Origin of the sequence: Archangium sp. (assembly GCF_045802675.1) — a bacterium.
In the GTDB taxonomy this organism is placed as follows: Bacteria; Myxococcota; Myxococcia; order Myxococcales; family Myxococcaceae; genus Archangium.
In genome coordinates this window covers 1-82,110 of record NZ_JBJMQO010000027.1, presented here as the reverse complement: position 1 = coordinate 82,110, position 82,110 = coordinate 1, and the positions used below count along the sequence as shown (strand labels likewise).

At 68.5% G+C, this 82,110-nt stretch carries 66 protein-coding genes and 2 pseudogenes; 44 read left to right on the top strand and 24 right to left on the bottom strand.

Going from position 1 to position 82,110, the window contains the following annotated elements:
- The 9 genes from ACJ8AN_RS08500 to ACJ8AN_RS08460 all read left to right on the top strand — a co-directional run.
- A partial coding sequence (locus tag ACJ8AN_RS08500) for a type VI secretion system domain-containing protein (protein ID WP_407754756.1) occupies window positions 1-991 on the top strand: 991 nt, incomplete at its 5' end.
- Window positions 992-1,077: 86 nt separating this feature from the next.
- Window positions 1,078-1,587, top strand: a complete 510-nt coding sequence (gene tssB / locus ACJ8AN_RS08495) for a type VI secretion system contractile sheath small subunit (RefSeq protein WP_407754755.1) — start codon at window positions 1,078-1,080, stop codon at window positions 1,585-1,587.
- Between the two features lie 22 nt (window positions 1,588-1,609).
- On the top strand, window positions 1,610-3,091 hold the full coding sequence (tssC, locus tag ACJ8AN_RS08490; protein WP_407754754.1) for a type VI secretion system contractile sheath large subunit: 1,482 nt from the start codon (window positions 1,610-1,612) through the stop codon (window positions 3,089-3,091).
- Between the two features lie 114 nt (window positions 3,092-3,205).
- Complete coding sequence (tssD, locus tag ACJ8AN_RS08485; RefSeq protein ID WP_407754753.1) at window positions 3,206-3,697, top strand: type VI secretion system tube protein TssD; 492 nt, start codon at window positions 3,206-3,208, stop codon at window positions 3,695-3,697.
- Between the two features lie 62 nt (window positions 3,698-3,759).
- Window positions 3,760-4,158 (top strand): type VI secretion system baseplate subunit TssE, encoded by a 399-nt coding sequence (gene tssE, locus ACJ8AN_RS08480; protein ID WP_407754752.1) that lies wholly within the window; start codon window positions 3,760-3,762, stop codon window positions 4,156-4,158.
- A gap of 10 nt (window positions 4,159-4,168) precedes the next feature.
- Entirely contained in the window at window positions 4,169-5,920 is a 1,752-nt protein-coding gene (gene tssF, locus ACJ8AN_RS08475; RefSeq protein ID WP_407754751.1) for a type VI secretion system baseplate subunit TssF, read from the top strand.
- Entirely contained in the window at window positions 5,884-6,924 is a 1,041-nt protein-coding gene (gene tssG, locus ACJ8AN_RS08470) for a type VI secretion system baseplate subunit TssG (protein WP_407754750.1), read from the top strand. Before tssF ends, tssG begins: the two co-directional genes overlap by 37 nt.
- A gap of 48 nt (window positions 6,925-6,972) precedes the next feature.
- A complete protein-coding gene (gene tssH / locus ACJ8AN_RS08465; RefSeq protein WP_407754749.1) occupies window positions 6,973-9,606 on the top strand; it encodes a type VI secretion system ATPase TssH in 2,634 nt (877 codons plus the stop codon).
- A 34-nt stretch (window positions 9,607-9,640) separates the two neighbouring features.
- Entirely contained in the window at window positions 9,641-10,651 is a 1,011-nt protein-coding gene (locus ACJ8AN_RS08460) for a hypothetical protein (protein WP_407754748.1), read from the top strand.
- An 18-nt stretch (window positions 10,652-10,669) separates the two neighbouring features.
- Here the strand turns inward: ACJ8AN_RS08460 and ACJ8AN_RS08455 are convergent, their stop codons facing one another.
- Together ACJ8AN_RS08455 and ACJ8AN_RS08450 are read right to left on the bottom strand one after the other, a co-directional pair.
- Window positions 10,670-11,353 carry a hypothetical protein gene (locus ACJ8AN_RS08455; RefSeq protein ID WP_407754747.1) on the bottom strand — a complete coding sequence of 228 codons (684 nt, stop codon included), beginning with the start codon at window positions 11,351-11,353 and terminating at the stop codon, window positions 10,670-10,672.
- A 19-nt stretch (window positions 11,354-11,372) separates the two neighbouring features.
- Entirely contained in the window at window positions 11,373-12,200 is an 828-nt protein-coding gene (locus ACJ8AN_RS08450) for a hypothetical protein (RefSeq protein WP_407754746.1), read from the bottom strand.
- 140 nt (window positions 12,201-12,340) lie between these two features.
- Between ACJ8AN_RS08450 and ACJ8AN_RS08445 the strand changes: the two genes are divergently transcribed.
- From ACJ8AN_RS08445 to ACJ8AN_RS08435, 3 genes are all read left to right on the top strand, one after another.
- Entirely contained in the window at window positions 12,341-13,945 is a 1,605-nt protein-coding gene (locus tag ACJ8AN_RS08445) for an N-6 DNA methylase (protein WP_407754745.1), read from the top strand.
- Window positions 13,946-14,032: 87 nt separating this feature from the next.
- Window positions 14,033-14,635 carry a superoxide dismutase family protein gene (locus ACJ8AN_RS08440; RefSeq protein ID WP_407754744.1) on the top strand — a complete coding sequence of 201 codons (603 nt, stop codon included), beginning with the start codon at window positions 14,033-14,035 and terminating at the stop codon, window positions 14,633-14,635.
- Window positions 14,636-14,748: 113 nt separating this feature from the next.
- On the top strand, window positions 14,749-15,783 hold the full coding sequence (locus ACJ8AN_RS08435) for a site-2 protease family protein (protein ID WP_407754743.1): 1,035 nt from the start codon (window positions 14,749-14,751) through the stop codon (window positions 15,781-15,783).
- A gap of 3 nt (window positions 15,784-15,786) precedes the next feature.
- On the opposite strand, the gene ACJ8AN_RS08430 is transcribed toward ACJ8AN_RS08435, so the two are convergent.
- The 5 genes from ACJ8AN_RS08430 to ACJ8AN_RS08410 all read right to left on the bottom strand — a co-directional run bounded on the left by ACJ8AN_RS08430 (window position 15,787) and on the right by ACJ8AN_RS08410 (window position 21,229).
- Complete coding sequence (locus ACJ8AN_RS08430) at window positions 15,787-16,545, bottom strand: SDR family oxidoreductase (RefSeq protein WP_407754742.1); 759 nt, start codon at window positions 16,543-16,545, stop codon at window positions 15,787-15,789.
- Window positions 16,546-16,686: 141 nt separating this feature from the next.
- Window positions 16,687-18,327 (bottom strand): chemotaxis protein CheA, encoded by a 1,641-nt coding sequence (locus tag ACJ8AN_RS08425; RefSeq protein ID WP_407754741.1) that lies wholly within the window; start codon window positions 18,325-18,327, stop codon window positions 16,687-16,689.
- Between the two features lie 192 nt (window positions 18,328-18,519).
- Window positions 18,520-18,894 (bottom strand): PleD family two-component system response regulator, encoded by a 375-nt coding sequence (locus tag ACJ8AN_RS08420; RefSeq protein WP_407754740.1) that lies wholly within the window; start codon window positions 18,892-18,894, stop codon window positions 18,520-18,522.
- A gap of 14 nt (window positions 18,895-18,908) precedes the next feature.
- Complete coding sequence (locus tag ACJ8AN_RS08415) at window positions 18,909-19,508, bottom strand: chemotaxis protein CheW (protein ID WP_407754739.1); 600 nt, start codon at window positions 19,506-19,508, stop codon at window positions 18,909-18,911.
- A 2-nt stretch (window positions 19,509-19,510) separates the two neighbouring features.
- Window positions 19,511-21,229, bottom strand: a complete 1,719-nt coding sequence (locus ACJ8AN_RS08410; protein ID WP_407754738.1) for a methyl-accepting chemotaxis protein — start codon at window positions 21,227-21,229, stop codon at window positions 19,511-19,513.
- A gap of 513 nt (window positions 21,230-21,742) precedes the next feature.
- Between ACJ8AN_RS08410 and ACJ8AN_RS08405 the strand changes: the two genes are divergently transcribed.
- The 4 genes from ACJ8AN_RS08405 to ACJ8AN_RS08390 are packed head-to-tail and all read left to right on the top strand — an operon-like array spanning window position 21,743 to window position 26,134.
- Window positions 21,743-22,384 (top strand): (2Fe-2S)-binding protein, encoded by a 642-nt coding sequence (locus ACJ8AN_RS08405; RefSeq protein WP_407754737.1) that lies wholly within the window; start codon window positions 21,743-21,745, stop codon window positions 22,382-22,384.
- Window positions 22,384-24,861, top strand: coding sequence for a xanthine dehydrogenase family protein molybdopterin-binding subunit (locus tag ACJ8AN_RS08400; protein WP_407754736.1), 2,478 nt, complete (start codon window positions 22,384-22,386; stop codon window positions 24,859-24,861). The genes ACJ8AN_RS08405 and ACJ8AN_RS08400 overlap by 1 nt, the downstream gene beginning before the upstream one ends.
- Window positions 24,862-24,878: 17 nt before the next feature.
- Window positions 24,879-25,868, top strand: a complete 990-nt coding sequence (locus ACJ8AN_RS08395; RefSeq protein ID WP_407754735.1) for an FAD binding domain-containing protein — start codon at window positions 24,879-24,881, stop codon at window positions 25,866-25,868.
- A gap of 8 nt (window positions 25,869-25,876) precedes the next feature.
- Window positions 25,877-26,134, top strand: a complete 258-nt coding sequence (locus tag ACJ8AN_RS08390; RefSeq protein WP_407754734.1) for a hypothetical protein — start codon at window positions 25,877-25,879, stop codon at window positions 26,132-26,134.
- A 1-nt stretch (window position 26,135) separates the two neighbouring features.
- Here ACJ8AN_RS08390 and ACJ8AN_RS08385 read toward each other — a convergent pair whose 3' ends face one another.
- The 3 genes from ACJ8AN_RS08385 to ACJ8AN_RS08375 all read right to left on the bottom strand — a co-directional run bounded on the left by ACJ8AN_RS08385 (window position 26,136) and on the right by ACJ8AN_RS08375 (window position 30,818).
- On the bottom strand, window positions 26,136-26,654 hold the full coding sequence (locus tag ACJ8AN_RS08385; RefSeq protein WP_407754733.1) for a GFA family protein: 519 nt from the start codon (window positions 26,652-26,654) through the stop codon (window positions 26,136-26,138).
- Between the two features lie 151 nt (window positions 26,655-26,805).
- Complete coding sequence (locus ACJ8AN_RS08380) at window positions 26,806-28,599, bottom strand: choice-of-anchor X domain-containing protein (protein WP_407754732.1); 1,794 nt, start codon at window positions 28,597-28,599, stop codon at window positions 26,806-26,808.
- A 269-nt stretch (window positions 28,600-28,868) separates the two neighbouring features.
- Entirely contained in the window at window positions 28,869-30,818 is a 1,950-nt protein-coding gene (locus ACJ8AN_RS08375; RefSeq protein ID WP_407754731.1) for an FG-GAP-like repeat-containing protein, read from the bottom strand.
- Window positions 30,819-30,953: 135 nt separating this feature from the next.
- On the opposite strand from ACJ8AN_RS08375, the gene ACJ8AN_RS08370 reads away from it, so the two are divergent.
- Together ACJ8AN_RS08370 and ACJ8AN_RS08365 are read left to right on the top strand one after the other, a co-directional pair.
- On the top strand, window positions 30,954-32,570 hold the full coding sequence (locus ACJ8AN_RS08370) for an NADP-dependent glyceraldehyde-3-phosphate dehydrogenase (RefSeq protein ID WP_407754730.1): 1,617 nt from the start codon (window positions 30,954-30,956) through the stop codon (window positions 32,568-32,570).
- Window positions 32,571-32,576: 6 nt separating this feature from the next.
- Entirely contained in the window at window positions 32,577-32,888 is a 312-nt protein-coding gene (locus ACJ8AN_RS08365) for a hypothetical protein (RefSeq protein ID WP_407754729.1), read from the top strand.
- A 73-nt stretch (window positions 32,889-32,961) separates the two neighbouring features.
- Here ACJ8AN_RS08365 and ACJ8AN_RS08360 read toward each other — a convergent pair whose 3' ends face one another.
- Complete coding sequence (locus ACJ8AN_RS08360; RefSeq protein ID WP_407754728.1) at window positions 32,962-33,996, bottom strand: aldo/keto reductase; 1,035 nt, start codon at window positions 33,994-33,996, stop codon at window positions 32,962-32,964.
- A gap of 190 nt (window positions 33,997-34,186) precedes the next feature.
- Between ACJ8AN_RS08360 and ACJ8AN_RS08355 the strand changes: the two genes are divergently transcribed.
- The 4 genes from ACJ8AN_RS08355 to ACJ8AN_RS08340 are packed head-to-tail and all read left to right on the top strand — an operon-like array spanning window position 34,187 to window position 37,310.
- Entirely contained in the window at window positions 34,187-34,360 is a 174-nt protein-coding gene (locus ACJ8AN_RS08355; RefSeq protein ID WP_407754727.1) for a hypothetical protein, read from the top strand.
- A 32-nt stretch (window positions 34,361-34,392) separates the two neighbouring features.
- Window positions 34,393-35,088 carry a hypothetical protein gene (locus ACJ8AN_RS08350; protein ID WP_407754726.1) on the top strand — a complete coding sequence of 232 codons (696 nt, stop codon included), beginning with the start codon at window positions 34,393-34,395 and terminating at the stop codon, window positions 35,086-35,088.
- On the top strand, window positions 35,085-35,735 hold the full coding sequence (locus ACJ8AN_RS08345; protein ID WP_407754725.1) for a hypothetical protein: 651 nt from the start codon (window positions 35,085-35,087) through the stop codon (window positions 35,733-35,735). The genes ACJ8AN_RS08350 and ACJ8AN_RS08345 overlap by 4 nt, the downstream gene beginning before the upstream one ends.
- Window positions 35,736-35,768: 33 nt before the next feature.
- Window positions 35,769-37,310 carry a transporter substrate-binding domain-containing protein gene (locus ACJ8AN_RS08340; RefSeq protein ID WP_407754724.1) on the top strand — a complete coding sequence of 514 codons (1,542 nt, stop codon included), beginning with the start codon at window positions 35,769-35,771 and terminating at the stop codon, window positions 37,308-37,310.
- Window positions 37,311-37,893: 583 nt separating this feature from the next.
- Here the strand turns inward: ACJ8AN_RS08340 and ACJ8AN_RS08335 are convergent.
- The 5 genes from ACJ8AN_RS08335 to ACJ8AN_RS08315 form a co-directional block, all read right to left on the bottom strand.
- Window positions 37,894-39,621, bottom strand: a complete 1,728-nt coding sequence (locus ACJ8AN_RS08335) for a hypothetical protein (RefSeq protein WP_407754723.1) — start codon at window positions 39,619-39,621, stop codon at window positions 37,894-37,896.
- A complete protein-coding gene (locus ACJ8AN_RS08330) occupies window positions 39,618-42,095 on the bottom strand; it encodes an ATP-binding protein (RefSeq protein ID WP_407754722.1) in 2,478 nt (825 codons plus the stop codon). The genes ACJ8AN_RS08335 and ACJ8AN_RS08330 overlap by 4 nt, the downstream gene beginning before the upstream one ends.
- A 9-nt stretch (window positions 42,096-42,104) precedes the next feature.
- Window positions 42,105-43,430: a hypothetical protein gene (locus ACJ8AN_RS08325; protein ID WP_407754721.1), complete on the bottom strand. Its 1,326-nt coding sequence runs from the start codon at window positions 43,428-43,430 to the stop codon at window positions 42,105-42,107.
- Between the two features lie 957 nt (window positions 43,431-44,387).
- Window positions 44,388-46,673 carry a glutamine amidotransferase gene (locus tag ACJ8AN_RS08320; RefSeq protein WP_407754720.1) on the bottom strand — a complete coding sequence of 762 codons (2,286 nt, stop codon included), beginning with the start codon at window positions 46,671-46,673 and terminating at the stop codon, window positions 44,388-44,390.
- A gap of 21 nt (window positions 46,674-46,694) precedes the next feature.
- Entirely contained in the window at window positions 46,695-47,453 is a 759-nt protein-coding gene (locus tag ACJ8AN_RS08315) for a DUF4159 domain-containing protein (protein ID WP_407754719.1), read from the bottom strand.
- 55 nt (window positions 47,454-47,508) lie between these two features.
- On the opposite strand from ACJ8AN_RS08315, the gene ACJ8AN_RS08310 reads away from it, so the two are divergent.
- The 5 genes and pseudogenes from ACJ8AN_RS08310 to amrB all read left to right on the top strand — a co-directional run bounded on the left by ACJ8AN_RS08310 (window position 47,509) and on the right by amrB (window position 51,892).
- Window positions 47,509-47,769, top strand: a complete 261-nt coding sequence (locus ACJ8AN_RS08310) for a molecular chaperone DnaJ (protein WP_407754718.1) — start codon at window positions 47,509-47,511, stop codon at window positions 47,767-47,769.
- A gap of 12 nt (window positions 47,770-47,781) precedes the next feature.
- On the top strand, window positions 47,782-48,501 hold the full coding sequence (locus tag ACJ8AN_RS08305; RefSeq protein ID WP_407754717.1) for a hypothetical protein: 720 nt from the start codon (window positions 47,782-47,784) through the stop codon (window positions 48,499-48,501).
- Between the two features lie 84 nt (window positions 48,502-48,585).
- Window positions 48,586-49,443 (top strand): annotated as a pseudogene (locus ACJ8AN_RS08300) (hypothetical protein); the annotation flags it as partial.
- Window positions 49,444-49,508: 65 nt separating this feature from the next.
- On the top strand, window positions 49,509-51,071 hold the full coding sequence (locus ACJ8AN_RS08295; protein ID WP_407754716.1) for a beta-ketoacyl synthase N-terminal-like domain-containing protein: 1,563 nt from the start codon (window positions 49,509-49,511) through the stop codon (window positions 51,069-51,071).
- Window positions 51,072-51,100: 29 nt separating this feature from the next.
- Window positions 51,101-51,892 (top strand): AmmeMemoRadiSam system protein B, encoded by a 792-nt coding sequence (gene amrB, locus ACJ8AN_RS08290; protein WP_407754715.1) that lies wholly within the window; start codon window positions 51,101-51,103, stop codon window positions 51,890-51,892.
- Here amrB and ACJ8AN_RS08285 read toward each other — a convergent pair.
- Window positions 51,889-52,617 (bottom strand): DUF6683 family protein, encoded by a 729-nt coding sequence (locus ACJ8AN_RS08285; RefSeq protein ID WP_407754714.1) that lies wholly within the window; start codon window positions 52,615-52,617, stop codon window positions 51,889-51,891. The genes amrB and ACJ8AN_RS08285 overlap by 4 nt on opposite strands.
- A 138-nt stretch (window positions 52,618-52,755) precedes the next feature.
- Here ACJ8AN_RS08285 and ACJ8AN_RS08280 point away from each other — a divergent pair, with 138 nt between their 5' ends.
- Complete coding sequence (locus ACJ8AN_RS08280) at window positions 52,756-54,306, top strand: MBL fold metallo-hydrolase (protein ID WP_407754713.1); 1,551 nt, start codon at window positions 52,756-52,758, stop codon at window positions 54,304-54,306.
- 10 nt (window positions 54,307-54,316) lie between these two features.
- Here ACJ8AN_RS08280 and ACJ8AN_RS08275 read toward each other — a convergent pair whose 3' ends face one another.
- Window positions 54,317-54,598 carry a hypothetical protein gene (locus tag ACJ8AN_RS08275; RefSeq protein WP_407754712.1) on the bottom strand — a complete coding sequence of 94 codons (282 nt, stop codon included), beginning with the start codon at window positions 54,596-54,598 and terminating at the stop codon, window positions 54,317-54,319.
- A 266-nt stretch (window positions 54,599-54,864) separates the two neighbouring features.
- Between ACJ8AN_RS08275 and ACJ8AN_RS08270 the strand changes: the two genes are divergently transcribed.
- From ACJ8AN_RS08270 to ACJ8AN_RS08240, 7 genes are all read left to right on the top strand, one after another.
- The gene (locus tag ACJ8AN_RS08270) at window positions 54,865-55,086 is read left to right on the top strand and encodes a hypothetical protein (RefSeq protein WP_407754711.1); all 222 of its coding nucleotides are present in this window, start codon (window positions 54,865-54,867) and stop codon (window positions 55,084-55,086) included.
- A 106-nt stretch (window positions 55,087-55,192) separates the two neighbouring features.
- Complete coding sequence (locus ACJ8AN_RS08265; protein ID WP_407754710.1) at window positions 55,193-56,059, top strand: nucleotidyltransferase; 867 nt, start codon at window positions 55,193-55,195, stop codon at window positions 56,057-56,059.
- Window positions 56,060-56,138: 79 nt separating this feature from the next.
- Window positions 56,139-56,540: a YkgJ family cysteine cluster protein gene (locus ACJ8AN_RS08260; protein ID WP_407754709.1), complete on the top strand. Its 402-nt coding sequence runs from the start codon at window positions 56,139-56,141 to the stop codon at window positions 56,538-56,540.
- 78 nt (window positions 56,541-56,618) lie between these two features.
- Entirely contained in the window at window positions 56,619-57,983 is a 1,365-nt protein-coding gene (locus ACJ8AN_RS08255; RefSeq protein WP_407754708.1) for a PQQ-dependent sugar dehydrogenase, read from the top strand.
- 41 nt (window positions 57,984-58,024) lie between these two features.
- On the top strand, window positions 58,025-58,522 hold the full coding sequence (locus tag ACJ8AN_RS08250; protein WP_407754707.1) for a hypothetical protein: 498 nt from the start codon (window positions 58,025-58,027) through the stop codon (window positions 58,520-58,522).
- A gap of 4 nt (window positions 58,523-58,526) precedes the next feature.
- Window positions 58,527-59,090, top strand: a complete 564-nt coding sequence (locus ACJ8AN_RS08245) for a hypothetical protein (protein WP_407754706.1) — start codon at window positions 58,527-58,529, stop codon at window positions 59,088-59,090.
- Between the two features lie 151 nt (window positions 59,091-59,241).
- A complete protein-coding gene (locus ACJ8AN_RS08240) occupies window positions 59,242-59,658 on the top strand; it encodes a hypothetical protein (protein WP_407754705.1) in 417 nt (138 codons plus the stop codon).
- Window positions 59,659-59,695: 37 nt separating this feature from the next.
- On the opposite strand, the gene ACJ8AN_RS08235 is transcribed toward ACJ8AN_RS08240, so the two are convergent.
- A complete protein-coding gene (locus tag ACJ8AN_RS08235) occupies window positions 59,696-60,787 on the bottom strand; it encodes an RNA polymerase sigma factor RpoD/SigA (protein ID WP_407754704.1) in 1,092 nt (363 codons plus the stop codon).
- Window positions 60,788-60,856: 69 nt separating this feature from the next.
- On the opposite strand from ACJ8AN_RS08235, the gene ACJ8AN_RS08230 reads away from it, so the two are divergent.
- Together ACJ8AN_RS08230 and ACJ8AN_RS08225 are read left to right on the top strand one after the other, a co-directional pair.
- A complete protein-coding gene (locus ACJ8AN_RS08230) occupies window positions 60,857-63,310 on the top strand; it encodes a DEAD/DEAH box helicase (protein ID WP_407754703.1) in 2,454 nt (817 codons plus the stop codon).
- Window positions 63,311-63,389: 79 nt separating this feature from the next.
- Window positions 63,390-65,834: a protein kinase domain-containing protein gene (locus ACJ8AN_RS08225; protein WP_407754702.1), complete on the top strand. Its 2,445-nt coding sequence runs from the start codon at window positions 63,390-63,392 to the stop codon at window positions 65,832-65,834.
- Between the two features lie 15 nt (window positions 65,835-65,849).
- Here the strand turns inward: ACJ8AN_RS08225 and ACJ8AN_RS08220 are convergent, their stop codons facing one another.
- Together ACJ8AN_RS08220 and ACJ8AN_RS08215 are read right to left on the bottom strand one after the other, a co-directional pair.
- Window positions 65,850-66,569, bottom strand: a complete 720-nt coding sequence (locus tag ACJ8AN_RS08220; RefSeq protein WP_407754701.1) for a hypothetical protein — start codon at window positions 66,567-66,569, stop codon at window positions 65,850-65,852.
- Window positions 66,570-66,598: 29 nt separating this feature from the next.
- Entirely contained in the window at window positions 66,599-67,318 is a 720-nt protein-coding gene (locus ACJ8AN_RS08215) for a hypothetical protein (RefSeq protein WP_407754700.1), read from the bottom strand.
- Window positions 67,319-67,567: 249 nt separating this feature from the next.
- Between ACJ8AN_RS08215 and ACJ8AN_RS08210 the strand changes: the two genes are divergently transcribed.
- The gene (locus ACJ8AN_RS08210) at window positions 67,568-67,696 is read left to right on the top strand and encodes a hypothetical protein (protein WP_407754699.1); all 129 of its coding nucleotides are present in this window, start codon (window positions 67,568-67,570) and stop codon (window positions 67,694-67,696) included.
- Between the two features lie 259 nt (window positions 67,697-67,955).
- Here the strand turns inward: ACJ8AN_RS08210 and ACJ8AN_RS08205 are convergent, their stop codons facing one another.
- Entirely contained in the window at window positions 67,956-68,453 is a 498-nt protein-coding gene (locus ACJ8AN_RS08205; RefSeq protein ID WP_407754698.1) for a helix-turn-helix domain-containing protein, read from the bottom strand.
- A 91-nt stretch (window positions 68,454-68,544) separates the two neighbouring features.
- On the opposite strand from ACJ8AN_RS08205, the gene ACJ8AN_RS08200 reads away from it, so the two are divergent.
- From ACJ8AN_RS08200 to ACJ8AN_RS08185, 4 genes are all read left to right on the top strand, one after another.
- Complete coding sequence (locus ACJ8AN_RS08200) at window positions 68,545-69,774, top strand: Glu/Leu/Phe/Val family dehydrogenase (protein ID WP_407754697.1); 1,230 nt, start codon at window positions 68,545-68,547, stop codon at window positions 69,772-69,774.
- An 81-nt stretch (window positions 69,775-69,855) separates the two neighbouring features.
- Window positions 69,856-71,070, top strand: coding sequence for a threonine ammonia-lyase (ilvA, locus tag ACJ8AN_RS08195; protein WP_407754696.1), 1,215 nt, complete (start codon window positions 69,856-69,858; stop codon window positions 71,068-71,070).
- 132 nt (window positions 71,071-71,202) lie between these two features.
- Complete coding sequence (locus ACJ8AN_RS08190; RefSeq protein ID WP_407754695.1) at window positions 71,203-73,242, top strand: protein kinase domain-containing protein; 2,040 nt, start codon at window positions 71,203-71,205, stop codon at window positions 73,240-73,242.
- Between the two features lie 53 nt (window positions 73,243-73,295).
- Window positions 73,296-74,249 (top strand): DUF2381 family protein, encoded by a 954-nt coding sequence (locus ACJ8AN_RS08185; RefSeq protein WP_407754694.1) that lies wholly within the window; start codon window positions 73,296-73,298, stop codon window positions 74,247-74,249.
- Between the two features lie 72 nt (window positions 74,250-74,321).
- Here ACJ8AN_RS08185 and ACJ8AN_RS08180 read toward each other — a convergent pair whose 3' ends face one another.
- Window positions 74,322-75,593 (bottom strand): rhomboid family intramembrane serine protease, encoded by a 1,272-nt coding sequence (locus ACJ8AN_RS08180; RefSeq protein ID WP_407754693.1) that lies wholly within the window; start codon window positions 75,591-75,593, stop codon window positions 74,322-74,324.
- 59 nt (window positions 75,594-75,652) lie between these two features.
- Window positions 75,653-77,497 carry an ATP-binding protein gene (locus ACJ8AN_RS08175; RefSeq protein WP_407754692.1) on the bottom strand — a complete coding sequence of 615 codons (1,845 nt, stop codon included), beginning with the start codon at window positions 77,495-77,497 and terminating at the stop codon, window positions 75,653-75,655.
- A gap of 183 nt (window positions 77,498-77,680) precedes the next feature.
- On the opposite strand from ACJ8AN_RS08175, the gene ACJ8AN_RS08170 reads away from it, so the two are divergent.
- The gene (locus tag ACJ8AN_RS08170) at window positions 77,681-79,042 is read left to right on the top strand and encodes a peptidase MA family metallohydrolase (protein WP_407754691.1); all 1,362 of its coding nucleotides are present in this window, start codon (window positions 77,681-77,683) and stop codon (window positions 79,040-79,042) included.
- A 132-nt stretch (window positions 79,043-79,174) separates the two neighbouring features.
- Window positions 79,175-82,110 (top strand): annotated as a pseudogene (locus tag ACJ8AN_RS08165) (hypothetical protein); the annotation flags it as partial.

The window sequence follows — 82,110 nt, the reverse complement described above, 5'->3', positions numbered from 1 at the left end:
GCCCGCCCCCGCCGCGCCGGCTCCCGCGGTGTCCGCCGCCGCCGTCGCGGCCCTGGCCGCCCAGCTCCCCTCCGCTCCCACCGGCGAGCTCGCCAGCGCCGAGGCGGCCACGGACTACCTGCGCAACATCGGCTCCTCCCTGGTGAGTGCCTCCGGGGTGCTGCGCCGGGCCAGCCCGGCCGACCCGCTCGCCTACCGGCTGCTGCGCACCGGCTTGTGGCTGCACATCTCACAGCCGCCGCCTCACGGCGCCAATGGCAGAAGCTCCCTCCCGCCGCTGCCCGCCACGCTTCGCACCAAGCTGGAAACCCTCACAGCCAATTCCCGATGGCTGGAATTAATTGACGAGGCTGAATCCGCCCTGGTGCAGTATCGCTTTGCGCTGGACTTGCAACGTTTCAGTGCCCATGCCCTGGCATCGCTTGGCCCCACCCATGCACCCGCGCGTGAGGCATTGCTGTGGGAGCTGGGCCACCTGCTCAAACGCATGCCCGCGGTGGTGGAGCTGGTGGCGTCGGATGGCTCGGCCATGGCGGACAAGGCCACCCAGGAATGGCTGAAGCGCGAGGTGCTCGCCAGGCCCGCCGCCGCGGCACGGCCCGTCGTCGCGGCGCCTCTTTCCCGCGAGCTCGAGGCTCCCGCCGGCAGTGATTCCCCCGAGGGAGAAACCCTCGAGCAGCTCCAGGCCCGGCTCGCCGCGGCCCCCACCGCTCGCGCGCGCTTCGTCGCGCGGCTGCACCTGGCGCGCCTGTGCGCCCAGGCCGGACAACTCACCATGGCCCGTGCGCTCTACGAGGTGCTCGATGCGGAGTGCACGGCTCAATCTCTCGATTCTTGGGAGCCCGCGCTCGCCGCCGCGTGCCTCGAGGGATTCCTCACTTGTGTTATCGCCGTCAAAGAGTCACACGACGGTCTGGTAGGAGATTTCTGGATCCGTTATCGTCGCCTGGCTCAGCTCGACCCCGCTGCCGCCCTGCGCGTTCAACCCTGACACCGGGCAGCAAGCCTCCACGGACACGCTTCACCCGGCGACGAGCCCCCGTACCCACCGCTTCACCCGAGAGGAGAGAGCAGCAGATGAGCAAAGAAAGTTCTGTCGCCCCTACCGAGCGCGTCAACATCGTCTACAAGCCCGCCACGGGCAACATGCAGGAGCAGGTCGAGCTGCCCCTGAAGATGTTGATGATGGGTGACTTCACCGGCCGGCAGGATGACCGTCCGCTGGAGGATCGCGCCCCCATCAACGTGGACAAGATGAACTTCACCGAGGTGATGTCGCAGCAGAACCTCAAGGTGAGCATCTCCGTGGACGACAAGCTGTCCGGCGAGCAGGGCGTGAGCCTGCCGGTGTCCCTGGAGTTCAAGAGCCTGGCGGACTTCGCCCCCGAGAGCATCGTCAACCAGGTGCCCGAGCTGCGGAAGCTCCTGGAGCTGCGCGGCGCGCTCAACGCCCTCAAGGGCCCCCTGGGCAACGTGCCGGCCTTCCGCAAGAAGCTCCAGGCCATGCTCTCCGACGACGAGGGCCGCAAGCGCCTCATCGACGAGCTCGGCCTCAAGAGCGATGCCAACGGTGATTCCAAGAAGTAGTCCAGCCGCCAGAGTGTGAGCCATGAGCACCCAGACCCAGACCCAGAATGCCGCGGGCGCGGCGGCCGTTTCGCCCTCCCTGCTCGATGAGATCCTCTCCGAGGCGAAGATCAAGCCCAAGGACGAGGGCTATGACGTCGCCCGCCGGGGAGTGGAGGCCTTCATCACCGAGATGCTGGCCCCCAACCGCTCCGAGGAGCGCGTGGACAAGGCGCTCGTCGACGCGATGATCGCCGAGGTGGACCGGCGCCTCACCGCCCAGGTCAACGAGATCATGCACCACCAGGAGGTCCAGAAGCTGGAGTCCTCGTGGCGCTCGCTCAAGTTCCTCGTGGACCGCGTGGACTTCCGCGAGAACATCCGCGTGGAGATGCTCAACGTCTCCAAGGAGGACCTGCTCAAGGACTTCGAGGACTCCCCCGAGGTGGTCAAGAGCGGCCTGTACCGGCTGGTGTACTCCAACGAGTACGGCGTGTTCGGTGGCAAGCCCTACGGCCTGCTGCTGGGCAACTACGACTTCGGCCCCGGCCCCCAGGACATCGATCTGCTGCGCAAGTGCGCGTCCGTGGCCGCCATGGCCCACGCGCCCTTCATCGCCAACGCCAGCCCGGAGATGTTCGGCGAGCAGAACTTCCTCAACCTGCCCAACCTCAAGGACCTGAAGAGCCTGTTCGAGGGCCCGCAGTACGCCCGGTGGCACTCGTTCCGCGAGAGCGAGGACGCGCGCTACGTGGGCCTGTGCATGCCGCGCTTCCTGCTGCGGCTGCCCTACGGTGAGAAGTCCATCCCCGTGAAGGCCTTCAACTTCAACGAGGAGGTGGTGGGCCACCACGACCGCTACCTCTGGGGCCACGCCTCCACGGCGTTCGCCACCCGCGTGGCGGACTCGTTCGCCAAGTTCCGCTGGAGCCCGAACATCATCGGCCCGCAGTCCGGGGGCGCGGTGGAGATGCTGCCGCTGCACCAGTACGAGGCCATGGGGGAAATCCAGACCAAGATTCCCACCGAGGTGATGCTCACCGAGCGGCGCGAGTACGAGCTGAGCGAGGAGGGCTTCATCGGCCTGGTGTTCCGCAAGGACGCGGACAACGCGGCGTTCTTCTCGGCCAACTCGGCCCAGAAGGGCAAGTTCTTCGGCAGCACGCCGGAGGGCAAGGCGGCGGAGACCAACTACCGCCTGGGCACGCAGCTGCCCTACATGTTCATCATGACCCGCCTGGCGCACTACGTGAAGGTGCTCCAGCGCGAGCAGATCGGCAGCTGGAAGGAGCGCTCGGACCTGGAGCGCGAGCTCAACCAGTGGCTGAGCCAGTACATCGCCGACATGGACGACCCGGCGCCCGCCGTGCGCTCGCGCCGCCCGCTGCGCGCCGCCCGCGTGACGGTGGAGGACGTGGAGGGTCAGCCCGGTTGGTATCGTTGCAGCCTGCAGGTGCGCCCGCACTTCAAGTACATGGGCGCCTCCTTCACCCTGTCGTTGGTGGGCAAGCTGGACAAGGAGTGAGCCCGTCGCACCCGTGACGCGTGGTTTCGCTGATTGCGGGCTCCATCAACGCCGGGCCCCCGACGAGGGGCCCGGTCTTCCGCGCCGTATGCGGCGCACACACCGAGGTGGCTTATGGCTGAGACAGTACACCTGTACCTGAAGGCGAACGGCACGGACATCAAGGGCGACAGCACCCAGACGAGCCTGGGCCGTGAGGGCTCCATCGAGTGCGTGTCCTTCGAGCACGAGGTCATCACCGCGCGCGAGTCCGGCTCGGGCCTCGCGACGGGCCGCCGTCAGTACCCGCCGATGACGATCGTGAAGCGCATCGACAAGTCCTCGCCGCTGCTCATGAAGGCGCTGTGCGAGAATCAGGTCATCGAGGCGCAGTTCAAGTTCTTCCGCCCCAACCCGACCGGCGATGGCACCACCGAGCAGTTCTACACCATCGCCATCAAGAAGGGCCGCATCAACAGCATCAAGCAGAACGTGCCGGACAGCTTCGTGCCGGCCAGCACCAACCTGCCCGCCATGGAGACGGTCACCTTCGTGTTCCACACGATCGACTGGACCATCACCAACGGCGGCGTGACGCACACCGACACCTGGGATACCCAGCGCTAGTCCGTTCCGCTCGCGGAGCGCCCGTGTGAAGCGCGGGCGCTCCGGAGCAACGCCCGCACGCCATGGCCGAGAGAGGACTCCTGACACGTCTGGCCTCCAGCAGCCACGGCGCGCTCGCGCCCCGGGGCAACGCGGTGGCCGCCATCGCCGAGCACCTGCGGGTCATGCTCAACACCCGCAAGGGTGAAGCGGCCGCGGCCCCCGGCTTCGGCATCATGGATTTCAACGACATCATCCACCTGTTCCCGGCGGCCATCCCGAGGATGCAGCAGTCCATCCGCACGGCCATCCAGGAGTTCGAGCCGCGGCTGAAGAACGTGGTCGTCCAACACGTCCCCGACGAGCAGGACCCGACGGCCCTGCGCTTCGAAATCGTCGCGCAGCTCAACCTCAAGGACGCGCGCGGCACCGTCCGCTTCCACACCCAGCTCAAGCCCGGCGGCCGGGTGGACCTCTGGTGAAAGGGCGAGGATGTTCAGCAAGTACTACCTGAGCGAGCTCAGCTACCTCCGGGAGATGGGCCGGGCCTTCGGGCTGGCCAACCCCAGCGTCGCCGGCCTGCTGGTCGAGCGAGGCGCGGACCCGGACGTGGAGCGGCTGCTGGAGGGCTTCGCCTTCCTCACCGCGCGCATCCGCGAGCGCGTGGAGGACGACGTCCCGGAGATGGTGCAGGGGCTCACCGAGCTGCTGCTGCCCCACTACCTGCGCCCGGTGCCGGCGTGCTCCATCGTGGAGTTCTCGCCGCAGATGCGCGCCCTGCGCGGCCGCTCGCGCATCGCCGCGGGCGCCGAGGTGGCCTCCACACCCCTGGACGGCACCAGCTGCGTCTTCCGCACCACGCACGACGTGGACCTGCTGCCGCTCAGCGTGCAGGACGCCGTGCTGGACCGCTCGAGCGTGTCCTCGCCGGTGCTGCGCCTCTTCTTCCAGACGACGGAGCAGGGCCGCGAGGAGCTGGGCAAGCCCCACGGCCTGCGCCTCTTCATCCACGGGGAGATGTCCGCCAGCGCCCTCATCCTGCTGTGGCTGCTGCGCTACTGCCGCATGGTGCGCGTGCGCGGCACCACCAGCGGCCAGGAGGTGGTGCTCGACCCGAAGAAGAGCATCCGCCCGGTGGGCTTCGCGCGCGACTTCCGCCTGCTGCCCTGGCCCCGCGCCTTCGACGGCTACCGGCTGCTCCAGGAGTACTTCACCCTGCCGGAGAAGTTCCTCTTCTTCGAGGTGCACGGCCTGGAAACGGCCACGGCCGCGCTGGAGGAGCGCTTCGAGATCTCCTTCCACCTGGAGCGCCCGCCGCCCCTGGACGCGCGGATTACGCGGGAGATGTTCCGCCTGCACTGCGCCCCGGTCATCAACCTCTTCCGCGCCCCGGCCAATCCCCTCTTCCACCACGCCCTGGGCCGCGAGCACCTGGTGCGCGCCTCGGAGCTGCAGCCCCAGCACGCGGAGGTGTACTCCGTGGACTCGGTGACGGGGCTGACGGCCGGACGCAGCGATCGCCGCACCTACAAGCCCTTCCACGAGTTCGAGCACACCCAGGGCGAGGGCGCCGAGCCGGCCTTCTACCGCCTGCGGCGCATCCACTCGCCCGTGGACGACGGCATCGACACGTACCTCACCCTGGAGACGCCGCGCGACGTGGCGCCCACGCTCGGGGCCGAGGAGGTGCTGTCCATCGACCTCACCTGCACCAACCGCTCGCTGCCCGCGCGGCTCCAGGTGGGCGACATCACCCAGTCCACCCCGGCCTCGCCCACCAACGCCAAATTCAAGAACATCACCCCGGTGAGCCGTCCGGCCCGCGCGCCCCTGGGCACGGAGCTGCACTGGCGGCTGCTCTCGCACCTGGCCATCAACCAGCACTCCATCGCGGACTCCGCGGCGCTGCGGCGCCTGCTGGACCTGTACAACTTCCAGGCGCTCGCGGACAACCTCGCCGCCCGCGCCAGCCGCCTGCGCATCAACGCCATCCGCAACGTGGAGACCAAGACCCTCACGCGCTTCCTCGAGGGCACTCCCATCCGCGGCAACCAGACGCTGGTGGAGCTGGACGAGACGAACTTCATGGGCGTGGGGGATGCCTTCCTCTTCGGCTGCATCCTGGATGAGCTGCTCGCCTCCCACGTCACCCTCAACTCCTTCAACGAGCTGGCCATCCGGCTCCAGCCCTCGCAGACCGAGTTCGCATGGCTCCCGAGGAACGGCATCCTGAAGCTCTTGTAGAGGTCTCGCGCCGGCTCGCCGGCCTGGCCCCGCACCTGGGCTTCTTCCAGCTCGTGGCCTATCTCGAGCGGCTGACGGCCGAGGCGGCTCGCGTGGGCAGCGTCGGCCCCGTCAACGAGGAGATGATCCGCTTCCGGCACGACCCTTCGCTGGGCTTCTCCTCGGGAGACGTCAGCGAGGTGACGCTGCGCCGGGTGCCCGTGCGCGTCGAGGAGCCCCACGAGCGGCGGCCCCTCTTCGAAGTGGTGACGCACTTCCTCGGCCTCACCGGCGGGGTGAGCCCGCTGCCGATGTACATCGCCGAGGAGGTGGCCCAGGAGGACCCGGACCAGGCCGTGCGCCGGGAGTTCCTGGACCTCTTCCACCACCGGCTGCTGTCGCTTCTCTACCGCATCGAGTCCAAGTACCGCGTCACCAGCGAGTCCAACTCGCAGAACACCGACCAGTGGTCGCGCCGGCTGCTGGCGCTCGCGGGCTTCGACACCTACGAGGACCACCGCGCCACCAGGCTGCCCCTGCGGCGGCTGCTGCGCATCGTCCCGCTGCTGGACTCGCGCGCCCGCACCGCCGACAAGCTGGAGGCCGCCCTGGAGGACGTGCTCGGCGACGAGCTGCAGGGCGCCCGTGTGCGGGTGGAGCAGTTCGTGGGCCGCTGGGTGGACATCGACGCCCGGCTGCAGCTGGGCCGCAACAACCACATCCTCGGCAAGAACACCGTGCTGGGCGGCAAGGCCTATGATCGGATGGGGAAGATAAGAATCCACATCGAGCCGCTGCCCACCACCCTGTACCGGCGGATGCTCCCCGGGGGAGATCTGCTCATCCAGGCGCGCGAGGTGGTGAAGCTGTTCCTGAAGGATCCCCTGGAGTACGACTTCGAGCTGGGCCTGACGGAAGGCGTCACCCAGACGTTCAACCTGTCGAGCACGCAGTCGGCGCAGTTGGGGCGGGACACCTGGTTGGGGAAGGGAAAACAGGTGCGCCTCACCATTCCGGTCGTCTGAAGCGCGAACTGAAACCTTTTCCGCTGTCCCCTCTTGGAGGGTGCCGCCATGCGAGTCGAACCCAAAGCCCTCGTCCGCCGCCTCACGCCCACGGCCACCCGCTCGTTGGAGGCCGCCGTCGCGCGCGCCAGCGGTGGGCGCTTCTACGAAATCGTGCCCGAGCACATGCTCGCCCAGATGCTCGAGGCGGAGGACTCGGACGTCGCCCGGCTGCTGCAGCACTTCCAGGTGGAGCGGCTCCGGCTGGCCGCCAGCATGGAGCGCGCCATCCAGGGCCTGCGCGCCGGGAACGCCGGCCGGCCCGTCTTCTCCGAGTCGCTCTTCCAGTGGTTCGAGGACGCCTGGTTGATGGCCTCCGTGGAGCAGGGCGCCACCCGCCTGCGCTCCGGGGCGCTCTTCGCCCAGTTCGTCACCCGCCGCAACCGCTACACCGCCGAGCTCTTCCCCGAGCTGGACAGCATCTCGCGCGACGAGCTGATGGCCGCGCTGGACGCCGTGCTGCGGCCCTCGCCGGAGACGGTGGAGGTGGGCCCCGAGTCCGTCGCCGGTGGGGCCTCGCCCGCGGCGTCCGGCCAGGGCGCGGCCGGCGGTGAGGCGCTCCAGCGCTTCGCCACGTCCTTCACCGGCCGCGTGCGCCAGGGGAAGATCGATCCCATCTTCGGCCGCCACCGGGAAATCCGGCAGATGGTGGACATCCTCTCGCGGCGCCGGAAGAACAACCCCATCCTCGTGGGCGAGCCGGGCGTGGGCAAGACGGCCCTCGTGGAAGGCCTGGCCTGGGCCATCGTGAAGGGCGAGGTGCCCGACGCGCTGAAGAACGTGGAGCTGATGGGCCTGGACCTGGGCCTGCTTCAGGCGGGCGCGGGCGTGCGCGGCGAGTTCGAGAACCGCCTCAAGTCCGTCATCAACGAGGTGAAGGCGTCGCCCACGCCCATCATCCTCTTCATCGACGAGGCCCATACGCTCATCGGCGCGGGTGGCGCGGCGGGCGGCAGTGACGGGGCCAACCTGCTCAAGCCGGCGCTCGCGCGCGGCGAGCTGCGCACCATCGCCGCCACCACCTGGGGCGAGTACAAGAAGTACTTCGAGAAGGACGCGGCGCTCGAGCGGCGCTTCCAGCCCGTCAAGGTGGACGAGCCGGGCGTGGAGGAGGCCGAGCTGATGATGCGCGGCCTGCGCCCCACCTACGAGGCCTCCCACGGCGTCACCATCCGCGACGAGGCCATCTCCGCGGCGGTGAAGCTCTCCAGCCGGTACATCTCCGGCCGCCAGCTGCCCGACAAGGCCGTGGACCTCATCGACACCGCCGCCGCGCGCGTGAAGATCGAGCTGTCCACCAAGCCCGATGAGCTGGTGGCGCTCGAGCAGGAGATTTCGGCCCTGGAGCGCGAGCGCGACGCGCGCCAGCGGGACATCGCCGAGGGACACCCGGGTGATGCCTCGGTGGTGGAGGAGCTGGGCGGGAAGCTCGCCGCCGTGCGCGACAACCTCGCCTCGCTGCAAGGGCGGTGGGAGACGGAGCGCGCCGCGGTGACCGCGCTGATGGAGGCGCGCAAGGCGCTGCGCTCCGCTCCGGCCGACGCGGACAAGGCCCCCCTGAAGGCCAGGGTGGATGAGGCCTCGGCGAAGCTGGCGCAGGTGCGCGGCGAGGAGCCGCTGGTGCACGCGGACGTGGACGCGGACATCGTGGCGCGCGTGGTGGCCAGCTGGACGGGCATCCCCGTGGGCAAGATGCGAAGCGATCTGCTCACCGCGGTGCTGAGCCTCGAGCAGCGCCTCACCGAGCGCGTGCGCGGCCAGGAGGCGGCCCTGCGCAAGGTGGCGGAGATCATCCGCATCTCCCAGGCGGGCATCCGCAACCCGGACACACCCATTGGCGTGCTGCTCTTCGTGGGCCCCAGCGGCGTGGGCAAGACGGAGACGGCACTGGCGCTGGCCGACGTGCTCTACGGCGGCGAGCGCTTCATGACGACGTTCAACATGAGCGAGTTCCAGGAGAAGCACACCGTGAGCCGCCTCATCGGCTCGCCGCCCGGCTATGTGGGCTACGGCGAGGGCGGTCTGCTCACGGAGGCCGTGCGCCAGCGGCCCTACTCCGTCGTGCTCCTGGACGAGTGCGAGAAGGCCGACCTGGAGGTGATGAACCTCTTCTACCAGGTGTTCGACAAGGGCGTGCTCAACGACAGCGAGGGCCGCGCCGTCGACTTCCGCAACACCGTCGTCATCCTCACCAGCAACCTCGGCTCGGACGTTCTCATGAAGATGCACGAGACGGGCGCCACGCCCACCGCCGAGGAGATGATCGCCAAGGTGCGCCCCGCCCTCAGCAAACACTTCAAGCCGGCGCTGCTCGCGCGAATGACGATCGTCCCCTACGCCCCCGTGGGCTCGGACATCATGCGGGAGATCGTCGCCATGAAGCTCTCCAAGCTGGTGGGACGCCTGCGCGCGGCCCACGGCGTGGAGACGACGCTCGCCCCCGAGCTGCTCGACGAGCTCGCCCGCCGCTGCACCGAGGCCGAGACCGGCGCGCGCAACGTGGAGCACATCCTCCAGGGCTCGCTCATGCCCGCCATCTCGCGCGAGCTGCTGGAACGCATGGCCGCTGGCTCGGTTCCCCGCCAGCTGAGCATCTCGCTCGACCCCGAGGGGGGTTGGGACATCCGGTTCGCTGAGGCATAGGTACTGGCCCCCTGGGAGGCCCCCCGAGGAAATGATGAAACGACGACTCCTGGTCGCAGCCCTGGCTCTCACCACCCCGCTCGTGGGCTGCGCCACTGTTCCGAAACCCAAGCTGTGCGAGGCCGTGGTCGGCGCCCACGAGGCCTCCTACCCCACCCCCGACACGTGGTTCAGCCTGCTGCTGCATGGCTTCGACCCCAAGCACGGCGCCGCGCCCCGTCCCCCGGTGGACTGCTCGGGCGCGCCCGTGGCGTGGGAGGAGCCCTCGGCGGACGAGTGCCGCGAGGCCGGCCCCCAGCCCAAGCCGCTCCCGCCCAAGGAGCGCCTGGACGAGACGGACCTCATCCTGGAGACCACCCAGGCCAATGAGCGGCTGGTGTGGGCCATCACCCGGCGCTTCGACAATGGCGAGGGACTCGGCCCCGTGGCCCTGGTGGAGCGCACCAAGCTGGGCTTCGTCATCCGGGGCCTGGGCTCGTTGCGCGGCATGACGGACAACGTGAAGCTGCGCATGGAGCACGTGGGCTCCACGGACGTGCTCGTGGCCGAGGGTGATGCGTGCACGCAGGAGGAGCCCCGGGTGTGCCGCCGCGCCGCCCGCATCCTCCCGCTGCGCAGCGGCCGCTTCTTCTCCGAGGCCGTGTCCGACTCCGAGCGCGCCTGCCTGGGCGCCGGCTGGTTCCCGCTCGCCCGCGAGCAGATCTTCGAGCTGCCCAGCGGCCTGCGCCGCAAGTTCGAGCTGACGGCCACGCTCGTCTTCAACCCGGACGCCATCGTCGTCCAGGAGCAGGTGTCGGTGAGCGACTCGGATCCAAAGCAGCCCGCCATCCCCGAGCGCCTCTACCGCCGCGCCCAGAACGAGCGGAAGCTCACCGTGGAGGACAACGTGCTCGTGGGCACCACGCCCTCGCTGTGGGCCCGCATGGTGGAGCTGCAGGTGGCCGCGGGTGCGAAACCCGTGGCCGACCAGCCCCTCGTCGCGGCCCCGGCGCCCAAGGAGACCCCGAAGGAGGCTCCCAGGGCGACCGTGAAGAACATCCCCTGACCCGGGGTGCCGCGGGCTCTACAGGCCCGCGGCCAGTCCCTTGCGCAACGCCTGCGCGGGCGGCACGGGAGCCGCCGGATCCACCGAGACCCGGCCCGTGTCGCCCTCGAGCGCCGCCACCGTGTTGCGGCCCCTGGCGAACGTCACCCGGGCAATGCGCTTGAGGTTGTCCCGCCCGTTGGGCTCCTTGCCGATGAGGCGCAGCGCGTACGCCACCGCGTTCATCGCGTCCTCCAGCGCGCGCCGCCCCGGCTCCGTGTCCAGCTCCACCCAGTCCACCTCGAAGCTCAGCGGCTTTCCGCCCAGCTTCTGCTCGCCCGGCCAGAACTGCTCGGTGAGGCCATGGGCCAGCCGGTCCGCGTGCCGCAGCAGATCCTCCCGGTTGAGCGCCGGCCGCAGCAGGAAGGGCACCTGGTGGAGCACCGCCGGGGACTCGACCGTCACCGCGATGATCGAGGAGAACTCCACGTACGTCACCGACTCGCTGCGCGACAGCAGCCCCTCCCTGGCCGACGCCAGGAGGATGGCCTCGCGCGGGAGGTAGTCCAGCAACACGCCCGACAGCCTCACCCCCTGCGCCAGATGCAGGGTGAGGTTGAAGCTGGGGACGTCCTCCCCCGCCCGGCCGCGCGCTACCTGGGCGGCGAGCGCATCCAGCACCTTCTCCACACGACGTGCGACGAGCCTCTGCACCCCTTCCATCGCGCTGCCCCTCCTCTTGTCAGCGCCCGCCACGGCGGCGGGCCTCGGCATCCATCACACGCTTCTCCACCTTCACCCGGGCGAAGTTGGAGAACAACCCGTCCGGCTGCAGCCCCGACAGTGCGCGCATCTGCTGCCGGAGGTCTTCCAGGTTCTTGTCCGCCCGGGCCCGCCGCTCGGTGAGCTCCGCGTTCGAGGCGAAGCGGACGGACAGCAGCGTGTCCACGTCGATACGGCCGTCCAGCTCGCGCTCCTGCAGCTCGAGCGAGATGGGGCTCGGCGTGGGCGACTCCAGCACCCGCGCCACCACCGCGCGCAGCTCCCGCCCCACCGCGAGCAGGGTGCTCGCATCCGGCGCCGCCTCCAGCCGCTCCATGCCCGCGGCCAGCTCCGCCACCAGGGGCGTCGTCGCCTGCCGGCCCGGCGGGGACAACAGCTGCGTCACGTAGGCGTCCAGCCCGTCTCCACCCGACTGCTCCACCACCTGGCGCAGCAGGGGGAGCCAGTCCGCCTTGAGCTGCCCGCGCGCCACCCCCACCGCCTCCTTGGACTGCGTGGCCTTCTGGAGCGCCTCGTCCAGGCCCTTGAGGACCGCCGCGGCCGGCAGCACGCCCCGAGGCGCCGCGGAGCGATCGTGCCAGCGGCTCTGGCGTACCTCGGGGGCCACGCCCGTGAAGGCCGGGCTGCCCGGGCTCGTCGTCTCACCACTCAGGGACGGCCTCGAGGAGCTCGCGCCCGATTTGGGAAAGGCCGGACGCCCCGGGTTGGTGGGCACCTCCTCGAAGTCGTCACCCCCGCGACCGCGCGCGGGCGGGCGGGGCAGCACCAGCTTCCGCGGCTCGATCACCGTGGGCTCATCATCAGCCCCCAGCGGCACACCCCGGGTGGGACCCTTTGGTTTCTGCGGCGGTGGCGGCATGGAGCTCCTGCCGGCATGTTGCTACGGCGAGGCCCGGCAAGGAAAGCCGCCCGGAGTAGGATGAGCCCGTGCCGCGAGCCCCCACCGCGCCGCCCGTCCTCGATGAGGAGGCGCTCGTCCACCAGTTCCCCGGACTCGACCGGCGCGCGATGGGTGCCTTCTACACCCCCGCCCCGCTCGTGGAGCGCACGCTGGCTCTCGCCCTCTCGCACGCCGGGGACGGGCCCCTCGCCTTCGTGGACCCCGCTTGTGGCGCCGGTGCCTTCCTCTCCGCCGCCGCCCGCGCCCGCCCCGAGGCACACCTCGCCGGATTGGAGCTCTCCCCTGAAGTGGCGCTCGCCTGCCAGGCCCGCGTGCCCGGCGCCGACGTCCGCGTGGGAGATGCCCTGCGCGGCGGGCTCGAGCCCCTGCTCGCGAGTCTCCCCCCGGATCGCCGCGAGGTGTGGATTGGAAATCCCCCCTACAACGGCACCTCCTCGCTCCTGAAGGACCGCGAGGCCTATGCCCGGCTGCGCGCGCTGCTGCCCCTCGCGCTTCCTCCCGGCACCAGCCTCCGCGATGACTTCGCCTTCTTCCTCCTGCTCGCCGCCCACCGGCTCTCCTCGCGCCCCGGCGTGCTCGCCTTCATCACGCCCACGAGTCTGATTGACGCGTTTCTGTATGCGCCTCTTCGCGACGCGCTGCTGCGCATGCTGTCGCTGCGTGAGGTCGTGGACCTCGGACCGGGTGCCTTCGCGGGTACGCAGGTGAGGACGTGCATCACCGTGTGGACCTCTCCTCCGGAGCCGCGGGCTCAACCCGTGTTCTCCCGCTCCCCTCACCCCGTCCCTCTCCCGGAGGGCGAGGGGAGGTTGACTCCGTTCTCCCCCGAGGCCCCCGAGTGGCGTCTCGCGCCCACTCCTCCCGAGGCCGCCGCGCTCGATGCCCGCTGGCGCTCCGAGGGGGAGCCACTCGATACGCTCCTTCCCGTCAGTCTTCCGGGTGTGAAGACCCGCTTCGATGAGCTGCTCGTGGACTCGGATCCGCGCCGGCTCCTCGAGCGGCTCGAGCACTTCGCTCGTACACCTCTGGAATCACTCGAAGCGTTCGCCCTCGAGCACTCCATTCCCGAGTCCCTGCTGCCGAAGCTGCGCGCCTTGAAGGACGGTCCGCCCTTCACCGTGGATCCCGCCTGCGTGCGCCCCTTCTTCCGCTACGCCGGGGCGCGCCACCGCGGCACCCTCCCCCCCGAGGCCCGCGCCTTCTGCTACCTCGACCGGCGCCTCATCCCCCGCGGCGACCACCGCCTGCGCGGCCCGTGGGACCCGCATCGCGGCGCCGTGAAGCTCCTCTTCAACGTGCGCGAGCTGCCCCTCTCCGCCGCGCTCCTCGAGGAAGAGGGCTGCGTGCACGACCACCGGCACGCCCGCTTCGCGCCCCTGCTCGTCCCCCAGCGCGTGCGTGACGAGGGCCTCGACCTCACCCGCGTCATCTCCTCCGAGGCCGGGCTCGGCCCGCTCGTCCCCAACCTCTCCCCCCGAGGGCTGGCCTGGGCGGAACGGCTCGGCGGCCCGCTCGCCGCCTACCAGGCACTCGTGCGCTTCCTCAACGGTCCTGACGTGCAGCAGCGCTGGGCCCCCATCTATGGCGCCTCTCGTGTTGTGTCCGTACCCCTGGCTGCTCTCCAGCCTTGAGGAATGTGCCCGGCGCATTAGTGTCCACCTTCACTCTCGTTCCGAAAGTCCGGAATCGGGAATTCCCGCAGAGAAGGAGACACGTACATGAAGACCCGTGCGCTGCTGACCGCCGCCGTCCTCTGCCTCGCTGGCCCTGCCCTCGCCCAGGGCAAGTCCCCCGCCGCCAAGGAGAAGGCCGCCACCAAGAAGGACGAGACCGCCGCCAAGAAGGACGAGAAGACCGCCGAGATGGCCAACGCGGCGGGTGGCGCCACCGCCACCGCCAATGTGATGGACGCGAAGGGCGCCTCCCTCGGGCAGGTGACGCTCACCGAGACGCCGCACGGAATCCTCGTGAAGGGCTCGCTCGCCAACCTCCCGCCGGGCGAGCACGCCATCCACATCCACGAGACCGGCAAGTGCGAGGCCCCCTTCAAGACCGCCGGGGGCCACCTCAACCCGGACAAGAAGAAGCACGGCATCCTCGCCTCCGAGGGCCAGCACGAGGGCGACCTGCCCAACCTCTACGTGGGCGCCGACGGCAAGGCGCAGTTCGACTTCTTCGCCCACGGCCTGAAGCTGAAGGACCTGCAGGACGCGGATGGCGCGGCCGTCGTCGTCCACGCCACCGCGGACGACTACAAGACCGATCCCGCTGGCAACGCGGGTGATCGCATCGCCTGCGGCCTCGTGCAGGCGCAGAAGTAGCTTCACGCGCGGAACGGGGCCGGACTCGGGGTGAAACACCTCGGCCCGGCCCTGCTCCGGGTCAGGGGGAGAGGCGCGAGAACCACGCGGGGCGGGCTAAGCTGCACCGCGCCATGAACGACCCGGCCCCTTCCTCCCTCCCCGTGGCGGAGGAGCAACCCGCCCCCATCGCCGCCGCCGCACCGCCCGAGGAGCTCGAGTACCAGCGGGCCCGGGAGGCCTTCCTCGCCCCGGAGCGCCCCGGCAATGGAGGACTCCTCCTGGTGGGGACGCTCGCCCTGTTCGTGCTCTCGGCGAGCCGCGAGCACAACGTCCGCGGACTGATGGTGCTCGTCACGGTGCTGCTCTTCCACGAGCTGGGGCATTGGGCCGGAATGCGGCTCTTCGGCTTCCAGGACGTGAAGATGTTCTTCATCCCCTTCTTCGGCGCGGCCGTGTCCGGGCGCAACCGGGGAGCGGAGAGCTGGAAGGAGGCGCTGGTGCTCCTCCTGGGACCCGTGCCCGGCATCATATTGGGGTGCGTGGTGATGGGCTTCTCCATCGCCACGAAGTCCACGCTGCTCGGGGAGCTGGGGCTGATGCTCCTGGCCATCAACGGCTTCAACCTGCTGCCCATGGTGCCCCTGGATGGAGGGCGGCTCTTCCAGCTGCTCCTCTTCAGCCGGCATCGCTACCTGGAGCTCGCCTTCACCCTGCTCACCTCGCTGGCGCTGGTGGGCGTGGCGCTCGCGATGAACGCCTGGCTGCTGGCCGCCGTCGGGCTCTTCAACGTGATGGGACTGGGGCGCCAGGCCCGGCTGCTGCGGCAGGTGCACGCGCTGCGCTCGGCCCAACCGGAGATGTCCTCCGAGCCATCGCGGCTCGACGACGCGTCGACTCGGGCCCTGTACCACGGCGCGCTCGAGCTGGTGGGCACGAGCGGCGAGCACGAGGCCGAGGCCTACAAGGGACGGGCCCGGGCCATGCGCGAGCTCCACCAGCGCGTGCCCCAACGTCCGCCCTCGGCGCTGGCGAGCGTCGCGCTCTCTGGCCTGTGGCTCGCGGCGTTCGTGAGCCTGTTCATCGGATTGATGATGCTGGCGTGGGCGCCGAAGCTGGGACGCCCGGACTCCACGCCTGGCACCGTGAGCCAGCCCGAGACGCCGTGACGCTCACACGTCCCGGTAGCCACCGTCTATCAGCAGCTCCGAGGCCGTCATGAAGGCCGAGTCGTCGCTGGCGAGGAAGAGCGCGGCCCGGGCGATCTCCTCGGGCTGGCCCAGGCGCCCCAGCGGAGTGGTGGCCCTGAGCGCACTGTAGAAGCCCTCGATGACCTCGGGGGGCACGCCCATCTTCCCCTGGAACTCGGTGGGCACCATGCCCGGGCTCAGCGCGTTGACGCGGATGCCACGAGACCCCAGCTCGGAGGCCAGCGTGCGCGCCAGCGAGCGCACCGCGGCCTTGGTGGCGAAGTAGGTGGTGCTCGCGGGCGCGCCCTTCTCGTTCACCGCCGAGGAGTTGAGGATGATGCTGGAGCCCGGCTTCAGCAGCCCCACCAGCTTCTGCACCGTGAAGAAGAGCCCCTTCACGTTCGTGTCGAAGAGGTCGTCGAAGAACGCCTCGGTGACGTGCTCGAGCGGCATTATCCCGCCGATACCCGCGTTGGCGAACACCACGTCGACGTGCTCGAAGGCCTCCTTCGCCCGCCGGGCCAGCGCGTCGAGGTCCTCCAGCTTGCGCACGTCGGCGAGCACCGGGATGGCGGCCGCCCCGAGCTCCCGGGCCGCCGCCGCGAGCCGCTCCTCGTTCTTGCCGGTGATGATGACCCGCGCTCCTTCTTGAATGAAGGCCCGCGCGGTGGCGAAACCGAGGCCGGTGGAGCCGCCCGTGATGACGATCTTCTTGTGAGCCAGACGCTGCGTCGTGGACATGTCGTCCCCCTGTGCTGCTGGATGAAGGGCCTCGGGCCTCACGCCCGGGCTCCGGGACATATCCCTATCAGACTCACCCACCCGTCATGGTCGAGAGCTCCAGGTTCGCGGCCAGCACCGTCACCGTCATGCCCTCCAGCCTCACCTGCTCGCCGGGCCCGGGCGGGAACCACGGGCCTCGTAGCCCGGGAGTGCGGAGGGTTTCCTCCCAGGCTCCATCCGCTGCACGGCCTCCTTCAAGAGGGAGGGCACATCCAGAACGAGCCCCACGCGCCCATCGTCGAGAAGGGTGGAGCCGGACACACCTGGCGGGTGGCGGAAGAGCCGGTCCAGCGGTTTGAGGACGCACTGGCCCTCGCCATACAGCTCGTCCACCACCAGCCCGGCGAGGCCCTCGCCGTGCCCCAGCACGACCACGCTCTCGCGCTCCGGCCGAGGGCCCCGCACACCGAGCACCTCACTCAGCCGCAGGTAGGGCAGTGCCTGGCCGCGCAGATCCAGCACGCCGCCACCGGACTGCCCGCGCCGCTCCGCCGGCAGCTCCAGGCACTCCCGCACCGCCTCCAGGGGCAGCACGTAGATCTCCTCGCCCACGCCCACGGTGAAACCCTGGATGCTGGCCAGCGTCAGCGGTACTCGCAGCGTCACCGTGGTGCCTCGTCCCTCCTCGCCGCGCAGCGTCACCGTGCCCCGCAGGGCCCCCACGCCGCGGCGCACCACGTCCATGCCCATCCCGCGTCCGGACACCTCCGTCACCGCCTCCGCGGTGGACAGCCCCGGCAGGAAGACGAGCTCCGCCAACTCCTCCGCCGTCATCCGCCCGGCGTCGTGCCCCAGCGCGCGAGCCTTCTCCCGCAGCCGCTCGTACCGCGGGCCCTGGCCGTCGTCGGAGAGCTGCACCACCAGCATCCCCGGCTCGTGGAAGGCGCGCAGCACCAGGGTCCCATGAGGCTCCTTGCCCGCCTCGCGCCGTGCCTCCGGCAGCTCCAGTCCGTGGTCCACCGCGTTACGCACCAGGTGCAGCAGCGGCTCGCGCAACCCCTCCACCAGCGCGGTGTCCACCTCCACGTCCTCTCCCTCCAACACCAGCCGCGCCCGCTTGTGCTGGGCTCCTGTCAGCTCCCTCACCGCACGCAGGTTCTGCCGGAAGAGTGGACCCACCGGCACCATCCGCACCCGCTTCACCTCCTCCTGCAGCTCCAGGTGCAGCCGCTCCGCCTCGAGGTGTACCGCCAGGGCCTCCGCGGCCGTGCTCTTCGCCAGCACCTGCGTGAGCCGCCCTCGGGCACTGGCCAGCTCGTTGGTGAGGTTGGCGATGCGGTCCAGCTTCTCCACGTCCACCCGGAGCGAGCGCACGCGGCGGACCTCCTCCGGGGCTCCTTCGACTCCCACCGGCACCGCCAGTCCGGGCGCTCCCAACTGCTCCAGCAACCGCCGGGCGCCTGGCGGCATGCGCTCCTCTCCGGAGACCGCGGCCGCCGCCAGTCCGCGCAGGTGGTCCACCGCGCTCAACAGCAGCGTCACCAGTTCCCCGGTCGCCAGCCTCCGCCGCTCCACCAGCGCCTCCAGCACGTCCTCCACGCGATGAACGAAGTCGGTGAGGATCGGGAACCCCAGCGCCAGCGCCAGGCCCTTCAGCGTGTGCGCCCCGCGGAAGACGGTCCGCAGCGGCTCTTCCCGCGGGTGGGCCTCGAAGGACAGCAGCTCCGCCTCCATCTCGGCGAGCAGCTCCTCTGTCTCCGACCTGAAGGATTCGATGATGAGCTCACGCTCACTCTGCATGTGGCCCTCTGGAGCCCTCTGTCAGCGACGGCCCGGCGGTCTGGCAACGGGCACGGTGGAGGGCCAGGCTTCCTTGCGTCTCCAGCAGCTCGAAGAGGCCAGGGTCCGTCGCCTCGATGAGGTGCTCCGGGTGCTCTGGCATGGCGGGGGCGCCCCCCTGCTCGTCTCGTTGCATCCGCGCTCTCCTCCGCGCTACTGGCTGAGATACCGCTCGAGCTTGTTCAACAACTCATTGTCATTGAAGGGTTTGGTGATGTAGTCGGAGCAGCCACTCTCGTAACCCCGCTGCACGTTCTGGGGCTCGCCGCGGGTGGTGACCATGATGATGGGGATGTGGCGCGTACTCTCGTGCGCGCGCAACTCCTGGCAGGCGGCGAAGCCATCCATGTGCGGCATGAGGACATCCATGAAGATGATGTCCGGGCGCTCGGAGAGGGCCCTGTCGATGGCATCCTGCCCATCGCGTGCGGTGAGCACCTCGTAGCCACGGTCGGCCAGTAGCAGCTGGTGCATCAACAGGACTGTCCGTGAATCATCGACGAGGAGGATCTTCTTCTTTTGAGACATGGGCTCTCCGACAGTTACTCGCGAGCTGCGGCCGCATCGGCCTGGGGCCGCAACGCATCCGAGGAGTCTCGCGGGCCCTCCTCGAGAGGCGGCGATGCCGGGGGTTGGACGGAGCTCTCCGCTGGGGGCAGCAGGGCCGCGGCCGACAGCACCTCCTCGCTGCCGAGCACCTTGTCGAGGTCCAGCAACAGGACGAACTTGCGCCCCGCATCCGACCGGACCATGCCCAGCAGGTAGTTCACCTTCACCGGCGTGCCGAAGCCCGGCGGCGGCGCCACCTCCCCGGCCGCCAGCTCGATGACCTGGCCGATGGAGTCCACGAGCAGCCCCAGCACCACCCGCTCGCCACCGAGCGTCACCTCCACCACCACGATGCAGCTCCACCGGCTGAGGGTGGCCGGCGGCATGCCCAACCTCACCGACAGGTCGATGACGGGCACCACGCTCCCGCGGAGGTTGCACACCCCGCACACCCACGCGGGTACGCCTGGGATTCGGGTGACGGTGTCGTACTCGATGATCTCCCGGGCCTGCAGGATGCCGAGGGCGTACTCCTCCCCGGCGAGGAAGAAACTGAGGTACTGCGTGGGCGCGGTAGGAGTGTTCTCGCTCATGGTCACACCTGGAAGCGCTTGAACTCACGGTCCTCGCCCGTGAGCGGGGCCTGGCCGGCGGGACGGGGAGCGGGAGCCTCGGGGCCGTGGGCGTTCGCCGCGGCCCCGAGCGCGTGCGCCATGGACGGCGCCTGCCCATGGAGTGCTCCTCCCGCCCGGGGAGGGGGCCGCATGCGAACGCCGCGCTCGTGGCCGTCCTCCACGCGGAAGTAGGACACCAGCTGGGTGAGCGCCTCCGCCTGGGCGGATAGCTCCTCGGCGGTGGTGGCCAGCTCCTCGGCGGACGAGGCGTTGCGCTGCGTCACCTGATCCACGTGCAGCATGGCCTTGTTCATCTGGACGACCCCGTCGGCCTGCTCGTTGGAGGCGGCCACCACCTCCTGCACCAGGTCCGCTGTCTTGCGGATGGCGGGCACCAGCTCTTCCAGCAACTGCCCCGAGCGCGTGGCCACCTTCACGCTGCTCGTCGCCAGCCCGCTGATCTCCTTCGCCGCCGTCCGGCTGCGCTCGGCCAGCTTGCGCACCTCGGTGGCCACCACCGCGAAGCCCCTGCCGTGCTCCCCCGCCCTGGCCGCTTCGATCGCCGCGTTGAGCGCCAGCAGGTTCGTCTGGTAGGCAATCTCCTCGATGATGGAGACCTTCTCCGCGATGGAGCCCATGGCCACCACCGTCTGCGTCACCGCCCGGCCACTCTCCTCGGCATCCCTGGCGCCCTTCACGGCCATCTGCTCCATCTGCCGGCTGTGGTCCCGGTTCTGGGTGATGGTGGCCGTCATCTGCTCCAGGCTGGAGGTGGTCTCCTCCACGCTGCTGGCCTGCTCGCCGGTGCCCTGCGAGAGGCTCTGCGAGGAAGCCGACACCTGCACCGAGGCCGCGCTGAGCGTGGCGGCCCCCAGACGCACCTCCGCCATCGTTTCGGAGAGCTTCCTCACCATCTCCTTCAGGGCGAAGAGGAGGCTCGTCCTGTCGTTCGCCTTCGTCTCCACCTTCACGGTGAGGTCTCCGTTCGCCACCCTGTGCACCATCTCCGCCGCGTATCCCGGCTCCCCGCCGAGCTGCTGCGAGATCACCACCGTCGTGAGCAGTCCGCTCCCAAATGCGATGACGGTGGCGGCGAGGATGAAGCCCAGGACGAACCGCCTGAGCTCCTCGTACGACGCATTGGACTGCTCCACGAACCGTTCCATCGCCGCGAACTTGTGCGTCTCGAGCTCCTTGATGACCTCCTCGATCTGGTTCTCGACCGCGCGGACCTCCTTCACACCCGCATCGACGTAGAGATCCTTGCTCGTGGCGAGCAACCCGGGCAGCCGCCCGCTCGCGGAGAGCTGCACGACGTCCTGCTGCTCGCTCCGGAGCTGAACCAGGAGCTTCTCCACCTCCGCGGCCTTGAGCTGCTGGACCGGATCCGAGCCGGGGATCGTCCGCCGGTATGCCTCGAATGACTTCTCGAACTGCGTCCGGCTCGTCTCGAGCTCCTCGGTCCGATTCGCGAGCCGCGCCGTGCCCACATCCAGCACCATGTTGCGAACGGTGCGGGACATGTGGAGCATGTGCACGTCCGCCTCGAGCAGCTTCACGACGCCGAGCGCGTGTTGCTCGTGTATCTCTTTGAGGCTCGCGTCTGTCTGCGCCATGGCACGCAGGCCCTGCATGCCGACGAACACGACCAGCACGGCGAGCAGCCCGAATCCGAGCGTGAGCTTCGTGACAACCTTCAAGTTGCGGAACCAGTTCACTGTGACTTCACCCTTTGGTTGGCGCGCGGAGCCCGCGTGGCAACGCGGCCACCACCGCCGGCACCGGCCCCAGGAGCCTTCCCCGAGGAGCCTTCGTGGAAGCCCTGCTCATCCCGCATCAAGCATCACACGGGCCCCTCTCGATGAGAATGGATCGGGCGAGCGGGGGACCAGCCGCCACCCCGGCCTCTCCTGGGGCCAGGCGGGCATGCTCTTGCCGAGAGAACTGTCTGGGCTCCAAGCAAAGGGGGGAGCCAGCTCCTGAGAGCCAGCCTGGAGGATGGCGTCGAAAGTCCTCCGCGAGTGGCCCTTCCAACCCGGGAGGCGGCTCGAAGTTGCGCGCGAAACGTAAAAAAGGTGACCCGCCCTGGAAGAGGAGCCCCGACGCGAGGCCGCTCTGTTGACGAATCGAAGCTGCTGAGCCGCGCGTCATCATCGGGCTGGGACGACACGGGATTGCTCCTGTAGCGTCATTCGCGAAAGGAGCATTCCCCATTGGCCCCCACCGATGATGACTCCGATTCCAATCCCATTCTGCCCAGGCTCAGCCGCCGCGCCTTCTTCACCGGCGCGGGTGCTTCCGCGCTGACAGCCACCCTGGCCCGGTCCGTCGCGGAAGCGGCACCCGCCTCTGCGGCTGTCGTGGGCCCCGAGCCCGTCCCGCTCTCCCTCTCCATCAACGGCCGCACCGTGACCGTGCAGGCCGACCCGTCCACGACGCTGGCCGAGCTCCTGCGCAACCCGCTCGAGCTGACGGGGACGAAGGTTGGCTGTGACCGCGGGGCCTGCTCGGCCTGCACCGTCTGGCTCGATGGCGAGGTCGCCGCGAGCTGCATGACGCTCGCCTTCGACGCCCGCGGCCGCAAGGTCACCACCATCGAGGGACTCGCCCAGGGTGACGAGCTCCACCCCGTGCAGCGCGCCTTCGTGGAGAACGACGCCATGCAGTGCGGGTTCTGCACGCCCGGCATGGTGATGAGCTGCGCCGCCCTGGTCGAGCGAAATCCCCAATGCACGCTCGATGACGTGAAGCAGGCCGTCAGCGGTCATCTCTGCCGGTGCGGCACCTATCCCAACGTCTTCAAGGCGACCCTGGCCGCGGCCAAGGGAGGCGGCAAGGCAAAGGGGAACAGCTGATGCAAGACGTCAAGGACACCACGGGGACCCAGGGCTCGGCCAAACCCGCCGAGGGACAGAAGGAACCGCAAGGGGGCCAGCCAGCGCCGCCGCCCAATCCGGGGCCCTCGAGGCAGCAGGTCCTCCCGTATGGGATTGTCGGCGAGGGACTCAAAGAGGTCACCCGCCGGGTGCCCCTCGACGAGCCGCCGCCCCTGCCCGAGAACGCGAAGCTCAAGTCCATTGGCAAACCGGTCTCGCGACTGGACGCCGTCGAGAAGGTCACCGGCAGGGCCCGCTACACCTTCGACGTGCAGCTTCCCGGAATGCTGTGGGGCCGGCGCCTCGTCTCGCCGCTGCCCCATGCGCGCATCAAGTCCATCGACACCTCGGCGGCCGAGCGCTACCCGGGAGTCCGAGCCGTTCACCTCCTCGAGCGCGTGCTCTCCACCGCGCAGTTGCGCGACCCCAACGCGGAGAAGGGCAATCGCTACCCCACCGTCCGCTACGCGGGTCAGCCCATCGCCGCGGTGGCCGCCGACAACCCCCGCGCCGCCGAGGCCGCGGTGAAGCTCATCAAGGTGGAGTACGAGCCCCTGCCCCATGTGACAGGGCTCGAGGAGGCGATGAAGGAGAACGCGCCCCGCGTCTTTCCCGGCCCCACCGAGCAGCCGTCGACCGCGGGAGGAGGAGGCGCGCCCCCGGGCCTTCCCCAGAAGGGCAACGTGCGCGGCCCTGACACCAAACCCCGGGGCCAGGGCCCGCGCGGGGATGTCGCCCAGGGACTTCGTGACTCCGACGTGGTCGTCGAGGCGGAGTACCGCACCCAGGTGCAGACCCATGTGCCCATGGAAACGCATGGGCTCGTCGCCGATTGGCGGGACGATGGGCTCACGCTCTACGCCTCCACCCAGCACCTCGGCAGCGTCCGGGATGAAGCGGCCGAGCTCTTCGAGCTGCCGAAGGGGAAGATCCGGGTGGTCAGCGACTTCACCGGAGGCGGCTTCGGCGCGAAGTATGGGATTGGCAATTACGGGCTGCTCGCCATCCACCTGTCGCGCAAGGCCAGGGCGCCGGTGCGGATGATGATGGACCGCCGGGAGGAGCACGTGTCGGGCGGCAATCGTCCGAACAGCATTCAACGGCTCAAGCTGGGCGCGAAGCGCGACGGCACCCTCACGGCCATCCAACTCGAGGCCTACGGCGGCGGCGGTGTGGCCGGTGGCGCGGGCGTCGGCTTCTGCCATTCCACGCTCTACGCGTGCCAGAACGTGCAGGTGGAGCAATACGACGTCTTCACCAATACCGGCCCCTGCGCCGCCTTCCGGGCGCCCGGCCAGGTGCAGGGCATCTTCGCCCTGGAGCAATCCGTCGACGAGCTGGCGGAGAAGCTTGGGATGGATCCCCTCGCGCTCCGGGGAAGGATAGACATCTCGGGGACGGATGATTCCCTCGCCCGCGCCCATGAACGCCGGCTCGGCGCCGAGCGCGTCGGCTGGAGCAAACGCAAGCCCGCGGGCTCCGACAAGGGACCCATCAAGCGGGGAGTGGGCTTCGCCCAGTCCCAGTGGCTCTACCTGATCCATCCGAACACCGCGTGCGAGGTGCGTGTGTCGGGAGACGGCTCCGTCGAGGCCTTCTGCGCGACGCAGGACATCGGCACGGGGACGCGGACCATCCTGGCGCAGGTGGTGGCCGAGGAGTTCGGCCTGCGCGCCGAGGACATTGGCTCCCATATCGGAGACAGCCGCTATCCGGCGGGGCCTGCGTCGGGTGGCAGCCGCGTCACCAGTACCCTGACGCCCGCCGCGCGCAACGCCGCGTACCGCTGTGTCCGGGAGCTGGCCACCCGGGTCGCCCCCCTGTTCAACGCGAACGCGGACGACCTCGTCTTCGCCGACGGCAAGGTGATGGTGAAGGGCAAGGCCTCCTCCGCGATGCCCTTCCGCGAGGCGGTGAAGAAGGCCGGCATCGGGGAGATCTCCCACCGGGCCGAGCGCCGTGACGACTACGAAGGCTTCGCGATGAAGACGCCGCAGATCGCCATCAGCAAGCATGGCATCGGGGGCGTGCAGTTCGCCGAGGTCGCGGTCGACACCGAGACGGGCATCGTCAAGGTGGAGCGCATCGTCGCGGTGCACGACTGCGGGCGCCCCATCAACCCCAAGCTCACCGAGAGTCAAATCTACGGAGGCGTGATTCAGGGCATGAGCTATGCCCTCTACGAGGAGCGGCACCTGGACGCGGCGAGCGGACACCAGCTCAATGCCAACGTGGACCAGTACAAGATCGTCGGTTCACGCGAGGTGCCCCACATCGAGGTCATCCTGCTCGAGCAGCTCGGGGCGCAGTCGTCGACGGATGCGCGCGGAGTCGCCGAGCCCGCCAATGTGGCGACGGCGGCGGCGGTGGCCAATGCCTTCTACAACGCGACGGGCAAGCGCATTCGCACGCTCCCGATGACGCCCGCGAACGTGCTCGCGGCGCTGCGCGGCTGAGACCAACCGGAGGATTCATGCAGAGCTTCGAATGGGTGGACGCTGAATCCGTGGAGCAGGCCGTCTCGCTGCTGGGCGAAGGCAACGAGCGCCAGCCTGTTTTCGCGAAGGCCGGCGGAATGGACCTGCTGGACCTGATGAAGAATGGCGTGGTGGCGCCCCACCGGGTGGTCAATCTCAAGACCATCAAGGGACTGGACGGGGTGCGCTTCGACGCGAAACAGGGCCTGGAGCTCGGCGCGCTGGTGACGCTGGCCCGGCTGTCGCGGGAGCCCGAGGTGCGCCGCCGTTACGTGGCGCTCGCGGATGCGGCGGAGCACGCCGCGACCCCGCAGGTCCGCAATGCCGCCACGATGGGGGGCAACCTGCTCCAGCGGCCCCGCTGCTGGTACTTCCGCAACGACTTCTTCCACCAGGCCGGCGGTGACGACGCCGAGCGGGTGCGCGCGGGCGAGAACCAGTACCACGCCATCTTCGACAACCAGCGCACGGTGATGGTGCACGCCTCCACGCCAGCCACGGCCCTGCTGGCCTATGGGGCCTCGGTCGAGCTGACCGGCCCCGGGGGCAAGACGCGGATGGTGCCCGTGTCCGACTTCCTGCTGCCGCCGGATGCGAAGCGGTGGACCGACACGGTCATCGCACCGAACGAACTGCTGACGCGCGTGCGCCTCCCCGCGTTGGGGGCGGGAACGAAGGCGGCCTACCACAAGCAGGGCGAGCGGGAGAGCTACGACTGGCCCATCTGCGACGTCGCGGTGGTGCTGCGGATGGAGGGCAAGGTCATCCGTCAGGCGGCGATCGCCATGGGCTGGGTCGCGCCCACGCCCCGGCGCGCGGCGGAGGCGGAGAAGCTCCTCGTGGGGAAGACGCTGGATGAGGGGCTCGCACGGCAGGTGGCGAAGGCCGCCGTGAGTGGGGCCACACCGCTGTCGAAGAACGCCTACAAGGTCCCGGTCCTCGAAACGGTGGTCCGCAGGACGGTGCTCGCCGCGGCGGCGGCCTGAGGAAGCGCATGGACTCGAGCAGCGAGCAGAAGCCCCCCCACGTCTGCCGGAGGATGCGTTCGAAGGGAACGCCCGGCGTCCGGTACGACGCGGCGGTGGACTGGGAGACGGGTTACGTCTCGACCGCGACGTTCTGGTGCGTCGCGACGGGAGAGAGCATCGGGCCCGATGACGACCTGGTGCACCCGCACTCCTGCGGAGAGGGCCGCGTGTGCTTCCGCGTCCCCTCCGAGGAGCCACCGGAAGGCTCACGCGTCCTGGAGTGATTCACGCGCGCTTCAGCGAGGCCTGGTACGCCTCGATCTTCGGCAGCAGGACCTGCCGTCGCGCCAGGCTCTCCGCGGGCCAGAGCTTCTCGCGCTCGTAGTACACGGGGAAGGCGGCGGCGCCTGGCGGAATCACCACCCAGGGCTGCTTGGACGCCGTGAAGATGTGGACGTCCGGAGGCAGATGGCTGGGCTCATCGAGCGTCCCGACGCGCACGAAGCTCACGAGCGTCCCGGCGCTGGAGTAGTGGCTCCAGACCGCGACGCGGCACTCGGGGCAGCGGGCAATGCGCTGGCCCTGACCACTCTCCGAGGGGGTGAGGACGAGCTCCGGCGGGGCGCCCAGGTTCGTCACCCGATCGGACTCGATCATGGCATTGAGCGCGAAGGAGGCGCCCGACTCCCGCTGACACCAGCGGCAGTGACAGCAATGCACGAAGAGCGGTCGCGTCTCGATGCGGTAGCGGAGGAGGCGGCAATCACAGCCGCCTTCCAGCGGGAACGGCGAGGTGTCGGTCATGGGGGAGCCCTGCGCGAATCGGAGGTGGCCGCGCATCGTACCCACCGCGCGCCCCGCGACAAGCGCGGCACCGACTGGCGCGCGAGCGGCCACCGATTCGTGAATCCAGGGGAGCGGACCCGTGAGGAGGACCCGCTCCCTGGAGCCGGGCTCAGTGCGAGGAGAGCAGCGGCCGGTCGAGGCGGCGAATCAGGCACGACTGGTTGGCGGTGCTGTCCAGGGTCTGGGCGCGGTCGCGGATCTCATAGAAGCTGCGCACCGTGCCGCTCACCGGATCCGTGACGTTGTAGGGGGTGAGCGGGTTGCTCATGCCCGTGGCCAGGAAGGGCGAGAGCGCGCCCGTGGGGCCCACGTGCGTGAAGCCGGTGTTCGTCTCACGCGCATGGCAGCCATTGCAGGTGTTCAACGAGAACTTGTGCCGCACGTTGATGCCATTGGGCACCGTGGACAGGTTGGGCGCGTTCCAGAAGAAGCCGGTGGTGGGCATCTGCGGCCAGGCGCCCAGGAAGTTGGTGGTGACGCCGTAGTCCAGGGGCACGTCGTGGGTGCCCGCCAGGATGGCCGCGTTGTTGGCGGGATTGGCCAGGAAGCTGGTGAGCGTGGGGGTGTTGTTGAACATGTCGAAGGGGGTGCGCACGGTGACGTGCTCGCTCAGGTAGCCCGGCACCGAGGTGGTGGTGAACTCGCGTGGATTGGCCGCCGTCGAGAAGATGCGGAACTCGCGCATCTCCCAGGGGCTGGCGAGCAGGACCTCGTTGGTCCGCACCTGGTTGATGGCGCTGCCGTTGGGCTTGCTCGGCGCGGCGTTGCGCAGCACGACCGGCTCGGTGAGGCTCTCGAGCTGCGAGTTGTAGGCGGCGCTGCCGAGGATGAGCGACGAGTTGGACAGGCCGAGCCAGGACTGGGCCCACGCCTTCACCTGGAAGCAGTCGGTGCGCGGCACGCCGAACTCGAAGATGACCTCGAAGGAGTTGTAGGGCCTCACGCACGTCGTCGAGTTCATCACCGTGAAGACGAAGCGCAGCTCGCCCGCGCCGCTGGTGCCGTAGGGGCCGCCCTTGCCCCGGCCCAGATCCAACCGGTTGATGATGGCCACCAGCTTGAAGGGCGAGCGGTCCAAATCCAGCTCACCGGTGCTCAGCCGCGGCCAGGCATTGAGGATCTGCGTGGCCATGTTCGTGCGCGCCGGCACGCTGCGCCCGTTGACGGTCTGGGTGGTCAACCACTGCTTCAGCCAGCGATCGGTGAAGGCCGGAGGCGTGGCCGCGGTGTTGGCCATCTCCGTCATCAGGTGCTTGAACGTCCACACGCCGTTCGGGTTGCCCGTGCCCGTGCACGGATTCCAGGTGCGGGTGGGGTCTCCGACGACGGAGGGGTCGGTGATGATGAGGGACTTGTTGGGGGCGACGGCCTGGGAGATGCCCACGGGCGTCAGGGGAATGGTCTGGCCCGGCACGAAGATGTCCGGCGACAGGGGCACGAGCGGGGTCTCCTTCACCAGCACGCGATCATCGATGGTGGCGAAGGTGAGCGGATCGGCGGACTGCATCTGGAAGGAGGCGATGCGCTCCTGCGTCTTGAGGTGCTCGTCGAGGTTCACGACGCCAAAGCCGGAGAAGAGGCCGTCACCCGCCTTCTCGTCTCCGTTGAGGCCGTCGTCGCGCAGCGTCAGCTCCTTGCCATCGTCGCCCGTGAGCTGGAGCAGCTCGGCGCGCTCGCCCTCGGCCAGCTTCGCCCGAAGGAGTCCGGGCGTGGCGGACGAGGTCTTGTCGGAGGGAACGAACTCCAGACTCTCCAGCACGGGGAGGCGCTGCGGAGCGGGTTCTTCGGTCAGGGCCCGCGCCTGGCTCTCCACGGGCTGCTGCGCCGGGTCCGCGCCGCAACCGCTCATCAGCCAGCTCACCAGCAGGCCTCCCGCCAGTGTGCCTACGCCCCTCTTCGTCATACGCTTGCCGTGTCTCATGTGTGTATGCCCCTGAATCGTGGAATCGCCTATTCTTTATCAAAGATAGACGTTCATTAAAAGAAGGCATAACAGGATTATTTGTGTGGCCTTACGAGCTACAAACGACCCGGATGGCAGGGAGTGACAGGCCCTTCATGAGGGTAAGCGCGTGGAATTCCAGGGGCGGTGCCGGGCTGTGGCTTGTCAGGCTACAACTCGTGGCGGAGGCGGCCCGAGCCCGTAGCCTGACAAGCCACAACGGGGAGTCCTCAATACCGGGACAGGTAGGCGCGGGAGTTGCTGTCGCTCGCGCCGTAGTTCCAATAGACCTTGTCCGCCGCGCCGCTCCCGTCGAGGTCGGCGAAGAAGTACTGGGTGTTGGAGGACTGGCTCCAGCCCGTGTTGTCCATGAGGGGCGCGCCCGCGAACCCCGTGGCCGAGCCGAGGTAGATCTGCAGGCGGCCCTCGCGGTAGTCCGGGCGCCAGAAGATCTTGTCGGCGTTGCCATCGCCGTTCACATCCGTGAAGTAGAGGCGCGTCTCGGGCACGCCGCTCGAGCCCCCCGTGTGGATGCTCAGGAGGGTGAACGTGCCGTTGCCGTTGGAGGCGTAGATGCGCGTGCGCCCCGACTCCGCCGCCGGATCCCAGACAATCTTGTCGGCGCGGCCATCACCGGTGACGTCCGCGAAGTACATGTGCGCGTCGCTGTTCGTGCTGCTCCCGGCGTCCGTGTTCGAGTTCGACCAGGTGAAGGTGCCATCACAGTTCGACAGGTAGACCCGCGCATGGCCCGAGTCGAAGGTCGGGTTCCAATACACCTTGTCCGCGCACTTATCGCCCGTCAGGTCCGCGAAGTAGAAGGTGGTCGCACTGGACTCGCTCCCGCCACTGTCGTTCGAGTTCGACCAGGTGAAGTTGCCATCACAGTTCGACAGGTAGACCCGCGTGTGGCCCGTGTCGAAGGTGGGGTTCCAGTAGATCTTGTCCGCGCACGCATCCCCATTCACATCCGCGAAGTAGAAGGTGGTGGCGCTGGAGGCGCTGGTGCCGCTGTCGTTCACGACCCCGGCGGCGAACGTGCCATTGCAATTGGAGCGGAAGACCTGGGTCGCTCCGCCGAGCAGCGTGGGATTCCAGGCGATCTTGTCCGCGCAGCCGTCACCCGTCACGTCGGCGAAGTAGAAATGCGTGCTCGCCGAGCTCCCCGTGCCGTGCGCATCCACCGTCGAGCCCGACTGGAACACCGCGGGCCGGACGGTCGCCGTGATGGCGAAGTGATCGGACGGGCTGATGCCATCGTACGTGCTCGTGTCGATGGCGTAGTCCGACGTCGTCATGTCGCCGCCGCTCACGAAGATGTAGTCGAGCCGCTGGGAGTTCGTGCTCGGGCTCTTCCAGGCGCTGTTGAAGGTCGCGGTGCTGTCGGTCGTGTCGCCGGTGTGCCGCTCCGAGCGGAACAGCGCGGGAGAGCCCCCGGACTCGATCAACGAGACGGAGTCGTCGCCCGCCCAGCTCGGGTTCTGCGGATCGGAGTTGAAGTCCCCGAACACGATGACCGAGCGGCCCAGAGACTTCTCGGTGATGACGGCGCGGATCTGCTCGGCGTTCTTCTGGCGCGCCAGGCCGCAGGAGCCGCCATGGGCGGGGTGCGAGTTCACCACGAAGTACTGGCGGCCCGAGAGCTTGTCATCGAGCTTGATCCACGACGCGGTCCGCCCGGAGGCATTCGGATAGCACGCATCCGACGAGGCATACGGATTGGTGATGCTGAAGTAGCCCTGCACGTCGGTGCCGGCGGCCAGCTGGAAGCGGCTCCGGCGATAGAAGATCATCTTCGGGCTTCCGTTGGGCGGCTTGTAATAGTCGTAGCTGGCCTGGAAGGCATTGATGAGGTCATTTTGAATGACCGTGGCCGAGGCCTCCTGCACCCCGAAGAGGTCCGGGTTGCGCGCGGAGATGAGCTTGATGACGTCCGGGCTGCGCTGCGTCCAGGTGTAGAGGCCCGTGTCCTCCGCGTTCACCTGCCGGACGTTGTAGGTCAGGACCTTGAAGGGCTGGTGGTCCACCGCCGCCAGCGTCACGGCCGACTCGTGCTCGGCGAGCTCGCGCAGCCGGTCATCGTCCAGATTCGTGGGTCCACAGCTCGACCCCAGCAGGGTCAGGGCCATCAGCAAGGGCCCCCGAAGGGCACCGCGCGGCCAGCTCGTCTCGATGGTCATGGATTACTCCCGTTATACCGAAAATTCCGGTTTCACCATGATGAGGGGCCAACTCCCCCGGCGTCTCGAAAAAACGACGGCTTCCCGAGCGCGGAGCCGCCCGGGTCGTGGATAGTGGCGCGGAAAGGACTCCCCATGACCTCCCTCGATGACCTCTTCCCCTCGGACGAACAGATTCCCGCCAGCGTGCGGCTGCCCGGGTATCTCGAGCAGCGCGAGTACCTCGTGGGAGGCAAGCTCCGCCTCTGGGAGGGCGAGCTCAACCCGGTGCGCAGCCCCGTCTCCGTGAAGACGCCCCAGGGCCTGGAGCCCAAGGTGATTGGCGCCACGCCGCTGCTCACCTCGCGGGAGTCGCTCGAGGCGCTCGAGGCCGCGGTGAAGGCCTACGACCACGGCCGCGGCGTCTGGCCGACCATGCGCGTGGCCGAGCGCATCGAGCACGTCGAGCGCTTCCTCGGGGCCATGCGCGCGCAGCGCACCGCGGTGGTGAACCTGCTGATGTGGGAGATCGGCAAGACCCAGCCGGATTCCGAGAAGGAGTTCGACCGCACGGTGGACCTCATCGCCGAGACGATCCGCGCGCTCAAGGAGCTCGACCGCACCTCGTCCCGCTTCGTGCAGGAGCAGGGCATCATGGCGCAGATCCGCCGGGCACCCATCGGCGTGGCGCTGTGCATGGGCCCGTACAACTACCCGCTCAACGAGACCTTCAGCACGCTCTTCCCCGCCCTGCTCATGGGCAACGCGGTCGTCTTCAAGCCGGCGAAGTTCGGCGTGCTGCTCATCCGCCCGCTGCTGGAGGCCTTCCGCGACTGCTTCCCGCCGGGCGTCATCAACATCATCTACGGCCGGGGCCGCGAGACGGTCGGCGCGCTGATGGAGAGCGGCCAGGTGGACATCTTCGCCTTCATCGGCACCAACCGGGGCGCCAGCGAGCTCAAGCGGATGCACCCGCGGCCGCACCGCCTCAAGTCCGTGCTCGGGCTGGATGCGAAGAACCCGGCCATCATCCTCGAGGACGCGGACCTCGAGAACACGGTGAAGGAGTGCATCACCGGCACGCTGTCCTTCAACGGGCAGCGGTGCACGGCGCTCAAGCTGCTCATGGTGCACCGGCGCATCGTCGAGCCGTTCCTGGAGCGCTTCACCGCCGCGGTGGACCGCCTGAAGCCTGGCATGCCCTGGGACCTGGGCGCAGCCATCACCCCCCTGCCCGAGCCTGGAAAGACAGACTACCTGAAGGGCCTGGTCGACGACGCCGTGGCGAAGGGGGCCTGCGTCGTCAATCCGCTCGGTGGGCGGACGAGCCAGTCTTTCTACTCGCCCGCCGTGGTGTACCCGGTGACGGGCGAGATGCGCCTGGCCAACGAGGAGCAGTTCGGCCCGGTGATTCCGGTGATGGTGTTCGACGAGGACGAGGAGGTCGTGCGCTTCGTCGTCAACTCCCACTTCGGCCAGCAGTTGAGCCTCTTCGGCAAGGACTCGGCGCGTATCGGGCGGTTCGTCGACGCGTTCGCCAACCAGGTGGGCCGCATCAACCTCAATTGCCAGTGCCAGCGCGGGCCGGACACGTTCCCCTTCAATGGCCGCAAGGACTCCGCCGAGGGCACGCTGTCGGTGGCGGATGCGCTGCGGGTGTTCTCGATTCGCACCCTCGTCGCGGCGAAGACGACCCCCGAGAACACCACGCTCGTGCAATCCATCCTCACCCGCCGCGAGTCGGACTTCCTCACCACCGACTTCCTCTTCTGACCCTCCATGCGGACGGCGCTCATTCCCCTGCTGGCGCTCCCTGACTTCCCGCTCTCCGAGCATGAGCCCCTGGCCCAGGGCTTCCTCGCGCTCGGGTTGTGGAGCTTCGTGGACGCGGCGCGGGATGTCTGGCAACTCCCCTATGGGCGCAACTCGGACCGGGCGGACTTCCGCCTCGTCCTGCCGGAAGGGCGAGGCACCTGCAGCACCAAGCACGAGCCGCTCTTCGACGCCCCCTGGGGTGACCTGTTCGGGGTGGTGAGCGACGAGCTCGGCATCAACTGGATGTTCAACAGCTCCCGGGTCAAGAAGGCCTGACGAAGTCTCGCCAGGAACCGCCGCCCGTCAGGCCCTCGGAACAACCCCGAGGGCCACGGTCCGGACCCGGTCCTCAGGAAGTCGGGAAGGGATTGCGCTCGACGAACTGCCGCTGGTGCCAGTAGGGATAGGCGGAGGGCCAGGCGCTGGCCGCGTCGAGCCTCGCCACCTGTGCCGGGGTGAGGTTCCAGCCGATCGCTCCCAGGTTCTGGCGCAGCTGCTCCTCGTTGCGCGCGCCGATGATGACGTTGGCGACCGTGGGCCGCTGCAACAGCCAGTTCAAGGCGATCTGCGGCACCGTCTTGCCCGTCTCCTTCGCCACCTCGTCCAGGGCATCCACTACCCGATAGAGGTATTCCTCGGGAACCTGCGGGCCGCCCGCGGCCGTCGAGGCGTTCTGCAGACGCGTGCCCTCGGGCCGGGGCTGGCCGCGCCGCAGCTTGCCCGTGAGCCGCCCCCACCCGAGTGGGCTCCACACGACGGCGCTGACCTTCTGGTCGAGCCCCAGCGGCATCAGTTCCCACTCGTAGTCGCGTCCGACGAGCGAGTAGTACGCCTGGTGGGCCACGTAGCGCGCCAGGTTGTACCGCTCGGAGATGGCCAGCGACTTCATGAGGTGCCAGCCCGAGAAGTTCGAGCAGCCGAGGTAGCGGATCTTCCCGGCCCGCACGAGGTCGTCGAGCGCGTTGAGCGTCTCCTCGACGGGCGTGACGGCATCGAAGCCATGGAGCTGGAAGAGGTCGATGTAGTCGGTGCCCAGACGGCGCAGGCTCGCCTCGCAGGCGCGGATGAGGTGGTAGCGAGAGGAGCCCACATCGTTGGGGCCGGAGCCCGCGCGGAAGGTGGCCTTGGTGGAGATGATGACGCGCTCGCGGCGGCCCTTGATGGCCTGGCCCAATATCTCCTCGGCGACTCCGCCGGAGTACACGTCGGCCGAGTCGAACATGTTCATCCCGGCCTCGAGCGAGATATCGACGAGCCGGGAGGCCTCCTTCACGTCACTCTCGCCGAAGCCCTTGAAGAACTCGTTGGTGCCACCGAACGTCGCGGTGCCCAGGGAGAGCACGGGGACCTTGAAGCCCGAGCCGCCGAGTTGCCGAAATTCCATGGAGTCGACCCTTTCATCCAGACGCGCGTGCCGAAGGGCACGGTGACACGCGTTCTAGCGAATCGCCGAGGCGGCTCAACAGGCATTCACCCCATGACACACTGCCGAGCAGAGTGCCAGGCTCCGAGGAGGACACAGGGTTGCTCCCTGGCACGGTGAGCACGCGGGTGGTGGGGCGGGACAGGCGGTGGTGCTCTGGGGAATCTGCGCGCTCACGCAGCTCGCCGTGTACGGCGCGGTCGCGCTCGTCAGGGACCAGGCGCGTGGCTGGCTCGAAGCGAGCCCCAAGGCCAGCACCGCGGTCGGGCGGACCCTGGGCGCGCTGATGATGCTCGTGGCGGTGCTCACCGTGCTCAAAGCTTGACCGCCATGCACCAAGCCGGTGAAGTCGGTCCGATGCGGTGGATCTTCTTGCTGAACCTGCTGGTCGCCTCGCTTGCCGCCGGCGCGCCGTCTCGGCCTCCGAAGCGGCGGCCCGTGCCCGTCGCGGAACCGGAGCCGAAGTCGACGCCCACGCCGGCGGCCGGCGAGACTTCTCGAAAGTCCGAGCCCTCGCGTGCCGCGGCTTCGACTCGCGGTCCCCAGCCCATTCGTTACGCGCTCGCCCTCGCGGGGGGCGCATTCTACGGCGGTGGCTCCAACCGCGGTCCGCTCGTGGCGGCGGTGTTCTCGCTCACTCCGCCCATCTGGTCCGGGCGGCTCGTGCTCGAGGCCGAGCTCGACTGGCGGTTCACCCGGTTCGTCGCGACAGTGCCCGACACGGGGACGATGACGTCGGCGTTGCACGGCGTGCCCCTCTATCTGTCGGGCCGGCTGAACGTGCTGCGGCTGGGTCCGGTCGGCCTCGATGCACGTCTGGGCCTCGGTCCCTCCTTCGCGCTGCAGTACCTGGGGAGCTCCTTCTCGCAGTCGACCGTCCGGACCGCGGTGGGGTGGGACGCGCTCGTGGCGCTTCAACTGCGGGTGCCGATTTCCGCCGTCGAGCTGTTCGGCGAGGCACGGTTCGCCTTCGGCGAGGCACCCATTCCGTTCGTGCTCGGGCGCGCGACGGGTCTCCAGGGGACGCTCGGGGTGAGGTACTGGCTGCCATGACACGCGTGTCCATTGGAACGTTCCTGCTGCTGCTCGCATCCGGCTGTCAGGACTGGCCGGATCCGGAGATCCGCGCGGTGTCGCCGCCGCAGATGCCCGCGAGCGAGTACACGCCGATCGAGATATCCGCCGACCTGCCTCTGCCGGCCACGGTCGATTACGAAAAAGGCACGGTCGACGTCTCGACCGCGGTGAAGGCCGAGATCGGCTCGCTCGAGCTCGCGGCGCCGACGTTCATCCGAAAGGGCGTGCTCGCGACGCAGGTGCCGACGCTCCTCGCCCCGGGTTCCTACGACGTCCGGCTCACGCTCTCGGATGGGCGCGTCGCGACGGCGCCGTCGGCGTTCACCGTGCTCGAGGGCCAGTGGCCGGACACCTACACGATTGATCCGATCGACACGCAGGCTCCGTTCGTGCCGTTCACGATTACCGTCCGCGCGCAGGGCGCGAACGCGGCGAGCTTCCACGGCAATGTGCGCTTCGAGTCGGGGCCGGGCGTGAACTTCGGGCCGAAGGTGAGCGACCCGTTCGTCGACGGAGTGCTCACCCAGCAGGTGGTGTTCGGGGCCGCGTCCTCCAGCGCGGTGCTCGTGGTGACGGACCTCGCCGGCCATCGCGTCTCGTCGAACACGTTCCAGCTGCGCTGACTTCACGGTTGTTCTTCACAGAGGGGGGAGTTCATGAAGAGTCGTATGCGAGGGTGGCTCGCGCTGGGAGCGCTGGCCGCCTGTGCTTCCACGGGCGCGGGCTGTAGCTGCAACGGAACGGCACAACCACCCGAGAAGGCCGTCACCGTCGCGGCGCCCACGCCTCCCCAACCGCTGCGCGTGGCGCTGGCCGGTTCCTATGTGCCTCTGCACTTCCCGCGCGCGGGCCAGATGGACGGACTCGAGGCGGACCTCGCGCGGCTGATCGGCCAGCAACTCGGGCGGCCGGTGGAGTTCATCAACCCGCGCAGCCTGTCCCTGGACAGCGTGAGCGCCATCGCCCAGGGCAAGGTGGACCTGGGGCTCAACTCCATCTCGCCCACCGAGGAGCGGCGGCGGCAGGTCGACTTCACGCAACCCTATGTGACGATCTCCTACCGCTTCGCGGGTGGGGAGTCGTGCGAAGAGCTGGTGCCGGATGACGCCGCGGCGCTCGCTGGGGTGACGGGGCGGGTGGCGGTGCCCAAGGGGCCCGCGCTCGAGGCCGCCCAACGCGCCCTGCCCCAGGCGACGCTCGTCCCCACGTCCTCGTCCAAGCTGGCGGTGGCGGCGGTCCAGCAAGGCGAGGCCGACTGCGCCCTCGATGAGGACGTGGGCCTCCTGCAGGCCCTCGAGGGAACCTCCCTGCGGCTCATCGGAGTCGAGGCGGGTCAATCCCCGCTGGCCATCGCCGTCCCCAAGGGCCAGGCCGCCACCTACGACGCGGTGTTGCGCGGGCTCCAACCCCGGCTCGCCGAGCTGATGCTCAAGTGGCAGCCGGGCCAGATGAAGGCGCCCATCGCCGGACTGGACGACGCGGAGAATCTCGGCGTGCTGTGCAACGTCCTCCAGGATGAGGTGGAGTTGCGAGAAGCACCCGAGTGGTCCGCATCGGTCCGGGAGTCCTGGCCCTGCGGGACGGTGGTGGAAATCCTGAGAGAGAGCGAGCACCGCACGCCGGCCCGCCAGGACACCAGTACCGGATACAGCGAGAACTTTGGCGGCCAGTGGTTCCAGGTGCGGGTCGCCGCCAATGGCAAACGCGGGTGGGCCTACGGCGACGATCTCTTCAAATGGCTCCGGGCGGACGATCCGGATTTCCCGACGAGCAGGGCCATCGACCGGGAGCTGATCGGGCGCAAGGTCGCGGGCCGGTATGCCTTTGGGCTCGCGCTCGACCAGTACTCTCCGAGCCCCGAGGAAGATGGTCCCGAGATGGATGAAGACATCGCCCTGCCCTTTCTCTACATGAAGGGCGCTCCGTTCGTCGCGCCGATGCACCTTCCCGCCCACGCGGACGCCATGTGGGCCCACATTCCCGATTCCGCCCAGTGGATGTTCCTGGTGCTCAACTCCGCGGGGGGTTCGAGCACTCCCGACTCGATCTCCGCCAGTTCCATGGGAATCGTCAGCTACAAGGTCCGCATGAAGGTGGGTATCGGTTACCAGGACGGAGGAGCCAAGGCGACGTTCACCGGGGAGTTCGCCGAGAACACGCCCCAGGTGAGCCTGACTTCCATTTCCAGGGACGAGTGAGGCACTCCTCCTTCTGGGGGCGAACAGCTCATTCAGGAAAACAAGAGTTGCCCCACCAGTCCCCAGGGCAGCTCAACAGCCCCTGAGCCGACACCCTGAGCCGTGGCGGGTGTGGGAAAGACGGCGCAGAAGCGGCTCGACACCTCGCGAGGACTGGACGTGCTCGCCGAGGTGCTGTGGCGTGGGGTGGTTGCGGGGCTGCTGCCCTGACGTGGCGTTCGTCGTCTCAATCGACGAGCGCCTGATAGACGAGCTGGCTTGGAAGCGGCGGGATTCGAACCCGCATCAAGGTGGAAGCAAAACCCCAAGCAGGTCGCGCTGTTACCGGGTAACGCCTTGATCTCACTTCGGATCGTTCCCCCGCTCCGTCCCGTCTCATCCCGTTCAGTTCCCCGCTGGAGGGGCACACTGGGGGCACATGGTGCCCCTTACCCGTGTGGACCGTGCCAGCCCCGGACTCAGCCCGTTCAGGTGGTGGAGCGGGGCTGACGCCCATCCCCGTCCGCTCGGATGCTCTCCAATAGAGCGATCCTCACTTTACACCCTTCGGCAAGGCTCGGGGGAGCGCTCACTCAGAGTCCCTTTACTGCCCTGTTAGGCCACTCGTCAGACCTTTAGCGAAGTTATGTTCGAAGGCTGAACGAGTTTGATAACTGGTGAATGCGCCATACGCAGCAATGGCCCAAGGATTCCGCAGTCGTCCCACTCTACTATACTCGAAGCGCCACTGCCCGTTGCCAGGGCATTTCCCCGCAGCGTTCTTGACCTTGCCAGATAGAGACAATCGCTCCATTCCTTTGGGGGACTGTGTCGCTGACGCCAGGGAAACTAACTGTTTAGTCTCCTCAAAGCGTTTCTGCCATCCTGGAAGCAGGATTTTGGGGGGCTGGAGAGATGCTGCGAACGACATCTCGCCGCTTTGATTGAAAACAACCAACTCTAGGCAGCGAAGACTTACTGATCCCCATTCAAGAAAATCAAGGCGCCATTCACCCTCACCGAGAATAGATGGCACCTTGAAGAACCGCTGCGGATTCATCTCTTTTGATGATGCCTCTGCACTCTGGGAGACTCGCTTCGCCAGAACTAAGAACGCCTCATCCAAATTCCTCGTCCCATCCTTTCTCACGGCCAGATCGCATGGGGGACCCAACAGGACATAAACTGCATTGCTGTCGGGCTTCCCGAACACGTCGCCACATGCAAGGGGAGAGTGACTAAAGTTAATACGGTCGCGTGAATCAAAGACCTCGTCGTTGCGCCATGCAGAGAGCAGAGGCTTCACGCTAGGACGGGCCTCCTGAACCGGCAGCGAGTCTAGTTCACGGAGCTTGCGCAGCCCTATAAGTTGTTCAATGAGAAATGTGTCCTTGGCAATTTGTTCGTCCACTGTTACGCGCTGCCTTAACAGAAGAATGCGAGCGAGCACGCCGGTCTCTGATGCCCCTTCATCAAGGGAGTTTTGAAAGACGCTGTGATCCAAATCGTATACTGACTGGTCTGAAAGATCCTTGACTGCCTGTTCGACAGCCCTCTTCATAGACTGAGCAATCTTTTCAGCCATGCTGAAGCACGTCTTATGCACAAGGAGATGCCGCAGCGAGCGCCTCAAGTTATCAACTGCCGTGAGGCTCGCCTCTTCATCTGTTCGCTTAGACATAACCGCGAAGCGATGAATAGGTATGTTAGCGGAGCGAGACAATGTCTCGCGGAGTTGTTCGGCCTCTCGCTGGGAAACGCTATGCGTGAGCATCACCAGGCTGCATCCCAACGATGCTTCGAGAGCCAATTCTTGGAGAATGCGCTCCCCCGCCTGATCGCTTTCAGCTCCAATTTTGAACTCACGGTCAATAAGAACAAGGGTAGTACCATCGAGCGCCGCTTTGATGGCGGACTGCTTCTGAGTCCAATCCGTCAGCCCATAGGGCTCAACGCTATTACCCAGAGAAGCCACGATTTCTCCTAGAGGCCCATCTCCGTAGTCGTCCTCGGGAGGAAGGGCTTCCTCGGCTTCTTTTTCTCTTAGTTGGGCGGAGAGAGAGCCCAGAATCTCGGCCCTGGCTGAAGAGGACTCCGCGATTGCAGATTCATAAGCCTCAAGCCATACCTCAAGTTCATCATCGACATTTATTCCATCCAATGCGGGATGGGATGGCTTGAGTTCCATCGCCTTGAACTTGGCGAAAGTGGAGGCTATCTCGATCTCATCCTGTGCTGTTGAGACTGCGGCGCCCTTCTCAAACAAGTCGTCAATCCAAATGACGCGCTTAATGCCAACGATGCTAAGAAGTTCTTGAAGGCTGATGTTCATGCTGAGACTGCTCCTGAGAAATCTATCGAAAACTGATAGTGCCGACCGGCAGCATTGCGTGTCGGGGCTAGCCGGATCGAGCAACCTTCTTGTTCAAGCAATTGGGAAACAATGAAGAGGCCCAGTCCGTTGCCTTCTCCTTTGGGCTTATCCGTCACGAAGATATCAAAGATGGTGTCTTCGATACTGCGCTTCACGCCGGGCCCGGAGTCCCAAAGAATAAGCTTTGGAGAATCCACTTTGACGCCAATTACGAGAGGAGCCTTAGGGTTGGTTGCCGAATAATGCCTCAACCAAAATTCGCTATTGCGAAAGATGTTATCGACCACTTGCGTGAGTTTGCCCTTCGGAAAGGAAACCGTGAAGTCGGCACTGATGTCCTGCTCGATGACGATTCCAAACTTCTGGAGTCTCTCTGCGCGTAGCCCGACAAATTCAGCAAGGAACTCCGACAGTTTGAAGGTATTCTTGGTTTCGCGCGTTGCGCGCAACATAGGATCAAGCAAGCTGAGTTGCTTACGAAGCGAATTCGCAGTCGCTTTGACTGCCTCCAAGTAACTCAAGAGAGTTGGATCTTTGGAAGCCCCCACCTTGCGACTGATCTTTTGTGTTCGGGAAAGAAGATCATCAATTAATGCATGGGCATCATGGGCGAGCGCTTGAGCAACCAGTCCAATGCCGACAGTTTCATACACCTCGCCGATTTGATGCTTCATTTGTGCGAATCGGTCGAGAATTGCGTCTGCAACCTTGGCCTGCTCAGACAATGCGCCCAGCGCTTCAGCAATCTCGCCGCGCCGCTTTTCTAGTTCAGAAGTAACTTGCTGGAGTTGACCCAGAGCGCCCTCGACCTCAGCTCTCAGTGCTGGATCGGACTCAACCTTCTTTAGAGTTCGAGCTAAATTGTCTCGCACTCGCTTGATCGATGAGCGCTGTTTTTGTTCGGTCGCGTCGAGCTTTTGCTTGGCTGAGCGTGCCACTTGAGTCACGTCTGATAGGCGTTGAACCGCATCGCGAGGGCTCCAGTCAGCGGGCAGTTGAGCCTCTGTGGCTTTTTGCGATTCACGATAGACGTTGTAAGTCCTCCGCAGAAAGGTCTGTGAGTCGTTAATGAATTTCACGAACTCGCCTAGAACGCCATTGAACCCCCTTAAGGCAGGCGTGTCTATGAATCCCTCTCTATCAGACTTCTCTGTCAACAGTGGGTTTCCTGCTGACGTTATAGCTACAAACCCAATTGCATTTGAGGGCCTCAGCCCGTAGTAACTGCGTCCAGAAGTCTGAGCCTTTCCAAGACCTAGCCAGTCTTCTTGCATGTGAACAACGAAGCCGTCTCGATATACCGCTACCCCTGCATGCTTCTTTACGTACTCTTTGTAGCTTACCGCCGACGTAAACGCTTTGTCTGGCCCCCAGTCGGTCTCATTTAGATCGAAGCTGTCAATCTCGGCTCTGAATGGGCCAGGTTTTGCCCACGCAACCGCCCCCGGCTCGCGGTTCGCAATCTCTTCCCACGTAAACTTCCTCGACACCTGCAAAAACCAGCCTTCTTCGGTGCTTTTCTTGACGGAAAATCCTTCAGCACCTTTCTGGCTCAATAAGAATTTCAGAAGAGCAGCGCCATTGTCCGCCTCGACCATATCGACATAGGCCGAATCGTCTTTTTTTGTCTCGAAGAGTGAGGCCTTAATATGCCCAGAGCAGGTGAGCGATTGATCGTCCCACTCAAGCGTAAAGCGTGTTTGGGCCATGCTTCGAAGCCGTTTGGTGAGCGCCTCAAGGTCAATCTTCGAGCCGTCTATGGAAATCGACCATTTGAATTTTGATATTCCTTCAAACGGAGACACCAGCTTTGATAACTCAGTTTGAAGTTCACTAAGGCGACGTTCACCTTTCCAATAGGTGGGAGACGTGAGCCCAAAAATCGAAAGCCTTGTGCCCGTCTTTTTTGTTGCGGGAACAGGAGTGATCGTTACTTTTATATCGTTGAGGGGCTTTCCTGACTTGAAGTCACTCCATTTGAGGCGGACGCGAAATCCCTCTTGTTCTACGTGGTGATGCGTCACTATCTCGACCAGATCACCAAGTTTCATGGTCCCAAGGCGGCCTAACCCCTTGTCGCCTAGCGGAGTGCGCCGAAACTTCTTGGTGACTTCCCCTCGATCCTTCATTCCCCGCTTCGGAGAGAGACTGATGGTAAGCCATCCATCTTTTATCCTCTCAAGCGTCATCCCAGATCCATTGTCTTCAATGCTCAGCATGCCCCGGGCATTGGGGTCGAGAGCAAGCGTCGGATCAGGTTCATGCTCGGTGGAGAGTTGGACTCTGGCCCACTCTGCGTCCGCATCGTAGCTATTCTTTATGAGTTCAAGGAGCGCTTGCTGAGCATCGGTTATAAGTTGATCCCCAAGTTGGCGGATAACATGAGCATCAATCCGTAGTTCAGCTTGTTGTGTCTTGGTAGGCTGTACCATTGGTGGTGCCTAACGGGCGAGGGGCGCCCGCTTGTTGCTGCGAAAGATTATGATGTGCTCATGGTGCATCGTTGGGGCTACGCTGTTTCGAATGGCCATTCGCTTGGATCGAATCTGGCGTACAACCGATGTGACACGAACACCGCCATGAGTGTTGACGAGTTCTGTTGTGATTGCATCGAGCGGGACTTCGATCCCTCCAACGCGGCGATTTCCTAGAGTCCAGATGGAGTAGGCGTTGTGCTTGAGCGCTGCGAATGACGCTTGAATTGCGACGTCAAGATCGCTGATGAAAGTTACAACGCGAGAGCTGCGGTCTTTGGGATGCAATTCTAGTTTTCTGAGTGTTTTGTCTAGCGAAGGGGACCGCTCAAGAAGATCGCGAAACTGCTGCCGGAGATTCCCTCTTGCACGTTCTCCGCCTAGGCTCTGTCGATCAATCTCATGTGTGCTACTCAGAAAATCTTCACTCGATGCGCCTGTGTCGATGTCTTTGAAATCGACCCATTGCAATGGTAGATATGCGCTTTGCCCGTAGGGAACAGTGGTCTGATTGTCTCCATATGGGGGAGATGTCACAAGCAAATCATACTGACCGTCGATAGGCAGTCGAGAGTCGCGAAGGCGAATGTCGGCGCTTTGTACAGGGGGCGTGCCTTGAAAGCTGTCTTCCGTTTTGAGGCGCGTTGCAAATTCGAGGTGTTTGGCGAGATTTCGCTCTGCTATGACCCTAAAAACATCTAGCGGCCGTGCAAGTGTTGGGATTTGTTCTCGTGGTCGAATGTGGAGTTTGTATGTCGATGTTCGAGAATTGCTGGTGAGTCTAATTGTTTCTGCAAGACTCACCCAAAGGAAGCGCCGAACCCATCGCTCCTCGATTGATCCTATTGCGCGCTTGAGGCGAGACAAGTCTATTGCTGCGCAGTCTCGAAGCCATTTTCGCCTGTTAGGAAAGTGTGCTTCCAGATGGGTGCTGCGGTCTTCTCGGGCTGCCGTTAAGGCTGTATGTACTCGCTTGTGGAGGAGTGCGTTGTTGAGCGGGCCCGCTTTGGCTTTGCATAGCAGCACTGCTAATGGATTGATATCTTGGGCGCGTACCGATAGCCCGGCAATCATTGCCTCGACTAGAATAGTTCCTGAGCCTGCAAAAGGATCAAGTACCGAAGTGATGTTGCTTTGGAGTTGAAGTATAGATGCTATGAGTTTTCTTTGTACCGATGGAACCATCATTGCTGGGTACTGGAAGTATGCGTGGGCCTCTTCGCGGCGGGAGCCCCCGGCGAATGTCCAGCACTCAGGATCTTGTCCGCTCTGGGCTTCAATGCTGGCGATCAAGGCGTTGTCTACTTCGCGCAGGTCAGTTGCGCCTGGCGAGGACAAAGACCTTGCCCCTTGCATACTACCGGTGGAGGAGGGGTAGCCGGTTGAGCATTCGTAAACTGAAGCGTCGCTATGTTCCATAGGCTCTGGTTCCGGCAATGGCGAGGAGAGTTAACCCTTCTTCGGCGCGCTCTCTCGAAAAGTTCCGGGATTCTACATTTGGAGTGGATAGTCGACCACAAGGAAATCTCGAACATAGTTCTTGACAACTGAGGGTCAACCTTTCTTCTCTCCCGTCCATTCTCGGCTCGCGAGCATGGACGTCGGATGGCGGCGACCAGCTCGGACACGGGCGACTTGGTCCGTGAAGTGCTTCAGAGCAGAAGCCCGCCGCCCTGCGCTTCACTTGCCCGGCAGAAGAAGGGCGACCAATCGCTCTAGTGCCTTTGCCTTGATCCTCGGACTGTCCAGGCGAGCGAGGAGGCGCAATAGGCGGCGCTTCTCGGGGGTGTCACTCAGGTCGGGGGGCACCGTGTTTGCCCCGGGGGCGCTCTGCCCCGGCTCCACCTCGGCAAACCCCATCAGTTCATGGGGTCCGCTGTCGACCTTCACCGCACGAGCGCCGGCTCTACGTCACCTCGCCTTGGTCACCGGAGCTTCGCGGTCTTTGGCCCACTCGCTCCGCTCGGTGCCGCCTCACAGCCGGTTCCTGTTCGTCGCCCCGCGGCTTCGTTCCCCGCTTCCTTCACGCTGGCCTCGCGGTCCCGCGCTCTGCGGTTCCCTTCGTTCGCGGTGACCTGCTTCCGGGAGGACTTCCACCTCCATGTCGATGCCCATGCCGGGCGCACCAAAGAAAAACCCAGCAACCCCTTAAGATTGCTGGGCTTCTCGGGATGGAGGCGGCGGGAATCGAACCCGAGTCCTTCCGATACCCTCACCCCATCCCTCTCCCAAGGAGAGCGGGGTGATTCGCTACACGTACCCGAAGCGGCGGCGCAGGAACCACTCGGTTCCCATCAGCCCGATCATCGCCATCAGGTAGTACCAGCGGTCCCACAGCGGCTTGTCCTTCGCCCGGCCCACTTCCACCACCGGCGGGTCCAGCAGCGGCACGTCATCCGGCAACCCGCTCATCGGCAGCCGGAACGCCGTGCCTCCCGTGTACTTCGCGATCTGCTCCATCAGCTCCGGCCGCACCGACGCGTCCGAGAGCTCCGGGCCCACCGCTCGCACCGCCACCGCGTCCTCACCCTTCCCCAAATCCGTCTCGCCCTTCTTCGCCGTGCCCACCAGCTTGTACGGGCCCGGCGCTGGCGGCGCGAACTCCAGCCGCACCACTCCGTCCGGCCCCGTCTGCCCTGTCTGCACCGCCACCGGCTTCTGCGTGTCCACCGACACCAGCTCCACCCGCACCTGCGCGTCCTGCGCCGGCTGGTAGTCCGACGTCCTCGAGGACACCACCACCCCCACCGGCTTGCCCGGCTCCACCGACGGCGGGTCCGCCGTCACGTTCAGCGTCGTCAGGTCCGGATCCCTCACCAGCCAGCGCAGCGCGTTGCCCCAGAAGCGGTCATACGTGCGGCTCGGCGAGCCCTGCTTGTGCGCCGTGAAGGCCCAGTACCAGCTCGCGTCCGTGGCCACCACCATCGACCGGCCCCGCCCGTAGTCCCACACCGCCACCAGCGGCGCGTTCCTCCCGTCCACCGTCATGAACGGATGGTCCATCAGCACCGTCGCGCCCGGCTTCGCCCGCGTCAGGTTCGCTCCCGGAATCGCCGGCAGCTCCGCCCACGCCGCCTCCGTGCTCGCCCCTCCCGACGCCATCGCCGTCACCGGGTGACGCATTCCCTCCGGTGTCAGCCGCGCCTTGAAGGGCTCCGGGTTCGCCGGGCCCGCGCCCTCCACCGGCAGCGTCTCGTACAGCGTGGGCATGCTCGCGCGGCCCTCGCCCAGCACGCTGTCTCCGCCAATCATCACCAGCGCGCCACCGTTGTGCACGTAGCGCTCGAGGTTGCGCTCGTACTGCGCGATCGACAGCGATTGGTCCGTGTAACCGAAGTTCTGGAAGATGACGACGTCGAACGTGTCCAGCTTCGTGTCGAAGATCTCCTCCATCGGGAAGGGAATCAGCGACAGCTCGCGCTCCTGGCTCACCACTCCCGGGTCATCGGACATGGTGCGCAGGATGTAGAAGGACACCAGGTCCACGTTCGCGTCCTGGCGCAGCAGCCCGCGCAGGTAGCGCTCGTCCCACGAGGGCCGGCCCACCACCAGCAGCACGCGCACCCGGTCCCGAATCACCTTCAGCACGAACGAGCGCGTGTTGTTGTCCCCCACCGCCTCGTCCGGGAACACCGGCATGCTCACCGTGTACACGAAGCGCCCCGTCTGGTCCGGCGTGAAGGTGAAGCCCACCGGCTTCACGTCGTCCGAGGACTCGAAGCGCACCGACTTGCTCGCCACCATCTTGCCTTCCTGCTTGAGCACCACCGGCACGTCCTGCCCCGAGAAGCCCCGCCCGTGCACCTCCACCTCCACCGTGATGGAGTTGCGCACGAAGGCGAAGTCATCCACCTTCACCCGCTCGACGGCCAGGTCCTTCAAGGCCTCCTTGCCCACGAGGAACGTCGACACCGGCACGTTCAGGTCCGCCAGCGCCGCGCGCGCCCGGCCCACCGCTCCGCCCGCCAGCTCCACGTTGTCCGCGCCATCGCTCACCAGCAGAATCCCCGCGAGCTTCTTCGCCCCCTGTGCCCCCGCGCCCGCCGAGCGCAGCGCCGACAGCAGGTCCGACGTGCCCGCGCGCGCCGGCTCCTTCGCGAGCGCCTCGACCGTGGTGGGCGCGAGCTCCGGGTCGAAGCCATACAGCTCCACCGTGTACCTGTCGTTCAGCGCCGCCAGCCCCGGCGCGGCCTTCTCCAGGAAGGCGGCCGCCTGTGCCGAGCGCGTCATGCCGCCGGGCTCCACCGGGAAGTTCATCGACGCCGAGCGGTCCACCAGCACCGCCACCCGGTTCTTCATCCGCGCCACCTGCAGGTTGCGGATGCCCGGCTCGAGCAGGAAGAAGAGCGCCGCGGTGCCCGCGCCCGCGCGCAGCGTCCACAGGGACCAGCGCCGCAGCCGCGCCGGCTCGCGCCGCACGCCCCACGCCGCCAGCCCCACTCCGAGCGCCAGGCCCACGCCCATCAGCACCAGTGCCCACACGGGCAGGGGCGAGAGGCTGACGAGCTTCCAGGCATTGAAGGGGGTGGTGTCCATGAAGGAGTCAGGGGCCTCGGCTCAGCGGCGCTTGTTGAGGATGAGCGGCAGGTGGACGGCGTCGTCCTTGTAGTCCAGGCAGAGGGCGTACATGCACAGGTTCACGCCCAGGCGCACGGCCAATTCGCGCTGCGGCTCGCCACCCGGGGAGACGTCGAACTCGTAGTCGCCCCCCTCGCTGCGGCTCCAGGCACCCGCCACGTCGTTCTGCGAGTACATCACCGCCGCCCGCTTGCCGAGGTTGGCCGAGAGCAACTGTGGCTTGTTGAGCAACCGGCCCGGCGCCGAGTCCAGCAGGAAGAAGCTCTTGAAGACGACGTGCGCGGAGGGCACCGGCGTGAGCGGGCTCTGCGGCAGCACGCGCGCCATTTCCCGGCGGAAGCTCGCGTCGAAGCCGTCCCCGTCGCTGCCGTCGTTGGCGTCCGCCAGCAGGAAGCCGCCGAAGGTGAGGTAGCGCCGCAGGTTCTCCACCTCCGCCTCGGTGAAGGGCGGAAAGCCCCCGTCCCCTCCCAGGTACAGGAAGGGGTACTCGAAGAGGTCCGGGCTGGAGAGGGCGAAGGGCCGCGCATCCGGCACCACGTCCACCGAGGTGCGCCGCTGAAGCTCCCAGGCGATCCGTCGGAGCCCCGACAGTCTGGCATCCCAGTGGCCGCCATGGCGGGCCACGGCGGGGATGAAGCGGCTCTTCTCTCCGAAGGCGGACGCGCGGCCAGCGAGCAGCGGGACGAGCGCCGCGCTCCCGAGCAAGAGGTGGCGACGGCTGAGGGGGCGCGGGGACATGGGGGTCCTATATACCGTCGACGCGCCCTCGCATTCCCCGGTATAGAGATCCCCCATGGCGAAAGGCGGACAGACGCCGAAGGATCCTGCTTCCCCCCGGATGCAGGCGGCATGGAAGCTCAAGGACTCGGGGGACGTGGTCGCCGCCCGGCGCGAGGCCGAGCGCATCCTGGCGGACAATCCCAGCCCGGAGGACAAGGTGCAGGCCGAGGAGTTGTTGCGCCGCGGCTCCACCCCTCTCGCGCTCTACGGCTTCGCGGCCCTGGCCGCCTTCATCCTCGTGCTGCTCGTGGTGCTCGCCGCCACGCGCTACTAGGGGAGCACCGTCATGGACGCGTATCTCGAGGCCCTCAAGGCCTATCAGACCTTCAACCCCGCCGGCTGGGTGGCCCTCTACCGGCTGCTGCCCATGTGGGCCGGCATCGTGAGCTGCGTGCTGGGGCTCGCGCTGCTGCTCTTCGGCGGCGGCAAGCTCTTCCGCGTGCTGGCCGGGCCCCTGGGTGCGCTCATCGGCCTGGGCTGGACGGGCGTGCTGCTCGCGAAGCTCAACATCACCGGGATGGATCCGCGCCTGCCGGGCATCGTCGCCGCGGTGCTCGCGCTGCTGGGCTTCCTCTTCCCCCCGGCCATCGTCTTCCTCGGCGTGGGGATTCCCGTGGGCCTGCTCGGCGGGGAGATCGCCGGACCCGCGGACTACCTCGTCGGCTTCGCGCCCGGCTTCCTGCTCGGGGGCGTGGTGGCCGCGGTGCTGCACCGGCAGGTGGCCTCCATCCTCGCCTCCGTGCTCGGCGCGTGGCTGCTCGTCATCGGTGCCATGGCGGCCCTGCACCAGTTCGGCGGGCTCGTGAGCGCCATGGCCAGCCAGCCCTGGGGCCTGCTCGTCGCCGCGGCCCTCTTCGCCATCGCCGGCAGCGTGTATCAGATCGCCGTGCGCCCCTCGCCCGAGGAGTCCGAGCGACAGCTCGCCGAGCGCCAGAAGTTGAAGGCGCGGCAGGCGGAACAGAAAGCCATGGAGAAGCGCTGGAGCGCCTCCCGGGGCGGCAAGTAGGCACTCGCGCGCGTCCTTTACCTCCACCGGGGTGGCGCGTAGATTCCGCGCCCCTCCCACCCCCCCCGGGAACGAGCGACACCGATGGGCCAGGCCAGACGTAAGGACAAGGAGAAGAACCCCGAGTCCCGGGAGCCACGCCGCCCCGAGACGGATGGCGCTCCCGGCCCGGACGCCGAGGCGGGTCCCCCGGTCGCCTGGAAGAAGCCCGAGGGCCTCACGCCCCGCGGTTGGGCGGTGCTCGCCGCCGTCATCCTCGCCGTCCAGTTCCCCCTCATCCACTACGCCCTCTTCCGGGGCCAAGCCGACACCACCGCCCGCGTGCCCTACGCCCAGGACTTCTCCGGGGGCTCGGCCGTGGTGAAGCGCGACTTCTTCTCCACCGGTGGCCACTGGCGCGTGGTGAACGGGCAGTTGCTCTCGCCCGGCGTGAAGAACAACCCGCTGTGGCTCCAGGCGGCGCTGCCGCGCGACGTGGCCGTCGAGTTCGACGTGCGCTCCGAGTCCCAGGAAGGCGATATCAAAGCCGAGATTTTCGGTGACGGGACGGACCACGCGTCCGGGTACGTTCTCATTCACGGCGGGTGGAACAACTCCATGTCCGTCATCGCGCGCCTGGACGAGCACGGCACCCCGCTGAGCGTGCTCCAGCAGCAGGCGCGGAGCGTGGCCCAGGACAATGGCGGCAAGGGCTCGGGCCTGGTGGAGACGGGCGTGTTCAAGCAGGACACGCACATGCGCGTGGAGGCGCGGCCCTATCCGGTGGAGCTCGGCCGCACCTATCACTGGCGTATCGAGCGCCGGGGCTCGCTGCTACGCTGGTTCATCGACGGCCAGCCCTTCATGGAGTTCGATGACCCCCTGCCGCTCGAGGGAAAGGGTCATGACCGCTTCGGGTTCTCCAGCTGGGAGTCCCAGCTGTACTTCGACAACCTGAAGATCGAGCCGCTGTGACCGCCAGCAGTCCGGCGGAGCCCCGCGGCCCATCCGCAATCCGAGGTAACACCGTGCGCAGAGTGGGAATCTTCGGCTGGGGAGTGGTGGCGCCCCGGTCCCGGAACATCGAGGCCTTCGAGAAGAACCTCGCGTCGGCGGAGAGCTGGCTCTCGGCCTTCGAGGGCTTCGGCCCCAACAACTTCCTCGTCGGCAAGCCGGACTTCGACTTCTCCGAGTACAAGCCGTGGATCGACGCGCGCGTCCCCGCCACGCGCTTCGCCCAGCTCGAGAAGAAGATGGGCATGCCCACCAAGATGGCGATCGGCTCGTTCATCCAGGCGCTGGGGCAGAACCCGGGCGTGGAGCAGGAGCTGCAGGCGCTCGGGCCCCGCGCGCATGTGTACGTGGGCACCGGCCTGGGAGATCTGCCGACCATCCATGACATCACCCTGGGCCTGCACCGCGCCCAGCGCCGGTGGGACCGCTTCTGGGCCGCCCCCGAGCGCAACAGCGCCCTGCGCCGCTGGCAGGAGTCGCACGAGCCCCTGACGGGCATGCCGCCCGAGCCCTCCACCGTGGACGAGGCCGAGCGCGACGAGGCCGAGGAGGCGTGGTGGCACTTCTGGGCCGGCCAGTCCCCGGAGCTGCGCGAGTACCTCGCCGAGCAGAAGGAGATTGAAGGGCTGGGCGTGGAGAGCGGCAACGTGGAGGCCGCCAAGCTCGCCGTCATCAAGGAGAAGCGCACGCGCAACCAGCGCCTGCAGAAGAAGTGGGGCGCGCCCGAGCCGCCGTGGAACGCGGTGCCCTCGGAGATTCTCTGGAACATCCACAACACCCCCGCCTCGCAGATTTCGATGATGGGGAAGATCACCGGCATGACGTTCGCGCCGGTGGCCGCGTGCTCCTCGTTCGGCTACGGGCTGAAGCTGGCGCTCGACGCCATCCGCCGGGGCGATGCCAAGGCCGTGGTGATGGGGATGACGGACCCGCCGCCGCACGAGCTCACCGTGGGTGGCTTCTACAACGCGCGCGTGGTGAGCGCGGACGGCGCCGTGTCCAAGCCCCTCACGCAGCTGCGCGGCACGCACGTGGCCGGTGGCTCGGTGGTGTGGATTCTGGGAGACCTGGAGCACTTCACCGCCAAGGGCTTCACGCCCCTGGGCATGGAGCCGCTCACCGTGGGTGTCACCGCGGACGCCGAGCACATCATCACGCCCTCGAAGGAGGGCCCCACCGTGGCCATCCACGAGGCCTTCGAGGCCGCGGGCCTGACGCCGGCCGACGTGGGCAGCTGGGACCTGCACGCCACCGCCACCCCGGGTGACTTCCTGGAGGTGGAGACGCTGCGCGCGGTGCTGCCCGAGACGGTGCTGGTGACGGCGCGCAAGGGCACCTTCGGCCACGGCATGAGCGCTGGCGGCGGCTGGGAGCTCACGGCCCAGTACCTCAGCTACGCGCGGGGCCAGATGTACCCCACCCCGCTGAGCGAGGCGGAGCTCAACAAGGAGATCGGCCGCGTGCACGGCCGCTACGTCTTCGACAAGCCGGTGGCCGTGCCCCAGGGCTGCGCTGGCAAGCTCTCCATGGGCGTGGGCGGCATCAACGCCTGCGTCATCTCGCGCCCCTGGCGCTGAACGCGGCGCGGACCTACCCGTAAGGGGTCATGGTTCGCGTGCGCGCTCCCGCGGTGGCGGGCTCGTTCTACCCCGCCACCGCTCCCCTCCTCGCCCGTCAGGTGGATGCCTTCCTGGAGCAGGCCCCCGCCTGTCCGAAGCCCCACCCCGCGGCCCTCATCGTCCCCCATGCTGGCTATGTGTACTCGGGCCCGGTGGCCGCGAGCGCCTATGCCTGCCTGAGTGGGTTGCGAGGCCAGGTGCGGCGCGTCCTCCTGCTCGGGCCCTGCCACTTCGTGCCGATGAACGGGCTGGCCCTTCCCGAAGCCGAGGCCCTGCGCACCCCGCTCGGAGACGTGCCCGTGGACGAGGGCCTGCGCGCCCGCGCCGAGGCCACCGCGCATGTCACCGGCTCGGCCCTGGCCCACCGCAAGGAGCACTCCCTCGAGGTGCAGCTGCCCTTCCTCCAGCGCGTGCTGGGCGACTTCGACGTGCTCCCGCTCGTGGTGGGCTCCGCCCGGCCCGAGGAGGTGGCCGAGGTGCTCGACACGCTCTGGACCCAGGACGTGCTGCCCATCATCAGCTCGGACCTGTCGCACTACCTGCCCTACGACACCGCCCGGCGCGTGGACCGCGAGACGGCCGAGCACATCCTCCGGCTCGAGGGGCCACTCGCGGAGGACTCCGCGTGCGGCGCGGCGGCCATCAACGGGTTGCTGCTCGTGGCGCGGCGCCGGGGATTGAGCGCCAGGTTGCTCGACCTGCGCAGCTCCGGCGACACCGCCGGGGACAAGCACGAGGTGGTGGGCTACGGCGCCTTCGCCTTCCACGCCCGCGCCTAACCCATGCGCACGGTGTTGCCGTCTAGGCGCACCTTCTCGATGGTGAGGCCCATCCACTGCTCCATCAGCTCCTTCGCCAGGTCGCGCGCCGCCTTGAGCTGCTCGGTGCTCCCCTCGCTGTAGAGCCCGCGGATGATGGTGCCCGAGAGCACCACCGACTCGTACAGCTCCTGCTTCTCCTTGTCCGACAGGCGCCGATCCTTGAGCCCCATGGCGATGCTGGCGTTGATCTGCTGCAACAGGCTCTCCTGCTGCTCGCCGCTCAGCTCCTGGCCGTCCTTGAGCACGCAGTAGGCGGAGCGGAAGAGGAAGAGGAAGGCCCCCGCGAGGTTGTTCTTCAGCCGCTGCTCGTCGCGTTGATCCAACAGCTGCTCGTAGCCCCTGAGCAGCTCCAGCAGGTTCCCCTCGAGCGCGCGGCGGTGCGGCTCGTCGAGGTCCGGCACTCCCGCGGCGACGCGCCGGGGCATGAGGGGGTCCCCCACGGAGCGGAACGAGGACACCGACAGCGGCAGCAACACCGGCGACACGGTGCCCGCCTCCCCCGGCGCGCCCGGAGCCACCGTGTCGGTGCTCCACTGCCGCTGGAAGGAAAGCCGGAAGTTGCTCGTGACGAACAAGGTGCTGCTGTACGGCCGGTATGGGCTGTCCGCACTCGCCGGCCCCGCGGAGCCGAGCAGGATGCACACCGCCAACGCGGCGAGCATCGCCCTGGAATCGTGCTTCATCGTGCCCCTCCAAACCGCCTTGGGATGTTGAGCTCTCCGGGAGCCAGCCCTCCCACCGCGGCCGCGTCACTCCCGGAAACGGGGGCAACATCCTCGGAAAGCACCCGGGGGGGCAAGCAATCGTGCAGAATACGACACATGCGGGTCACCCTCCACCGGGGCGTCAGCCTCGCCGTCCTGGCCTCCGCGCGTACCGAGGCGGAGCACCACGAGGACCTGGGTTGCAGCATCCAGGGCCCCACCTCCCGGCCCGTGCGACAGGCCCACCTGCCCCTCAAGGAGCGGCTCGCACAGCTCGGCCCCGAGCGCTCCCTGCGCGAGGCGAAGGCCCTCGTGCGCTGGCTGGAGGAGACGCCCCGCTACGCCGCGCTCTGCGACACCGGCCGGCGGCGGGGAGGGCGGCGCCCCCTGCGGCACGAGGTGCTCTTCCCCGACGCGGCGCGGCACAAGCCCCGCTTCCTCCACCTGCGCCAGGAGGAGTTGGGGCTTGATTTCCCGGTGAAGACGCGGGAGTGGCCCGCCCTCGCCGGGCTCTTCGCCTCCCTCGCACGCGGGGCCACGCGCGCCGAGCTGCGGGCGCTCGCGGTGGTACCGGCGGTGGGCGAGCTGCTCGCGGATATGTCGCAGGCGGGCTGGCTGGTGCCCCATGAGGGCCCGGTGGAGGTGCCCACGCCGGGCGCCCTCTTCATCGGCCACAACACCGTGCTGGTGGCGAGCCCCCGCGCGCGCGTCCTCGTGGACCCGTACTTCCGGCCCGCCAGCTCGATGGATCGCCCGGACTACCCGCCCATGCAGCCGGGAGACCTCGGCCCGGTGGACGCGGTGGTCATCACCCACTCGCACGGGGACCACTTCCACCTGGGCTCGCTGCTGCAGTTGCCGCGAGACACGCGCATCTTCGTTCCCGCCGTCGAGCGCGAGAGCCTCTTCTCCACCGACTGCGTGCTGCGGCTGCGACAGCTGGGCTACACCCGCGTGGAGGCGCTGCGCTGGGGGGAGGAGCGGCTCGTGGGCGACATCACCGTGCGCGCCCTGCCCTTCCACGGCGAGCAGCCCACCGACGGAGAGGGCCTCTACCCGGGCCTCTTCAACGAGGGGAACACGTGGCTGGTGCGCGCGCCGGGCTTCTCCGCCGCCTTCTTCGCGGATGCCGGACACGACGTGCGAGGAGACATGCGCACCGTGTGCCGCGCGCTGCGGAAGGAAGCGCCGGTGGACGTGCTCTTCTGCGGCGTGCGCGGCTTCCGGCTCGAGCCCCTCTTCTTCGGCTACACCACGCTGGACGCCTACCTCGTGGACGTGCCCGTGGACGCGCTCGGCACGCCCCAGCAGCTCATGGCGGGGCCGGAAGAGGCCCTGCACTACGGCGAGCTGCTCGGCGCGCGCTACGTGGTGCCCTGCGCCGACGGAGGAGCCCCGTGGTACTGGCGCGAGGGCATGGGCCCGCGCTACCCGGGCTACCCCGGCGCCCCGGTGAGCGGCGCGAGCACCCTGGACGAGAACCCGGACGCGGACCCCTACCCCGAGCGGCTGAAGCAGGTGCGCCGCCGCGTGGGGCACGGGCCCCAGGCCCTGCTGCTACGCCCCGGCGAGGCCCTCGGCTGGCGGGGGCCCAAGGCTCCGGAGCTCGTCCAGTACCCGGGCTTCCGCTGGCCCTTCGGCGGTATGCCGGCCCGCCGGGGCGCGTGACGCGGCACGCTCAGCTGCCCGGAGGCCGCGGCGGCTCGGACTCGAGGTCCCGGATGGGCTCGCCCGGGAAGCCCTTCAGGTTGAGCAGGCCCGCCAACATGTGCAGCTTCTCGTGCACCGACTCGTTGGTGAACTCGTGGAGGTCCATCAACGCCTGGGCGTAGTCCGTGAGCGCGCTCAACCACTCGCGCAGACTCTCCGGAGTGGAGGGTCCCGCGCGAGCCGCTTCGATTCGAGCGAAGGCCTCGTGCAGTCTGTCCGCCGCGTCGTCTACATGCCTGGGGAGTGCCATGGTCGATTCCTCCACCTCACCATGGGACACCCCCGTCTCCGCGTGCCAGGAGGTGCCTCACGCTGGAAGGCCCGACTGACGCGCCGGGAGGCGCTCCCTCCCGTGCCGCGTGGGAAACGGGCGGACAGGCCTCGCGGGTGAGCCGGGCCGATGAGCGGCCATCCGAGCCTCGCGCCCTCGCATGCACCCGCGCCCGAGCGGACAAATCCTGAACCCTTGTGACGCAGGCCAGGACGGCCGCGACGAACCTGGGGAGGAGGTCTGCCATGCGAGGACGTGAGCGCGTGTGCAAGAAACACATCAAGCAGGCGGGCTGGAGCATCGCGAACGAGGGCCAGCAGGAGCGGGGCTACCACCTGGAGCTCCACGGCCCCCGAGGCGAGCGGATGAAGGTCGATGCCGTGTCCAAGGCGCGCGCCTACCACCGGGCGGACCGTCAGGTGAATGGCTCGGAGCCCGGAAGGGCGCTCTGGGCGGGCCCCACCTGATGCCACCCCGTCCGGAAGGCAGCCGAGCGAGCCGCACTACCTGGGGCCCTCCTGTTCCCGGCGGCCCCCGAGCCCCAACCTACCTGCCAGACACCGAGAGCGTGCCATGAACGTTCAAGATACCGACCATCTGCCGGCGGGACAGGACAGCAGCCAGGCAGCCTCCGACGAGCAGCTCCAGAGGCCGAGCAAGGCGCCTCCTCCCATGCAGGCGGACCAGAGGCCGCCCATCGAACGGGGCGCGCACCTGCTCGCGTTGAGCGCGCTCAAGAACGCGGAGATTCCCTTCGTGGTCGCGGGCGCCTACGCGCTGCACCTCTACACGGGCATCTACCGGGACACCAAGGACCTGGACATCTTCCTCAAGCGCGAGCACGTGGAGCGCGCCATGGAGTCCCTGGGCAGCATGGGCTTCCACACGAAGATGCATGACCCGGTGTGGATCGCCAAGGCGTACGCCAACGACGACTACTTCGCGGACCTCATCTTCAGCTCGGGCAACGGCGTGGCCATCGTGGACGACCACTGGATTGATGCCGCCAATCCGGGCGTCATCCACGGGCTGCCCATCCTCGTGGCGCCGGCCGAGGACATCATCTGGTCCAAGGCCTTCGTCTGCGAGCGCGAGCGCTTCGACGGCACGGACATCAACCACCTCATCCTCGCCCGCGGCAAGCAGATGGACTGGAAGCACCTGATGGCGCGGTTCGAGCCGCACTGGGAGGTGCTGCTGGCCCACGTGACGTTCTACCGCTTCAGCTACCCGGGCCAGCGCGACCACGTGCCCCGCTGGGTGTGGGACGAGCTGCTCGAGCGCGCGCGCAACCAGCACAACGAGCCCGAGAAGAAGAAGCTTTGCCGGGGAATGTTGATCGCCAAGGGGCAGTACAAAGTGGACGTCGAGCATTGGGGATACACCGACGCCCGCCTCGAGGAAGTCCCAACGTTCCGCGACTACGTCGCGAAGGAGTGAGGCACACGGCGCGGCCCTTGCCCGGCAGGCTGTCTCCCTCTAAGCAGGGGAGCCGTCGAGCTCTCAGGAAGCCGCGCCCATGTCGTCTCTCTCCACGCTCTGCCTTCACTGCGGCCTGTGCTGTGACGGCACCCTGTTCACGCACGTCCCGCTCCGGGCCACCGAGGCGGGGCCGTTGAAGGCGCTCGGGCTGCCCGTGAAGGCACGCGAGGACGGCACGCTCCTCCTCCCGCAGCGCTGCGCGGCCCTGGACGGCAAGCGGTGCACCGCCTACGCCGAGCGGCCCGAGGGCTGCCGCCGCTACCACTGTCACCTCTTCTCCGCGCTCTCGGAGGGCGAGGTGTCGCTCGAGGAGGCGCTCGCGGTGGTGGACGGGGCGCACGCGTTGCTCGCCTCGGCGAGCGGCGAGAAGACACCCGAGGTGGAGGACTACCTCGACCGGCACTTCCGGGGCCGGCGCCGGCGCTACACGGCGCAGTAGCCGCCGCTTCGTGGCGTGGGCAACGGAGAGGCGCGGGGAAGATGGAGCCGCCCCGGGTGCCTCGTTAGCCTGCGGGGCATGCGTCACTGCCTCCTGAGCGCCGTCGTGTTGCTGGGGTTGTTCTCCTCCGCCTGTAGCCACTCCTCCCGTACGCCCAACGATGCGGGGACGGACTCCGGGCCGCCTCCGGAGCAGACCGATGCGGGCACTCCGCCACCGGGGGCCAGCGTCCAGGTGCCGGTGAGCGTCCCCGAGGGCCTGCGCGACTTCCCGTTCAACTCGGCGCGCTCGCTCACCGTGCCGCCCGGCTTCTCCGTCTCCGTGTTCGCGCGGGTGCCCGAGGCGCGCTTCCTCGCCGTAGCCCCCAACGGGGACGTGCTGGTGTCCCAGCCGGACCAGGGCACGGTGAAGCTGGTGCGCCCGAGGGAGGGACAGCCCCCCGAGGTATTCGACTGGGCCACGGGCCTGAGGCGCCCGCATGACCTCGTCTTCCGCACCGTCGCGGACACCACCTGGGTGTACGTGGCCGAGACGAACCAGGTGACGCGCTCGCCCTGGCAGGCGGGGGAGACGCAGCGCCACGAGGCCGCGGTGCTCGTGAGTGGCCTGCCGGACTCGAGCCTGCCCGAGCTCCAGGGCCGCTACGGGCACGAATTGAAGAACATCGCGGTGGACCCGGCGGGACGGCTCTATGTGTCCATCGCCTCCACGTGCAACGCGTGCCTGTCGGACACGCAGAGCACCCCCGAGCGCGCGACCCTCTACCGCTACGGCCCGGAGGGAGGCGAGGGACAGCTCTTCGCGCGAGGCCTGCGCAACGCCGAGGGCCTGGCGTTCGTACCCGGGACGGACACGCTCTGGGTGACGGTGAACGCGCGCGATAACATTGCCTATCCGTATGACGACAGCACCGGCCAGTACGGCAAGGTGATTCCCGAGTACGTGGACAACCATCCCCCCGAGGGCCTCACCCACGTGCGCGAGGGCGGCCAGTACGGCTGGCCCTTCTGCAATCCCAACCCGGACTCGCCGAGCGGCCTGGAGCAGATGCCCTTTGATAGGGATTACGAGCTCAACCGGGATGGGAGCGTGGACTGCGGGAAGATGGATCGCTTCGACCAGGGCATCCAGGCGCACTCGGCGCCGCTGGGCCTGACGTTCCTCACGGGCACGGCGTTCCCCGAGCCCTACCGGCCGGGCATGGTGGTGGCCTACCACGGCTCGTGGAACCGCACGCAGCGCACCGGCTACAAGGTGACGTACTTCCCGTGGGACGCGGCGTCGGGACAGCCCGGAGCGGAGGTGGACCTCGTCACCGGGTGGGTGTCACCGGATGGCAAGAGCGTGTGGGGCCGCCCGGTGGACGTGGGCGTCACCGCCGACGGGGCCCTGCTCATCAGCGACGACCAGGCCGGAGCCCTGTACCTGCTGCGCAAGCAGTGAGCGCTCGACCCCAAGCAGTGGTTCTTCAGGGAGGCACGGTCATGTCCAATCGAAGCCTGGGGTCAGGAGGTCCGTGGAGGCACTCGCATCAGGGGACGCTTGCCCTGGCCTCGCTCTTGTTGCTGTCGGGGTGCACGACGGTGGAGGGGAGCCTTCGGCCGGAGCACTTCCAATTCGTCACGGTGGTTGCCAAGAAAGGGAAGGGCCCGGGAGGTTGGCGCGCGGCATGTGTTCACGTGGGCATCAGAAGAAGGAGCACGGAAGAACTGTTCCTCTGCAAATTTGGTGTCGAGATTCCCATTGAGAATGGCGAACAGGGCTTCATCCCGGTCGAACGTGCTCAGGGTGTCGCCGCGAAGTGCGCCAATCTGGCCGCTAAAAACATCCTCAGCCTCACCACGAAGGACACCCCCATTGGTATTGCCTGCGAGGTCTTCAAGACCGAGTACGATCTGATTCTGAACGCCACCATCGCGGGAGCACATGCCACGAAAATGTGCAATGCACAGACCAAGCCTGTAGTCGTCATCCCTCCCTGACACCATGCACCCATCCACTGAAGAGTTGTTTTCGATTGCCCGGAATTACTGGCCCTCGACTGAAGAATATTATCTCAAGGGAGAGGCAAGCCCCGAGAATCAAAGGCTCGGCGCACTCTGGCAAGAAAAACTCAAGAGGATAGACCGCTGGTGGGCAATGCTGGATGAGTTGAAGGAAGAGCTACCAGAACTCACCATTGGCGATGCGACCGCGACACTCCATGCCAGTTTTCGTTGCACTGCCTATTCGAAGAAAGTGAATCAGCAGCGCTCCGCCCTCGTCGGCTGCCTCAGCATTATCGCCCCTGTCTTCACAGTCTACGGCCTGGAATTCGAATACCAGGGAGAGACGCGAACCGTCAGCAGGATCTGCTTCGAGCCACTTCCGGCCTACATGCAAGGGCCTGCAGGTGTCATCGCGAGGAAGATCGAAACGATGTTCGGGGCCAGCGCGCTTCCTCGAGAGGTGGCGGACACCCCCGTCCCGCTGTTCGTGGAGTGGAAGAAGCCTCCCCACACGACGCTCTTCCATGCGCTCTTTTCGAGCACGCCCGAGCGCATCCCCTGACCCCAGGGTCCGCTTCCCCCGGGCGTTCGGAGAGGAACCTTCTCGATCCCGCACTCGGTTGTAGCCAGGGGTGGACCGCAAAGGTAGTATCCCGTCACGTTCTGGCGTCACCTCGGGAGTCACGAGGCGGCCCGGGCCCCTGGGAGAATCCATGGATCGTGAGCAGTTCCTGACGTGGGCGGAGAGTGTCCTCGCGCCTTGTGCCACCGCCGGTGCCAGCCCGAGCGGCCTCACGCCCTATCGCAACGTCCGCATCGGTCCCTGGCAGTACCTCGGCGTCGACGCGCTCCACGATGGCACCGTGCGCGTCTACCTCTACTCCACCCGCCCCGCTCTCAAGGCGCGCTGGATGCACCTGCGCAACACCCTGGAAACGCGCGGCTCCCTTGAGCCCCTCCAGCCGCTGCCCCCGGACTCGCGCCCCCGCCTCTTCATGCGCGACAACGGCGAGGCGCACCGCGGCTTCTTCGGCTTCGAGTGGCAGCCCGGACCGAAGAATCTCTCGTCCGAGCAGGCTCCCGTCAGCCAGTACGTGACGTGGCTCCTCCACGTCGCCCGCGAGACGTGAGGGCCCGCTCGCTTCACCCCTACTCCCCCGCGCGCCCTCAGCCCTTGGGCACCGCCACCAGGTCGAAGTCCGGAATGTGCTCGCGCATGTACTCGCGCATCCGGTTGATGAGCCCCGCTTCAATCTGCCTCGCCCGCTCGCGGCTCACCCCGTACTTGTCTCCGATGTCCTGCAGCGTCAGCGGCTCGTCCGAAATCAGCCGGTTCTCGAAGATGTAGCGCTCCTTGCCCTCCAGCGACCTGGCGAACTCCTGGAGCTTCTCCCGGAACAGCGCCTTGAGCTGCTCGTTGCCCAGCCGCTCCTCGGCGCCCACCGAAGCCGACGGCAGGAACCGGTCCATCCGCGTCGCGCCCGAGTCGTCCCCCCCCACCGGCGCGTCCAGCGACATCTCGTCGTGGCCCAGCCGCTGGTCCATCTCCACCACGTCCTGCTCGGTGACGTTGAGGCGCTCGGCCAGCATCTTCGGCGTCACCTCGAAGCCCTGCGCCATCAACTTGTCCTGCTCCTGGCGCAGCTTGAAGAAGAGTTTCCGCTGGGCCTCCGTCGTCCCCAGCTTCACCATCTTCCAGTTGTCCATGATGTAGCGGAGGATGTAGGCGCGGATCCACCACGCGGCGTACGAGCTGAGCTTCACTCCGCGTTCGGGGTCGTACTTCTTGACCGCCTGCATCAAACCGATGTTGCCCTCCTGCACCAGGTCCAGCAGGGCCATGGGGTTGCGGTGGTACTCGTGGGCCAGCTTCACCACCAGGCGCAGGTTGGCCGCCACCAGGCGGTAGGCCGCCTGCACGTCCCCCGTATCCCGGAGGCGCCGGGCCAGTGCCACCTCCTCCTCCCGGGTGAGCAGGGGGTGGCGCGTCACCTCGGCCATGTAGGCCTGGAGGGGGTCGGCCCGGGCCAGCCCCGTCTCGCCCGCATTCACCAGGGCCGCCCGAGGGGGCCCGGGCACCTCCTCCACCTCGGCCTCCACCTCCTCCAGTTCCTCGGGGGCGGGCTCCACGGCGTCCGGTTCCGGCTCGGCGGATTCGGCCTCCACGGCCTCGGCATCCTCGGGGGGCGGGGCAGCGGCGGGCCGCTTCGCCCGGGTCCGGCTCCCTGTCCCTCCCGTCTTCTTCCTCCCAATCGCCATGAGGAGTTCCTTAAGCAAAGTGAGCCGATTGTTGCCAGAGCCTAATGCAGGGGTTATGCCCCAAGCTTGATGAGCGACAACCAATCTCCGGAGCAGCCGGAAACCACTGCCGAAGCCCCGTCCCGCCCCGACGAGTACGTCGCGGACATCAGCTTCGATGACTTGAACCTGTCCGAGCCCCTCCGTCGCGGCATCACGGACCGTGGCTATACCAACCCCACCCCTGTCCAGGCCAAGGCCTTTGGCCCCGTCATGCAGGGCAGGGATCTCATCGTGCGCAGCAAGACCGGCACGGGCAAGACGGCCGCCTTCGGCCTGCCCCTGCTGGAGAAGATCTCCTCCGAGGACAAGCGGGTGCGCGCCCTCATCCTCTGCCCCACGCGCGAGCTGGCGCTCCAGGTGTCCGAGGAACTGGCCGCCCTGGGCAAGTACAAGGGCGTGAAGGTGGCGGCCATCTACGGCGGCGCCTCCATGAAGCAGCAGGAGGACGCGCTCGAGGAGGGCACTCAAATCATCGTGGGCACGCCCGGCCGGGTGTTCGACCACATCAACCGCGGCAACCTCAAGCTCGAGGCCTGCTCGCACGCGGTGCTGGACGAAGCCGACGAGATGCTCAACCAGGGCTTCTACGAGGAAGTCACGCGCATCCTCGACCGCCTCCCCAAGGACCGGCAGGTGCTGCTCTTCAGCGCCACCGTGCCCACGGACATCCAGAACCTGATTGCGCGCTACACCACCAACGCGGAGACGCTGCTGCTCTCCGGCGACGTCTTCACCGTCGAGCACATCCACCACATCCGCTACGACGTGTCGGACGCGTTCCCCAAGCCGCGCAACCTCATCTACGTGCTGGAGGCGGAGGAGCCGCTCAACGCCATCATCTTCTGCAACACGCGGGATGACACGGCGCTGGTGACGGCGGTGCTCAACCGCAACGGCTTCGACGCGGATCTGCTCAACGGGGACCTGCCGCAGAAGGAGCGCGAGCGGGTGATGGGCAAGGTGAAGCGCGGCGAGGTGGCCTTCATGGTGGCCACGGACATCGCGGCGCGCGGCATCGACATCTCCGGCCTCGAGTACGTCATCAACTACTCGCTGCCCGAGGATCCGGCCGTGTACCTGCACCGGGTGGGCCGCACCGGCCGCATCGGCAACAAGGGCACCGCCATCAACCTCTTCTCCGGCCGCGAGCTGGCCACGTACACCACGCTGGAGAAGAAGTACGGCATCAAGTTCGAGAAGCGCGAGATGCCCGCCCCCGAGGAGGCCATGCGCCTGTGGGCCGAGCGCCACGTGCGCGAAATCCGCGAGGCCGCCTCCGGCTCCATCTTCGAGGGCTTCCTCCCCCTGGCCGCCCAGCTCAAGGGACGGGCGGACGCGGATGACCTCGTCTCCTTCCTGCTCAAGTACTTCTTCAGCCACCTGCGGATGGAGAAGGCCCAGGCCGCCGGGGAGCCCGAGCGCGCCGAGCCCCAGGCCCGCCCCGAGGGCCGGCGCAAGGAGCGCGGCGAGCGCGACCGCGAGCGTCCCCGTGACCGGGACCGGGACCGCGACAGGCCGCGCCGAGAGGAGCGCCGTGCGGAGTCCCCGGGCGAGCGTCCGGAGCGCGGCGAGCGTCCGGAGCGCGGCGAGCGTCCGGAGCGCGGCGACAAGCGCCGCCCCGGGCGGGGTGAGCGTCCGGAGCGCGGTGGCTCGATAGAGGCCGCCCCGGGCGAGGCGAAGCTGTGGGTGAACCTGGGCACCGAGGATGGCCTGGGGCCCGGCAGCATCGTCACCGCCCTGGAGGAGGCCGGCGCACCCGCCAACAAGGTGCTGCGCGCGGACCTCAAGCCGGGCTTCTCCTACGTCTTCATCTCCCAGGACGACCTGGCCGGCTTCGAGGCCCTCACCGGCAAGCCGTACAAGGACAAGACGCTGAAGGTGGAGAAGAGCCGGCCGCGCGGCGAGCGAGACCCCAACCGGCCGCCGCCCTCGCCCGACGCCGGCCCCGGCGAGGTGAAGCTGAAGTTCAACGTGGGCATGGACGACGGCCTGGACGAGGCGAAGTTCATCGCCGCCCTGGAGGCCGCTGGCGCCCCCGCGGGCAAGGTGAACAAGGCGGTGCTCCGCTCCCACTACGGCTACGCCTACGTGACCGAGTCCGAGTCCGCCGCCTTCGAGGCGCTCGACGGCAAGGCGCACGGGGAGAAGACGCTGAAGGTGGAGAAGCACCGGCCTCGCGGCACCCGCGAGCGCCCGCCGCGCCGCGAGGAGCGTCGTGAGGAGCGCCAGGAGACGCCCGAGGTGCCCGGCCAGGCGCGCCTGTGGGTGGGCCTGGGCCGCTCGGAGGTGGCCGACGAGGCCGCCCTCACCAGCGCCCTGGAGTCGCTCGGCGCCCCCGCCGGCAAGGTGCAGCGCGTGGAGCTCAAGCCCACGTACTCGTACGTCTTCGTCGCCGACGAGGACGTGGCCGGCTTCGAGGCCCTCAGCGGCAAGCAGCACGGGGAGAAGACGCTCAAGGTTGAGCGCGCCCGGCGCCGCTAGCCGGCTGGCTCGGGGGGCGGGCTCACGCGTCCGCCCCCTTCGAGCACCCCCTTCCCGGATGGCCTAGACTCGCCCCTCCGTGTCCGACGACCGCTCCGCCCCCCCTCCCGACGCCCCCGTCACCGTCACGACGCTCCCGCGTCTGCCGGAGGCGGGCGGTGCTCCAGAGGCGAGATCCTCCGAGCCGGGGGCGCCCGAGCTGAAGCCCACCGGGGAGCTCTTCGCGGGGCGCTATGTCCTCGAGTCGCTCGTCGGCCGAGGAGGCATGGGCCGGGTGTACCGCGCCCGCGACGGGCTCGTCGGTGACGTGGTGGCCCTCAAGACGCTGGAGCTGGGCAGCAACCCCAGTCCGGACGCGCTCGAGCGCTTCCGCCGCGAGGTCCGCCTCGCCCGCCGCATCTCCCACCCCCACGTGGCACGCATGCACGACCTGGGGGAGCACTCGGGCCAGCACTACCTCACCATGGAGTACGTGGAGGGCGAGGACCTCCGCTCGCTGCTCGCCCGCGAGGGGCCGCTGGCACCCGTGCGCGCCGCCCGCATCGCCCAGGCGGTGTGCGAGGGCCTGGCCGCCGCCCATGCCGCCGGCGTGGTGCACCGCGACCTCAAGCCCGCCAACGTCCTCGTGGAGAAGGGCGAGCGCGTCGTCCTCACCGACTTCGGCATCGCCCGCGCCCTCGTGGACGAGGCCGCCCGCCACACCCAGGGCACCGCCGGCACGCCCATGTACATGGCCCCCGAGGTGCTCTCCGGCAGCGAGGTGGGCGCGCGCGCCGACCTCTACGCCGTGGGGTTGATGCTCTACGAGATGCTCACCGCGGCGATGCCCTTCTCGGGCGACTCGCCCATGGCCGTCGCCTTCGCCCGCCTGCGCCAGCCCCCGCCGGACCCGCGCACCCGGACGGCCGTCCCCGACGCGCTCGCCACGCTGGTGCTGCACTGCCTCGCCCGCGAGCCCGACGGCCGCCCCGAGAGCGCCGCCCGCCTCGCCCTGTCGCTGCGCGCGTGGCTGGAGAGCGCGGGAGGTGAGCAGGCCCCCACGAGCCCGCGGCTCTCGTCCCTGCCCGCGCTGGCGGCGGCGCCCGTGTCGCAGGACACGCCCACCGTCGCGCGTACCTCCTCCTGGAGCCTCACCGCCACCCGCGAGCCGGGCGTGGCCATCCTCCCGCTGCGCTTCCAGGGCGCCCGGGAGCGCGAGTTCCTCGGCGATGCGCTCAGCGACATGCTCATCGACGTGCTGTCGCGCACCCGCGGCGTGCGGGTGACGGGCAGCGGCGCCACCGCGCGCTTCCGCGACGAGCGTGAGCCCCGCGCCGTGGGCCGCGAGCTGGGCGTGGGCTTCGTCGTCGATGGCACGGTGCAGGGCTCGGGCCCCACGGTGCGCATCTCCGTCCGACTGGTGGAGACGGCCCACGGCACCCAGCTGTGGAGCGGCCGCTTCGAGGACTCCTCCGAGGACGTCTTCGAGCTGCAGGACCGGCTGGGCCCGCGCATCGCCGAGTCCCTGCGCGTGGAGCTGCGCATCGCCGCCCAGCACGACACCACGCCGCCCGAGGCCCTCGCGCTCTTCCGTCAGGCCTTCGTCCAGGGCTACACCCCGGGCTTCGCCTCGGACGTGGCGATCAGCGGGCTGGAGCAGTGCCTCGAGCTCGCCCCGGACTTCCAGCTCGCGCTGGCGCTCCAGGCCCTCCTCTGCCTGCGGGCCTGGTTCGCGGGCTCGGGCGCGCAGCGCAACTGGGAAGAGGTGGCGCGCGCCAGCGTCACGCGCCTGGAGCAGCGGGCGCCCCAGCTCGCCGAGACGCACCTGGCCCGGGCCATGCTCGCCTCGCAGGAGGGAGACTGGCGCAAGGCGGTGGTCGCCGCGCGGGCCTCGCTCGAGACCGCCCCGACCTTCCCCGTGGCCATGCAGTTCCTCGGCAGCCTCCAGTGCGAGGCCGGCCGCGCCGATGAGGGGCTCGTGCTCCTGCGGCGGGCCTTCGACCTCGACTCGCAGCTGGGATTGAGCCTGTTCGAGCTCGCCCGCTGCAGCGCCCTGCGCGGACGGATGGACGACTACCGCGCGGCCCGGGAGCAGCTCGCGAGGTTCTCCAACTACCGCATGCCCGGGCTGATGCTGCGCCTGCGCGTCTCGGCCTGGATGAAGGATTACGAGGGCATCCGCGAGTGCAAGCGTGCCCTCGAGGACGAGACGTCCGCGATGGCCGCCAATGGCGCGCGCTACGCCGCCACCGTGCTCGGCGAGGTGGACCCGTTCATCTCCATCGGGCAACTGGACGCCATGCTGGAGCGCAGGTTGAGCCCCCGGTTCGCCTCGCTGATGCGCCAGCTCGCCACCGAGCAGCTGTGCCTCACCGGCCACCCGGAGCGGGCGCTGGAGTACTTCCTGCGCGCGGCCGACACGGCGTTGATCGATTTGGAGTGGACCGATCGCTGCCCCGCGCTCGAGTCGATGCGCGCCCTGCCCGGCTTCGCCAAGGGCCGCCGCAAGGTGCGCACCCGCGTGGAAGCCATCTGGAACGGGTAGGGCGCAGCAGACGCGTCAGAGGTCCTCGCGGGCCTCGGCCAGGGTGTACTGCTTCCGGGCGACGACGAGCGGGCCTGTCTTCTCCACCAGCCACGCGGGTGTGCCCGGTGGAAGGTAGAAGGACTCCTCGAAAGGCGACAGCCCCAGGTGATGCAGGTACTCCCGGAGCATGTCGAAGGTGAACCGGTCCCTCACCCGGCGCGCCTGATACTGCTCCAGCTTCTCGAAGGAGAACGGCTCACCGAACTGGTCGAAGACCCAGCGGCCCCCGTCGTTGACCACGTTCACAGCGCGTATGTAGTTGAGCCATTCCGTCTGGTGCGGGCCGTACATGGCGAGCGACACGGCGCCATAGCGGCCTTTGTCCCCGCGGAGGGTATTGGGCACGGCGACCACACGCAGGACTCGGCAGCCCAGCGTCCGGGCCATATAACGCATGGGGCCCGTGGCATCGGTCCCTCGCCACCCGTTCTCGACGAACGCCGTCCAGGGGCTGCGTGTGGGGATGAAGAGGTGCCGCTGCGTTTCGGAATCCGTGAGGGGCAACAGGGCGGAGAGCGCCTGTTCCAAGGAGCCCGCCATCACCGGGCGCACCTCGACGGCGACGCCTCGGAGCACCGGCAGCCCTGCCTGCCACGCCGCGTAGGCGCGAGCGGCGTGCTCCGCATCGGTCTCCAGAAATCCTATCTCCGAAGTGACGGGCGCCCAGCGGTCCTCCAGGAGCAGTCCCTTCATGTTCTCGGTCATCCGGTGAGCCTCGCCCGTCAGGGCACGATGAGGAGAATGGTTTCCGAGTCCGGGTCGTTGGACGTGGTGCGCGACTGGTGACTGGGACCACGGTCCGAGGTGGGCGTGTCGTACTCCACCTGATAGCGGCGGCCGTTATAGTCGAACTGCAGGTCCGGGCGGTTGACTCCGACACGCTGGCCGTTGCGGTACGTGACCTGCTGCTGGTTCACCCGGATGTTTTTGGCGCCCATTTCCTCCAGGTATTTGATGTCCGCTTGGAGCTGTGCGTTCTGGGTGGGGCTGGCGCCAATGGAACGGTTCGTCTCAAGCACACCAGGCACCTTCGGCTTGACCGCGACGTCTCGAGGCAGACGTGGGCCTGCAGCCGCCGGCCGGGGCGGGTTACTGCCAGTGAGCGCCTGGACCAATCCCGGTGAGGGCACGGGTGAGGCGGGCGCGGGCGCCGTCGGAGTGGGAGCGGATTCTGGAGGGGCTTCGGCGGATTTCGGCACCGGTTGTCGCGGCGCTGGAGCTTCACTGCTGAGTGCAGCCTCCCGAGACAACGGACGAAGTGCTGGCTCCTCCGCGCTCAACCGCACCACGCGCGAGAAGACCCCCTGCAGGACCTTGGTCCCTGTCAGGCTCAACAACAGGATCTTCAGCTCGCGTTGGGTCGTGTCCGCCAGGTACTGCCGCACCTCGAGCATCGTCCGGGCGATGCGAGGCGTGGTGGCCGGAGAGAAGAGGGTGGGCACGATGAGTGACCCTCCCGCTCCGCGGTAATAGGCATATCTCGCGGGTCCGGGCCCTGAGGTACTGGCCGCCAGAGCCGCGTCCCGGTCCGGGTAGATGGAGGCATTCAGCGGCTCCGCGCTCGTGAGTCCCAGGTCCACCTGAGACTCCGGGACGAGCACGGGCAGTGGCAATCCCTCGCAGTAGAGGACATACCCTCCCGCGGTGATGCCAAAGCCCACGGCCGTCACTCGGGCGTCGACGAAATCCCGATGCGCTCGGGGGTCGGCCACGCCCTGGGAGACCCGGGGCAACTGCACGCCGCTCCGGCGCAGTTCCTCCGCCCGCCGTGGCGTGGGCACCTCGAGATCAACCTCGACGGCCTGCTGTCCGGAGCCTGACGTGCCAGGGAAGCGCTGAGCCGCGACAGGACTGTTCTGCGCGTACCACCCCGGCCCCATCCGGCCGGGATTCGCGGCACAGGCCGTGAGCAACAACAGGAGCGCAAGCCCACTCCACCCACGGAGCCAGTGCCCCCTGGAATGGCGATACGTCACGAGGCGCATGAGTCCCTTTCCGCTTCCGGGTCGTGCAACAGGGGGCAACCCGAGGCCCGCCCTACCCTCACCCCGACCCTTTCCCAGAGAGCGAGGGAGGGGTCTACGGGTTTGAGGAAGTGGGGGGCGTCTTGGCTCGCCTCGCCCGGTGGTAGTGCGCCACGCACAGCTCCCTCGCCAGCACCGGCTTCTCGCAGCCCGGCTCCTTGCAGCGACGGGCCTCCTCGGTGGGCGCCTGCCCCGGCGTGCGCTCGCCTCCGAACATGGCCTCCGCCACCGCCAGCAGCCGGTCCACCTCTTCCCGCGTCAGTCCTCGCGCCCGCGCCAGCTCCACCAGCCGCTGTGCCCCCGCCTCGTCCTCCTCCACCCGGAAGAGCTCCGCCAGCGGCACCCCCAGCGCCCCCGCCACCTGCACCAGCGTCTCGTAGCTCGGGCTGCGCTCACCCCGCTCCAGCAGCGAGGCGAAGCTCACCGAAATGCCGCACCGGGCGGCGAAGTCCTCCTGGGTCAGGCCCCGCCGCTCTCGTAGCGCCCGGATGCGCCTCGCGAGCCCCTGCAGGTGCCCGCTCGCATCCTGGGCTGACGGGGAACTGGAGCGCATGGCCAACCCATGCTACCGCACCCCATCTGTTAAGGTCTCGCGCCGTCATGGGTCGCCCCCACGCCGGCCGCCCCAGGAGAGCACCCCGGCCATGCATGCCGTCGAAGGGATTCACTACTACTTCCGCAAGGCCGCCCGCATCATGGACGTCGGCGAGCGCATCGAGACGCTGCTCGCCACGCCCCTCCGCGAGGTCAAGGTCCAGGTCTCCATCGAGCTCGACAGCGGTGAGATCCGTACCTTCCACGGCTACCGCATCCAGCACGACAACAGCCGCGGCCCCATGAAGGGCGGCCTCCGCTTCCATCCCACCATCTCCCAGGAGGAGTGCGTCGCGCTCGCCTCGCTGATGACGTGGAAGACCGCCGTGGTGAACCTCCCCTACGGCGGCGCCAAGGGCGGCATCGCCGTGGACCCCACCCAGCTGTCCATGAAGGAAATCGAGCGGCTCACCCGCAAGTACGTGGACCAGATTCAGGACGTCATTGGTCCCACCCGCGACATCGCCGCCCCCGACGTCAACACCAACCCCCAGGTGATGGCGTGGATCATGGACCAGTACTCGCGCTACCACGGGCACTCGCCCGCCGTCGTCACCGGCAAGCCCCCCGAGCTCTACGGCACCCGGGGCCGTGACTCGGCCACCGGGCGCGGCCTGCTCTACATCACCCGCGAAATCCTCCGCGACACCGGCCTGCCCATGAAGGGCACGCGCTTCGCCATCCAGGGCTTCGGCAACGTGGGCAGCCACACCGCACAACTGCTCTGGCAGGACGGCGGCGTGGTGGTGGCCGTCTCCGACGTGTACGGCGGCGTGTACAACCCCCAGGGCCTCGACATCCCCGGTCTCTTCGAGCACGTGAAGCGCACCGGCACCGTCACCGGCTTCGGCGGCGGCCAGGCCTGCACCAACGAGGACGTGCTCGCCGCGGACTGTGACGTGCTCGTCCCCGCCGCCATGGGCCATGCGCTCAACCGCACCACCGCCAACACGGTGCGCGCCCGGCTCATCATTGAAGGCGCCAACGGTCCCACCGATCCCGAGGCGGACGAGATTCTCGAGAAGCGTGGCGTGCTCGTGGTGCCGGACATCCTCGCCAACGCGGGCGGTGTGACGGTCAGCTACTACGAGTGGGTGCAGAATCTCCAGCACCTCACCTGGGAGGAGGACCGGGTGAACGCCGAGCTGGAGAAGACGATGAAGGAAGCCTACGACCGGGTGGCGCAGCTGGCGCGCTCGCGCAAGGTGACGTTGCGCACCGCGGCATTCATCCTCGCCATCGGCCGGGTGGGCAAGGCCACGGTGCTCCGAGGCATCTGAGAGCGGGCGGGCAGACGGCGGCCCGCTGCCCCCTCCCCTTTCGCGCGGGCATCGCATCGGTTATCAGGCGCGACACAGCCCATGGTCACCCTCCAGCAAATCGAAGACGCCCAGCAGCGCATTGGCGAAGCCGTGTACCGTTCCGAGTGCCCCCGGACGGAGCAGTTCAAGGAGCTCACCGACTGCTCGGCGCTCTACTGCAAGCTGGAGAACCTGCAGCGCACCGGCGCCTTCAAGGAGCGCGGGGCGCTCAACAAGCTGCTGACCCTCACGGCGGAGGAGAAGGCCCGCGGCGTCATCGCCGCCTCGGCGGGCAACCACGCGCAGGGGCTCGCCTACCACGCGGGCCGCCAGGGCGTGCACGCCACCATCGTCATGCCCGAGCGCACCCCGCTCATCAAGGTGACGCGCACGCGCTCCTACGGCGCCCGCGTGGTGCTCTCCGGCTCCAACTTCGACGAGGCCTACGCCGAGGCCCTGCGCATCCAGGACAAGGAGAACCGCGTCTTCGTCCACCCGTTCAATGATCCGCTCATCATCGCGGGCCAGGGCACCATCGGCCTGGAGCTGCTCGAGCAGGTGCCGTACATGGACATGGTGCTGGTGCCCATCGGCGGCGGCGGGCTCATCTCCGGCGTGGCGTGCGCGCTCAAGGAGACCAACCCGCGCATCAAGGTCATTGGCGTGCAGGCCTCGGCCATCGCGAGCATGAAGGCCTCGGTGGAGGCGGGGAAGCTGACGGAGCTGCCGGCGGCCACCACCATCGCGGATGGCATCGCGGTGAAGCGCCCCGGCGACTACACCTACGAGATGATCCGCCGCTACGTGGACGACATCGTCACGGTGGACGAGGAGGAGATCGCCAACGCCATCCTCCTGCTGCTCGAGCGCGAGAAGACGGTGGTGGAGGGCGCGGGCGCGGTGGGCCTGGCGGCGCTCATCAACGGGAAGATTCCCGCGGCGCGCGGGCGCAAGGTGGTGCTGCTCATCTCCGGCGGCAACATCGACGTGAACCTCGTCAGCCGCATCATCGAGCGCGGCCTGGTGAAGGACGGGCGACTGGTGCGGCTGGTGGTGAAGATGCCGGACCGGCCGGGGATGCTCGCGCGGCTCACGGCGGAGCTCGCCCAGCAGGGCGCCAACATCGTGGAGATCTACCACAACCGCGCCTTCTCGAAGGCGGGGCTGGGCGAGGTCGCGGTGGAGGTGACGCTGGAGACGCGCGGCCGCGGCCACATCGAGGAGATCATCGGCGGCCTCGGACAGAAGGGCTGGCAGGTCGCCGAGGAGAGCTGAGCGCGCGCGGTGGGGAGACGCCACCGCGACCCCCGACGCCTGCTTTCGTTGTCATCCCTCCGGACGAGCGGATGACGCCGCCGCCGACTGTCAGGGGTCATGTTAGACTGCCCCACTCCGGAGGTCACGCACATGAATCAGGCCGTGGAGGGGCGGGTTGCGGCGGAGCGGGGGTGGAGGGAGGGGAAGCCCCGGCGGCCCCGGCGGGGCCTGGAGGCGAGGGAGGAGAGGTGGTCCCCCGCGCCCGGCCTCCGGGTGGACGGCTACAGGTTGGAGGCGCGGCTGGGCGAGGGAGGCCAGGGCAGCGTGTACCGGGCCCGGCGCGGGGGCCGGCTGTATGCCCTCAAGTTCTTCCCCCTCACCTCCAAGGACTGGGCCTGGCGCGAGCTGGAGGTGCGCCTGCGGCTGCGGCGCGTGGGCTCGCTGGAGGTGCTCGGCTTCGGCCTGTGTCCGCCCCAGCGGCCGGGCTTCGTCTACGTCGTCATGCCCTACGTGCGCGGGCGCCCCGTGTACGACTGGGCCCGGGAAGGGAACGTCCCGGCGCGCGACGTGGCGCGGCTCGTGCTGGAGGTGGCGCGGCAGCTGGTGGGCGTGCACACGGCGGGCGTCGTGCACCGGGACCTCAAGGGCGCCAACGTCCTGGTGCGCAAGGAGGAGGGGCGCCCGGTGCTGGTGGACTTCGGCGTGGGCACATACGTGGGCGCGCCCGAAATCACGCACCCCATGGCGCTGCCGGGCACGCGGCACTACCGCAGCCCCGAGGCCCTGCGCTTCCGGCGCGAGCGGGCCGGCGAGCACTCCCCGGCGCGCCGCTCGGATGACCTGTGGGCGCTGGGCGTCCTGCTCTACTGGTTGCTCACCGGCAGCTACCCCTTCGACGCAGAGGACCCGAGGGCGGACGAGGGCACCCTGGCCAACATCATCCTCCGGGAGGAGCCCGAGCCGCCCCACGTGCGCAACCCGCGCGTGCCCCGGGCCCTGAGCGAGCTGTGCCTGCGCATGCTGGAGAAACGGCTCGAGGCGCGCCCGCCGGATGCGTGGGCGGTGTGCGCGGAGCTGGAGGCGGTGCTGGCGCAGGCGGACGGCACCTGGGACGTGCCGTTGTGCGAGGCCTGGGGCCCCGATGCCGCCACCACCGTCCAGGAAACCATGGGACGCGAGCTGGGGGACTGGCTGGACAAGATGCGGCGGTTGAAGCTGTACGCGCGGCTGCACCCCCGGCGCGGCGGGCCCCCGGCCCCGGCGGAAGCCTCCACGCTCCCGTGCCCTCCCGAGCAGCTACCAGCGGGAGCGCCTGGAGAGGCGGCGGACCCGAGCCCCCCGGCCCCACCGCCCCGGACTCGCGGCGGGCCCTGGCGCACGTGGGCCTGGGGTGGTGCCGTGGGAGTGCTCGCCGTGGGCCTGCTCGTCCTGCTCCCCTCCCCGCCCGGCCCCGCGCCCGAGGGGTCTCCGCCTACCGCCGAGGTGATCTCCGCCCCCACCATGCTGGAGGTCACTTCTTCCGGCCAGGAAGTGGCGTCCCAGGCAAAGCCGCCGGAAGTTGGCGCAGGCGCGGCGCCCGCTCGGGCCTCCACTGCCGCGCCCGTCGCACCCGCGACGCTCCGGAAGGACGGTACACGCGTGAGGACTCCCCCTCGGCAGCAGCAGAACACGGTGCTCGGTGGCGCGGGCAGGGCCTGCGTCCTGGTATGGGCCGCGGGCCAGCTCGCGTGCGCCAGCCCCGAGCCCCAGGTGCGCCCCGTGGCCCCCCCCACCGCCTCGCGCATGCCCCCGCCCGCCGAGTGCCCCGCCGGCTCCGAGCAGACCATGAAGCAGGTGGGGGGACTGAGCATCAGGGCCCGTGAGAACGCGATGTTCTTCATCGATGGTGAGCCCCGCCCCAGTGAACGCATCACCGTGCACCCGGGCCAGGCCGCCACCTTCATCATCCTGGAGCCGTGGGGAGGGTTTCCCACCCGGAGCGTCTTCACCGGGCAGCTCCTCTTCGGGGAGGGACGTGTCTATGGGCGCATCACCCAGGTCCGCACTCCCGACGGGCTGACGTACTCCGTCTGCTTCGACCTCTATGACCTGGAGGACAAACGCGGCGTGTGGATGGAGCCCGGAAGCCGGCAGGACGCGGCGATCATCTGGTCCACGGTGGCGCTCCAGGCGGTGAGGCGCTTCGAGTAGGGACCAACGTGGGAGGTTCCTGCTAACCTCTCCACTTCGGAGGTCTCCTTCCCATGCCCGCCCCGTTCTCCGCCACGGCCCTGCTGCTGCTTCTCCACGCGAATGCCCCGGCACTCGCACCGCCCGCCGCCACGCCCTGGGCCATGACGGGAGCGCCCCGCTTCACGGTGACGGCGGACAGCGCGGGTGAAGCACGGGAAGTGCCCATCAGCCCGAATCGCGTTCTCACGTTCGTCTTCGACACGCCCGCCCTGGGTGAGGACACCGTGGTGGTGGAAGAGCGCGAGCGTTTCCGTCAGGTCTCGTTGTCGAGGGACGGGCTCATGCTCGCCCTGCTCCTGTCGGACGAGTTGCCGCCGGGCACGCGGTTGCGGCTGACGGTGCGCTTCGCGGATGGAGCACCGCCCACGAGCCTGGACTTCACGCTGGTGGTGTCCCCCCGGGCCGAGCCGCAGGTGGAGGTCTACCGCCAACCGCGCCCTGGCGACTCGTACCGGCAACAGGCCGAGGAGGCGGAAGCGCGAACCCGGCAATGCCAGACGGTGCTGGCCCGGGAACGGGCGGAGCGTGATGCTCCCCGCGGCCTCACCGGGCTGCTCGCCTTGAAGCAGATGAACAAACAGGGCATCCGCGCCCAGCGCATCTACAAGGACATCACTCTCCGTCCCGGAGAAGCCTTCCACGTGGTGGATGCGGTGAGCTACCGCGCCACGGGCGGAGAGAAGGAGGCCGGGGTGACGCGGCTCGCGGTGGAGTTGCAGCTCTGGAATCAGGGCACCCGGCCGTGGACTCCCGTGAACGCGCAACTGGTGGGCCCGGCCGGGCGGTGGGACGTCCAGGTGTGGCCACCCGAGCCCCTGGCCCCGGGCGAAACGCGCCGCTTGCTGGTGGAGGTGGAGCAGCCCGGGCTCGCTCCCGCGGGCCCGTACCTGCTGAAGCTCTGGGACGAGCGCGGCACCCGGACGGCCACGCTCTCCGGGGTGACGTTCCCGGAGTACGTGCCCTGACGCGCGGTCCCCTCTCGGGGGCTTTCAGCGGAGATGTGCAGGCGTCTCGAGGTGCTACGGGAAGGGCCGCGCTCAGTGCGCGACCTCCCCTTCCTTCTCCACCGCCACGCTGCGCACCACCTCCATCCCCACCGGCTCCCAGGACTCGGGCAACCCGGAAGACGCACTCCACACCTCGAGCGTGATGAGCCAGTCGTCCCGGTACATCGACCAGCGCGACACCCAGAACAAGTTGCCCGCCGCCATCGACGCGTACACCATCGGATGCCCGTCCACCGTGTACACCTGCGGCATCGACCACATGACACTGTCCGGCTCCTGGGGGCCCTGCGTTTCCTTGAGGAGCCGCTCGCGCAGCTCCCGCGTGGCCTCCTCCAGTCGTGCCTCGGGCATGGCCCGCTCCAACCGCTCGGCGGTGACCTCCACCGAAACCGGCTCCTTCATCTCGTCCCCGAAGAAGACCCGCGAGGACGCGCCGCCTCCCGTGGCGTCCTCGAGGACCTCGACACGGCCCGCGGCCCCGGTGGGCACGGCGACGGTCACCGGCGTCCCCGGCATCCGCAGCCGCACCAGGGGCTGTGCCCACCGCACCTCCCAGGGGTGTCCCAAGACCAGGGCGCGGATCATGCACAGCAGGGTGATGTACACGACGGCGAACGCGCCCAGGCGGACGGACAGGCGCTCAGCCTCCCACGGACGCGGCAGCCTCCAGAGCAGCGCGCCCGACATCCCGAGCCCCAGCCCCATGGCGCCTCCCGCCAGGTGCAGGATGTTGGAGGGCATCTGCTGCGGGCACGCGCACGCACCATGGACCATGGAGGCCACGACGGTGCTCGCGGCCAGCACGCAGACGAGACGGCGTCCTGGCGGGAGCGGGGCACTCGGCCGGGAGGTGAGCGCCAGCAGCGCGCCCACCATCCCGCAGACGCCGCCCGAGGACCCCACCACGAGCCTCTGCGGCAGCACGAGCGCGCCGGCGAGGATCGAGGCCAGGATGCACAGCGTGTAGAGCAGCAAGAGGCGGCTCGGGCCGAGCAGTCCCTCCAGGTACATGCCGCACAGCAGCAACAAGACGGCATTGCCCACCAGGTGCGGCCAGCCCAGGTGCAGGTAGCCCGCGGTCAGCAACCGCCACGCCTCGGCTCCGAGCGAGGCCGGGCTGAACTCCGCCCCCATCCGCATCAGGGTGACGTGGAACGTCGAGCCACCCCACTGCTCCTCCCCCAGGAAGATGGCGAGTTGGACGGCCATCAGCGCCAGGCAGGCGAAGGGGATTCGACGGGGCAGCAGCACCGCGAACAGGCGCCGGGCCGGAAGAGCTGGAAGTGCGACAGGAGGAATCATCGAGGGGAGGGCTCTCATCAGTGGCCCCGGACTCTACCTCCCCGGACACTTTCGCGATACTACCTCGCAGGACCCCCCGCCTCCAGGCCGCCCCTGGCGAATGACACGTCCTTCGACACCTTCCCGACCTTCTGGGACACCTTCTCGGCGCGCGGGAGGAGGAGCGTGAAGACGGTCCCCTCCGGCGCCGTGGACATCACGTCGATGAAGCCGCGGTGGGCGGCGACGATCTCCCGGGCGATGTAGAGGCCCAGGCCCAGGCCCTCGCGCGCTCCTTGCGTGTGCGAGGCCTCTCCGCGCCGGAAGGGATCGAAGAGCGTCGGCAGCGTCTCGGGAGCGATGGGCCCCACGCGGTTGTGATTGTGGACCACCAGGCGCACCCAGGCGCCTTCGCCGTGAAGGCCCACCGTGACGGGCGTGCCCTCGGGACTGTAGGTCAGCGCGTTCTTCAGGAGGTTGCCCACCACCTGCGCCAGCCGTCCCTCGTCCCACTCCCCCCAGAATTCTCCATGGGCCTCCAGCCGGACCTCGCGGCCCGGGGAGGCCATCTCCGCCTCCTCCACCGCGTGGCGCACCACCGGGTAGAGGTCCGAGGCCGTGCGCTGCACGGGGATGCCACCGCCCAGCCGCACCCGGGTGAAGTCCAGCAGCTCGGCGATCATCCGCGACATCCGCTCGGCGCTGCTGGCGATGCGTCCCACCGTGCGCAGCGTCTTCCCGGGCATGCCCTCGGTGCGCAGCAGCAGGCCCGCGCCGGTGGAGATGGCGGACAGGGGCGTGCGCAAGTCGTGGGAGACGATGCCGATGAGGCGCTCGCGGAATTGCGCCGTGCGCCGCAGCTCCTCCTCCGCGTGCTTGCGCTCGGAGATGTCCACCACCACCGCACCGGCCATGAAGACGCGGCCCTCCCCGTCCCGCACCGGGTAGTAGCTGATGAGCCAGTGGCCCTCCTCGCCCCGCCGCACGGGGTGGGGCCCGGACATCTCCTGCCCCAGGAGGGACTCGCCGGCGAGGACGCGCCGGAGGATGGGCTCGAGCGTGGGGGCGACCGCGGGCAACACCTCGGGCAGGGCGCGTCCGAGGTGCGCCTCCACGGGCAGGCCGTTCATGTCGGCCAGCACCTGGTTCACACGCACGTAGCGCAAGGAGGTGTCGAGAAAGGCCATGCCCACGGGAGCCGTGGCCACGAGGGTGTCGAGCAGGGCCAGGGCCGCCTCCGCCTCCCGGCGGGCCTCCCGCTCCCGTGCGAAGAGGGCCGTGCGCTCGGCCGCCACCTGCTCGCGTTGCCGCAGGGCGCGCAGCAGGAGCACTCCCAGCACCAGCGAAGCGGCCACCTCGCCGAGGAAGCCCGCGGCCAACAGCCGCCACGCCCTGCCCGACGCCGCGTCCGCCTCGTGCTGGGCGGTCTCGTAGAGGGCGTGCTCGTAGCGCATCAGCGCTTCCAGCTCGACGTCGAACCGGACGCGCTCGGGCAGCATCTCCTCCCTCACGATGCGCTCGGTCTCGCCCTCCACCTGGCCCGTGCGTTGGCGCGCCTCGGTGGCCCGGTTGGCCGCCGCGCCCGCGATGAACCAGAGCTCGCGCAACCGGGAGAGCCGCTCGCGCTCCTCGGACCGCACCACGCCCCCCGAGCTCAACTTCTCGTGCACCACCCGGAAGCGCTCGCGGGCGGCCTCCAGCTCGCGCAGGTGGGACTCGTCCCCCGTCAGCAGGTAGTCGCGGGCCTTGCGCGCCGCCTCGTTGCTGACGGACACCAGCTCCTCGGTGAGCACCACCTCGCCCAGGTACCCGCTGACGAGCGTCTCGTGGCGGTGCAGGGTGGCGCGCAGCACGGTGAGGGCCAGGCCCCCCAGCAGCAGGGCCACGAGTGCCATGGCGAAGAAGCCGACGACGAGTCTGCGCAAACGTCCTCCCTGAATGAAGTGGGCCCCGGGAGACGAGCCGGGGCGCTACAACGAAGGTGACAACGACAAACGTCCCAACCCGCGCTGCTTTTCCCCGCTGCCCCGCTCGCTGACCAGAAACATGGGCAGGCCCTCGCCCGGATGCCTTGGCTCCCACCATGCCGGCTCGGCGATACTGGGCCCATGCGCGCCCTGCTCCTCGCCGCCCTGCTCTCCGCCAACCCTCCTCCCACGTCCGCCCAGGCCCAGAAGCTCGCCGTCCAGCGCGCGTGGGAGGACCTGTACCTCGCCTGGGCCTCCGTGGACCCCAAGGGCTACCCCGCCCCCGAGCGCCGCACCATCGCCGCCTCGCTCCTCAAGGGCTGCGAGGCCCTCGCCGGCTCCGATGCCGTCATGGCGTATTCGCTCGGCGAGCGCGCCGTCCTCTTCGACGAGAGTTCCCCGGGCCTGCGCTGCGTGGCCCGCACCGCGCTCGCCACCGAGCAGCGCGGCGCCGCCGAGGTCGCCCTGCGCCAGGGCCTCGAGCGCTTCCCCAAGGAGGGCCACTTCGGCCTGGAGCTCGGGCGGCTCCTGCTGGAGGACAAGGATCCACGGGGAGCGCTCGCGGCGCTGGAGAAGGTGCCCCCGCGCTCGCCCGAGGCCGCGAAGGCCCGCGCCCTGGTGCAGAAGGCGCGCGGCGAGTCCGCCCAGGAGAACGACGCCCGCGCCCAGGCCCGCGCCATCGAGCGGCGCTTCAACGGCGAGACGGACGAGCAGGGCTCCAGCGCGCAACCCGCCTCCGCCTCGGGGCTCGCCTACGAGTCCGGCGTGGGCGAGGACGGCATGCGCACCCGCGCCAACAGCCGCTTCGTGGTGAAGTACTTCAACAACGCGCGCGACTTCGGCCAGCGCGCCGAGTACGAGGGCCGCATCGTCTCCGCGCTCGACGAGGCCCATGCCCATACGCGCGAGGTGCTCGGCGAGGCGCGCGAGTCCCCCGTGGACGTCGTCCTCTACACCCGCGAGGAGTTCCGCACCCACCAGGGCGCCGCCCTCGCGCGCGCCGTGGCCGGGCTGTATTCCAACGGCGCCATCCGCATCAACGACGCCGCCGAGCTCACCCCGCAGACCAAGGCCACGCTCGTCCACGAGTACGTGCACGCCGTGGTGGATGACCTCGTCCACGCGGACCGCGGCGGCCAGCAGGTGCCCATCTGGCTCAACGAGGGCCTTGCCGAGCTCGTCGAATGGCGCTACCTGGGCAGCGACAAACCGCCCTACGCGCTCGGCAACCGCCTGCGCGGCGCCGCCCAGTCCGGCCAGCTCCCCCGCCTCTCCCAGATGGCCGGGCAGGCCCTCATCCAGCAGCGCGACCCGGCCCTGGCCTATGGCACCTCGGCCGTGGCCGTCCAAGAGCTGATGCGCGAGGGAGGGCCTGGCCGGCTGCTCGAGCTCATCCGCGAGGTGGGCCAGGGCACCGCCTTCGAGGAGGCCCTCCAGCGGCGCTATGGCCGGAGCGTCCCGGAGCTGGAGGAGGCCGTGAAGGCCGCTCTCTCGAGGAGGTGACGGGCGAGCGGATTCCGCGTTCGCGAAGTTTACCCCTCCAGCTGAGTCCCCTACACTCGGCCACGGAAATTTTTTGCTTTGGCGCTGTGGCTGGAGCCTGGCACCGGGTCCGGGTCCGCAGCGAGGTGACGGATGTCGGACACGCGCGCGGCGATGAGGGAGTTTCGCTTCCTGGATGAGAAGCGGACGCGGGGAATTCTTTCCCCCGCGGAGGAGGCTCGTTGGAACGAGCTGCGGGAGCACCTGGTCGGCCAGGACATGACCTCTCAGGAGGCCGCGGCCGAGGATCCCGCGCAGCAGCCCCAGGGCTACTACGGCGAGGATGGCCAGTGGTACGCCTACCCCGAGGGCTACGATCCCAACGCGCAGGCCTACGATCCCAACGCGCAGGGCTATGACCCCAACGCGCAGGCCTACGATCCCAACGCCTACGCGCAGCAGCCCCAGGGCTACTACGGCGAGGATGGCCAGTGGTACGCCTACCCCGAGGGCTACGACCCGAACGCCCAGGCCTACGACCCGAACGCTCAGGCCTACGACCCGAACGCTCAGGCCTACGCGCAGCAACCGCAGGGCTATTACGGCGAGGATGGCCAGTGGTACGCCTACCCCGCGGGCTACGACCCCAACGCCCAGGCCTACGATCCCAACGCGCAGGGCTATGACCCCAACGCCCAGGCCTATGCGGGTTACGAGTCCCAGCCGGCTCAGGAGCCCTACCCGGCCGAGCCGCGGCAGGACTACGCGGCCGACTCCGCCTCGTCGCAGCCGACGCCCGCCTATGCCTCGCCGATGCCCGGCTACGTGCCGCAGCAGGCGCAGCCGATGCCGGACCCGGTCAAGCTCAGCCTCGAGACCGAGAACCTCGAAGTCCCCGCGCTGAACGAGCCCGCGCCCTGGGAGGAGCCCACTTCGGAGCCCATCGCCGAGCTCGAAGCCTCTCCCGAGCCCGAGTCACTCGACGCCGAGGCCGAGCCGCTCGACGCCGGGCCCGGCACCGAGGACGTCTTCGAGGTCTCCGACACCGACGTCTCGCCCGTCAGCGAGGCCACGCCCATCCCCGACAACGTTCCCGAGTCGGTCGACATGAGCGACTGGAACGACGTCACCACGCCCTCGGCCGCCTCGCTCTCCGCCCGGCAGCACGCGCTCGCGGTCACGGACTCCACCGAGATCTCGGGACCCATCGAGCTGGGCGAGGATGACTTCTCCTCGCTCAACTCCGACCCGTCGTCCTCCACCCGCATCTCCGCGCCGCCCATCGCCGGGCCGCCCGTCGCCGAGTCGCGGCAGGGCTCCCAGCGGACCATCGAGATCAGCGCCTCCGACATCGAGCTGCTCGAGTCCGATGCCGACGTGCCGCTGCAGGCCGAGCCCATCCTCGCCGAGGAGCCCACGACTCCCGCCACCGATGAGTGGTCCTCCGCGCCGCTCGCGCTGGACGCCGAGCCGAACACCGCGCCCTCGCAGCCGGCCTACGGCGCCGGGTCTCCGGACGTCGCCCTGCTCGAGGATCCGGACCGGATGGAGATCACCGCCTCGTACGCGATCCCGGCCACTCCGCCCGACGCCGAGCCCGTACCCACCCTGGACGTGAACGACGTCCAGGCCACGGCCGATGGGACGCCCACGTTCGAGCTCTCCGAGCTCCAGGCCTCGCCCGAGCCGGCCGCCTCGCCGGCGCTGGAGACGCCGTGGGAGACCTCCGCGGAGGACCTGGGCGCGTACGGCACGAGCCCCGACGGAGCGTTCACGGCCCAGGGTGGCGAGCAGCCCACGTTCGACGTGGGGGACCTCGGTGCCGAGATGGAGCCCGCGGCACCCGCCTCGGGTTTCCCGTCCTCGGAGCACGTGACCACGCTGGAGCTGAACCCGGTCCAGGTCGCGCCGGATCTGCACGCGGACACCGTCGAGGTCGCCGACTCGTTCGATCCCGAGGCCGCGCGGGCCTCGGAGTGGGGCGTGCCGGCGAACGCGGAGCAGACGTACGACGCGGGCAACCCGGAAGATCCGGTGCCGCTCACCAGCGCCTCGGACTACCTGGGCCACGCGGAGCAGGGCGGCACGTCGGTGTCGGACGAGCCCGTGCCGCTCGAGGCGACGGGCGCCGAGGTGAGCTGGACCGGGAGCGAGAGCACCGGGGAGGGCCTCCAGTTGGAGAGCGCCGCGGAGTACATGAGCACTCCGCAGTTCGCGGAGGCCAGCGCGACGTGGGGCCACCAGCCCGAGGGCGAGCAGCCCGTGGCGGAGACGGCCGATCCCGAGAGCACCACGGCGTACGGCAGCCGGCTGGGCCATGACGCCGGAATGGAGACTGGCGAGGCGCAGCCCGAGTGGAGCGCGGCCGCCGAGCAGCAGCCCGTGCTGGAGGCGCAGCCCGAGTGGAACGCGGCGTCCGAGGAGCAGGCGCCCGTCGAGGTGCAGTCCGAGTGGATGACGCCCGAGCCCTCCACCGCCACCGAGGCGCAGCCCGAGTGGAACGCGGCGGCCGCGGAGCAGCCGGTGCTGGAGGCGCAGCCCGAGTGGTCGACGGCGGAGAGCGAGCCCGCGGCCACGGCGGAACCGCAGCCCGAGTGGGCCGCTCCTGCCGAAGAGCAACCCGTGATGGAGGCCCAGCCCGAGTGGGCCGCGCCTGCCGAAGAGCAGCCCGCCGCCGAGCAGCAGCCCGTCATGGAGGTGCAGGCCGAGTGGGTGACCGCCGAGCCGCAGCCCACGGAGGCTCAGCCCGAGTGGGCCGCCCCTGCTGAAGAGCAGCCTGTCATGGAGGCTCAGCCCGAGTGGGCCGCTCCTGCCGAAGAGCAGCCTGTGATGGAGGCTCAGCCCGAGTGGGCCGCTCCTGCCGAAGAGCAGCCTGTGATGGAGGCTCAGCCCGAGTGGTCCGCTCCTGCCGAAGAGCAGCCCGTCATGGAGGCTCAGCCCGAGTGGTCCGCTCCTGCCGAAGAGCAGCCTGTCATGGAGGCTCAGCCCGAGTGGTCCGCTCCTGCTGAAGAGCAGCCCGTCATGGAGGCTCAGCCCGAGTGGTCCGCTCCTGCTGAAGAGCAGCCCGTCATGGAGGCTCAGCCCGAGTG

What these genes read in the sequence shown, in the direction of transcription:
- ACJ8AN_RS08270 (WP_407754711.1), top strand. Translation starts at nt 54,865, where the DNA reads ATGCGAGGACGTGAGCGCGTGTGCAAGAAACACATCAAGCAGGCGGGC.
- ACJ8AN_RS08265 (WP_407754710.1), top strand. Translation starts at nt 55,193, where the DNA reads ATGAACGTTCAAGATACCGACCATCTGCCGGCGGGACAGGACAGCAGC.
- ACJ8AN_RS08185 (WP_407754694.1), top strand. Translation starts at nt 73,296, where the DNA reads ATGCCCGCCCCGTTCTCCGCCACGGCCCTGCTGCTGCTTCTCCACGCG.
- ACJ8AN_RS08305 (WP_407754717.1), top strand. Translation starts at nt 47,782, where the DNA reads ATGGACGCGTATCTCGAGGCCCTCAAGGCCTATCAGACCTTCAACCCC.
- ACJ8AN_RS08190 (WP_407754695.1), top strand. Translation starts at nt 71,203, where the DNA reads ATGAATCAGGCCGTGGAGGGGCGGGTTGCGGCGGAGCGGGGGTGGAGG.
- ACJ8AN_RS08320 (WP_407754720.1), bottom strand. Translation starts at nt 46,673, where the DNA reads ATGGACACCACCCCCTTCAATGCCTGGAAGCTCGTCAGCCTCTCGCCC.
- ACJ8AN_RS08250 (WP_407754707.1), top strand. Translation starts at nt 58,025, where the DNA reads ATGTCCAATCGAAGCCTGGGGTCAGGAGGTCCGTGGAGGCACTCGCAT.
- ACJ8AN_RS08280 (WP_407754713.1), top strand. Translation starts at nt 52,756, where the DNA reads ATGCGGGTCACCCTCCACCGGGGCGTCAGCCTCGCCGTCCTGGCCTCC.
- tssC (WP_407754754.1), top strand. Translation starts at nt 1,610, where the DNA reads ATGAGCACCCAGACCCAGACCCAGAATGCCGCGGGCGCGGCGGCCGTT.
- tssF (WP_407754751.1), top strand. Translation starts at nt 4,169, where the DNA reads ATGTTCAGCAAGTACTACCTGAGCGAGCTCAGCTACCTCCGGGAGATG.
- tssD (WP_407754753.1), top strand. Translation starts at nt 3,206, where the DNA reads ATGGCTGAGACAGTACACCTGTACCTGAAGGCGAACGGCACGGACATC.
- ACJ8AN_RS08315 (WP_407754719.1), bottom strand. Translation starts at nt 47,453, where the DNA reads ATGTCCCCGCGCCCCCTCAGCCGTCGCCACCTCTTGCTCGGGAGCGCG.
- ACJ8AN_RS08170 (WP_407754691.1), top strand. Translation starts at nt 77,681, where the DNA reads ATGCGCGCCCTGCTCCTCGCCGCCCTGCTCTCCGCCAACCCTCCTCCC.
- ACJ8AN_RS08435 (WP_407754743.1), top strand. Translation starts at nt 14,749, where the DNA reads ATGAACGACCCGGCCCCTTCCTCCCTCCCCGTGGCGGAGGAGCAACCC.
- ACJ8AN_RS08240 (WP_407754705.1), top strand. Translation starts at nt 59,242, where the DNA reads ATGGATCGTGAGCAGTTCCTGACGTGGGCGGAGAGTGTCCTCGCGCCT.
- ACJ8AN_RS08380 (WP_407754732.1), bottom strand. Translation starts at nt 28,599, where the DNA reads ATGACGAAGAGGGGCGTAGGCACACTGGCGGGAGGCCTGCTGGTGAGC.
- ACJ8AN_RS08245 (WP_407754706.1), top strand. Translation starts at nt 58,527, where the DNA reads ATGCACCCATCCACTGAAGAGTTGTTTTCGATTGCCCGGAATTACTGG.
- ACJ8AN_RS08205 (WP_407754698.1), bottom strand. Translation starts at nt 68,453, where the DNA reads ATGCGCTCCAGTTCCCCGTCAGCCCAGGATGCGAGCGGGCACCTGCAG.
- ACJ8AN_RS08260 (WP_407754709.1), top strand. Translation starts at nt 56,139, where the DNA reads ATGTCGTCTCTCTCCACGCTCTGCCTTCACTGCGGCCTGTGCTGTGAC.
- tssG (WP_407754750.1), top strand. Translation starts at nt 5,884, where the DNA reads ATGGCTCCCGAGGAACGGCATCCTGAAGCTCTTGTAGAGGTCTCGCGC.
- ACJ8AN_RS08180 (WP_407754693.1), bottom strand. Translation starts at nt 75,593, where the DNA reads ATGATTCCTCCTGTCGCACTTCCAGCTCTTCCGGCCCGGCGCCTGTTC.
- ACJ8AN_RS08415 (WP_407754739.1), bottom strand. Translation starts at nt 19,508, where the DNA reads ATGAGCGAGAACACTCCTACCGCGCCCACGCAGTACCTCAGTTTCTTC.
- ACJ8AN_RS08440 (WP_407754744.1), top strand. Translation starts at nt 14,033, where the DNA reads ATGAAGACCCGTGCGCTGCTGACCGCCGCCGTCCTCTGCCTCGCTGGC.
- ACJ8AN_RS08335 (WP_407754723.1), bottom strand. Translation starts at nt 39,621, where the DNA reads ATGAACATCAGCCTTCAAGAACTTCTTAGCATCGTTGGCATTAAGCGC.
- amrB (WP_407754715.1), top strand. Translation starts at nt 51,101, where the DNA reads ATGGTTCGCGTGCGCGCTCCCGCGGTGGCGGGCTCGTTCTACCCCGCC.
- ACJ8AN_RS08375 (WP_407754731.1), bottom strand. Translation starts at nt 30,818, where the DNA reads ATGACCATCGAGACGAGCTGGCCGCGCGGTGCCCTTCGGGGGCCCTTG.
- ilvA (WP_407754696.1), top strand. Translation starts at nt 69,856, where the DNA reads ATGGTCACCCTCCAGCAAATCGAAGACGCCCAGCAGCGCATTGGCGAA.
- ACJ8AN_RS08285 (WP_407754714.1), bottom strand. Translation starts at nt 52,617, where the DNA reads ATGAAGCACGATTCCAGGGCGATGCTCGCCGCGTTGGCGGTGTGCATC.
- ACJ8AN_RS08385 (WP_407754733.1), bottom strand. Translation starts at nt 26,654, where the DNA reads ATGACCGACACCTCGCCGTTCCCGCTGGAAGGCGGCTGTGATTGCCGC.
- ACJ8AN_RS08455 (WP_407754747.1), bottom strand. Translation starts at nt 11,353, where the DNA reads ATGGAAGGGGTGCAGAGGCTCGTCGCACGTCGTGTGGAGAAGGTGCTG.
- tssB (WP_407754755.1), top strand. Translation starts at nt 1,078, where the DNA reads ATGAGCAAAGAAAGTTCTGTCGCCCCTACCGAGCGCGTCAACATCGTC.
- ACJ8AN_RS08425 (WP_407754741.1), bottom strand. Translation starts at nt 18,327, where the DNA reads ATGCAGAGTGAGCGTGAGCTCATCATCGAATCCTTCAGGTCGGAGACA.
- tssH (WP_407754749.1), top strand. Translation starts at nt 6,973, where the DNA reads ATGCGAGTCGAACCCAAAGCCCTCGTCCGCCGCCTCACGCCCACGGCC.
- ACJ8AN_RS08230 (WP_407754703.1), top strand. Translation starts at nt 60,857, where the DNA reads ATGAGCGACAACCAATCTCCGGAGCAGCCGGAAACCACTGCCGAAGCC.
- ACJ8AN_RS08395 (WP_407754735.1), top strand. Translation starts at nt 24,879, where the DNA reads ATGCAGAGCTTCGAATGGGTGGACGCTGAATCCGTGGAGCAGGCCGTC.
- ACJ8AN_RS08360 (WP_407754728.1), bottom strand. Translation starts at nt 33,996, where the DNA reads ATGGAATTTCGGCAACTCGGCGGCTCGGGCTTCAAGGTCCCCGTGCTC.
- ACJ8AN_RS08400 (WP_407754736.1), top strand. Translation starts at nt 22,384, where the DNA reads ATGCAAGACGTCAAGGACACCACGGGGACCCAGGGCTCGGCCAAACCC.
- ACJ8AN_RS08365 (WP_407754729.1), top strand. Translation starts at nt 32,577, where the DNA reads ATGCGGACGGCGCTCATTCCCCTGCTGGCGCTCCCTGACTTCCCGCTC.
- ACJ8AN_RS08275 (WP_407754712.1), bottom strand. Translation starts at nt 54,598, where the DNA reads ATGGCACTCCCCAGGCATGTAGACGACGCGGCGGACAGACTGCACGAG.
- ACJ8AN_RS08330 (WP_407754722.1), bottom strand. Translation starts at nt 42,095, where the DNA reads ATGGTACAGCCTACCAAGACACAACAAGCTGAACTACGGATTGATGCT.
- ACJ8AN_RS08255 (WP_407754708.1), top strand. Translation starts at nt 56,619, where the DNA reads ATGCGTCACTGCCTCCTGAGCGCCGTCGTGTTGCTGGGGTTGTTCTCC.
- ACJ8AN_RS08200 (WP_407754697.1), top strand. Translation starts at nt 68,545, where the DNA reads ATGCATGCCGTCGAAGGGATTCACTACTACTTCCGCAAGGCCGCCCGC.
- ACJ8AN_RS08390 (WP_407754734.1), top strand. Translation starts at nt 25,877, where the DNA reads ATGGACTCGAGCAGCGAGCAGAAGCCCCCCCACGTCTGCCGGAGGATG.
- ACJ8AN_RS08210 (WP_407754699.1), top strand. Translation starts at nt 67,568, where the DNA reads ATGCGCTCGGGGGTCGGCCACGCCCTGGGAGACCCGGGGCAACTGCAC.
- ACJ8AN_RS08310 (WP_407754718.1), top strand. Translation starts at nt 47,509, where the DNA reads ATGGCGAAAGGCGGACAGACGCCGAAGGATCCTGCTTCCCCCCGGATG.
- ACJ8AN_RS08340 (WP_407754724.1), top strand. Translation starts at nt 35,769, where the DNA reads ATGAAGAGTCGTATGCGAGGGTGGCTCGCGCTGGGAGCGCTGGCCGCC.
- ACJ8AN_RS08350 (WP_407754726.1), top strand. Translation starts at nt 34,393, where the DNA reads ATGCGGTGGATCTTCTTGCTGAACCTGCTGGTCGCCTCGCTTGCCGCC.
- ACJ8AN_RS08420 (WP_407754740.1), bottom strand. Translation starts at nt 18,894, where the DNA reads ATGTCTCAAAAGAAGAAGATCCTCCTCGTCGATGATTCACGGACAGTC.
- ACJ8AN_RS08235 (WP_407754704.1), bottom strand. Translation starts at nt 60,787, where the DNA reads ATGGCGATTGGGAGGAAGAAGACGGGAGGGACAGGGAGCCGGACCCGG.
- ACJ8AN_RS08220 (WP_407754701.1), bottom strand. Translation starts at nt 66,569, where the DNA reads ATGAAGGGACTGCTCCTGGAGGACCGCTGGGCGCCCGTCACTTCGGAG.
- ACJ8AN_RS08460 (WP_407754748.1), top strand. Translation starts at nt 9,641, where the DNA reads ATGAAACGACGACTCCTGGTCGCAGCCCTGGCTCTCACCACCCCGCTC.
- ACJ8AN_RS08370 (WP_407754730.1), top strand. Translation starts at nt 30,954, where the DNA reads ATGACCTCCCTCGATGACCTCTTCCCCTCGGACGAACAGATTCCCGCC.
- ACJ8AN_RS08345 (WP_407754725.1), top strand. Translation starts at nt 35,085, where the DNA reads ATGACACGCGTGTCCATTGGAACGTTCCTGCTGCTGCTCGCATCCGGC.
- tssE (WP_407754752.1), top strand. Translation starts at nt 3,760, where the DNA reads ATGGCCGAGAGAGGACTCCTGACACGTCTGGCCTCCAGCAGCCACGGC.
- ACJ8AN_RS08430 (WP_407754742.1), bottom strand. Translation starts at nt 16,545, where the DNA reads ATGTCCACGACGCAGCGTCTGGCTCACAAGAAGATCGTCATCACGGGC.